The sequence below is a fragment of the Thalassovita mediterranea genome, from assembly GCF_001458435.1.
In the GTDB taxonomy this organism is placed as follows: Bacteria; Pseudomonadota; Alphaproteobacteria; order Rhodobacterales; family Rhodobacteraceae; genus Thalassobius; species Thalassobius mediterraneus.
In genome coordinates this window covers 1-115,343 of sequence record NZ_CYSF01000007.1, presented here as the reverse complement: position 1 = coordinate 115,343, position 115,343 = coordinate 1, and the positions used below count along the sequence as shown (strand labels likewise).

The 115,343-nt window shown below is 58.7% G+C and carries 95 protein-coding genes and 2 pseudogenes (1 of these 97 running past the window's edge); 61 read left to right on the top strand and 36 right to left on the bottom strand.

Annotated features, from left to right (window positions below; translation table 11 throughout):
- Positions 1 to 119, top strand: partial view of a CaiB/BaiF CoA transferase family protein gene (locus tag TM5383_RS07940; RefSeq protein ID WP_058318515.1) — the final stretch only. Its footprint begins 1,000 nt before the window's first position; 119 of the gene's 1,119 nt are visible here — the last part of the coding sequence; the start codon falls outside the window, past its left edge; the stop codon is at positions 117 to 119.
- Positions 120 to 223: 104 nt separating this feature from the next.
- Here the strand turns inward: TM5383_RS07940 and TM5383_RS07935 are convergent, their stop codons facing one another.
- Together TM5383_RS07935 and TM5383_RS07930 are read right to left on the bottom strand one after the other, a co-directional pair.
- Positions 224 to 877, bottom strand: a complete 654-nt coding sequence (locus tag TM5383_RS07935) for a YggS family pyridoxal phosphate-dependent enzyme (protein WP_058318514.1) — start codon at positions 875 to 877, stop codon at positions 224 to 226.
- Between the two features lie 172 nt (positions 878 to 1,049).
- The gene (locus tag TM5383_RS07930) at positions 1,050 to 1,859 is read right to left on the bottom strand and encodes a porin (protein ID WP_159438574.1); all 810 of its coding nucleotides are present in this window, start codon (positions 1,857 to 1,859) and stop codon (positions 1,050 to 1,052) included.
- 307 nt (positions 1,860 to 2,166) lie between these two features.
- On the opposite strand from TM5383_RS07930, the gene TM5383_RS07925 reads away from it, so the two are divergent.
- Positions 2,167 to 2,637 (top strand): DUF3576 domain-containing protein, encoded by a 471-nt coding sequence (locus tag TM5383_RS07925; protein ID WP_058318512.1) that lies wholly within the window; start codon positions 2,167 to 2,169, stop codon positions 2,635 to 2,637.
- A gap of 83 nt (positions 2,638 to 2,720) precedes the next feature.
- On the opposite strand, the gene TM5383_RS07920 is transcribed toward TM5383_RS07925, so the two are convergent.
- Complete coding sequence (locus TM5383_RS07920; RefSeq protein ID WP_058318511.1) at positions 2,721 to 3,980, bottom strand: glycosyltransferase family 4 protein; 1,260 nt, start codon at positions 3,978 to 3,980, stop codon at positions 2,721 to 2,723.
- A gap of 190 nt (positions 3,981 to 4,170) precedes the next feature.
- Here TM5383_RS07920 and leuS point away from each other — a divergent pair, with 190 nt between their 5' ends.
- The 4 genes from leuS to TM5383_RS07900 all read left to right on the top strand — a co-directional run bounded on the left by leuS (position 4,171) and on the right by TM5383_RS07900 (position 8,908).
- Positions 4,171 to 6,717, top strand: coding sequence for a leucine--tRNA ligase (gene leuS / locus TM5383_RS07915; RefSeq protein ID WP_058318510.1), 2,547 nt, complete (start codon positions 4,171 to 4,173; stop codon positions 6,715 to 6,717).
- Positions 6,704 to 7,195: an LPS assembly lipoprotein LptE gene (gene lptE / locus TM5383_RS07910; protein ID WP_058318509.1), complete on the top strand. Its 492-nt coding sequence runs from the start codon at positions 6,704 to 6,706 to the stop codon at positions 7,193 to 7,195. Before leuS ends, lptE begins: the two co-directional genes overlap by 14 nt.
- Before the next feature lie 4 nt (positions 7,196 to 7,199).
- Positions 7,200 to 8,207 (top strand): DNA polymerase III subunit delta, encoded by a 1,008-nt coding sequence (holA, locus tag TM5383_RS07905; RefSeq protein WP_058318508.1) that lies wholly within the window; start codon positions 7,200 to 7,202, stop codon positions 8,205 to 8,207.
- A 116-nt stretch (positions 8,208 to 8,323) separates the two neighbouring features.
- On the top strand, positions 8,324 to 8,908 hold the full coding sequence (locus TM5383_RS07900; protein ID WP_058318507.1) for a glutathione S-transferase family protein: 585 nt from the start codon (positions 8,324 to 8,326) through the stop codon (positions 8,906 to 8,908).
- Positions 8,909 to 8,920: 12 nt separating this feature from the next.
- On the opposite strand, the gene TM5383_RS07895 is transcribed toward TM5383_RS07900, so the two are convergent.
- Positions 8,921 to 9,793 carry a MurR/RpiR family transcriptional regulator gene (locus TM5383_RS07895; RefSeq protein ID WP_058318846.1) on the bottom strand — a complete coding sequence of 291 codons (873 nt, stop codon included), beginning with the start codon at positions 9,791 to 9,793 and terminating at the stop codon, positions 8,921 to 8,923.
- A gap of 194 nt (positions 9,794 to 9,987) precedes the next feature.
- Between TM5383_RS07895 and TM5383_RS07890 the strand changes: the two genes are divergently transcribed.
- The 7 genes from TM5383_RS07890 (at position 9,988) to TM5383_RS07860 (ending at position 17,923) form a co-directional block, all read left to right on the top strand.
- Positions 9,988 to 10,773, top strand: coding sequence for an N-formylglutamate amidohydrolase (locus tag TM5383_RS07890; protein WP_058318506.1), 786 nt, complete (start codon positions 9,988 to 9,990; stop codon positions 10,771 to 10,773).
- Positions 10,761 to 11,357 (top strand): TRAP transporter small permease subunit, encoded by a 597-nt coding sequence (locus tag TM5383_RS07885; protein WP_058318505.1) that lies wholly within the window; start codon positions 10,761 to 10,763, stop codon positions 11,355 to 11,357. Before TM5383_RS07890 ends, TM5383_RS07885 begins: the two co-directional genes overlap by 13 nt.
- A 5-nt stretch (positions 11,358 to 11,362) precedes the next feature.
- Entirely contained in the window at positions 11,363 to 12,685 is a 1,323-nt protein-coding gene (locus TM5383_RS07880) for a TRAP transporter large permease (RefSeq protein ID WP_058318504.1), read from the top strand.
- Positions 12,686 to 12,772: 87 nt separating this feature from the next.
- On the top strand, positions 12,773 to 13,801 hold the full coding sequence (locus tag TM5383_RS07875; RefSeq protein ID WP_058318845.1) for a TRAP transporter substrate-binding protein: 1,029 nt from the start codon (positions 12,773 to 12,775) through the stop codon (positions 13,799 to 13,801).
- A gap of 100 nt (positions 13,802 to 13,901) precedes the next feature.
- Positions 13,902 to 15,266 carry a glutamine synthetase family protein gene (locus TM5383_RS07870; protein ID WP_058318503.1) on the top strand — a complete coding sequence of 455 codons (1,365 nt, stop codon included), beginning with the start codon at positions 13,902 to 13,904 and terminating at the stop codon, positions 15,264 to 15,266.
- Between the two features lie 98 nt (positions 15,267 to 15,364).
- The gene (locus TM5383_RS07865) at positions 15,365 to 16,750 is read left to right on the top strand and encodes an aldehyde dehydrogenase family protein (protein ID WP_058318502.1); all 1,386 of its coding nucleotides are present in this window, start codon (positions 15,365 to 15,367) and stop codon (positions 16,748 to 16,750) included.
- 27 nt (positions 16,751 to 16,777) lie between these two features.
- Entirely contained in the window at positions 16,778 to 17,923 is a 1,146-nt protein-coding gene (locus TM5383_RS07860; protein WP_058318501.1) for an iron-containing alcohol dehydrogenase, read from the top strand.
- 435 nt (positions 17,924 to 18,358) lie between these two features.
- Here the strand turns inward: TM5383_RS07860 and TM5383_RS16870 are convergent, their stop codons facing one another.
- Positions 18,359 to 18,619 carry a hypothetical protein gene (locus TM5383_RS16870; RefSeq protein WP_197407385.1) on the bottom strand — a complete coding sequence of 87 codons (261 nt, stop codon included), beginning with the start codon at positions 18,617 to 18,619 and terminating at the stop codon, positions 18,359 to 18,361.
- A gap of 328 nt (positions 18,620 to 18,947) precedes the next feature.
- Between TM5383_RS16870 and TM5383_RS07855 the strand changes: the two genes are divergently transcribed.
- The 3 genes from TM5383_RS07855 (at position 18,948) to TM5383_RS07845 (ending at position 24,068) form a co-directional block, all read left to right on the top strand.
- Positions 18,948 to 19,571: a sugar transferase gene (locus TM5383_RS07855; RefSeq protein ID WP_231725099.1), complete on the top strand. Its 624-nt coding sequence runs from the start codon at positions 18,948 to 18,950 to the stop codon at positions 19,569 to 19,571.
- 98 nt (positions 19,572 to 19,669) lie between these two features.
- Positions 19,670 to 21,103, top strand: coding sequence for a hypothetical protein (locus tag TM5383_RS07850; protein ID WP_076400143.1), 1,434 nt, complete (start codon positions 19,670 to 19,672; stop codon positions 21,101 to 21,103).
- A 100-nt stretch (positions 21,104 to 21,203) separates the two neighbouring features.
- The gene (locus TM5383_RS07845) at positions 21,204 to 24,068 is read left to right on the top strand and encodes a calcium-binding protein (RefSeq protein ID WP_058318499.1); all 2,865 of its coding nucleotides are present in this window, start codon (positions 21,204 to 21,206) and stop codon (positions 24,066 to 24,068) included.
- On the opposite strand, the gene epsE is transcribed toward TM5383_RS07845, so the two are convergent.
- A complete protein-coding gene (gene epsE / locus TM5383_RS07840) occupies positions 24,052 to 25,323 on the bottom strand; it encodes an exopolysaccharide biosynthesis GT4 family glycosyltransferase EpsE (RefSeq protein WP_058318498.1) in 1,272 nt (423 codons plus the stop codon). The genes TM5383_RS07845 and epsE overlap by 17 nt on opposite strands.
- 267 nt (positions 25,324 to 25,590) lie before the next feature.
- Between epsE and TM5383_RS07835 the strand changes: the two genes are divergently transcribed.
- The 8 genes from TM5383_RS07835 to TM5383_RS07800 all read left to right on the top strand — a co-directional run bounded on the left by TM5383_RS07835 (position 25,591) and on the right by TM5383_RS07800 (position 43,236).
- The gene (locus TM5383_RS07835) at positions 25,591 to 26,406 is read left to right on the top strand and encodes a glycosyltransferase family 2 protein (protein ID WP_058318497.1); all 816 of its coding nucleotides are present in this window, start codon (positions 25,591 to 25,593) and stop codon (positions 26,404 to 26,406) included.
- Positions 26,403 to 27,749, top strand: coding sequence for an oligosaccharide flippase family protein (locus tag TM5383_RS07830; protein WP_076400141.1), 1,347 nt, complete (start codon positions 26,403 to 26,405; stop codon positions 27,747 to 27,749). Before TM5383_RS07835 ends, TM5383_RS07830 begins: the two co-directional genes overlap by 4 nt.
- A 125-nt stretch (positions 27,750 to 27,874) precedes the next feature.
- Positions 27,875 to 34,384, top strand: a complete 6,510-nt coding sequence (locus TM5383_RS07825; protein ID WP_076400139.1) for a type I polyketide synthase — start codon at positions 27,875 to 27,877, stop codon at positions 34,382 to 34,384.
- Positions 34,385 to 35,473: a glycosyltransferase family 2 protein gene (locus TM5383_RS07820; RefSeq protein ID WP_082645433.1), complete on the top strand. Its 1,089-nt coding sequence runs from the start codon at positions 34,385 to 34,387 to the stop codon at positions 35,471 to 35,473.
- 1 nt (position 35,474) lies between these two features.
- Positions 35,475 to 40,100: a MupA/Atu3671 family FMN-dependent luciferase-like monooxygenase gene (locus TM5383_RS07815; protein WP_058318496.1), complete on the top strand. Its 4,626-nt coding sequence runs from the start codon at positions 35,475 to 35,477 to the stop codon at positions 40,098 to 40,100.
- Between the two features lie 9 nt (positions 40,101 to 40,109).
- Positions 40,110 to 40,781: a 4'-phosphopantetheinyl transferase family protein gene (locus tag TM5383_RS07810; protein WP_058318495.1), complete on the top strand. Its 672-nt coding sequence runs from the start codon at positions 40,110 to 40,112 to the stop codon at positions 40,779 to 40,781.
- A 22-nt stretch (positions 40,782 to 40,803) separates the two neighbouring features.
- Complete coding sequence (locus TM5383_RS07805) at positions 40,804 to 41,781, top strand: hypothetical protein (RefSeq protein WP_076400137.1); 978 nt, start codon at positions 40,804 to 40,806, stop codon at positions 41,779 to 41,781.
- Positions 41,782 to 41,955: 174 nt separating this feature from the next.
- Positions 41,956 to 43,236 (top strand): Wzz/FepE/Etk N-terminal domain-containing protein, encoded by a 1,281-nt coding sequence (locus TM5383_RS07800; RefSeq protein ID WP_058318494.1) that lies wholly within the window; start codon positions 41,956 to 41,958, stop codon positions 43,234 to 43,236.
- Between the two features lie 93 nt (positions 43,237 to 43,329).
- Here TM5383_RS07800 and TM5383_RS07795 read toward each other — a convergent pair whose 3' ends face one another.
- The 6 genes from TM5383_RS07795 to TM5383_RS07770 form a co-directional block, all read right to left on the bottom strand.
- Positions 43,330 to 44,493 (bottom strand): CpsD/CapB family tyrosine-protein kinase, encoded by a 1,164-nt coding sequence (locus TM5383_RS07795; RefSeq protein ID WP_058318493.1) that lies wholly within the window; start codon positions 44,491 to 44,493, stop codon positions 43,330 to 43,332.
- A gap of 149 nt (positions 44,494 to 44,642) precedes the next feature.
- On the bottom strand, positions 44,643 to 46,727 hold the full coding sequence (locus TM5383_RS07790; RefSeq protein ID WP_058318492.1) for an NAD-dependent epimerase/dehydratase family protein: 2,085 nt from the start codon (positions 46,725 to 46,727) through the stop codon (positions 44,643 to 44,645).
- 11 nt (positions 46,728 to 46,738) lie between these two features.
- Positions 46,739 to 47,710, bottom strand: a complete 972-nt coding sequence (locus TM5383_RS07785) for a glycosyltransferase family 2 protein (RefSeq protein WP_058318491.1) — start codon at positions 47,708 to 47,710, stop codon at positions 46,739 to 46,741.
- Positions 47,707 to 48,978, bottom strand: coding sequence for a glycosyltransferase family 4 protein (locus tag TM5383_RS07780; RefSeq protein WP_058318490.1), 1,272 nt, complete (start codon positions 48,976 to 48,978; stop codon positions 47,707 to 47,709). The genes TM5383_RS07785 and TM5383_RS07780 overlap by 4 nt, the downstream gene beginning before the upstream one ends.
- On the bottom strand, positions 48,971 to 49,960 hold the full coding sequence (locus tag TM5383_RS07775) for an NAD-dependent epimerase/dehydratase family protein (protein ID WP_058318489.1): 990 nt from the start codon (positions 49,958 to 49,960) through the stop codon (positions 48,971 to 48,973). The genes TM5383_RS07780 and TM5383_RS07775 overlap by 8 nt, the downstream gene beginning before the upstream one ends.
- Positions 49,961 to 50,041: 81 nt before the next feature.
- Complete coding sequence (locus TM5383_RS07770) at positions 50,042 to 51,154, bottom strand: Gfo/Idh/MocA family protein (protein WP_306345453.1); 1,113 nt, start codon at positions 51,152 to 51,154, stop codon at positions 50,042 to 50,044.
- A 292-nt stretch (positions 51,155 to 51,446) separates the two neighbouring features.
- Between TM5383_RS07770 and TM5383_RS07765 the strand changes: the two are divergent.
- The 6 genes and pseudogenes from TM5383_RS07765 to TM5383_RS07740 all read left to right on the top strand — a co-directional run.
- Positions 51,447 to 52,103: pseudogene (locus tag TM5383_RS07765) on the top strand (WecB/TagA/CpsF family glycosyltransferase); the annotation flags it as partial.
- A gap of 109 nt (positions 52,104 to 52,212) precedes the next feature.
- On the top strand, positions 52,213 to 53,022 hold the full coding sequence (gene phnC / locus TM5383_RS07760) for a phosphonate ABC transporter ATP-binding protein (RefSeq protein ID WP_058318488.1): 810 nt from the start codon (positions 52,213 to 52,215) through the stop codon (positions 53,020 to 53,022).
- Positions 53,023 to 53,098: 76 nt separating this feature from the next.
- The gene (gene phnD, locus TM5383_RS07755) at positions 53,099 to 54,007 is read left to right on the top strand and encodes a phosphonate ABC transporter substrate-binding protein (protein WP_058318487.1); all 909 of its coding nucleotides are present in this window, start codon (positions 53,099 to 53,101) and stop codon (positions 54,005 to 54,007) included.
- A gap of 67 nt (positions 54,008 to 54,074) precedes the next feature.
- Positions 54,075 to 54,956: a phosphonate ABC transporter, permease protein PhnE gene (gene phnE, locus TM5383_RS07750; RefSeq protein WP_058318486.1), complete on the top strand. Its 882-nt coding sequence runs from the start codon at positions 54,075 to 54,077 to the stop codon at positions 54,954 to 54,956.
- The gene (phnE, locus tag TM5383_RS07745; RefSeq protein ID WP_058318485.1) at positions 54,953 to 56,263 is read left to right on the top strand and encodes a phosphonate ABC transporter, permease protein PhnE; all 1,311 of its coding nucleotides are present in this window, start codon (positions 54,953 to 54,955) and stop codon (positions 56,261 to 56,263) included. Before phnE (TM5383_RS07750) ends, phnE (TM5383_RS07745) begins: the two co-directional genes overlap by 4 nt.
- Before the next feature lie 79 nt (positions 56,264 to 56,342).
- Positions 56,343 to 56,963 carry an LbetaH domain-containing protein gene (locus TM5383_RS07740; RefSeq protein WP_058318484.1) on the top strand — a complete coding sequence of 207 codons (621 nt, stop codon included), beginning with the start codon at positions 56,343 to 56,345 and terminating at the stop codon, positions 56,961 to 56,963.
- Positions 56,964 to 57,129: 166 nt separating this feature from the next.
- Here the strand turns inward: TM5383_RS07740 and TM5383_RS07735 are convergent, their stop codons facing one another.
- Entirely contained in the window at positions 57,130 to 58,314 is a 1,185-nt protein-coding gene (locus TM5383_RS07735; protein ID WP_058318483.1) for an alpha-D-ribose 1-methylphosphonate 5-triphosphate diphosphatase, read from the bottom strand.
- Positions 58,315 to 58,421: 107 nt separating this feature from the next.
- Positions 58,422 to 59,129 (bottom strand): phosphonate metabolism transcriptional regulator PhnF, encoded by a 708-nt coding sequence (phnF, locus tag TM5383_RS07730; RefSeq protein ID WP_058318482.1) that lies wholly within the window; start codon positions 59,127 to 59,129, stop codon positions 58,422 to 58,424.
- Positions 59,130 to 59,245: 116 nt separating this feature from the next.
- Here phnF and phnG point away from each other — a divergent pair, with 116 nt between their 5' ends.
- Genes phnG through phnN form a run of 8 tightly spaced genes read left to right on the top strand, consistent with a single transcriptional unit; the run spans position 59,246 to position 64,895 of the window.
- On the top strand, positions 59,246 to 59,713 hold the full coding sequence (gene phnG / locus TM5383_RS07725) for a phosphonate C-P lyase system protein PhnG (protein ID WP_058318481.1): 468 nt from the start codon (positions 59,246 to 59,248) through the stop codon (positions 59,711 to 59,713).
- On the top strand, positions 59,713 to 60,294 hold the full coding sequence (gene phnH, locus TM5383_RS07720) for a phosphonate C-P lyase system protein PhnH (protein WP_058318480.1): 582 nt from the start codon (positions 59,713 to 59,715) through the stop codon (positions 60,292 to 60,294). Before phnG ends, phnH begins: the two co-directional genes overlap by 1 nt.
- A complete protein-coding gene (locus TM5383_RS07715) occupies positions 60,294 to 61,400 on the top strand; it encodes a carbon-phosphorus lyase complex subunit (protein ID WP_058318479.1) in 1,107 nt (368 codons plus the stop codon). Before phnH ends, TM5383_RS07715 begins: the two co-directional genes overlap by 1 nt.
- Positions 61,397 to 62,011 carry an HAD family hydrolase gene (locus TM5383_RS07710; protein ID WP_058318478.1) on the top strand — a complete coding sequence of 205 codons (615 nt, stop codon included), beginning with the start codon at positions 61,397 to 61,399 and terminating at the stop codon, positions 62,009 to 62,011. The genes TM5383_RS07715 and TM5383_RS07710 overlap by 4 nt, the downstream gene beginning before the upstream one ends.
- Positions 62,008 to 62,877, top strand: a complete 870-nt coding sequence (locus tag TM5383_RS07705) for an alpha-D-ribose 1-methylphosphonate 5-phosphate C-P-lyase PhnJ (protein ID WP_058318477.1) — start codon at positions 62,008 to 62,010, stop codon at positions 62,875 to 62,877. Before TM5383_RS07710 ends, TM5383_RS07705 begins: the two co-directional genes overlap by 4 nt.
- Complete coding sequence (gene phnK / locus TM5383_RS07700) at positions 62,874 to 63,644, top strand: phosphonate C-P lyase system protein PhnK (RefSeq protein ID WP_058318476.1); 771 nt, start codon at positions 62,874 to 62,876, stop codon at positions 63,642 to 63,644. The genes TM5383_RS07705 and phnK overlap by 4 nt, the downstream gene beginning before the upstream one ends.
- A 13-nt stretch (positions 63,645 to 63,657) precedes the next feature.
- Entirely contained in the window at positions 63,658 to 64,341 is a 684-nt protein-coding gene (phnL, locus tag TM5383_RS07695) for a phosphonate C-P lyase system protein PhnL (protein ID WP_058318475.1), read from the top strand.
- Positions 64,338 to 64,895 carry a phosphonate metabolism protein/1,5-bisphosphokinase (PRPP-forming) PhnN gene (gene phnN / locus TM5383_RS07690; RefSeq protein ID WP_058318474.1) on the top strand — a complete coding sequence of 186 codons (558 nt, stop codon included), beginning with the start codon at positions 64,338 to 64,340 and terminating at the stop codon, positions 64,893 to 64,895. Before phnL ends, phnN begins: the two co-directional genes overlap by 4 nt.
- Here phnN and TM5383_RS07685 read toward each other — a convergent pair.
- On the bottom strand, positions 64,877 to 65,572 hold the full coding sequence (locus TM5383_RS07685; protein WP_058318473.1) for a DUF1045 domain-containing protein: 696 nt from the start codon (positions 65,570 to 65,572) through the stop codon (positions 64,877 to 64,879). The genes phnN and TM5383_RS07685 overlap by 19 nt on opposite strands.
- Before the next feature lie 67 nt (positions 65,573 to 65,639).
- Between TM5383_RS07685 and TM5383_RS07680 the strand changes: the two genes are divergently transcribed.
- Complete coding sequence (locus tag TM5383_RS07680) at positions 65,640 to 66,782, top strand: alpha-D-ribose 1-methylphosphonate 5-triphosphate diphosphatase (protein ID WP_058318472.1); 1,143 nt, start codon at positions 65,640 to 65,642, stop codon at positions 66,780 to 66,782.
- A gap of 162 nt (positions 66,783 to 66,944) precedes the next feature.
- Complete coding sequence (locus TM5383_RS07675; RefSeq protein ID WP_197407384.1) at positions 66,945 to 67,802, top strand: aminoglycoside phosphotransferase family protein; 858 nt, start codon at positions 66,945 to 66,947, stop codon at positions 67,800 to 67,802.
- On the opposite strand, the gene ubiB is transcribed toward TM5383_RS07675, so the two are convergent.
- Both ubiB and ubiE read right to left on the bottom strand, forming a co-directional pair.
- Positions 67,774 to 69,306, bottom strand: coding sequence for a 2-polyprenylphenol 6-hydroxylase (ubiB, locus tag TM5383_RS07670; RefSeq protein WP_058318470.1), 1,533 nt, complete (start codon positions 69,304 to 69,306; stop codon positions 67,774 to 67,776). The two genes, TM5383_RS07675 and ubiB, sit on opposite strands and share 29 nt — an antisense overlap.
- Before the next feature lie 3 nt (positions 69,307 to 69,309).
- Positions 69,310 to 70,062 carry a bifunctional demethylmenaquinone methyltransferase/2-methoxy-6-polyprenyl-1,4-benzoquinol methylase UbiE gene (gene ubiE / locus TM5383_RS07665; protein WP_058318469.1) on the bottom strand — a complete coding sequence of 251 codons (753 nt, stop codon included), beginning with the start codon at positions 70,060 to 70,062 and terminating at the stop codon, positions 69,310 to 69,312.
- An 86-nt stretch (positions 70,063 to 70,148) separates the two neighbouring features.
- On the opposite strand from ubiE, the gene mutM reads away from it, so the two are divergent.
- The 7 genes from mutM (at position 70,149) to gyrB (ending at position 79,395) form a co-directional block, all read left to right on the top strand.
- Positions 70,149 to 71,000 (top strand): bifunctional DNA-formamidopyrimidine glycosylase/DNA-(apurinic or apyrimidinic site) lyase, encoded by an 852-nt coding sequence (mutM, locus tag TM5383_RS07660; protein WP_058318468.1) that lies wholly within the window; start codon positions 70,149 to 70,151, stop codon positions 70,998 to 71,000.
- A 64-nt stretch (positions 71,001 to 71,064) separates the two neighbouring features.
- Entirely contained in the window at positions 71,065 to 71,841 is a 777-nt protein-coding gene (locus tag TM5383_RS07655; protein ID WP_058318467.1) for an enoyl-CoA hydratase, read from the top strand.
- A 218-nt stretch (positions 71,842 to 72,059) separates the two neighbouring features.
- Positions 72,060 to 72,323, top strand: coding sequence for a 30S ribosomal protein S20 (rpsT, locus tag TM5383_RS07650; protein ID WP_058318466.1), 264 nt, complete (start codon positions 72,060 to 72,062; stop codon positions 72,321 to 72,323).
- Between the two features lie 585 nt (positions 72,324 to 72,908).
- A complete protein-coding gene (gene dnaA, locus TM5383_RS07645; protein ID WP_058318465.1) occupies positions 72,909 to 74,375 on the top strand; it encodes a chromosomal replication initiator protein DnaA in 1,467 nt (488 codons plus the stop codon).
- A gap of 212 nt (positions 74,376 to 74,587) precedes the next feature.
- Positions 74,588 to 75,706 carry a DNA polymerase III subunit beta gene (dnaN, locus tag TM5383_RS07640; RefSeq protein ID WP_058318464.1) on the top strand — a complete coding sequence of 373 codons (1,119 nt, stop codon included), beginning with the start codon at positions 74,588 to 74,590 and terminating at the stop codon, positions 75,704 to 75,706.
- Between the two features lie 70 nt (positions 75,707 to 75,776).
- Entirely contained in the window at positions 75,777 to 76,880 is a 1,104-nt protein-coding gene (gene recF, locus TM5383_RS07635; RefSeq protein WP_058318463.1) for a DNA replication/repair protein RecF, read from the top strand.
- Between the two features lie 97 nt (positions 76,881 to 76,977).
- Positions 76,978 to 79,395 carry a DNA topoisomerase (ATP-hydrolyzing) subunit B gene (gyrB, locus tag TM5383_RS07630; RefSeq protein WP_058318462.1) on the top strand — a complete coding sequence of 806 codons (2,418 nt, stop codon included), beginning with the start codon at positions 76,978 to 76,980 and terminating at the stop codon, positions 79,393 to 79,395.
- A 184-nt stretch (positions 79,396 to 79,579) separates the two neighbouring features.
- On the opposite strand, the gene TM5383_RS07625 is transcribed toward gyrB, so the two are convergent.
- Genes TM5383_RS07625 through TM5383_RS07610 form a run of 4 tightly spaced genes read right to left on the bottom strand, consistent with a single transcriptional unit; the run spans position 79,580 to position 84,773 of the window.
- Positions 79,580 to 81,742, bottom strand: a complete 2,163-nt coding sequence (locus TM5383_RS07625; protein ID WP_058318461.1) for a GumC family protein — start codon at positions 81,740 to 81,742, stop codon at positions 79,580 to 79,582.
- On the bottom strand, positions 81,726 to 82,559 hold the full coding sequence (locus TM5383_RS07620) for a metallophosphoesterase (protein WP_082645432.1): 834 nt from the start codon (positions 82,557 to 82,559) through the stop codon (positions 81,726 to 81,728). Before TM5383_RS07620 ends, TM5383_RS07625 begins: the two co-directional genes overlap by 17 nt.
- Positions 82,559 to 84,067 carry an O-antigen ligase family protein gene (locus tag TM5383_RS07615; RefSeq protein ID WP_058318459.1) on the bottom strand — a complete coding sequence of 503 codons (1,509 nt, stop codon included), beginning with the start codon at positions 84,065 to 84,067 and terminating at the stop codon, positions 82,559 to 82,561. The genes TM5383_RS07620 and TM5383_RS07615 overlap by 1 nt, the downstream gene beginning before the upstream one ends.
- Positions 84,060 to 84,773, bottom strand: coding sequence for a hypothetical protein (locus TM5383_RS07610; RefSeq protein ID WP_143570261.1), 714 nt, complete (start codon positions 84,771 to 84,773; stop codon positions 84,060 to 84,062). Before TM5383_RS07610 ends, TM5383_RS07615 begins: the two co-directional genes overlap by 8 nt.
- A 287-nt stretch (positions 84,774 to 85,060) precedes the next feature.
- Here TM5383_RS07610 and TM5383_RS07605 point away from each other — a divergent pair, with 287 nt between their 5' ends.
- The gene (locus TM5383_RS07605; protein WP_231725076.1) at positions 85,061 to 85,648 is read left to right on the top strand and encodes a hypothetical protein; all 588 of its coding nucleotides are present in this window, start codon (positions 85,061 to 85,063) and stop codon (positions 85,646 to 85,648) included.
- A gap of 21 nt (positions 85,649 to 85,669) precedes the next feature.
- Here TM5383_RS07605 and TM5383_RS07600 read toward each other — a convergent pair whose 3' ends face one another.
- Positions 85,670 to 86,071, bottom strand: a complete 402-nt coding sequence (locus tag TM5383_RS07600) for a hypothetical protein (protein ID WP_058318456.1) — start codon at positions 86,069 to 86,071, stop codon at positions 85,670 to 85,672.
- A gap of 321 nt (positions 86,072 to 86,392) precedes the next feature.
- On the opposite strand from TM5383_RS07600, the gene TM5383_RS07595 reads away from it, so the two are divergent.
- Entirely contained in the window at positions 86,393 to 86,944 is a 552-nt protein-coding gene (locus TM5383_RS07595; RefSeq protein WP_058318455.1) for a carboxymuconolactone decarboxylase family protein, read from the top strand.
- 138 nt (positions 86,945 to 87,082) lie between these two features.
- Here TM5383_RS07595 and TM5383_RS07590 read toward each other — a convergent pair whose 3' ends face one another.
- Positions 87,083 to 87,505 carry a GlcG/HbpS family heme-binding protein gene (locus TM5383_RS07590; RefSeq protein WP_058318454.1) on the bottom strand — a complete coding sequence of 141 codons (423 nt, stop codon included), beginning with the start codon at positions 87,503 to 87,505 and terminating at the stop codon, positions 87,083 to 87,085.
- 21 nt (positions 87,506 to 87,526) lie between these two features.
- On the bottom strand, positions 87,527 to 89,680 hold the full coding sequence (locus TM5383_RS07585; protein ID WP_058318453.1) for a malate synthase G: 2,154 nt from the start codon (positions 89,678 to 89,680) through the stop codon (positions 87,527 to 87,529).
- A gap of 117 nt (positions 89,681 to 89,797) precedes the next feature.
- Between TM5383_RS07585 and TM5383_RS07580 the strand changes: the two genes are divergently transcribed.
- The 8 genes from TM5383_RS07580 (at position 89,798) to TM5383_RS07545 (ending at position 96,014) form a co-directional block, all read left to right on the top strand.
- Positions 89,798 to 90,577, top strand: a complete 780-nt coding sequence (locus tag TM5383_RS07580; protein ID WP_058318452.1) for an IclR family transcriptional regulator — start codon at positions 89,798 to 89,800, stop codon at positions 90,575 to 90,577.
- Positions 90,578 to 90,782: 205 nt separating this feature from the next.
- On the top strand, positions 90,783 to 91,394 hold the full coding sequence (locus tag TM5383_RS07575; RefSeq protein ID WP_058318451.1) for a response regulator transcription factor: 612 nt from the start codon (positions 90,783 to 90,785) through the stop codon (positions 91,392 to 91,394).
- Positions 91,395 to 92,058: 664 nt separating this feature from the next.
- A complete protein-coding gene (locus TM5383_RS07570; protein WP_058318450.1) occupies positions 92,059 to 92,685 on the top strand; it encodes a ribonuclease D in 627 nt (208 codons plus the stop codon).
- A 21-nt stretch (positions 92,686 to 92,706) separates the two neighbouring features.
- Positions 92,707 to 93,306, top strand: coding sequence for an LPS export ABC transporter periplasmic protein LptC (gene lptC / locus TM5383_RS07565; RefSeq protein ID WP_058318449.1), 600 nt, complete (start codon positions 92,707 to 92,709; stop codon positions 93,304 to 93,306).
- 33 nt (positions 93,307 to 93,339) lie between these two features.
- Positions 93,340 to 93,852, top strand: coding sequence for a lipopolysaccharide transport periplasmic protein LptA (gene lptA, locus TM5383_RS07560; protein WP_231725075.1), 513 nt, complete (start codon positions 93,340 to 93,342; stop codon positions 93,850 to 93,852).
- 4 nt (positions 93,853 to 93,856) lie between these two features.
- A complete protein-coding gene (gene lptB / locus TM5383_RS07555) occupies positions 93,857 to 94,615 on the top strand; it encodes an LPS export ABC transporter ATP-binding protein (protein ID WP_058318448.1) in 759 nt (252 codons plus the stop codon).
- A 320-nt stretch (positions 94,616 to 94,935) separates the two neighbouring features.
- Positions 94,936 to 95,502, top strand: coding sequence for a ribosome hibernation-promoting factor, HPF/YfiA family (hpf, locus tag TM5383_RS07550; RefSeq protein ID WP_058318447.1), 567 nt, complete (start codon positions 94,936 to 94,938; stop codon positions 95,500 to 95,502).
- Between the two features lie 44 nt (positions 95,503 to 95,546).
- Positions 95,547 to 96,014 carry a PTS sugar transporter subunit IIA gene (locus TM5383_RS07545; protein WP_058318446.1) on the top strand — a complete coding sequence of 156 codons (468 nt, stop codon included), beginning with the start codon at positions 95,547 to 95,549 and terminating at the stop codon, positions 96,012 to 96,014.
- 58 nt (positions 96,015 to 96,072) lie between these two features.
- Here the strand turns inward: TM5383_RS07545 and TM5383_RS07540 are convergent, their stop codons facing one another.
- From TM5383_RS07540 to cysQ, 7 genes are all read right to left on the bottom strand, one after another.
- Complete coding sequence (locus tag TM5383_RS07540) at positions 96,073 to 97,497, bottom strand: hypothetical protein (protein ID WP_058318445.1); 1,425 nt, start codon at positions 97,495 to 97,497, stop codon at positions 96,073 to 96,075.
- A gap of 6 nt (positions 97,498 to 97,503) precedes the next feature.
- The gene (locus TM5383_RS07535) at positions 97,504 to 99,204 is read right to left on the bottom strand and encodes a DUF5927 domain-containing protein (protein WP_058318444.1); all 1,701 of its coding nucleotides are present in this window, start codon (positions 99,202 to 99,204) and stop codon (positions 97,504 to 97,506) included.
- Between the two features lie 13 nt (positions 99,205 to 99,217).
- Positions 99,218 to 100,228, bottom strand: a complete 1,011-nt coding sequence (locus TM5383_RS07530; protein WP_058318838.1) for a glycosyltransferase family 2 protein — start codon at positions 100,226 to 100,228, stop codon at positions 99,218 to 99,220.
- Positions 100,229 to 100,294: 66 nt separating this feature from the next.
- Positions 100,295 to 101,539 carry a glycosyltransferase family 4 protein gene (locus TM5383_RS07525; RefSeq protein WP_058318443.1) on the bottom strand — a complete coding sequence of 415 codons (1,245 nt, stop codon included), beginning with the start codon at positions 101,537 to 101,539 and terminating at the stop codon, positions 100,295 to 100,297.
- A gap of 111 nt (positions 101,540 to 101,650) precedes the next feature.
- A complete protein-coding gene (locus tag TM5383_RS07520; RefSeq protein ID WP_058318442.1) occupies positions 101,651 to 102,544 on the bottom strand; it encodes a UTP--glucose-1-phosphate uridylyltransferase in 894 nt (297 codons plus the stop codon).
- A 136-nt stretch (positions 102,545 to 102,680) separates the two neighbouring features.
- The gene (locus tag TM5383_RS07515; protein WP_058318441.1) at positions 102,681 to 103,943 is read right to left on the bottom strand and encodes a glycosyltransferase family 2 protein; all 1,263 of its coding nucleotides are present in this window, start codon (positions 103,941 to 103,943) and stop codon (positions 102,681 to 102,683) included.
- Positions 103,943 to 104,740 carry a 3'(2'),5'-bisphosphate nucleotidase CysQ gene (cysQ, locus tag TM5383_RS07510; RefSeq protein ID WP_058318440.1) on the bottom strand — a complete coding sequence of 266 codons (798 nt, stop codon included), beginning with the start codon at positions 104,738 to 104,740 and terminating at the stop codon, positions 103,943 to 103,945. Before cysQ ends, TM5383_RS07515 begins: the two co-directional genes overlap by 1 nt.
- A gap of 175 nt (positions 104,741 to 104,915) precedes the next feature.
- On the opposite strand from cysQ, the gene TM5383_RS07505 reads away from it, so the two are divergent.
- Positions 104,916 to 105,737, top strand: coding sequence for an ABC transporter permease (locus TM5383_RS07505; protein WP_058318439.1), 822 nt, complete (start codon positions 104,916 to 104,918; stop codon positions 105,735 to 105,737).
- A gap of 7 nt (positions 105,738 to 105,744) precedes the next feature.
- On the opposite strand, the gene TM5383_RS07500 is transcribed toward TM5383_RS07505, so the two are convergent.
- Positions 105,745 to 106,350: an alpha-ketoglutarate-dependent dioxygenase AlkB family protein gene (locus TM5383_RS07500; protein ID WP_058318438.1), complete on the bottom strand. Its 606-nt coding sequence runs from the start codon at positions 106,348 to 106,350 to the stop codon at positions 105,745 to 105,747.
- A 233-nt stretch (positions 106,351 to 106,583) separates the two neighbouring features.
- Between TM5383_RS07500 and dnaK the strand changes: the two genes are divergently transcribed.
- On the top strand, positions 106,584 to 108,518 hold the full coding sequence (dnaK, locus tag TM5383_RS07495) for a molecular chaperone DnaK (RefSeq protein WP_058318437.1): 1,935 nt from the start codon (positions 106,584 to 106,586) through the stop codon (positions 108,516 to 108,518).
- A gap of 79 nt (positions 108,519 to 108,597) precedes the next feature.
- Complete coding sequence (dnaJ, locus tag TM5383_RS07490) at positions 108,598 to 109,758, top strand: molecular chaperone DnaJ (RefSeq protein ID WP_058318436.1); 1,161 nt, start codon at positions 108,598 to 108,600, stop codon at positions 109,756 to 109,758.
- A 42-nt stretch (positions 109,759 to 109,800) separates the two neighbouring features.
- Here the strand turns inward: dnaJ and TM5383_RS07485 are convergent, their stop codons facing one another.
- Positions 109,801 to 110,166: a hypothetical protein gene (locus TM5383_RS07485; RefSeq protein ID WP_058318435.1), complete on the bottom strand. Its 366-nt coding sequence runs from the start codon at positions 110,164 to 110,166 to the stop codon at positions 109,801 to 109,803.
- Positions 110,167 to 110,314: 148 nt separating this feature from the next.
- Between TM5383_RS07485 and radC the strand changes: the two genes are divergently transcribed.
- Entirely contained in the window at positions 110,315 to 111,067 is a 753-nt protein-coding gene (gene radC, locus TM5383_RS07480) for a RadC family protein (protein ID WP_058318434.1), read from the top strand.
- 6 nt (positions 111,068 to 111,073) lie between these two features.
- On the opposite strand, the gene TM5383_RS07475 is transcribed toward radC, so the two are convergent.
- From TM5383_RS07475 to TM5383_RS07465, 3 genes and pseudogenes are all read right to left on the bottom strand, one after another.
- Positions 111,074 to 112,633 carry a phosphate ABC transporter substrate-binding/OmpA family protein gene (locus tag TM5383_RS07475; protein WP_058318433.1) on the bottom strand — a complete coding sequence of 520 codons (1,560 nt, stop codon included), beginning with the start codon at positions 112,631 to 112,633 and terminating at the stop codon, positions 111,074 to 111,076.
- A gap of 33 nt (positions 112,634 to 112,666) precedes the next feature.
- A complete protein-coding gene (locus TM5383_RS07470; RefSeq protein WP_058318432.1) occupies positions 112,667 to 113,695 on the bottom strand; it encodes a hypothetical protein in 1,029 nt (342 codons plus the stop codon).
- A 126-nt stretch (positions 113,696 to 113,821) separates the two neighbouring features.
- Positions 113,822 to 115,343: pseudogene (locus tag TM5383_RS07465) on the bottom strand (preprotein translocase subunit SecA); the annotation flags it as partial.

Below are 115,343 nucleotides of genomic sequence, written 5' to 3'. Positions count from 1 at the left end.
GCGGGATGAAGGTGGAATTGGACGGTATCCCAAGCGTGCGCGCGCCCTTCACCTTTTCTGATGCAGAGCTAAAGTTGGATCGCGCCTCACCCAAGCTGGGTGAACATAACGAAGGCTGAAAAAATGGGGCTGGTGAGACCCCGGATCTAACGTCCGGGGCGGGCTCCACATTACGACGCGCCCCGGGCTTGATCCGGGGCCTCAGCGCCACGCCTTTCATGCCTTAGCCGTAATCACGCGCACCAAAAATAGCGGACCCAACCCGCACATGGGTGGCGCCAAAGCTGACCGCCTTTTCAAAATCGCTACTCATCCCCATCGACAGACCCGTCAAACCGTTGCGCTCAGCGATCTTGGCCAGCAAGGCGAAGTGCAGCGATGCCTCCTCTTCCACCGGTGGGATACACATCAGACCCTGCACTGGCAGGTCCAGACCGCGGCATTCAGCGATAAAGGCGTCCGCTTCGGACGGAAGGACGCCTGCTTTCTGATCCTCTGCGCCGGTGTTCACCTGAATGAACAAATCAGGGCAATGGCCCAGTTCCTGCGCCAGACGGGCCAATGTATGCGCCAGTTTCGGGCGGTCCACAGAATGGATCGCCTCAAACAGCTGCATCGCTTGGCGGGCCTTGTTGGTTTGCAAGGGACCGATCAGATGCACGTTCACACCGTCGAACTGTTCGCGGAACTCAGGCCATTTGCCCGCCGCCTCCTGCACCTTGTTTTCGCCAAACAGACGGTGCCCCTCGGACAGCACAGCCTCCACCCGTTCGTTTGGTTGCACCTTGCTGACGGCGATCAGCTGCGTGCTGCCAACGGGGCGACCGGCCTCTTCTTCGGCTTTATGCAGGCGGGTGGTGATTTCGGTTAGGGACATGGGGGGACTCCGGTGCTGTCATCGCGACGGAGAAAACACGAAGCGCAGGCAAAAGAAAACCCCAGACCGCAAGGGCTAGGGGCAATGACGTAATCACGGAACGCTCTGCGCAAAAGAAAAGGGGCAGGCGAAACGCCTACCCCTCTCTTAGGTGTACCTAAGTCGTTCTGAATTAGAACGAGAAGGTCATGCCCAGGTCAGCAACGGTCTCGTTGCCAACTTCAGCGATACCACCAGCAACGGCTGCGCCGCCACCCAGCGAGTAGGATGCGCCGATGCCGTATGCGTCAGCTGCGCCACGCTCGGCGTATGCTGCTACAACGGTCAGGTCACCTTGGGTGTAGGAAGCGTCCAGACCCCAGCCGTCAACGTTGCCGGCTTCGGCGTAGGTTGCGGTTACACCGAATGCACCAGCGGAGTAACCTAAGGTTACGTTCCAGTCTTCGGTGCCGTCGTTGTCACGGTAAGCTGCCGAAGCGGTGAAGTCGGAGAAGGAACCGGAAGCCGAAACGGCCCACTGGTTGTTCGAGGAGTCAACCGAAGCTGCTACGGCGATGTCGCCGAAGGAGTAGTCAACACGAACGTCGTCGGAACCGTTTTCACGCAGGCCGTCAACAACATCGTCAACACCCAGACCGTCGAAACCGATGTCGGAGATGCCGCCAACGTCGTTTGCTTCACCGATGTTACCAACGGTCAGCTTCAGGCCGCCCATTTCGATGTAAACTTCGGGGTCGTTGGAAACGGCTTGGGTGGTGGTCGAGTTGTTGTGTGCAGAGTCGATGTCCATCGACGCGCCGAACTTCAGACCACCGTCGGTTTCGCCCGAACCTTTGATGTCAAAATCGATTTCGTTCTTAACGATGGTTTCGGAACCATCGTAGTACAGACCGAAGTTTGCCGAACCACCGAAGGTGATGTCAGCGGCTGCAACACCGGCGGTCGCTACCAGCGCGGTCGAAGCGAAGAGAATCTTTTTCATGGTTTTTCCCTCGAATTTCCAATCAAGCGCCCCATAACGGGTTGTCCGTTTGGGCATGGCCGTTCTTTCGCCGTTTTCGGGGTCCTTTTGCAAGCCGCGTGAGACCCCATTGTGAAATGAAGCCACAGCATGATGCAGCTTTGCCACACCTCACCCTGCGGGCAACTCAGTCGAATGGTCCTCCGAAACCGTTAAATGGCAAAGCCCTGCCGATACCCGTACGCGCTCGCGCCCGTGTGTACTAAACCCTTGCCCCTTAAGAGGTGCTTCGATAGGACAGTTGAGACAGACACTTTGGGGCGCAGGCATGACCTTTCAAAACCGTTTCAAGATTGTATTTGCAGGTTTGGCACTGACTGCGGTCAGCGCGTGTGGCCTTGCCAAGCCCGAGGCGTTGACCCCCGAAGCACAGGCAAAAACCACCGAAGAGCGCCGCGAAACCATTTGGGACATCTTCAACAATTCGAATCCTGATGTCAGCGTTTCGGTAAACCGCTTTATTTGGAACGCATCGCTTGAGGTACTGAACTTCATGCCGATCGAATCGGTTGATCCGTTCACAGGCGTCATCGTGATGGGCTATGGCACCCCGCCCGGCGGCAACCGTGCCTACCGTGCAACCGTCTACGTCAAAGACCCCGCATTGGAAGCGCGCTCTTTGATCGTGGCGCTGCAGGGTAAAAACGGCCGCCCAGTCTCGGCCAGCACGCAGCGCGCGATTGAGGATGCGATTCTGTCCCGGGCCCGCCAGCTGCGCATTCAGGACGGCAAGCTGTAAGAACGAACGTTCTAAACCAACCATAAAGGCGCCCTGAGGCGCCTTTTTTGTTTCCAGCGATTTCGCGTTCAATCCGGCCCCGTTCAATCCCGCAGGGGCTGTGGTGTCAGCGACGCAAGGTGATCCACCCATTGCATCTGTCGCGGCAGGCAGTGGGTCTGCAGATCGTAGTTCTGTACAATATGCTGACGCGCCGCTTGCCCCAAGGCGCGACGCATTTCCGCATCCTCCAACAGGCGACAGCATTCGCTGACCAGCGCATCACCATCAAAGAAATCGACAAGCAGCCCGTTTTCACCGTGCCGAATCGCCTCTTTCAGCGGGCCTGTATCGCTGGCGACAATCGCCGCCTCGGCGCTCATCGCTTCAAACAGGGACCAGCTGAGGACAAAGGGATAGGTCAGATAAAGGTGCACACGGCTGACCTGCAGCAGCTTGGTGAACTGATCGTAGGGAATCTTGCCCAGAAAATGCACGCGCGCCCAATTGGCATCAAGGATCTGACCGCGCACCTCGTCGATGAAGATCTGTTTCCACGTCTGCCCCTTGGGCGGACGGGCGCCATAGCTGACGTCATCGCCGCCAACGATCAGCACTTTCGCATTTGGCCGTTCTTTCAGCAGACGCGGTAGCGCGCGCATAAAGACGTGGTAGCCGCGATAGGGTTCCAGATTACGGTTCACAAAGGTGATCACCTCATCATTGCGCGTGACCTCGGACCCGTCGGGCAGGGAAAAGCGCACATCTGGATTTGCCGTCATCGCCGTTGTGTCGATGCCGTCGTGAATCACCTCAATCTTGCCGCGCCATTCCTCGGGGAAGGTATCGGCCTGGAAATGTGTCGGACTGATCCCGGCATCCGCGACCGGAAAATGCACCAAATTATTCAAGTTCTTCAGCCGAATGCGCAGGGTTTCAGCCAAAGGCACCTGTGGCTGGAATTCAGGGTCGAAGCCCAGATGTTGATCATCCGTGCGGTGATACAGCTCGCAATACAGACCGATTCGCGCATTCGGCCAGACTTCGCGCAGGAACATCGTCTCGCCCCAGCCGTGATGACCGATAATGACATCAGGCTGAAACCCTGCTTCGCGCAGTTTCAACGCGGCATTAAAACAGGCCTCGCCGCGAATGACCTTGGTATCGAAGTCCAACAACCACGGATGGGTGCCCCCACCCTGTTTGCGTTGAATGCTATAAGGCAACACCCGCACGCCCTGCCAAGTGGTCGCTTCTTTCACCCTGAGCGTCAGCGCCACACACTGATGGCCCGCAGCCGCCAGCGCTGGGGCAAGGTGTTTATACTGTCCGGGGAAATTCTGATGGATAAAGAGGATCTTCATAACGCGCCTTGGCTAACCACATCTCTCTTATAACGCGCATTCGCTGCCGCGCTATATCATAGACCCCGATTAAAGGTGCCGAGCCGCATTTTTGCGCATCGGTTTGTGCGCAGGCACTGGACCAATGCGCCCCAGCCCCCTATCACCCCTGCGATACAGTTATAAACACGCCAGGAAAGGTCCGCGCGACATGACCCGCTATGTAGCAGCCGAAATCGAAGGCAAGTGGCAGGAAGCCTGGGACAAGGCCGACATCTTCAAGGCCGTCCGCAGCGACGACAAACCGAAATACTACGTGCTAGAGATGTTCCCCTACCCGTCGGGACGCATCCACATCGGTCACGTCCGCAACTACACCATGGGCGACGTGATCGCGCGTTACAAAATCGCCACCGGCCATAACGTGCTGCACCCGATGGGCTTTGACGCCTTTGGTATGCCCGCCGAAAACGCCGCGATGGCGTCGGGTGGTCATCCGAAAACCTGGACCTATGACAACATCGACACGATGGTGAACCAGATGAAACCGCTCGGCTTCGGTCTGGACTGGTCGCGCATGTTTGCCACCTGTGATCCCGAATATTACGGCCAGCAGCAGTCGATGTTCATCGACTTCATCGAAAAAGGTCTGGTTTACCGCAAAAATGCGGTGGTGAACTGGGATCCGGTCGACATGACCGTTCTGGCCAACGAACAGGTGATCGACGGCAAAGGCTGGCGTTCCGGCGCCGAGGTGGAACGTCGTGAACTGACCCAGTGGTTCTTCAAAATCTCTGATTACTCTGACGAACTGCTGGACGGTCTGTCGGGTCTGGACAACTGGCCCGCCAAGGTCCGCCTGATGCAGGAAAACTGGATCGGCAAATCGCGCGGTCTGCAGTTCGGCTTTGAGCGTACCGATAATGGCGAAAAGATTGAGGTCTACACCACCCGCCCCGACACGCTGATGGGCGCATCTTTTGTCGGTATCTCCCCCGATCACCCGCTGGCCAAACAGCTGGAGGCAGAGCGCGAAGATGTCGCCGCCTTCTGCGCCGAGGCGCGCAAAGGTGGCACCACCGCCGAGGCGATTGAAAAGGCCGACAAGCTGGGCTTTGACACAGGCCTGACCGTCAAACACCCGCTGGACCCGAACTGGGAACTGCCGGTGTGGATCGCGAACTTCATCCTGATGGACTATGGCACCGGCGCGATCTTTGCCTGCCCGGCCCATGATGAACGCGACTATGACTTTGCCACCAAATACGATCTGCCGATCATTCCGGTGTTCGAACCCGTCGAAGGCGCGGCAGAAGCTGGCAAAGCCTATGTGCCGACCAAAGCGGAAAAGGTTCGCTACATCAAAGGCTATGCAGGCGCCGAAGTGCAAACCGGCGAAGAGGGCGTGAACACCGCCGTTGATCACTGCGAAGCGGCTGGTTTTGGCGAAGGCGTCACCAAATTCCGCCTGCGCGACTGGGGCCTGTCGCGTCAGCGCTACTGGGGCTGCCCGATCCCCGTCGTCCATTGTGACGACTGCGGCGTGGTGCCCGAGAAAAAGGAAAACCTGCCCGTCGAACTGCCCGAAGACGTCAGTTTCGACATCCCCGGCAACCCGCTGGACCGTCACCCGACATGGCGCAACTGCACCTGCCCGAACTGCGGCAAGCCCGCACAGCGCGAAACCGATACGATGGACACCTTTGTGGACAGCTCGTGGTATTTCGCCCGCTTCACCGCGCCGCGTGCAGACACCCCGACCGATCAGGCTGAGGCCGAGTATTGGATGAACGTCGATCAGTATATCGGCGGCATTGAACACGCGATTTTGCACCTCCTGTACTCGCGCTTCTTTGCCCGTGCGATGAACATCTGCGGCCACCTGCCGGAGAAGTCGAAAGAGCCGTTCAACGCGCTGTTCACGCAGGGCATGGTGACCCACGCGATCTACCAAACCGAGGGCAAGGATGGCCGTCCGGTCTATCACTATCCCGAAGAGGTGGAGCTGCGCGACGGCAAGGGCTTCCTGCAGGATGGGCGCGAAGTGACCATCGTACCCTCGGCCAAAATGTCGAAATCGAAAAACAACGTGGTGGATCCGGTGCAGATCATCGACCAATACGGCGCCGATACTGCCCGTTGGTTCGTCCTGTCCGACAGCCCGCCCGAACGTGACGTGGAATGGACCGCATCCGGTGCCGAGGCCGCGCATAAACATCTGGGCCGCGTCTACCGCATCTGTGCTGAAATCGCTGCATCCGATGCAGCCGACAACGTCAAAGAAGATGAAGCACTGCTGCGTGCCATGCACAAGGCCGTCCATGAGGTGACCGGCGGCGTTGACAGCTTTGGCTTCAACGCATCCATCGCAAAGCTTTATGGCTTCACCAACACCCTGTCGAAATCCAAGGCTGGTGCCGCGGCGAAGCGTCAGGCTGCCAAGGTTCTGGCACAGTTGATGTCACCGATGACCCCGCACCTCGCCGAGGAATGCTGGCAGGTTCTGGGCGGCGAAGGTCTGATTGCAGCGGCCGCGTGGCCGGTTGCGGATGAAAAGATGCTGGTCGATGACACCGTCACCATGCCGATCCAGATCAACGGCAAACGTCGGGCGGAAATCAGCGTGGCCAAGGACATGCCGAAGGAAGAGGTTGAAAACCTCGTCCTCGCGCACGAAGCTGTGGTCAAAGCCCTCGACGGGGGCCAACCGAAAAAGCTGATCGTGGTTCCGGGACGTATTGTGAATGTGGTTGTCTAAACGCCATCTGATGATGATGACAGTTGCCGTGGCCCTAACGGGCTGCGGCTTTACCCCGGTCTATGCGCCGGGTGGCGCGGCTGACGGGCTAAAGGGGCAAATTTCCTTTGCCGCCCCTTCAACACGCGACGATCAGTTGCTGGTGCGCCATCTGGAACAACAGCTGGGCCACACAACCGCGGGCCGCTTTCAGTTCAAGTATACCCTGAAGGTTGATCAACAGCGTATGGCCGTTGCCGCCAACAACACCACGGCACGGTTCAATCTGATCGGCAAGGTCGACTATCAATTGATCGATCCCGCGAGTGAAACCGTTTTGATCAGTGGCAGTGCTACTCAGTTCACAGGCTATTCAGCGACCGGCACCACCGTTGCCACCCGCGCCGCAGATGAAGACGCGCGCGCGCGCCTGATGGTGATTCTGGGTGATCAGGTCGTCGCGCAGCTCTTGGCCAAATCGGCTGACCTACCGAAGTGACGCGATGAAGCTCTCTCCGCGCGACGCCAACAAATATTTCCGCCAGCCTGAGGCAGACCGCGCAGGTCTGCTGATCTATTCGGCGGATGCGATGCGCGCGGCGCTCAAACGGCAAGAAGTGATCGCCGCATTGATCGGGCCCAGCGGTGAAGAAGAAATGCGCCTGACCCGCATTGCTGGTGCGTCATTGCGCAAGGATCCGGCGCAGCTACTGGATGCGATCAAGGCGGTCAGCTTCTTCCCCGGCCCGCGTGTGGTCTTTGTTGAGGATGCCAACGATAGCGCAACGCCCGCAATCACCAACGCGATGGTCGATTGGGCCCCGGGCGATGCGCAGGTCATCGTCACCGGCGGCGCGCTGAAGCCGACATCGAAACTGCGCAAACTGTTCGAGGCACACCCAAACGCCTATGCCGTCGGCCTCTACGATGACCCGCCCAGCCGCGAAGATATCGAGGCAGAGCTGGCGCGCAGTGGCGTGAAAAACGTCGATACCGCCGCGATGACCGATCTGATGGATCTGGGCAAGGACCTGTCACCGGGTGATTTCCGCCAGACGATGGAAAAGCTGGCACTCTATAAACTGAATGACACCACCGCCGTCAGCCCCGAAGACGTTTCCGCCTGCGCGCCCGCCACGATTGAGGCAGCGTTGGATGACATTTTGAACGTGGTAGCCGAGGGGCGCTCGGATCAAATCGGCCCGATTTTGGAAAAGTTGAAGGCGCAGGGCGTGAACGCCGTATCGCTATGCATCGGCACCACACGCCATTTCCGCACCCTGTTCAATATCGCGGCCAACGACGGTGGACGCATCTTTATCCCCGGATCGTTCAAGCAGAAAGAACGTAGTCAGAAACAGGCCCGCACTTGGGGCCCGATCAAGCTACAAGCGGCTCTAACCCTGCTATTAGACACTGATTTGCAGCTACGCTCCGCAGGTCAAAACGCACCAGCGATGGCATTGGTGGAACGCGCACTCATCCGTCTGGCAATGATGGCGCGGCGCTAACCGCACTACAGCGCCCCACTACCTAACGCCCCGTCACGCAGGCGATTTGGGCTAGCCTTTTGGCCTTACCCCCGTTTTTCTGATCGCCATATTCACCGCACCCTGGGGAGGAAGATATGTATCATGTGGTTGGCGGCATCACGAGCCGCGCGTTTCGCGTTATCTGGATGCTGGAAGAGCTGGGTCAGGACTTCACCGTTGATGACGTGAAACCCCATTCCGATCCCGCATTGGCCGCAAATACCACCGGAAAAATCCCCGCATTACGTGTGGGTGATGATTACCTGACCGACTCGAGCGCCATCCTTAGCTATCTGGCAGACAAACACCAAACTCTGACCCATACGCCCGGCACCGTCGAACGCGCCCGTCAGGATGCACTGATGCACCGCATTCTGGATGAGCTAGAGGCGCTGTTGTGGACCGCGGCCCGCCACAGTTTCATCTTGCCACCAGAAGAACGGGTGCCAGACATCAAGCCGAGCCTGAAACAAGAGTTTCTGCGCAATGCAAACCGTCTGGCAGACGCTATCGAGGGCCCGTTTCTGCAGGGGGCGCAGATGACAATCGCAGATATTCTGCTGACCCACTGTTTGAATTGGGCACATGTGGCCGGCTTTCCCAAGCCGGACGCACGTCTAACCGACTACGCCAAATCCATGCGCCAACGTGAGGCGTTCAAGCGTGCCCTGACCCACTAATTCGCGTCACGCTCAGGTAAACTTGCGGAAGAAGCGGGTCCGGTCGAACATGCCCTCCAGCTCTTCCATCCGTTGACGGGTGATATCCCAGGTATGTTCCTGCACCTGGGCGATCATCGCTTCGATAATCAACATCAACGTGGCACTGGAATCCCACGCAGACGGCACAGTAATCCGCCCGCAGAAGGTCACATCGGCAAATTCATGCACCGGACTGCGCCATTGATCCGTGAACAGGATGATCCGCGCACCCTTTTCCCGTGCCATTTTGGCCATGCGCAGGGTCGAATTTTCATAGCGCCGCACATCGAAAATCACCACGATATCGCCCGGCTTGATCTCTAGCAGGTAATGCACCCAAGCGTTCGACATCGACTGGATATGGGTCACACCGGGCCGCGCCACCTGCATGTGCATGAAGAAGTAGTCCGCCAGCGCACGGGTGATCCGCCCGCCTACGACCATCACGGAATGATCCGTTTCCGCCAGCATTTCGCAGGCGCGATCAAACTGTTCGGGGTCAATCTGCGTCAGGGTTTGACGGATGTTGCCCATCACCGCATCGGTAAAGCGGTTGAGGATATGCGCATCCGGCGCGCTTTCGACCCAGGTGTCATGCTTGCTGATCGGGTCGGAAATCTGTGCCTCCAGCTCGCGCCGCAGGGCGTTCTGGAAATCAGGAAAGCCGGAGAAGCCCAGTTTCTGCACCATCCGCACCACGGTAGGCGTCGACACCTCCGCCGCCTTGGCCACCTGCGTGATCGAGGCGAGGCCAGACACCGGATAGTTCTGTAGCAGCGAATCTGCCAGCTGGCGCTCGGCGCGTGTCAGACTGTCAAAAGCGCCCTGCAAACGTTCAGCGATGGTTTCCGGTTGTTGAGTCATTTCCGCCCCCTCATGACAAGCATCTGGATCTGCACCCGTTTTGATTAGGATATAGACAACCATCAGACAGCTGAAGATATTTTTTCAGTATTATCATTGACAGGTGAGGATGATCTGAAGAATTGTTTACAAAACGATCATAGCTGATCCATTTCAGTCGTGATCCAAACGACCTGTGGGGGACATTTAAGGACATGGCTGATCGATACCCGATCCTTGACAATGAAGCGGTTCGCGCTTCTTTGCCGCAATCCGCAGCGCCCATCGTGGTCGTGTGTGAACATGCCAGCAATGTCATGCCGCCCGAATTTTCTGGGCTGGGCCTAGATGAGGACGCACGCCAAAGTCACGTCGCTTGGGATCCCGGCGCATTGCCTGTCGCGCAAATGCTGGCCACTGCTTTGACTGCACCGCTGATCGCGGGCGCGGCATCGCGTTTGTTGTTTGATTTGAACCGTCCACCAGAAGCGCCCGACGCTATGCCGTCCCGCAGCGAAGTGTTCGACATCCCCGGCAATCAGGATCTGAGCGATAAGGCGCGTGCTGAGCGGGTGCGCCGTTTCCATGATCCGTTTGGCGCTGCGATGGTTAAACTTCTCGATAGCCAGATGCCGCAGCTGATGATCACGATGCACAGCTTCACCCCCACCTACAACGGTCAGACCCGCGAGGTAGAGATCGGCGTTTTGCATGACGAGGACAGCCGTTTTGCCGATGCAATGCTGGCCTGTGCCGCGGATCACACCGCGCATGTGGTGCGCCGCAATGATCCTTACGGACCCGAACACGGCGTCACTCATACGCTGAAAAAACACGCCCTGCCCCGCGGCATCCACAATGTGATGATCGAGGTGCGCAACGACCTGATCGCCACTGCCGACCAACAAGCCGCAATGGCCAAAATGATGACCGGTTGGATGCGTGCAGCGATGACCGCCTGTGACATCCCGCAGGAAGGAGGCACCCAATGCCCCGCCTGATCCGCGCCTATGTCCGCTGGGTGGATGCCATCAACTACCGGCTGGGCCGGATCGTAATGTATGGCATCTTTGTCATGGTTGGCATCCTGATGTGGTCGTCCATCTCCAAGACGTTTTTCCTGCCGTCGCTGTGGACGCTGGAAATGGCGCAGTTTGCCATGGTCGCCTACTACATCCTTGGCGGGCCATACTCGATCCAGATGGGATCAAACGTGCGGATGGACCTGTTTTATCACAACTGGTCCGACCGCAAGAAAGCGCAGTTTGACGCCGCAACGGTGGTGGTTCTGGCGTTTTACCTAGGCGTGCTGCTTTACGGGGCGGTAGATTCCTTTGCCTATTCGCTGGGCCATTTCCGCGGCACACCGTTTGCGTTCCTGTGGGAGCTGATCACCACCTTCTTCACCGCGGGTCCAACGGCGGCTGGGGAATTGCTGGGGTATCTGGAACGCAGTCCGACCGCATGGCGCCCGATCCTGTGGCCGATCAAGATGATCATGACACTGGGCATCCTGTTGATGCTGTTACAGGCGCTATCCGAATTCTTCAAAGACATCGCCCGCATTCGCGGACAGGAGATCTGATCAAAATGTCCTATGAAATGATCGCAATCTTCATGTTTGCCACCATGATGGTGATGCTGTTCACCGGCCAGCGGGTCTTTGGCGCGATTGGCGGCGTGGCCGCTGTTGCAGCGCTGTTCCTATGGGGCGATGGCGGATCGGCGATTCCGTTTTCATCGGCGATGAAGCTGATGAAATGGTATCCGCTGCTGACCCTGCCGATGTTCATTTTTATGGGCTACGTTCTGTCAGAATCAAAAATCGCCGATGACCTCTACAAGATGTTTCACGTCTGGATGGGGCCTGTATCCGGCGGATTGGCGATTGGCACCATTGGTCTGATGGTTCTGGTGTCGGCCATGAACGGGTTGAGCGTTGCGGGCATGGCCATTGGCGCGACGATCGCGCTGCCGGAACTCTTGCGTCGTGGCTATGACAAACGCATGGTGACTGGGGTTATTCAGGCGGGATCGTCCCTTGGCATCCTAGTGCCGCCCTCTGTTGTGCTGGTGCTTTATGCGATGATCGCGCGCCAGCCGGTGGGGCAGTTGTGGCTGGCTGGTGTGGTGCCGGGCCTGCTGATGGCGACGCTGTTCATTCTCTACATCTATATCCGCTGCAAAATGAACCCCGCCCTTGGCCCCACGCTGAGCGAGGAAGAGCGCAACGTGCCACGCGGCGAAAAGATCCGCCTGCTGGGCGCGGGTCTGCTGCCGCTCATTATCTTTGCCGCGATGATGGTGCCCTTTGTGAACGGCTGGACGTCACTGGTCGAAAGCTCTGCCATTGGTGCGATGACCGCCTTTATGGCCGCCGTGGTAAAGGGGCGGATGACCCGCGAGGTGTTTGAAAACTCCGTGCGTCAGACGCTGGGCATTTCCTGCATGTTTATGTGGATCATTCTGGCGGCTCTGGGCTTTGGCGCGGTGTTTGACGGTCTAGGCGCGGTGAACGCCATTAAGGGCCTGTTCACCGAACAGCTGGGCCTTGATCCGTGGATGATCCTGATCCTGATGCAGCTGAGCTTTATCATCATGGGCACCTTTTTGGATGACACCGCGATGCTTGTGATCGTGGCGCCGCTTTATGTGCCGCTGGTCCATGCGCTGGGGTTCGATCTGATCTGGTACGGTGTCCTTTATACGATCACCACGCAGATCGCCTATATGACCCCGCCGTTCGGCTACAATCTATTCCTGATGCGCGCCATGGCACCGCCGGAAATTTCACTGCGCGACATCTACGGGTCCATCCTGCCGTTTGTAATGATCATGGTATCCGCGCTGATCCTGATCATGACCTTCCCGCAGATCGCACTGTGGCTACCCGAATACGTTTACGGAAGATGACAGAACTCCTGCCAAGGGAGCGTCCAATAACAAGGGGATAACCCCATTCATGCCTAAATAGGCCAACAGAAAATTGGAGTGTATGACATGACCACAAGACGTAAGTTCCTTGCCGGTGCCGCAGCGGCCCCGGCCGCCCTTGCCACCCCGGCGCTGGCGTCGGGCACCATCAAATGGCGGATGCAGACCTATGCCGGTCCCGCGCTGGCCGAACACGTGGTGAAACCCGCCATCGACATGTTCAACAAGATCGCAGGCGACCGCATGCAGATCGAACTGTTCTATGCCGATCAGCTGGTCCCCACGGGTGAGCTGTTCCAAGCCATGCAGCGCGGCACCATTGATGCGGTTCAGTCCGACGATGACTCGATGGCGTCACCCACCGAAGTGACCGTGTTTGGCGGCTACTTCCCCTTCGCTTCGCGCTACAGCCTCGACGTGCCGGTGCTTTTTAACCAGTACGGCCTGAACGAGATCTGGGATGAAGAATATTCCAAGGTCGGCGTGAAACACATCTCGGCCGGTGCTTGGGATCCCTGCCACTTCGCCACCAAAGATCCGATCCGTTCGCTAGCAGACCTGAAGGGCAAGCGCGTCTTTACCTTCCCGACCGCCGGTCGCTTCCTCAGCCAGTTTGGCGTGGTGCCCGTAACCCTGCCGTGGGAAGACATTGAGGTTGCGATGCAAACCGGCGAGCTGGACGGCATCGCATGGTCCGGCATCACCGAAGACTACACCGTAGGCTGGGCCGATGTGACCAACTACTTCCTGACCAACAACATCTCTGGCGCATGGGCAGGTTCGTTCTTTGCCAACCAGGGCAGCTGGGAAGGCATCCCTGAGGATCTGCAAACACTGTTCCGAGTCTGCTGTGACCAGTCCCACTATTATCGCCAGTGGTGGTATTGGGGCGGCGAAGCGAACCTGCGCGTCAACGGCACCAAGATGGAACTGACCTCCATCCCTGATGCTGAATGGGCACAGGTCGAAGAGGCCGCGCTGAAGTTCTGGGATGAAGTCGCAACCGAAAGCCCGACCAAGGCGAAGGTTGTTGAAATCATCAAGAAATACAACGCCGATATGCAGAAGGCAGGCCGCCCCTACCGCTACGGTTAAGGCACCCTGCCCCGCGTTCTGAACGCGCGGCACACACCACTCTGAGGCCCCGGCATAAACCGGGGCCTCAGGACGCAAAGCAAGGCAAAGGAGCCCGCAGATGGCTGGCATGATGACTTTTGAACAGCTGAAAGCAGCCGTTGCGGACGGCACGATCGACACCGTTCTGGCCTGCATGGTGGATATGCAGGGCCGCCTGATGGGCAAGCGGTTTGTGGGCCACCACTTTGTCGACAGCGCGTGGGAAGAAACCCATTGCTGCAACTACCTACTGGCCACCGATCTGGAAATGGGCACGCCGGATGGCTTTGCTGCGACCAGCTGGCGTGAGGGCTATGGCGACTATGTGATGAAGCCTGATCTAGGCACCATCCGCCCACTGCCATGGTTGGAGGGCACCGCGCTGGTGCTGTGTGATGTGCTGGATCACCACCATCACAAAGACGTCGAACATTCCCCCCGTGCGATCCTGAAAAAACAGGTCGAACGGGCGCAGGCGATGGGGTTTGATCCCGTCACCGCGACGGAACTGGAATTCTTCCTATTTGAAAAATCACTGAAAGAGATCGCCGCCTCAGGCTACCGCGATCTGACGCCTATTTCGGGCTATAACGAAGATTACCACATCTTCCAGACCACCAAGGAAGAGCATGTGATGCGCCCGTTGCGCAATCACCTCTACGCCGCGGGCATTCCGGTAGAAAACACCAAGGGTGAGGCAGAGGCCGGTCAGGAAGAGCTGAACATCAAATACGCCCCCGCGATGCTGACCGCTGATCACCACTCAATCGCGAAACACGCCACCAAGGAAATCGCATGGCAACAGGGCCACGCCGCCAGCTTCATCCCGAAATGGCACCCAAACCGCGTAGGATCGTCCAGCCATGTGCATCAGTCGATGTGGAAGGACGGCCAAAACGTCTTCTTTGATGCGGATAAACCCTACGGCATGTCCGATCTGATGCGCGCCTATGTGGCGGGACAGATCAAATACGCCAGCGATCTGACCTATTTCCTGGCGCCTTATGTAAACAGCTACAAACGGTTCCAGAAAGGCAGCTTTGCCCCAACCAAAGCGGTCTGGTCCGTCGATAACCGCACCGCCGCCTTCCGCCTGTGTGGCGCGGGCAGCAAGGCCGTGCGGATCGAATGCCGCATCGGTGGGTCCGACCTAAACCCCTATCTGGCCATGGCCGCGCTGATCGCCGCCGGTCTGGCAGGGGTTGAGGAAGGGCTGGAACTGGCCGATCCGCTGCAGGGCGATGTCTATGAGATGGAGGGCGTGACCGATGTGCCCCACTCCCTGCGCGAAGCAACCGAAACCCTGCGCAACTCCGCCATGTTGCGGGCGGCGATGGGGGATTGGGTGGTCGATCACTACACCCGCGCGGCAGAGGTTGAGCAGGAAGAGTTCGACAATGCGGTCACGGATTGGGAACTGGCCCGTGGGTTTGAACGCGCCTAATCACGAGGTTTACCGCTGGCGGTGAAGGCTTTGCCTCCGGCGGGAGTATTTTTGGAACATTGAAACGGGGTGCTGCCCCTTTGACTGGAGTCTGTGGCATGGGACAAAAACTGACATGCATTTCGCCGATCGACGGATCGGTTCTGGCAGAACGTGAAGTTCTGTCGTTGGAGGCCGCGAAGGATGTGGTCGCCCGCGCCAAGGCCGCGCAGGCAGATTGGGCCGCGCGTCCCCTGCAAGAGCGGATTGATCTGGTCATGGCCGGTGTCGCCAAAGTGGGCGAAATGAACGACGAAATCGTGCCAGAGATCGCCCAGCAGATGGGCCGCCCGGTGCGCTACGGTGGTGAATTTGGCGGGTTCAACGAACGCGCCAGCTACATGGGCCAAATCGCAGCCGACAGTCTGGCGGATATTGAGGTGGGCGAGGATGCCACCTTCAAGCGCTACATCAAACGGGTGCCGCATGGTGTGGTACTGGTCGTTGCGCCGTGGAACTACCCCTATATGACCGCGATCAACACGGTCGCGCCTGCGCTGATCGCGGGCAACACGGTGGTGCTGAAACACGCAACGCAAACGCTGCTGGTCGGCGAGCGCATGGTCGCGGCCTTCACCGCTGCGGGTGTGCCTGCGGATGTGTTCCAGAACGTCTTCCTCAGCCATGATGTAACGTCCGATCTGATCGCGGCGAAAAGCTTTGGCTTTGTGAACTTCACCGGTTCTGTCGGTGGTGGCCGTGCGATCGAACGCGCGGCGGCGGGCACCTTTACCGGTGTTGGTCTGGAACTGGGCGGCAAGGATCCGGGCTATGTGATGGAGGACGCCGATCTGGACGCCGCCGTGGATACCTTGATTGACGGTGCGATGTTCAACTCGGGCCAATGCTGCTGCGGGATTGAACGCATCTATGTCGTTGAGAGCTTGTTCGACGACTTTATCGCCAAAGCGGTGAAAATCGTTGAGGGCTACAAGCTGGGCAATCCGATGGACCCCGAGACAACGATTGGCCCGATGGCCAACGTGCGCTTCGCTGATGAGGTCCGCGCACAGGTGGCCGAGGCTGTGGCGGCTGGCGCCAAGCCCCTGATCGACCCCGCCCTGTTCCCCGAGGACGGCGGCGCCTATCTGGCGCCTCAGATTCTGGTCGACGTGACCCACGACATGCGGGTGATGCGCGAAGAGAGCTTTGGCCCCGTGGTCGGCATCATGAAGGTGAAAGACGACGCCGAAGCGATTGCGCTGATGAACGACAGCGACTTTGGCCTGACCGCGTCGCTTTGGACGCAGGACGTTGAACGCGCGCAGGCCATCGGTGATCAGATTGAGACCGGCACTGTGTTCATGAACCGCGCCGATTACCTTGATCCCGGCCTATGCTGGACCGGCTGCAAAGACACCGGCCGCGGCGGCGGTCTGTCGGTCATCGGCTATCACAACCTGACCCGTCCCAAATCCTACCACCTGAAAAAGGTGACCGGCTAAGGCCGGCAAATCGAGAGGAATAACACCATGACACTCACTGCTAACTGGTCCTACCCCAACGCCATCCGCTTTGGCGCGGGCCGTATCAATGAACTGCCCGACGCCTGTGCCGCCGCTGGCATGAAGAAGCCCCTGCTGGTCACCGACAAAGGGCTGGCACCGCTGCCGATCACCGCGCAGGCGCTGGACATCATGGAAGCCGCGGGTCTGGGCCGCGGCATCTTTTCCGAGGTGGACCCGAACCCGACAGAGGTGAACCTGGACGCTGGCCTAGAGGTCTACCGCGCTGGTGGCCACGATGGTGTGATCGCCTTTGGCGGCGGTTCGGGCCTTGATCTGGGTAAAATGGTTGCCTTCATGGCGGGTCAGACCCGTCCGGTTTGGGATTTCGAGGACATTGGCGATTGGTGGACCCGCGCCGACAGTGACGCCATCGCGCCGATCATCGCCGTACCCACCACCGCAGGCACCGGGTCCGAAGTGGGCCGCGCGTCCGTGCTGACCAATTCTGAAACCCATGAGAAGAAGATCATCTTCCACCCCAAGGTGCTGCCCACCGTGGTGATCGCCGATCCGGAACTGACCGTCGGCATGCCACCGATGATCACCGCAGGCACCGGCATGGATGCTTTCGCCCACTGTCTGGAGGCGTTCTGCAGCCCGCATTTCCACCCGATGTCGCAGGGCATCGCGCTGGAAGGTCTGCGCATCGTCAAAGAATACCTGCCCCGCGCCTATAAGGATGGCACCGATATTGAGGCCCGTGGTCAGATGATGGCCGCCGCCGCAATGGGCGCTGTGGCCTTCCAGAAAGGTCTGGGCGCGATCCATGCGCTGTCGCACCCCATCGGGGCGATGTACAACACCCACCACGGCACCACCAACGCGGTCGTGATGCAGCCGGTGCTGAAATATAACCGCGCCGCGATTGAGGACCGGATTGAACGCGCCGCTGCCTATCTGGGCATCGAAGGTGGCTTTGACGGCTTCTATGCCTTTGTCGGCGAACTGAACGCATCGCTCGGCATTCCCGCCAACCTGACGGAACTGGGCGTCACCGATCCCGACAAACCCGCGATCATCAAAGGCGCGCTGGCCGATCCCTCCACCGGTGGTAACCCTGTGGAAATGACGGCGGAAAACACAGCCGAACTGCTGGACGCCTGTTTCTAAGGCCGTCCGATACGATATTTTGGCGGGGCGAACGGTCCCGCCAAAGCACCGGCAAAGTCGGCACAAACCTCCGAGAGTTGGATCGACTCAAAAGGATGTATCGCCGGACAATCCCCCAAATCCCTGCTAAAACGAATCAGTAACGCGGTTGTGCGGACGTTCGATTGCGAACAATCGGCCTGCACCCGCAGGTTTGTTTCCAGCAAAACACACCTATAAGGTGTAAGTCGACATCACGCCGCTCTTTCACCGACTATACCAATGGCCTAGTCACATCGCGGCACCGCTTATGGCGGCGCGTGATCCATTTAGGGAAAACCCTGTGTCCGCGCCACGCATGCGTCAAAACATCGACACTTCACGTGCTAAAATCATGTCATTCGTTTTGCTCACGGCACGATATATTCGGTTTTCCTGACCCAACAATCGCCAAACTCATGCCGCCATTGTTGTCGTAACGCGGACAGTCACGCGTGCCGTTGAAAAAATATTGTGGTTTTGCCCTTCGAAATAGATCGAACTGGCACCCATCCCAGCAACAAGATTGCGGTCTTGTTCGGGTGTCGGCAGATATACTTTTGAACCCAAAAGACCTAACCATTTGGCGGCACTAGGACCTTCGTAGGGGTAGCGCCTATGAGTTGCAATTCGCCCTGTTCCGTTGACGCAAAAGCAAAAAATATTCATAAAAAACACAGAAAGTCCGTCACATCCTCAGCCTTAGCGCTGTAGGTCGATCGCCAATCCGCAGGGTGCTTATCGCACCAATCACGGGGCCATCAGATCGGACCTCAAAAGTCTGCACCGGGCAGAGCTGCCAACTGCCCGGCGTCACTGAAATGATTGATCTGTTTTCTTCCGAATGCGTTTTCGGAGGGGTGTCCATTTGTGTCTATGTCGGAATTTGGTCGGCCATCGCGCCACACATCCAAATCCTGACCACCTGGGAGAGTTTGAAATGACCGCGAATAGCAACCTTGCGTCGTCGAATGTTGATGCCGCGCACATTCAAACACGCCTTGCCATGCAATCCAAACTGGCAGCGCCCTATCGCACAATGGGTAAACGTATTCTGGATGTGACGCTGGTGGTCCTCATGGCGCCCAGTGTCCTGTTGGTTGTTGCGGTCCTGTGCCTGCTGATCGTTCTGGATGGGGCCGCACCGTTTTACCGTCAGCGCCGCGTTGGCCGTGGTGGCAAAGAATTTTCCATGTGGAAACTGCGCAGCATGGTGCCCAACGCCGACACGCAGCTGGCCGCCTATCTAGACCAGAACCCAGAGGCGCGCGCCGAATGGGACCGCGATCAGAAGCTGACCCATGATCCGCGTATCACCCGCGTAGGTCGCCTGATCCGCCGCACCTCTCTGGATGAGTTGCCGCAGCTTTGGAATGTGCTGAAGGGTGAGATGTCGCTGGTTGGTCCGCGTCCGATGATGCCCTGCCAGCGATCGCTTTATCCCGGCAACGAATACTACGAGATGGCTCCGGGTATCACTGGCCTGTGGCAAACCTCCGTTCGCAACGAAAGCAGCTTTGCAGATCGTGCCGCTTTTGATGCGCAGTATCACAACACTCTGTCGTTGGGTATGGATCTGCGCCTGCTGGTCGCTACTGTCCGCGTCGTTTTGAACGCAACTGGCCGGTAGGCCCAGCGCACCTTGGCGGTGCACGCGCCATTTTTCTGCCGCAACTCTGCGCTAGATCTCTTCACTGATAAAAACAGTTCGTATCTGCCACCGGAGTGATGGAGCCAAACGCACTTGCATATCTGGTTTTGGGGCTATGGCCCCTGATCGCTATTGGGCTGTTCCAATGGCTACCACCGGTGCGCGCGTTTTTGGCCAATATTTTCCTCAGCTATCTGTTCCTACCCACAGCGCCGGTGCAGTTTGACCTGCCACTGCTGCCCCCCTTGGACAAGGAAACGCTGCCTGCGCTATCCCTCTGCCTTGCGGTGTTCATCGCTGTGCAACAGGGACGGCTTGAACAGGTCAGCTGGATACCGCAATCGCGCCTCTTACGCGGGCTGTTGGCGGTATTCGTGCTATCGCCACTGTTCACGGTGCTGACCAATACCGACGCACTTTTCTTCGGCCGCATCGGTTTGCCGGGCCTTGGGTTACGCGATGCAATCTCCTTGGTGTTGACCCGCATCATCATGATCGTGCCAATGCTGGTGGCATTGGGCCTGTTGCGCCGCCGCCAAGATCTGAGGGACATGCTGTTGGGCTTTGCCCTATTCGGGTTGATATATTCCGCCCCGATGCTGATCGAGGTGCGCCTGTCCCCCCAGTTGAACAACTGGATTTACGGATTTTACCAGCACCTCTTTGACCAATCTATCCGCTTTGGCGGCTATCGCCCTGTTGTGTTCCTGTATCACGGAATCTGGGTCGCATTTTTCGCCATGAGCGCCACCCTCGCGACAGCTGCCATCGCCCGCCAAAGCGCAGGGCCAGAACGCGCCCGTGCAGCGATACTGATGCTTTACCTCTTTGTGGTGTTGGTCTTGTGCAAGTCCATCGGCGCATTGCTTTATGCGCTTATCCTATTGCCGCTGGTGCTGTTTATGCCCCAACGCATACAGATTCTGCTGGCAATGATCATTGCAACCGCAGCTTTGACCTACCCCGTCATCAAAGGCGCGGGACTATTGCCTGAACAAACCCTGGTCGAAGCCTTCGCCCGCATCAGCGCAGAACGTGCCAATTCGCTTCAGTTCCGCCTCAACAACGAAACCCTGCTGTTGGAACGTGCGATGGAGCGCCCTTGGCTGGGCTGGGGCAGTTGGGGGCGCAACCAGATCTACGACCCCATCACCGGAGAAGAGCTGATTGCAGACGGTCGTTGGGTAATTGCCATCGGGTTTTACGGTTGGATTGGGTTCATTGCAGAAATGGGACTGTTGGCAGCACCGATATTTGTGATGGTTCTTCGCTACCGCACCCTACACGCAGCGGGGCTGTCCACATTGGCTGGCGCAACCGCGCTGATACTATCAGTGAATATCCTTGATCTGTTACCAAATGCGACCCTTACACCGCTGACATGGCTGCTATCCGGGGGCCTGCTAGGGCATTGTGAATATCTGCGCCACCGCCGCCAGGCCCCAGATCCTGCCACCCCGTCGTCACCCGCGCCCAAAAGAACGCAGAAACCGCTGCATTCTGTGATGTAGGGCGCGCTTCGGCCTTTCTATGCACTGGGCAAATCGGATCAAAACCCGATAGTCTAACCGCAACCCGTTTGGTCCGCCGATTGACACCAAAGGATGCGTGATGCGCCGATTTCGCCTGCAATCAATTTTGACAGCACTGGTTTTATGGCTGGCCGCTGCCCTGCCCAGCGCCTCACATGCCGAGGCACCTCCGCTCAAGGCTTATTTCTTTGGCAACTCGCTGGTGCATCACCTTGATGGGCTGCCTCTGGCATCTACGCCATATTGGCTCAACCTGATTGCACAGACGCGGGGCACGCGCTTGCAGGCGGACGGCAGTTGGGGATTTCTGCTCAATCACGCGGCGCAATTACCCCCCGAGCCAAATTGGCAAATCAGCGGCGTTCGCGGTGTCTGGGAACGCCGCAAAGGATCATTGGGACAGTCGGACATTTCCGCAGTGGTGCTAACACCAGCGAATTTTCTACAGTTTCAATCGCCCACCGCAATAATTCCCGGCGATAACCCAGATCGGCTGAGTGCTGTCGCCGCCAGTCTAAAAGTGCTGGATTGGGCCAATTCAGATCCCGGCGATACCGAGATGCGGTTTTTCCTTTATCAAGGCTGGGCGGATATGGCCGGAGTGGTTGACCAATTCCCCCCAAGCCGCACGGAATTCAACGCCTATCTCGCCGCGCAGAGCGGCGCCTATGATCAATGGTATCGCGATTATGCCGACGCGTTGAAACAGGCGCGCCCGAATATGTCGCTTGAGGTTTTGCCGATTGCCACCACCCTGACCAAGATCCTGAAGCGTCCAGAATTGGCCGCGCTACGCCCCACGGATCTCTTTACAGATGATGCACCCCACGGCACCGCAACGATCTATTTTCTGGCAGCCTTGATCAGCTATGGCCCAATGTTCGGTGACGAATTGCCTACGCAAATGTCCCTACCAGAAGTGATTCACCCGCTGGTCCGTCAGAACTACCCAACGATTGTGCAAATGATCCAGACCGCGCGAACTGGCGCACTGCGTCCGCCTCAGACAATCCAGCGTGATCTTGCGCGCGACACCGCCCCCCCCGCAATTCCCGCATTAGGCATTGGGCTGAATGGCATCTCTGATTGGTCGACCCAAATGCCATTCATTGATCAGATGAAATCCGCCCGCCCTTGGATTGGCCATAAAACTGGCCAATGGGGCGGTATGGATGCCGCGACGATGCGGGCCAACGGCGATCTAAATGCCGAAGGTTGGCCACGACGCATGCCCAATGGTGTAGAGCGTCTGGAAACCTTTGTTCTAACGGATCTGCCCGCCGATGCAGATATGGCTGCTGGACGTTACCGGCTGACCTATAATGGCAACGGCCGCATTCAGCTTCTGGGGCGCGCACAGGATGTCACCGCACGCCCCGGTGAAATGTGGTTTAGCTTTACCCCCGGTGACGGGCTGGTTGCCATTTCCATAGCCGCCATTGATGAAACTGACCCAATCCGCAACATCCGCGTCATTCATGAGCGCCATCTGCCTTTCTGGACTATGGGGGAACAGTTCAACCCTGATTGGCTAGCCCAGATCGAAGACATGCGTGTGTTACGCTTCATGGACTGGATGGCAACAAACGACAGCCCGATTACCACTTGGGATGAACGGCCACGCATAGATGACTATAGCTACAGCTGGCGCGGCGTTCCGGTCGAGGTCATGGTCGATCTTGCCAACAGGGTCGGGGCAGATCCGTGGTTCAACATGCCCCACCGTGCCGACGACACCTATGTCCGCCGCTTTGCCGAAATGGTTGCGGCGGATCTGGCGCCAGAATTGAAAGCTTATGTGGAATATTCCAACGAAGTTTGGAATTTCCTTTTCTCTCAGGCGCAATACGCCAGTGATCAAGCCATAGCGCGCTGGGGCCAAAAGGTGCGCGACAGTGATGCCTGGATGCAATGGGCAGGATTGCGCGCCGCAGAGGTCGCAACCATCTGGACCGATGTGTTCGGGGATCAAACACAGACGCGTCTGGTGCGCGTGATTGCCACCCACACTGGCTGGCATGGACTGGAACAGGCCCTGCTGAACGCACCTCTTTACACTGCTGAGGATCGCACCCATCGCGCACCTGCAGCGCACTTTGATGCCTATGCCATCACCGGCTATTTCGGGCATTCACTGGGCCGCGCACCGCAAGCGGCACAAGTCAAAGATTGGTTGCGTCTAGGACAAAGCGAAGCCCTGAAGCGCAGTTACAAATTGCTGAAGAACGGTGAAGTACAACAGCTGATCCGCGACACGTTCCCCTACCACGCCCGCGTTGCGGCCGCCCATGACATGGCTTTGCTGATGTACGAAGGCGGCACACATATCACCACCGAAGAAGGCTGGCAGAACGACGATCAGTTGAACGATTTCTTCATCACCCTGAACTATAGTCAGGAAATGGCGGCCCTCTACAGTGAGGTGATCGAAGGCTGGCAAGCGGCTGGGGGCACGCTGTTCAACGCTTTTGTCGATGTTGCCGCCCCCAGCAAGTGGGGCAGTTGGGGTGGGATGCGCCACTTGGCGGACAACAATCCACGCTGGGCGGTCTTGCAGCAGGCAAACGCCACACTATCGACGGAATGGGAAACACGCGATCCCATCGCATTCCGCCGCGGCCGTACCCTTGCAGGTACAGAACAGGACGAAGTGATCGAAGGCACCCCCCTGCCAGAGGTTCTAGTGGCGGGACCGGGTGACGATTGGCTGATCAGCAACGGCGGGGCCGACCGCCTACACGGCGGGGCTGGCACGGACACCGCCATCCTAGCTGGGGCCGCGCAGGACTATCAAATCTCTTGGTCGCCGATCAAAGGTCAGCCAGACGCTGGCGCCTTTCTGATTGCCAATGGCCCACTAGGTGAGGTCAGGATGTTTGCGGTAGAGCAGCTGGAGTTTTCTGACGCCCCCAATCAAATCTATCGCATCACTCCGCGTGAGTAAGCGGATTTGTTTCTAGGACTGCGTCCAAAACATCCTGCGGGGCGGGCTGTTCAGTTTGTGAAGGCAACTCCAAGCCTGCCTGTAGCGCAACGAAGCGCGCGCTTTGCGTGACGTCAAACGCATCAAGGACGCGCTGACGCCCTGCCTGACCGACCTTGGCCGCGCGCTCGGGATCACTGGCCAGATATTCCAATGCCGCCCCAAAGGCGACGGTGTCTTCCGCCCCGACCAGAATACCGTCCCGACCGTTCACGATCAGCTGGTTCGCAGTAGGACATTCCACTGCCACAACGGGGCAGCCACAACTCATCGCTTCTAGGATGGCTGTTTCGGTGACTTGGGCTGGGCTGGGCATCACGTAGACATGCGCCGAACACAGACGATCGCGCAATGTGTCTTCGGACAAAGCACCTGGGATGAACACGGTGCCGATCAGGCCCAGATCAGCAACCTGTCGCTCCAATTCAGTGCGAAAACCGCTACCACCTTCGGCATCTTCGCCCAGAATTTCCAAATTCACCGAGATACCACGGGTCTGCAACTGCAAGACGGCCTGCAACAACGCCTCGTGCCCTTTGTCCGCTGCCAAGGCGGCGCTGGCCACCAGACGCAATGGTTTTCCCTGCTCTGGCAGGCTGTAGGGCCATTCGCGACGCAAATAGTCTGTGTCGACCCCGAGAGGCATCACCGCTACGACCTCGGGTATTCCCGCCCCCAACAGCAGCGACAATTCATCATGCAGCGCCTGCGATGCAACCGTGCCAAAGGCCGCCGTTGCCCATTTGAACCGTTGGCCAACACCAACATCAGACAATGCCTGATCCAACTGCAGCGAATAAGACAGCCCATAAAGATGGTGCGCCAAAGCAGCGACCAGCGCCATCGGTCCACAAGACGCGACATGCACATGGGTCACACCCTGCGCCTTGCACGACTGCGCCAACTGGCGCGCCGCTGGGGCCGCCTGTGTCACACTACGCCAATGCTCGACGCCACCGCGCCCCTTTTGCAATTTTCGCCAGGGCAACTTGGGCAAGGTCGCAAACGTCGAAGCAACCGAACCATGAGCCAGATACTCCGTCCGTTGCTGCGCGCCCTTGGCCCAAGAGTGGGCTACAGTCTCATCCGGGGCATCCGAAAACAACACCACCTCGACGCCCAACGCCTCCATCTTCAGGACCTCACGCCAGTATCGGCTATGAAATTGCGCTGGGAAGCCAGGCAATAGATATCCAATCTTGGGGGTGGTGTTCACAGAAGTGGATCCTTTGCGTCGTGTTATCCGCCCGCGGCTTGTGTTTCGACCACGGCAGTGATTGATTTCAGTAAAGAGCCCTAAAAAAGTGGAGGGTGTCTATAAATACGTAGAAAATTCAATTCAGTTTACCAGTATTCTTAACCAAACTTTCCAATTCCCTTTATAACCCGACAAAACAACCCAAGGACTCCGCCGCGTGGGCCGTAGAAAAAACAATCGGATTTTTGTGTCTCTTCGGCGCCTGATCGACAAGGGTGTGGGCGAATGATCTCCATCATCATTCCGGCCCATAACGAAGCAATCACCCTGCCGCGCTGCCTGTCTTCGATCGCGGCGGCGACGGCACCGGACTGCGGGGTCGAAGTGGTCGTGGTTGCAAACGGGTGCAGCGACGATACCGCAGATATTGCCCGTGGCCTGACCAACACACTGCCGTTCGCAGCCCACGTTATTGACCTCACCGAGGGCGGAAAACCCAATGCGCTGAATGCGGGGGATGCGGCGGCGGCGGGACCACTGCGCATCTATCTAGACGCAGACGTCCAAATCGCACCGGAGCTTCTGGTACAGATTGCCGAAGTGCTGGACACCGACAGCGCCGCCTATGCCAGCGGCACGCTGTTGATCCCCGACAGCCCCAGCCGGATCACCCGCGCCTTTGCCCAGTTTTATCGCACTGTGCCGTTTATCCGTGACGGCGTTCCGGGCTGTGGCCTGTTTGCGGTGAACGCAGCGGGACGGGCGCGTTGGGGAGACTTCCCGCAGATCATTGCCGACGACACCTTCGTGCGACTGCAGTTCACCTCGACTGAGCGGCACAAGGTCACTGCAACATACGACTGGCCCCTCGTCGACGGGCTTCGGAACCTGTTGAAGGTGCGCCGCCGTCAGGATGCCGGTGTGCGCGAGATTGAAGCGCTTTACCCCCATCTTTTAGCCAATGACGACAAGCTGCCCTATGGCCGCGCCGCGCTGGCGCGCACGGTGCTGCGCATGCCTTTCAGCTTTGCGGTCTACGCGGGCGTGCGTCTGCTGGGCCGCCTGAACCGCGGCGAACAAACGTGGAGCCGTGGCCGATGAGCGTCACCGCACAGAAATCCGGCCTGATGGGCCGCGCCCTGCGCAGCTCTGCGATCAATGCGGGCGGCTTTGCGGCCAACCAGTTCCTTCGGCTCTTGTCCAATCTGGTGCTGACACGCCTCCTCTTCCCAGAGGCATTTGGCCTGATGGCACTGGTCACCGTGGTAATGGTGGGCCTGTCGATGTTTTCCGATATGGGCACCAGTCCCGCCATCATGCAAAGCAAGCGGGGCGATGACCCCGATTTCCTGAACACCGCGTGGACGTTGCAGGTGATCCGTGGTGCCGCCCTTTGGCTGACGGCCTGCGCGCTGGCCTACCCTATCGGCCAGCTTTATGGCGAACCACTGCTAGGCCAAATCCTGCCCTTTGCGGCGCTCAGCCTGCTGATTGCGGGGTTTAACCCCACCAAACTGGAAACCGCCAACAGGCATTTGCAGGCCGGTCGCGTCACCCTGATCGATCTGACAATGCAGGTCTGCGGGCTGATCATCGCCATCACCGCCGCATGGGTGCTGCAATCGGTCTGGGCGTTGGTCATCAGCGGTGTCGCTGCGGCGCTGATTCACCTGATCCTGCTACACCTGTGGCTGCCCGGCCCCGGAAACCGCCTGCGCTGGGAACCTGCTGCACGGACTGAACTGGTGCATTTCGGAAAGTGGATTTTCCTGTCGACAATCTGCGGCTTCATCGTGTTGCAGGGCGATAAGCTATTGATCGGCAAATACCTTAGCCTTGATCAGTTCGGCGTTTACAATATCGGCTACTTCCTCGCCTCTTTCCCGCTGATGTTAGGGGGGATGGTGACCCATAAGGTGCTGATCCCGATCTATCGTCAAAGCCCGCCGGATCAGTCGCGCGAAAACTTTCTCGCGCTCCGCAGGATGCGGATGGGCGCGACGTTCGCGCTGGAGATCCTACTGATCACCATGGCTGCTGCTGGGCCGTGGCTGGTGGGGCTGCTTTACGATGATCGCTATCAACAGGCAGGTGCCATCGTCAGTCTGTTGGCAATCATGCAGATCCCACAGGTGATCACCCTAACCTATGACCGCGCGGCCCTTGCCAACGGCGATAGCCGCAGGTTTTTCGCCCTATCGCTCACGCGCGCGATCTTGTTGCTGGCAGCGTTGGCAATGGGGCTAGAGGTTGCGGGCCTTCTGGGGGCAATTGTGGGCCTTGGCCTAGCGGGGGTGCTGGCCTATCCGGTAGTGATCTGGCTGGCCCGTCATCAAGGCGCATGGGACCCGTTGCATGATCTGGTATTTACACTGCTTGGACTGTGCGGCGGCGCGGCGATCACTCTCCTCCACTGGGAGAAGATACTAACCATCGCCGCATAACGTGTATTTTCAGCGTTTTGTGCAGTTTTTCACACCTTTTCGACCTGTTTTTCACTGCATACGCCTCAAAGACTCCACATTTAACCCGTATGTCGTAGTGTAGATTTGTGAATGAGTTCTAGTTAATGCCCGATCCCAGCCCACGCCCTGCCACGGACCAGACCACTGCACCGCAACATGACACCCACCCACACGGTGCGGCGGACATTGCGATTGTGGGCATGGCAGCGCGACTGCCCGGCGCTGACACGGTAGAGGCCTACTGGAACAATCTGGTGCAGGGCATCAGCGCGATCCGTCCGCTGGACCGCGAGACGCTGATTGCCAACGGCGAAGCGCCGCATCTGGTGGACCGCCCTGACTATGTACCCTTTGCCGCTGAACTAAAGGGCTACAAAGCATTTGATCCCGAATTCTTCGGCTTCTCCCCCAAAGAGGCAGCGATCCTTGATCCCCAGCACCGCCAATTCCTGGAAGTGTCGTGGGAGGCGTTGGAAAACGCGGCGCATATGCCGGAGAACTTCGACGGGTCCATTGGGGTGTTCGGCGGCTGCGGCATGGGCAGCTATTTCTATTTCAACATCTGCTCAAACCGCGATCTGGTGGATGACACCGGCATGTTCCTGTTACGCCACACTGGCAATGACAAGGATTTCATGACCACCCGCCTCAGCCATGTGCTGGACCTGAAAGGGCCGTCGGTGAACGTGCAAACCGCCTGTTCCACCTCGCTGGTGGCGACGCATTATGCCTGTCAGTCGCTGCTGAACGGGGAATGCGATATGGCGCTGGCGGGCGGTGTCACGATTGAGCTGCCACAGGGCCATGGCTACCTATTCAAAGAGGGCGAGATCCTATCGCCTGACGGGGAATGCCACGCCTTTGACCACCGCGCGCAAGGCACCGTGTTTGGATCCGGCGCGGGTGTTGTTGTGTTGCGCCGGCTGGAGGATGCGGTTGCGGATGGCGATCACATCTGGGCAGTGATCAAATCTACCGCGGTGCACAACGACGGCGCGGCCAAGGCGGGATATCTTGCGCCCTCCGTCGATGGGCAGGCCAATGCGGTGGCTGACGCGCACGCACTAGCCGACATCAGCGCCGACACGATTGACTACGTCGAATGCCACGGCACCGGCACCTATCTGGGCGACCCGATTGAGGTTGCCGCCCTGACAGAGGCGTTCCGCGAAACCACGGATGAGGTGGGGTTCTGCCGCATCGGATCGGTGAAAACCAACATCGGCCACTTGGACACCGCCGCCGGTGTCGCCAGCCTGATCAAAACCAGCCTCAGCCTGCACAATCGCAAACTGCCTGCCTCGCTAGGGTATGAGGCGCCCAATCCGGCGATTGATTTCGACGGTTCCCCCTTTCAGGTGAACGATCACTTGCAGGACTGGGTGTCGCACAAGGGGCCGCGCCGCGCTGGCGTGAACTCCCTCGGCGTGGGGGGCACCAATGCCCATGCGGTGCTGGAGGAAGGGCCGATGCGCGCCGCGTCGGAAGAGGCGGACTTTCCTTTCCAAATCCTCACGCTGTCGGCCCGCAACAAGAAGGCGCTGGAGGCAGGCAGTGAACGGCTGTCTGAACACCTACGCACCCGTATGGATCAGCCACTGGCCGATGTTGCCTACACGCTGAAAGAAGGCCGCCGCGCCTTTGAACAGCGCCGCGTGGTTGTGGCTGAAACCCATGCAGAGGCGGCCGATCTGCTGGCCGCAAACGATCGCCGCCGTGTCTTCACCCACACGGCGCTGGACCGTCCCGAAGTGGTTTTCATGTTCCCCGGCGGCGGCGCACAATATGCGGGTATGGCACGCGATCTTTATGAGGTAGAGCCGGTCTTTGCCGATTGGATGGACCGTGGGTTGGACCACCTGCAGGCCAAGCTGGATTATGACATTCGCGCCCTCTGGCTGCCTGAGGTGGGCGAAGAATCCGCAGCGGATGAGGCGCTCAAACAACCGTCTGTGCAGTTGCCGCTGATCATGATCACCGAATATGCGCTGGCGCAACTGTGGATCAGCTGGGGTGTGCGCCCTGCGGCACTGGTTGGCCATTCCATGGGCGAAAACACCGCCGCCTGTCTGGCGGGCGTCATCGGGTTTACCGATTGTATCGACCTTGTGCATCTGCGCGGGCAGTTGTTTGACACCGTACCCACGGGCGGCATGCTGTCGGTTGCCCTGCCAGCAGAGGAGTTGCGTGGATATCTGGGCGACGATCTGGATCTGGCCAGTGTAAATGCCCCCGGGCTGTCTGTCGCAACAGGTCCGCGCGCAGAGCTGGATCAGTTGCACAAAAACCTGCAAGCGCAAGACATCGACTGCCAGGATGTGGCCATTAACATCGCCGCGCACAGCCGGATGCTTGACCCGATCCTTGATCGCTTCCGCGCCTTTTTGCAGGGGCTCGACCTGCGCGCGCCGCAGATCCCCTTTGCCTCGAACCGCACAGGGCAGATGATCACCGACCAGCAGGCGACGGATCCGAACTACTGGGTCGATCACCTGCGCCATACGGTGCTGTTCGCCGACTGTATCGCCACGCTGGATCAAACACCCGATCGCGTCTTCCTAGAGGTGGGGCCGGGCAAGGCGCTGTCATCGCTGACACAGGCGCAGCCTGATGTGGCCGCGAACCGCGTCATATCCACCCTGCGCCACCCGCAGGATAACGTAGCGGATGATGTCTATTTCGCCACCATGCTGGGGCGTCTGTGGGCGGTGGGCGTCAATTTCGACTGGGGCCAGTTCTGGGGCAACGCGCGGCGCAACCGCGTGGTGCTGCCCAGTTATGCGTGGCAACATCAGGACTATTTCATCGAACCTGCCGTGGGAGTACAAGCGGCTGAGGCCGCACCACTGATGCGCCGCGATGATATGGACAGTTGGGGCTACCGCCCTGTCTGGACGCCACGCTACGCCGATTGCACGGTGGATGTTGTGGGCAACCTCAGCGACAGCGCACCGCAGACATGGCTGATCTTTGCAGATGACGCGGGCTATGCCGCCGGTATGAGCAAACGGTTACGTTTGGCCGGTCACACGGTCACCACTGTCCGCAGCGGCGACCGCTTTGCGGCAGTGGGGGATGATTTCATTCTGGCGCCGGAACAGGGCCGTGCGGGTTATGATCAGTTGATCGCCGCGCTGGCCGCCACGGGGCGTATGCCCGACCGGATCGTCCACCTCTGGCTGACCACCAAGGCCGAAACCTACCGCCCGGGTTCCACGTTCTTTCATCGCAATCTGGAATACGGCTTTGACGCGCTACTGCATCTGACACAGGCGCTGGCCGAACAGGCAGAGGACGGCAATCCTCAGACGCATCTAACCGTCATAACGTCTGGCGCAATGCAGGTGCGGGATGAAGCACTGCCCTATCCAGAGAAATCTACAGTTCTGGGACCAGCGCGGGTAATGGGGCGCGAATATCCCGACCTGACCTGCGCGGTGCTAGACTTAGACCTGACAGCGGACACGGATTCGCAACAGCTAAGCGATACCTTACTGGAAGAGGTCCTGGCCAAACCCGCCAATCAAACCGCAGCGCTACGGGGGGGCAAACGGTTCGAACAGCAGTATGGGCCAACCCCATTGCCAAGCTCTGCGGCATTGCCCAATGATGCCAAACTGCGCCAACGTGGCACCTATATAATCACTGGCGGTTTTGGTGGTATCGGCCTGACGATTGCGGAAACCCTGATCAAAACATGTGACGCCAACATCGTTCTTCTGTCGCGCAGCGCACTGCCGGATCGTGCTGAATGGCCCGACTATCTGCGCAGCCAGCCTGGCGATGACATCATCAGCAAACGCATCCGCGCGATCATGCGGCTGGACCAACTTGGCAGTCACGAAATTCTGATCCTGCCAGCCGATGTAACCAACATCGAAGATATGCGCCAAGCCCTAGGCAAAGTGCGGAATGATGTGGGCGATATCCATGGCGTGATACATGCCGCCGGTGTGATCAACGACGGTCCCATCGCCAGCAAGACATCGGCAGAGGTAGAACAGGTTTTCGCCGCCAAACTACATGGCACGCAGGTTCTGGATCAGCTGTTTCCAGATGGATCGCTGGACTGGATGGTGGTCTTTGCCTCCAGCTCCACCGCGACGGCGCCTGCAGGACAGGTGGACTATGTTGCCGCCAATAGCTTTCTAAACGCCTTTGCTGCAGCACGCGCGGGGCGCAAAACCCGCACGCTGGCGCTAAACTGGGGGGTCTGGGCCGAAGTAGGGATGGCCGCCGATGCAATGGCCGCGCGCAATGGCCCCGCGCATCCGCGCCAAACTGCCCCCACCGGAACGCCCATTGCCCAGCCGCTACTGAAAACAGTACGTCAGCGTATGGATGGCGCGCTGGAATATCAGGGCACACTGTCTGTGGCGGATTGGGTGATGGACGAACACCGCACCAAGGGCGGCGTGATCCTCCTCCCCGGCACTGGATATTTGGAACTGATTCAGCAATCCCTTGCTGCACAAGATATTACAGCACCCTATGCAATCCGGGATCTCACCTTTCTTGCACCACTGATGGTCACACAGGATGAGCAAACCCAGCTGCGTGTGACGTTGACACCTGACGATGCCAGCCGACCAGCCCGCTACGACGTCACCATCGAAAGCGCCCGCGCATCCACCATTTATGATCTAAATGCCGAAGCGCGCGTTGATCTGATCCTGCAGGACACCGCAACGCCATTGGACATGGCCGCCATCACGTCGCGCTGCGACGTCGATGGGGCGACTGACGTCTCAGGCGACATGGCCGAACGACCGGTCATTCCCGCACCACAAGAGGCGCACCTGAATTTTGGCCCACGCTGGAAGGTTCTACGTGCTATGGCACTGGCCCCAACCAGAACCGAAGGTCTGGCACATTTGGCCCTACCCAAGGATCTGCAGCCAGATCTGGATGCGTATACCCTACACCCAGGGTTGATGGATATCGCAACAGGATGGGCGATGCAGCTGATCGCGGGCTATCAGGGCGATCACCTGTGGGTTCCGATCGGATATCAAAGGGTCACCGTTCACGCACCATTGCAGCCCACCATCCTGTCATGGGTGCGCAACGCAGCCACCAACACACGCACAGATGAAACTGCAAGTTTTGACATCACACTGGTCGCACCAGATGGCACCGTATTGGTCGAAGTTGAAGGCCTATCGATCCGACGGATGACAGCGGGTCTGCCAACCGCCAAGCCAGCATCCCAAGAAGAGGCCCAGCGCCCGCTTTCACCCGCCGAAGAGCGCCTGCAGCACAACATCAGACAGGGCATTCGCCCATCTGAGGGCGGACAAGCCTTTCTACGGGCACTGGCACAACCGCTGTCGCAGATCTATATTTCCTCTATGGATCTGGATGCGCTGATCAGCGAAGCAGCAGAGCCTGAGACCACCAACGCCAGCAGCCAATCGTTTGATCGGCCGGAGCTGGATGCAGATTATGCCGCCCCTGAAAGTGTGGTTGAGAAAAAGCTGGCAGGGTATTTTCAGGATCTCTTGGGCATTTCACAGGTCGGGTTGGACGACAGCTTCTTTGACCTTGGCGGTCACTCACTGATTGCAGTACGGCTGTTTTCACGGATCAAGAAACGCTTTGGCAGTGATTTCCCAATCTCATTACTGTTTGAGGCACCGACCGTGCGCAAAATCGCGGCCCTGCTACCAGCAGAGAACGCCGAAATAGATGCCGCGGCAACGACGACGCCACAGCCGGCGCAAAATCGCTACACCCATCTGGTTCCGATGAGCGACGGCGGAACATCAAATCAGGCCACACCTCTATTCCTTGTGGCGGGGATGTTCGGGAACGTGCTGAACCTGCGTCATTTGGCAACGCTGCTGGGGCAGGATCGCCCAGTTTACGGCCTGCAGGCACGCGGCCTTTTCGGCGATGCGCCCCCACATTCAGACATAACCGATGCAGCACGCGATTACATCGCCGAACTGCGTCAAGTGCAGCCACACGGCCCTTATCTGTTGGGTGGGTTTTCCGGCGGCGGGATCACGGCCTATGAAATGGCACAACAGCTAATGGCGACGGGTGAACAGGTCGAGGCGCTGGTTCTGCTGGACACGCCACTGCCCCAGCGTCGACCGCTGTCATTGCGCGACCGTATGGCCATTCAGGCAATGAATCTGCGGCGGCACGGGCCAGCCTATTTGGGCCGTTGGGTCACGAACCGTCTGCGCTGGGAACTGGAAAAACGACGCGTTCGCACTGCCGAGGATGACAGCGCGACACCACAATTCCACAATGCCGCGATTGAGGCGGGCTTCCTCACCGCGGTAGCCAAGTATCAGGTCGCCCCGTGGTCTGGCCCGATCACCCTGATACGCCCCCCCTTGCGTGGGGAATGGCAAGTCGCACCGGATCGGCTGATCGATCATGAACGCGCATATGTTCTGCATGACAACGATTGGGGACAATGGACCCCGCAAATAGAGGTGTACGAAGTACCCGGCGATCACGATTCGATGGTTCTCGAACCTAACGTTCGGGTTCTTTCGACACATTTGCGAACGGTCTTGGCCGATGCAGATCGACATACGTCAAGATCTAAAGACGTACAGACCACGACCGATTTAGACAGCAGGAAGGCAGCGGAATAAATGCAGCGCGTTTCTGGCTTTGATCAGCAAACACACACACCAGACCACGCCCCAGCAGAAAATGGGGTGCTATGCGTGTTGCTGAATTACCGTACCGCCGCAATGACCCTGCGCGCAGCTGACAGCGCCAGCTCGGCATTGGAGGGATTGTCAGGCCATATCGTTATTGTCGACAACGACTCTCAAGATGGGTCGTTTGAACAGATGCAACAGCATGTTGCCGACGCGGAATGGTCCGATGTCACGGTCATCCAATCCGGGCACAACGGCGGGTTCGGCGCAGGTAATAATTTCGGCATCCGCGCTGGTCTGGCCCTACCGATCTTTGCCCAGACACCGCCAGAATTCATCTATATCCTCAACTCCGATGCGTTCCCCGAAACGGAAGCCATACACGCGCTGATCAGTCATATGACCGCACATCCTGACGTCGGATTCGCAGGCAGCCTGATCTACGGCGAAGACGGTCTGCGGCATCTAACAACTTTTCGCTTCCCATCACTGGCGAGCGAATTTGAAGGCGCCGTTCGTCTGGGGCCCGTTTCCCGTGCCCTGGCGAATACGCGCGTCCCGATGGATATGCCGGATAACCTGACAGAGGCACGCGATGTTGACTGGCTGGCTGGCGCCAGCCTGATGATGCGCCGATCAATGCTGGATCAAATCGGTGTATTTGATGAACGCTATTTCCTCTATTTTGAAGAAACCGATCTGAGTTTGCGCGGACAGCGCGCGGGTTATCGCATTGCCTATGTGCCGACCTCGCGGGTGATGCACATCGGGTCCGTATCGACCGGCATGGGCAAATGGCAACGCACCCCACGCTACTGGTTCCGATCACGGTGGTATTACTTTGTAAAAAACCACGGCCGCATAGCGGCTTTGGGCGCAACTTTGGTGCACCTCATGGGCGGTATAATCCACCGTCTGCGCAGCATCCTACAAAACAAGTCCAGCGCCGATCCCCATCGTTTTCTATTTGATCTGGCATCCCACGATGCCATCGCTGCCCTGCGTCCGACCCCGGCACCGCAGATAGCCACTATTTTTCCGGCCACCAATCAGCCCAACACGCGTTCAAAGGATTGATATGACCGAAGGTTTCCCCCCCCTTTCCACTGTATTGATCGGCAATGAATCTCTCTTGATCCAATGCGCAGAGGTGCTGCGCGGACGTGGGCACCAGATCCATGCCATTGTCACCCGCGCCACAGATGTTGCTGCATGGGCCGCACAGCAAGGTATCGACACACGCAGCCCTGACAGCAATCTGGCGACTGAACTGCCGGACGCGTTTGACTGGCTCCTGTCCATCGCCAATCTCGACATGCTGCCGGACGCCGTTCTGTCCCGCCCCCGCTGCGGGGCGGTGAATTTTCACGACGGGCCACTGCCCGCCTATGCCGGTCTAAACGCCCCCGTATGGGCGCTGAAAAACGGTGAGGCGCGGCATGGCATCACCTGGCATCTGATGACTGCGGGGGCAGATCGCGGTGACATTGTGGTGCAGCGGATGTTTGACATTCACCCCCGCGACACAGCCCTGACACTCAACACCCGCTGTTATGAGGCGGCGCTAGACAGCTTCCCCGATCTGCTGGATCAGTTGGAACGCGGTGTGCCAGATGCAACGCCGCAAAGCTTCGCGCAGCGCAGCTATTACGGTTTCACCGCGCGGCCCAGAGCGGGAGGGCATCTGGATTTTACCACCAGTGCGACTGAATTGGATGCGCTGGTGCGCGCGCTTGATCATGGCGGCTATTGGAACCCGCTATGTCGGGCGAAAATCGCGGTGGCGGACACATTGCTGCTGATCGGCAGCGCGCAGCCTGTGGCGGCAGAACCGGCCGTGGCAGGCACGGTGCTGGCGGCCGATGATGACGCCCTCACCGTGGCCTGCGGCAGCGGTGCGCTGCGCCTGACTGGACTGACCCACAACGATGGCCGCGCCGCTGATGTGAAACGCTTGGCCCCTGTCGGAACGGTCCTACTGCCCGCCGACGCAGGCGCGGTTCCCGCCATTGACACCGCGCTACACTCCACCGCCCGCGCAGAAGCCACGCTGCGTCCGCTGTTTGAAACACTCTCACCTGCCAAACTGCCCGGCACCGCGACCGGAGAGGCGGGGATCACAGATCACCCGCTAAGCTGCACAGGCGCAGAGGCGCTGATCGGCTGGGCCATGGTCGCCGCGCAGATCGCGGGAACGCCTCATGTGGATCTGGCCTACCATACGCCTGCGCATACTGCGTCTCAGAAGTACCTATTGCCATGGACCCCGCTGCGCGTGCCGACCACCGGCACGGTTGAGGCGTTGGCGAATACAGTCACCACCGCGCTGGACCAGTTGCGCACCCTTGGCCCTGTCGCCAGCGATCTGCCCGCGCGGCTACCCAAAGACATCGCAAGGTCTGAGCAACCACAATTGGCCATCAGCGACACTACCGCGCTCTGCCCCGATGCGCTGGTGACACTGTGCCTGTCCCCCACCCCAACGTTACGGGCCGATGCGGCGCAGGTGCCAGCGATCTACCTGCAAGCACTGGCTGCGCGGGTCTCGTCGCTGGCAACGGCCACTGGCCCCATTAACGACGCCCCCACCCTGCCAGAGGCGGAGCGTCAGATCGTCCTCAACGACTGGAACCAAACCGCTGTCGATTACGACGACGCCCTCTGCCTGCATCAGATGTTTGAACGGCAGGTTGCGCAGACCCCACATGCCACGGCCTTGGTCGTAGAGGGGGAGAGTTTCACATATCTGGAACTGAATGCCCGCGCCAATCAGGTGGCGCATGTTCTGCGCGATATGGGGGTAAAAGCCGGCGCGCTGGTTGGCCTCAACACCCAACGTACGCCGCATCTGATGATCGGCGCCCTTGGCATACTGAAGGCAGGCGGCGCCTATGTGCCACTAGACCCCGCCTTCCCGCCGGATCGCATCGCGCTGTATGTTGAGGATAGCGCCTGCCAGATCATCGCCACCCAACAGGGCATGCTGGGCGATCTGCCAACCCATCAGGCAGAGGTGCTGGCACTGGACAGCGATCCGCGCATCCTATCGGCCCCCACCGACAATCTGGACGTCGCGGTCGCGGGCAGCGATCTGGCCTATATGATCTACACCTCTGGTTCGACCGGCCGTCCCAAGGGCGTGATGGTCGAACACCGCAACCTCAGCAATTTCTTCACCGGAATGGACGGGGTGATCTGCCCCGCAGACGGCGCCGTATGGTTGGCGGTCACATCGCTGAACTTCGACATTTCGGTGTTGGAGCTGTTCTATACCCTATCACGTGGCTTCAAGCTGGTGCTGTCATCAGACGATAACCGCGCGTTGGTGTCGTCGGGGCCCGTGAACCAGACCGGTCGCGATATGGACTTCAGCCTGTTTTATTGGGGCAACGATGATGGCGTCGGCCGCGACAAGTACGAACTGCTGTTTGAAGGAGCGAAGTTTGCCGACCAGAACGGGTTCTGTGCGGTCTGGACGCCGGAACGCCACTTCCACGCCTTTGGCGGGCCGTACCCCAACCCATCGGTCACCGGTGCCGCGGTTGCCGCGCTAACCCAGAACATCGCCGTGCGCGCAGGCAGTTGCGTTGCCCCATTGCACCACCCCGCGCGAGTGGCCGAGGAATGGGCGGTGATCGACAACCTGACGAACGGGCGCACCGGCCTTGGCATCGCATCAGGCTGGCAGCCGCATGATTTTGTGCTGCGTCCTGAAAACACCCCGCCGGAAAACAAACCCGCCATGCTGCGCAGTATAGAACAGCTGCGTGCACTGTGGCGCGGTGAGGCGGTGGAATTTCCCATGGGCAATGGCACCATGCACCCCGTGGTGACCCAACCGCGTCCGGTGTCAAAAGATCTGCAAATCTGGGTCACCACCGCCGGCAACCCCGCCACATGGCGCGAGGCGGGGGAAATTGGCGCCAACGTCCTGACTCACCTGCTGGGACAGTCGGTTGAGGAGGTGGGCGAGAAGATCAAGATCTACCACGCCGCCCTGCGCGAAGCGGGTCATGATCCAGCGGATTTCACTGTGACGCTGATGCTGCACACCTTTGTGGCAGAGGATCGCGAAGTCGCCCGCGACATTGCCCGCGAACCGATGAAGGATTACCTGCGCTCCGCCGCTGGGTTGATCAAGCAATTTGCCTGGGCCTTCCCTGCCTTCAAGCGGCCTGAAGGGGTCAAGAACGCCTTTGACCTGAACCTAGAAACCCTCGATGGCGAGGAGCTGGAGGCGATCCTTGATTTCGCGTTCCAACGTTATTTTGAGGACTCTGGGCTTTTTGGCACCGTCGATGACTGTCTGGCGCGGGTTGAGCAACTGAAGCGGATCGGCGTGGATGAGGTCGCGTGCCTGATCGACTATGGCATCGAAAAACAGACCGTGCTGCAAGGGCTGACCCATCTTGCCCGCGTGCTGGAAGGTGCGAATATCGGCGACGCATTGGCCGACGACGACTTCTCCATCGCGGCGCAGATCCTGCGCCATGATGTGACGCACCTGCAATGCACACCCTCTATGGCGCGGATGATTGCGATGAACGACGAGGCGCGATTTGCCCTTGGTCGCCTGAACCACCTGCTGATCGGTGGCGAGGCTTTGCCTGGTGATCTGGTCACTGACCTGCGCAGCGTGACGGACGCGCGGATCAGCAACATGTATGGGCCGACGGAAACCACGATCTGGTCCACCACTGCCGCCGCAACGGGGGAGGAGGCGACCGCCAACATCGGCGCGCCGCTGGCCAATCAGCAGGCCTATGTGCTGGATGAGCAGATGCAGCCAGTGCCCATCGGCGCGGAAGGCGAACTGTATATCGGCGGCGCGGGTGTGACCCGTGGCTATTGGCAGCGCGAGGATTTGACGACGGAACGGTTCCTGCCCGATCCGTTCATCCCCGACAATCGCATCTACCGCACCGGTGATCTGGTACGCTGGCGCGGCGACGGGCGTCTGGACTATCTGGGCCGCGCCGACCATCAGGTAAAACTGCGCGGCTACCGGATTGAGCTGGGAGAGATCGAGGCGGTGATCGCCACGCATGATGCGATCACACAGGCCGTTGTCGTGGCCCGCGATGGCACCTCTGGCAGCGCGCAACTGGTCGGGTATTACACAGCCAGCGCTGCGGTGGATGAAGCGGCGCTGCGCGCGGATCTGACCGCGAAACTGCCCGATTATATGGTGCCCAGCGCATTCGTCCGCATGGATCAATTCCCGCTGACCCCAAACAAGAAGATCGACCGCAACGCCCTGCCGGCACCGGAAACACGGCGAAATGACACGACGCCGACTGCACCGCTGGCAGACACCATCCAACAACAGGTCGCTACGATCTGGAGCGAGGTTCTAGGCGTTGATCACATCGGGCCACGTGACAACTTTTTTGATCTGGGTGGGCATTCATTGTTGGCCGTGCAGGCCCACCGTGAAATTCGCAGCCGCTTGGGCGCGACTTCGTTGGGGATCACAGATATTTTCCGCTTCCCAGTTCTCGAAGCGCTCTGTCAAAAGGTGGCGGCCGCCACGCCAGATGGATCACAACCTCCATCAACTACCGCAAAAGTTGAGCGATCGGGTGATTTTTCCCACCTTGAAACAGCTTCGCAGAATCAACACAGTCCACAACAGACAAGAGCAGACGCCATGTCGCGGCGCAAAGAAATGCGCGCACGCCGCATGGCCCGACAGAAACGATAACGGGCTGTTATGGACGACGACAAAATTCGCCTGATGATACAGGGTGTGTTTGGACCAAACGTCGGTGTCGGGATCACCGATCCGCGCGATGACCACCATGTACTTTTGGGACCCGAACAGGATGCGATGAGTCGTGCAATTCCCAACCGCCGACGCGAGTTCGCCGCTGGGCGTGCTGCAGGACGCAAAGCGCTGGCCGAAGTCGGTTTCCCCGCAGTGGCAATTCCCGCCGCTGCTGACCGCAGCCCCACGTGGCCCGCAGGTATCGCCGGATCGATCAGCCACTGTGAAAGCCTATGCGTCGCGGTGACCTGCCATGTCCAAACCTGGCGGTCGATCGGGATAGACATCGAAGGGAAAACACCGCTTGAAAAGGAAGCGTGGCCCATTGTCATGACGCCGCAGGAACAAACCGCACTGCAAACAATTCCGCGATGGCGGCGGGCCAAACAGCTAAAGACCCTCTTTTCCATCAAAGAATCCGTCTACAAAGCCCAGTTTCCGTTGACGGGACAAATGTGCGACTTTCAGGCGTTGGACGTAACGCTGTGTGATGATGGCCGCTTTCAGGCCCGTTTCACCCAGACACTTGGATCTTTCCAACCGGGCTATGTTGCCCATGGGCGCTATCTACAATTTGATAACTGGGTTCTGTCTGGCTGTATGCTACCGGATCGTTAACAGGACAAGGAACGGGGCAGATATGCGCGTGATCATAGGGCTTGGCGTTCTTACCACGATCCTGTTGGCAGGGATCTTTTGGTATAAACACACCCAACAGTCCCCCCTAACACTGGATGATCCGCGCATTGCCGCACGCTACGCCACACCGCTGACGCGGCCTGAACAGGCGATGGCGGTTTATCACTTGGGCCACTCCCTTGTCGGGCGCGACATGCCTGCGATGTTACAACAACTGACAACTGCGCAATTCGGCTTGGCCCCCAACCATCACAGCCAATTGGGTTGGGGCACATCGTTACAGGCGCATTGGGGCCCAGACGAAGACATCACCGGTTTTGCCGAAGAGAACGCCCATCCACACTACCGTTCTGCCAAACCCGCATTGGCCACGGGCGATTACGACGCCGTGATTCTGACAGAAATGGTCGAAATCCGCGATGCCATCGCCTATTTTGACAGCCCGCAGTATCTGCAACAGTGGGCCGAAACCGCGTGGAACGGCAACCCTCAGGCACGGGTCTACTTCTATGAAACCTGGCATGAAATTACAGACCCCGAAGGCTGGCTGACACGACTGGACCGTGATCTTGAACGCTATTGGACTGGACAAATTTTGTTTCCAGCCCTGCAGGCCATGCCCCAAGATCGCAGCATCCATGTGATCCCAGCAGGACAGGTCCTGGCCGCGTTCAGTCGCACGCTACAGACGTTGGAACAGCCTGAAAACCACACGGTCACCGAGGCCGAAGATCTGTTCAGGCGTGACGAATCAGGTGTACTTGATCCAATCCACATCAACGATTTAGGGGCATATCTGGTTGCACTCACCCATTTCGCCACGCTGTATCACACGTCGCCAGTCGGTCTACCGCACGATCTGCTGCGCGCCGATGGCACACCAATACAGGTAATTTCCCCCCAAACGGCACGGTTGATGCAGGAAATCACCTGGGAGGTGGTCAAAACCCAACCACTGACTGGCGTCAGCGCGCGTTAACGACCCAAACAAGGCGAAAATGTGGCACCAATCCACGATCCGGAAAGAGATTGTTTCCGCGCTCATCACCCTTATTTTTTGGAGAAAAGGCAGCAAATCTGCTAACTTGACCTCTAGTAATGGCGGGCGTGTTTGGCCCCGAGTACGCGACGGTATCGCACGACAGGATTGTTTATGAGCCCTTTGATTTCTCTCTCCAGCCTCATCCGGATACTGCGCCGTCGGGCGCTGTTGATCACGGTTGTGGTGATTTGCGGCTCTATCCTGTCGGTACTCTACGCGCTGAACCGTCCCGCCGTTTACGAAACCAGCGCCGTTATCCAGATCGAGGCCCCGCAGGTCGCAGCCGCCCTGCCCGGCGCGACAACTGCATTGGTGTCCAGCAGCAACCGCAACCGATTGAAACTGATTGAACAGAAGCTGATGTCGCGCGACAGCGTCTTAGCCGTCGTGGACAAGTTTGACCTTTTCAATCGCCCTGCCGACCTGACGCCCGCCGAAAAGGTCACCGCCCTGCGCGAAGCGGTAGATATTGTAGAATTGATTGATCCCGCTCAGGCTTGGCGCAGCGACGTGCAGCCCTCTGGTCTGGTGATCTATGTGCGCTTGGATAACCCACATCAGGCTGCCGATGTCGCCAATGAGTTGTTGTCGCAGGTCCTGCTAGAAGGCAAAAAACGCAGCGAAAGCCAAACTACCCAGACCCTTGCCTTCTTCGAAGCGGAAGAGGATCGCATCAGCATGGCAATTGATTCACTGGAAATGGAATTTGCCCGCTACAAAGAGCAGCACGCGGAATCACTGCCGGATGTCATCCCTGATCAGCGTGAACAACTCGCCCTGTTGCGGCAAAGCCAGCTGGATTTGGAAAACCAGTTGATCCAAATCGAAACCAGTTCGGACCGCCTACGTGCCGAAGAACGGGCGCGTCAGGCCGATATTCTGCGGCAACAAATTGCGCTGGTGGATGGCCGGATTGCGCAGCTGGAGGCCGCGCTGTCCGCCGCGCCGGAAGTGGCGCGCGTCTTTGCCTTGCTCAGCCGTCAATCCACCCAGCTGCAGGCGGAATATCAGCAAATCACCACCCGCCGGACCGAAGCGGCTATGGCCCGCCAACTAGAAAGCCAGGACCAATTCGAACGCTTCGAGGTGCTGGAAACCGCGCTTGTGCCTGAATTCGCTGTCTCCTCGGGCAAGCGCAAAATCGCGATGGCAGGCGGCCTTGCCTCGGTCTTTGCCGGATTGGGGCTAGCACTGCTGTTGGAAATGTTCAGCCCCGTTTTACGCACCAGTCGTCATGTGGAACAGGCACTGGACATCCGACCTGTTGTCATCATTCCACATTTGGATCGCCCACGGGGCCGTGGATACGCGCCGGCGAACACGTCTGTTGCCAATACCGATCGCGCGCCCTTGCGAAAACGGATCAGTCGCCTGTTCACACGCGGATCATAGATCACGCTCACAATACAAAAACGGCCCATGCAAGTGCAGGGCCGTTTGTCAGCTAGCGCGCGCTGTTTTCCAGTTCGAGAACGAGTTAGGCGATCAGTAGCGGTATTCGTCGCCACTGGCATCTTCGGCTTTGTTCAGAACCACGCCTAGCAGCGGCACATCATCCCCCAAACGCCGCATCACTTCGCGAACCTCGGCCGCGCTGCTGCGGGTGCCGTCGATCACAATCAGGACGCCATCAAACCGGCCTTTGAACGCGATGACATCATCGTTGGCCAGCGCCGGTGGCAGGTCAAACAACACCACATCGGGGTGCAACTCCTCTTCCATCTGATTAAGCCGATCACGTGTCTCAGGCTGCTGTAGCAGTTCACTGGCAAACGGTTCCGGTTGCTCATTCATGGCAACCGCCAGATTTTCACCGATTTTCAGATCGTTGCGGTCAAATTTGAAAAACTGATCGCGGGTGGCGATTTGCCCACGCAGATAGTCCCCCATACTACCAACATCGCGCAACGACAGGATTTTGGAAACGCTGGGGTTGCGCATGTCCATATCCATCAACAGCGTCCGACAGTTTTCATACCGCGACAACGCCACAGCCAAATTAACCGCCACAAAGGTCTTGCCGCAATCGCGGGTGGGTGAGGTAATGCCGACCCGTTTCCAACCGTTTTCCGAAAGCGCCTGAACCAATCGTGCGCGCAGAACGTCAAAAGCTGCATGGACCGGATTGCGGCGGCTGGCGGTGATCACCAGATTGCGGCCTAAATGTTGACGCTGCACTGGCATAGTGCCCAACAACGGCCATTCATCCATTTCCGGTTCAGTTGGATAATCCTGTTCTTCAGGCGCAGTCGTCACACTGTCTGGCGACGGAATGTGGTCAAACGGGACGGCGGCAACTGCGGGGGTCAGCAACAACGGTTCTGCGGCAGGTTCGTCTGGCAATGCTTCATCGTTGTGCGAATGCGGCGCATCCATTTCTGTGGTATCCGATGCAGCATCCTGCATTTCGTCCCCGTCCCACTGCGGGAAAGCCGCACGCAGGGCGCGGTCCTCTTGCGCGATGTCATCTGCACTGCGCCCACTCAGGCCAAGAAACCCTGTCGCTTGGGGCGCATCATCCTTTACTGGCGCAGGCGCTTCCACATCCGCCATGACATTTGCCTGCGTACCCTCGGCCGCACGGGCAGCCCGCGCGGCACGTCGCGCTTGCCGCTTCTGCCGGAGTACTTTTTTCGACTGCTCAACCATACTATCGCCTTACCGGACACGGTTCCCCGAAACGGGGCAAAATTCCACAATAGGACGCGAATCGCGCACGTCCTCAGACATAGTAGGCCGTGAAACATGGGCAAAAATGTGCCCGCATCATGGTGAACAACTGGTAAAGCGCCCGATTTCTATAGCCCAAACAGGTTTGCGTCACGAATTCCGCGTTCGATAAACCGCTGCTTATCCGCCTCGGGCTGCCAGCCCAACACCGCCTTGGGCTGCGCATTGTCAAATGGGGAAAAATGCGCGCGGCTTTTCCAATCTTTGAGCGAGGGCCGTACAACGCCGTGACGGCGCAGCACCTTGGTTTTCAGCAGATATTTCACCCCATCCGCTGCCCAGAAGACGGTGAGGTCGCCGCTGCGCACCTTGATCCGCGCGCCCAGCGACTGCTGGATCGCATCGAAATAGCCACGAGCAGATAGCATCGGGTCGCCAATCAGATTGAAACTACGTCCGACCGCATCCGGATGATCCATCATCATGATCAGTGCATCCGACACATCATCGGCCAACACAAACGGCAGCGTATGGGTGCCACCGCCCCAAATCCGCACCGCACCCGCGCCATGCCACCGCCCGATGCCCCAGTGCTGTAGCGGACCACCCTCGCCAATCACGATACCGGGACGGGCAATGACCAGCGGCAGGCCGCCATCGCGGTGCATTTGCAGCAGGCGCGCCTCACACTCTGCTTTGGATCGCGCATAGAGGTTGCGATCCGACATGTCGCCGAATTCAGTATCCTCGGTAATTGTCTGGCGCGGGTCGGACATATCGTAAGACGCAATAGTGCCGGTATAGATCAGCCGCTTCACGCCCGCCTCCTGCGCGGCCTCAGCGACGCGCAGGGCGGTGCCCACGTCGTTTTCCAACGCTGCCTCCCATGTGTCATCCATGGACTTCGCCAGATTGAACACCACGTCGATCCCATCCATCGCATCGATCAACGCCTGTTTGTCACGCAAGCTAACCGCCACAGTTTCCACGTGATCCGCAATATCGGCAAAGGGCCCGAACGCCCCACGGCTGAGAACCCGCACATCATGGCCTGCGGCGACCAAACGACGGGTCAGGTTGCGGCCGATAAATCCGGTGCCGCCAATGACCATCACGCGGGGCCTAGGTGTACCTGTAACCGCTGCCGCCTCAACCGGCGTGGGCATCATCGCCAGTGCATCGTCGATTGCCTGCATGACATGGCCTGCTGCCGCTAGCGCAAACTGCGGTGCAGGTTCCGGCCCCCAGACCGCATCGACCATACCACGGAAGCTAAGACCATAGGGTGATTTCTGGTTCAGCGACACCAGTTGACGGACGGCATTCACCACGCCTTCGCGCAGGTGCTGACCGGCCAATGACATCTGCTTCAGGAACGGATTTAGCACCAGATCTGCCGCATTGTCAGACGCCAGAATCAAGGTATCCGCCGCATAGTCCAGCCGCGCCACACCTGACGATCCGCGCAAGGTGAGCGAGCGATCATCATGCGTTTCGACCATCGACAGGTTCAGCGTCACCGCCACATCGCCCGCCTCTGCCAAGATACGCCAACCCTGATGGCGCACCGCACCACCGGGCAGGGTGATTGGTTGATTGACCTCTAGATGTTTGATCGTCAGCGGCCCCAGCAAATCGACAGCAAAGGAAAACGGGTGCGGACCCAGCTCCAACAACAGATTGCGCGACTGACGCAGCAGCCACAGGCCATACGGCCCCGACCGCAGCGGCGCCAAAGGCAGGTGCCAGTTGACCTCAACCGACGACAGCCGCCCGATACGCCCCTGATCCAACGCCTGTTTCAGCCGCTGATAGCCTGGCACGGCAAGGAAGTTGTGACCGGCATGAAACTGCACCCCAGCCGCCTCGGCAGCCGCCGCAATCTTGCGTAGCTCGGCCGCGCTTTCTGCCACCGGCTTCTCCACCAGCACATCCAGCCCCGCCGCGATACACTCCAGCGCGATGGGCAGGTGCAGGTGCGGCGGCGTCAGGATGTGCACCGCATCCACCAACTTGGCTGCCACCATATCCGCCACCGATCCAAAGGCCTGCGCGCCATATCCCGCAGCCAACGCCTCTGCCGTGCTGAGCGACACGTCACAGACCGCCGCCACCGTCGCGTGCGGAGAGGCCTTCAGCGCATCGGCGTGCCATGTGGCGATGTAGCCAGCGCCGATAATGCCGATCCGGCGAGGGGTGGGGGACTGGGCCAAATCGGGCCTCCTTACTTATACTCAATAATGTGCATGGCACGCCCACGCGCCTTGCGCAGATGGTAGCGGATCATGCCGGAAAGGTTGGGAAATTTCGACAGGCTGAGGAAGAGCGCCTGATGCAATGCCTCTTTGCGCGGCAATTCCCCGCGCCGCAGCCCCTGAACCGTGCGACCATACGATACCGTATAGAGGGCGATCACCGCCAGCAGCAACGACCAGAACCACAGCGCACCGATGAGCGCCAGCACCGGTAGCACACCACCATACAGCATCACCCGCCGCCGTTCAGGGCGGAAATAATCGGGGTGCAAATCCCCCACCTGCGCAAAGCCATGGCCAGAGCGCACCGCGCGCTGCCACCACTGACTGAAACGCAGCATTGCCGCGTCGTGACGGGTCATCGCAACAGGAATACGCAAGAGGCGCTTGCCGGATTTGCGGATGCGGGTACAGAACTCATCATCCTCGGCGGCGATCACGGTGGGATCAAACCCGCCCACCGCGATGAAATCGGCGCTGCGCACCATCATGTCGCCACCGCAGGCGGCGATCTCACCCGCAGGGCGGTGCCATTCGTAGTCAACAAGGCGATTGTAAACACTCGCCTCTGGGTGAAGTTCAGACCGCCAGCCGGTGACAATCACCAGATCGTCACGCCCCGCAAACGCATCCAACGCGGCGGCGATCCAACCGTCCTCTACCCCACAATCCCCATCGACAAATTGCACAAATTCAGGCGGATCCTGGCGCAAGGCATCAAACCCCGCGTTGCGCGCACGCGCGGCGGTGAAGGGCACGGACGTGTCCAGTTCCACCACCGCAACACCCAGATCTCGCGCCGCCTGCACCGATCCGTCGGTGGAACCGGAATCGACATAAACCACCCGATCCACCTGCGCGCGCAGGCTGGTTAGGCAGCGGATCAAGCGCTCCCCTTCGTTGCGGCCAATGGCAACGGCAGCGACGGTGGGCTGGGTCATTGTTGATCCCCCGTCTGAGCAGGCAAGGGCGCACGCACCGCATTCGGTGGTTGATCTGAATGATAGGCACGGAACAATCCGCCCAGACGCGCCGCCTCTTGGGAAATATCGAATTCCGCTCGAACCTTAGCGCGGCCCGCAACCCCCATCTGTGCCGCGCGGTCGGGGTCGGCCAGAACGTCGCGCAAGGCGTCGCTCAACGCCGACACATCGCCCGGTGGAACCAAATGCCCGCTGACGCTATCCTCCACCAGTTCGGGAATGCCGGCGATACGGGTGGTGACCACGGGCAGCCCTGCGGCCATCGCCTCCATCAACACGACGGGAACACCTTCGGCGAAACTGGGCAGGGCCAGTGCGTCTACCTTTGCCAGCATGTCTGCCACCTCTGACTGCGATCGGTAGCCGAGGAAGTTGACTGCATCCCCCAATCCGAGCGCCTGTGCCTCTGCCTGCAACTCTGCCCGCTCTGGTCCATCACCGATCAGCGACAGGCGCAGATCAGGGTTATCGCGCCGTGCCTCTACCAGCGCTTCTAGCAACACGGGCACGCCTTTGACGGCGGCCAGACGGCCTACAAACAGCAGGTGATTGCCATTGCGCGCGGGTGCGCTGTCATAACGATCGGGCGTCACGCCACAATGCACGATGTGCATTCGCGACCAATCGCGGCGATGCGCAAAACTCATCCCCTGTGATCGGCAGAAATCACTGATACAGGCAACAAACCGCGCCCGCGCGATTTTCGCATCCAGACGCCAGCGTATAGGCTCAAAGAAGATGTCCGGCCCATGCAGGGTGAAGCTGTAGGGAATCCCACTCAACTCGTTGCACAACATGGCAACGGTGCAGCTGGCCTTGGCGATATGGTTGTGCAGATGCTGGACACCATTGCGGCGCAGGTGATCGGCCAGCACCACGGCCTCGGCAAAGTAGAACAGCTGATAAAGCGTCGGCTTGACCCCACCGGGGGAGGTTTTGATCACAAGTTTCAGCGCACGCAGGTATCTGCGGGGGCTGCCCAGTGCGCGTAGGTGTGCGCGCAAGGCCGTGATGGGGCGCAGCGCTGCCTCCAACACATGAAATGTGCGGCCCTGTTCAGCACGTTGTTCGTCACCCACCAAATGTTCTGCGCCGGTGCGTCGGATCGAACAGGTCGAGACGGTAAAGCCCTGATCGCGCAGCGCAGACACCTCACGTTGGATGAAGGTGTCGGTGGCGCGGGGATATTCGCCGGTGAGGTAGGCGATGTGCATCGGGTCAGTCATCACCTGCCTCCTGCAATGCCTCGTCCATCAGCGCCTGAAACCCTGCCTCAGGCAGCCATTCGAGGCGTTCGGTGAGCAGAGTGTTCGCGTAGCGCAGCGGCAACATACGGTAGCGTATGGTTGGTAGCTTTAGCAGGCCGAACGGCAGTCGTGATCCGGTCAAACGCGCCAAAAATGCCAAGACTTGCCACGGGAACGGCAGTACCAGACGTGGCCAGCCAGTGCGGCGATGCTGCGCCAAATAGGTGGCGCGGTCAGGCAGATCACTATCGACTACATTGATCACATCCGACCGCCCACGCGCCGCCGCCTCTGCTGCCAATCGCAGCGCCTGCGCGGCGTGGCGGATGTGCGATAGCGGCACTTCGCCCTTGTTTTCAAGGCGCAGGAATATCGGCCCCAAAGACACACCTAGGTGAGCATTCCACAAACGACCCGCCCCCCAGATGGCACCGATCCGCAAGATTTGCAGGGGTACGTTCATCGCAGCGGCGGCGTCACGGCAGATCTGTTCCTGCGCCAGCTTAGCCTGACAATAGGCATCGCGCAGTTGTGGCTGATCCTCTAATGCGCGGCTCTCATCCACCACGTCACCCGCAGATAGCTGCATCGCGGAATAGACAGACATTGACCCCGCCAGCACAATCGCGGGCGGCGCATCGCTGCGCATCACTGCTTGCATCAAGGTTTGAGTTGCCTCCACGGTGTCTTTTTGCTGCACTGCAGCACAACCCGACATCGAGGCTGCAAGATGCAATAGAACATCGACCTGAGGCAGTGTGGTCACTTTGTTCAAATCGCTCTTGATGACAGTGATACGTTGGTCGATTTGCCATTCCATGGGGCAAAGAGCTGGATCGCGCAGGATCACCGACAGCTGATGCCCAGCCAGCAAGCATTGGCGCACGACCTCACGGCCCAACCCGCCAGTGGCGCCGGTGATCAGCAAATGCAATTTGGTCCCGGCTTCACCCGCGTTCATGTTCTGACCTGTCAAAATAGCCTCTCATACTCATACGCCAGACCACGAAACTGTTTAAGCGACCCAAAGGTTTTACGACTATTACACCGCCCACTCCATCAGCGGCATCGGCGGACAGGTGGTGGTCATAGCCTGCGCGCCTGACGACTCACCCGCATTCTGAATGGCCAATGTGACCTCATTAAGGTGAAGCGCAAATTCATTGGACAATCTGCACGGGCGCCCTTCGGCAATCGCCGCCAACATTTCAGCAGGCCCAAGGGCAAAGTTCATCGCCGCAGCGCCCCAGCGCCCTACCTTGGGGTGGGTCGGCCCCCGCAACCGCAAACGCCGCCCAAACGGACTGTCAATCAGACGACGACGCAGGCGGAACCGGCGATGGAACCTCACCGCCGCACCGTTGTGCCAGGCTTGCTTGACCGACAACATGCCCTTGTCGCCAATGATGCGGATCTGATGATCATGAGGGGCCACAATGGAACAGGTTAGGCGCACCACCGGGCCATCATCAAAGAATAAGGTCGCCACGGAAACATCCGGCGCAGCGTTTTCAACGCCACGCTTGTCCGGCAACACCTCGGCCGAAGCGGCGACAACAGTGCGCACCGTGCCAAACATGGCGATTAGCCAACTGAGGTAATAGCCCGCATGTTCCAGCGTACAGCCAACCTGAAACTCATCTTCGTAGGGCCAAGGCGCATCGCTTTCGCTGCGCCAATCCTCAACCGGGGCCTGTGGAATAAACCCATCGTCCAGCTCGGCATAGATCAACCGCGCAGGTCCGGCGACCTGATCGCGCACGGCCCGCGCCAAGGTTTGAGCCGCCTCACCCAATACGCTGCACGGTGCCGATGCCAGCATCAGACCGCGCGACTGCGCAAGCTCATGCAGCGCACGCGCCTGCCCCATATCCATCGCCAGCGGCTTTTCGGAATAGCAATGATGCCCCGAATCAAGGATTGCCTGATTTACCTCATAATGCGCGTTAGGGTTGGTTAGGTTTAGAACGACTCCTCCCGATGGGAGAGCATTCAGGCAATCTTCTATGCTTTCGAACACAGGAATGCCCCAAAAACTACAAAATTTACCCGATCTTGCCGTTATCTTGTCAAACGCACCAATTACCCTGATGCTTGGAAAGGTTGAAAACGACCGCATATACAGATCCGCAACGAAACCGCAGCCGATCAACACAACGTCGCCCTTAATTTCTGTGCGCGTGATCAAGTGTCTGCATCCTAAACAATGGTGGTCCCCCACCTTAAACAGTACACTGGGAGAGTAACCGCGCGCGGGTTTGGCGTGCAAACATCTTCCTTGAATTTAATGATTAAAATCACGCAGCTGCGGACCCGTTGCAGCACGTGACACGTTCAGTCGAGGTATCTGGATGAAGTTCTGGATAAACAGTTACGCAATTTCGGTGAATACACCGACCTGGCAAGACCTACAGCAACGAATGTCATAGCATTTCGATGCTGGTGAAGGATTCGCACTGGCGACGCTGAACATGGACCACCTCGTCAAATTGGGAAGAGATTCCGCCTTTCAGTCTGCCTATCGGAAACATGATTTTGTGGTAGCGGATGGAAACCCGATCGTTTGGATGTCCCGTCTGGCCGGGCAACCCGTTGATCTGATGCCGGGGTCCAACATGGTTTTGCCGATCGCCCGGTTTTGCGCAGACAACGATATTCCCGTCGCACTGATCGGGGGCCACGAAGAAGGTTTGGCTGCGGCTGCAGACGTGATGCAACACGAACAGCCCAAATTGAAGATATCCTACCAGCACGCCCCGCCAATGGGTTTTGACCCTACAGGCGAAGAGGCAGCCGAGATTCTACGCGCGGCCAAGGCATCAGGCGCGCGCCTGTGCTATCTGGCACTTGGCGCACCGAAACAGGAATTGTTTGCCGCCTATGGCCGCGAACTGACCCCAGAGTTGGGGTTCGTGTCCATCGGTGCAGGGCTAGATTTCCTGTCGGGTGAACAAATCCGGGCGCCCATGTGGGTGCGGAAAATGGCGATGGAATGGCTGTGGCGTTTGATTGGTGATCCCGGCCGCTTGATGCAACGCTATGGGCTTAGTTTCGCTGTGTTGCCGGGGCATCTACTACGATCAGCACTGCGTTCGCAGGACTGACACCCTTATCGCTGCGCCACCCTCCCACGTCATAAAACTTTTATTGAATTGTCAATTTAGCGACTTCTGACGGCTTTAGCAGGCTGCCCTAACGAACTGGGGACAGACCATGCTGAACATTGAAAACCTGACCAAGATCTTTGGCGCCAACACCGCCGTCGACAATGTGTCGATCAAAGTGGACAAGCCGATGATGATCGGCGTGATCGGCGCATCGGGCGCAGGTAAATCCACCATGCTGCGGATGCTGAACCGTCTGGAAGACGCAAGTTCCGGTCGCATCCTCTTTGACGGTCAGGATGTGACCAGCCTGCAAGGTGCGGACAAACGTCGCTGGCAGGCTGACTGCGCGATGATCTTTCAGCAGTTCAACCTGGTGCCCCGTATGGATGTTGTCAGCAACGTTCTGCACGGCACGTTGAACAAACGCTCCACTACAGCAACGCTGTTCAACCTCTACCCCACCTCTGACATTCACCGGGCGCTGGATATTCTGGAACGCCTCGGCATCGCTGGCCACGCCGCCAAACGGGCTGAGGCCCTGTCTGGCGGTCAGCAGCAGCGTGTGGCGATTGCCCGTGCAGTCATGCAGGATCCGAAAATTGTGCTGGCCGACGAACCTATCGCCTCGCTGGACCCGATGAACGCCCAGATCGTGATGGACGACCTGCGCCGCCTGCACGACGAAGATGGCCGCCTGGTCATTGCCAACCTACACACGCTGGACACTGCGCGCCGCTACTGTGACCGCGTAATCGGCATGCGCCATGGCCGTGTGGTCTTTGACGGCACACCAGATCAGCTGACCACCGGTGCCGCCCGCGACATCTACGGCGCAGACGCCAGTTTTTCCGAGGCCGCGACCAGCACCTCGATCGAGGCACTAAACACCCCGCGCCCTGCGGCCGTGCCTGCGTAACGACCTACCACATTAACGATTGACCAAGTTTTCATCTCCTGCCGCGACCGGCAGGGTTCAACATCGGAGAGAGAAGATGAAAAAACTGATCGCGGCCGTTCTGGCCACCACCGCCCTGACCACGCCCGTACTGGCCGAGGACAAAGGCATCACCGAATTCCGCATCGGCCTGCTGGGTGGCGAAAACGCCCAAGACCGTCTGAACAACAACGAGTGCCTGCGCGCCAAAACCGAAGAAGTGCTGGGTGTTCCCACCAAACTCTTCGCTCCTGCGGACTACAACGGCGTTATTCAGGGTCTGCTGGGCGGCACCATCGACATGGCATGGCTGGGCGCATCGGGCTACGCAAAAACCTACCTGTCCGACCCCGAAGCGGTTGAGCCGATCCTGGTGAAGGTGAACGTGGACGGCGGCTACGGCTACCACTCCATCGGTTTTGCGCGCAAAGACAGCGGCATTGAATCGCTGGACGCAATGAAGGGCAAAACCTTCGGCTTCGGTGACCCGAACTCCACCTCCGGCTTCCTGATCCCCTCGATCGAAATCCCCGCAATCACCGGTGCCACCATGGAATCCGGCGACTACTTCGGTGAAGTCAAATTCTCCGGCGGTCATGAACAGACCATCGTTGGCGTTTACAACGGCGACTTCGACGGCGGCGTCACCTGGGCCGACGGCCTGGGCGAATGGGAAGATGGCTACAACTCCGGCGCCCTGCGTCGTGCGGTTGACGCCGGTCTGGTTGACATGAACGAGCTGGTTCAGATCTGGAAATCCAAGCCGATCCCCGAAGGCCCCATCGTGCTGCGCAAAGCACTGCCCGAAGATGTGAAGGTGAAATTCACCGCACTGATGGCCTCCATGCCCTCCATCGACCCTGATTGCGCCTACGGCGTTCTGTCCGGCGAAGCCAAAGGCGTTCAGCCCATCGGTCATGACGCCTACGAAGTCATCATCGAAGCGCGCAAGCTGAAGTCCAACTAAGCTTTCCCTTTCTTGAAACAGGCCCCGCATTTCATGCCGGGGCCTGTTTTTACTTGAGGTATTCCCTATGGCCGATCTAACCGCCGATGCGCCGATTGCGGACATCCGCACCCATTATCTGGAAATGACCCGTCGTCGCCGCACCTATAGCGCCATTACGCTGGCGGTGTTTGTGGCCTTGATGGTTGCAGGTTTCCGCACTGCCGATGACCGCAACGCGGGTGGCTTCTTTGACGGATTGCACCGTCTGTTCGACTTCCCCGCCGAGGTGCTGGGCGAAGCCGGACAAAAGCTGGCGGAAATGCCGGCCCATTTTGTGAAATTCCTGCCTTCGCTGATTGAAACGATCAACATTGCCGGCGCCTCGACCCTGCTGGGCGCGATGGCGGCGATTGTTCTGTCGCTACTGTCGACCCGTGGGCTGGCCCGCTGGCCACGCCTGATCCCGCTGTTCCGGCGCATAATGGACATCACCCGCGCCATCCCTGAAATCGTCATCGCGCTGGTGTTGATCTTCATCCTTGGTGGCGGTCCGGTTCCTGCGATGATCGCCATTTCGCTGCACACGGCTGGCGCACTTGGCAAACTGTTTTCAGAGGTGAATGAAAACGCCTCCCTCAAACCCGTCGAAGGGTTGCAATCGGTCGGCGCCAGCTGGTCGCAGCGCATGATCCTAGGGGTTCTGCCACAGGTAATGCCCAACTTCCTCAGCTACGCGCTGCTGCGGTTTGAGGTAAACATCCGCGCCTCTGCCATCCTTGGCTTTGTTGGTGCAGGCGGCATTGGCTACGAGCTGAAGAACGCCATGTCCTGGGGCAAAGGCCAATATGATGAGGCCGCCGCCATCTTTATCCTGCTGTTTGCCACCATCGTGATTGTGGACCAGCTGTCATCCGAAGTGCGCCACCGCCTGACTCATGGTGCCAAGCTGAAAGAGGCCACCCAATGACCATGACCGCCGATGCAACTGCGCTGAAACCGCAGATCGACACGCTGTTCTGGCGCAAACGCCTCATGGCCTTTGGCCTGCCTGCGCTGGTGCTAGCCTATTTCGTCTACATTTTCTTTGCCTTTGACATGGCGGGCCTGTCGGGTCGCGCCAATCTGGACAACGGCAAAACGCTGGTGCGTGACAGCTACAGCTACAAAACCCACGTCACCCGCGACAACCGCAGCGCCGCAGTGTCCATCGCGATCGAGGGCGAACGTAAGGGCGCCTACCCTGACGGTCAGTCCCCCGATTGGGTAACACTGGGCTCTGATCAGGGCACCGATACTGTGATTGATCTGGGCGACGGCCATGTCGTCACCTTTGGTGAAACGCAGGTGACCTATGATGTTCCAGGCTACGGGTTGATCGTCACCGAACCCGGCCGCCGTGGCGTGCAGGCACAATTCCCCGCAGGCGATCTGCCCGATTGGATCAACGCATCGAAAAACCGTCTGGCGGTCTACACCGATGCAGGCCGTCTGACAGTGACCCGCAACCGGTCCGAGGTGTTCAAATACAACTACGGCTGGGAGCTGTTCTTCTTCACCCTCGACAGCCCGTATCACACCATGGGCTGGGGCGAGGTGCTGAGCCGCGCCGTCACCGGCGAGGCAGGGGCGATTGTCAGCGATTTCTGGAACAACAAGATGTGGCGTCATGCGGATGTGGCATGGGCGATCTTTGAAACCATCCTGATGGCCTTCCTCGGCACCTTTGGTGCGGCGATTGTGTCCCTGCCGCTGGCCTTTCTGGCGGCCAAGAACTTCGCGCCCTTGATGGCGCTGCGCTTTGCCATGCGCCGGGTGTTCGACTTCTTCCGTGGGGTGGACGCGCTGATCTGGACCATCGTCCTATCCCGCGCCTTTGGCCCCGGCCCGCTGACCGGCGCATTGGCGATCCTGATCACCGACACCGGCAGCTTCGGCAAGATGTTCTCTGAGGCGCTGGAAAACGTCGACGGAAAACAGATTGAGGGCATCCAGTCCACCGGCGCCAAGCCGCTGCAACGCTACCGTTTTGGCGTGCTGCCGCAAGTAACCCCGATCTTGCTGAGTCAGGTTCTGTACTTCCTCGAATCCAACACCCGGTCCGCCACCATCATCGGTGCGATCACCGGCGGCGGCATCGGCCTTTTGCTGACACAGGCGATCATCACACAGAAAGACTGGGAAGAAGTGTCTTACTACATCGTGCTGATCATCGTTATGGTGATGATGATGGACTGGCTGTCCGGCATCCTGCGCCGCAAATTGATCAAGGGGTAAGGATCCTCCCCCTTCCTCTTTGATCTAGGGCCCGCCGGTTTTCCGCTGGCGGGCTTTTTTACAGAAAAGGACACGACCAATGCCCAGATTAAGCGCTGACACACCGTTTTTGCACCCAGAGGCAGAGGTAAAGGCCACCACCTTTGGCACCTACTGTGAGGTGGGGCGCGGCAGCCGCATTCAGAACAGCACCTTTGGTGATTATTCCTACTGTGACCGCTACGCGGATGTGGCGAACACCGATGTAGGCAAGTTCGCCAATATCGCCAGCTACGTGCGCCTTGGCGCCACCGATCATCCGATGCACACTGCCAGCATGCACCACTTCCTCTACCGATCCGACGATTATTGGGACGGTGCGGGCGTGGATGAGGATTTCTTTGCCCACCGTGCATCACGCCGTATCACCATCGGCCATGACGTCTGGATCGGCCATAATGCGCAGGTCAAGCCAGAGGTCAGCATTGGCCACGGCGCCATCATCGCATCCGGTGCCATCGTGACCAAGGACGTGGCCCCCTACACCATCGTCGCCGGTGTCACTGCCCAGCCCCTGCGCCGCCGCTTTTCTGAATCCGTGGCAGATCGCATGATCGCGTTGGCGTGGTGGGATTGGGATCACGACCGCCTGCGCGCCGCCCTACCTGATTTCCGCGCCATGCCTGCCGAAGCGTTTCTGGAGAAATATGAGGGCGCTTGAAACATCCCCCACAGACCCAAAATGCGGCCCCCGGGGAAAGGGCCGCATGATTAGGGATAAAAGGGGATAGACTAAAAACAGGTCATGAAAAGTAAGGTGCACTCACTCACCTTACCCTCACACTACCCGTTGTTTTTAACGATTCGGTGACGCCTGAAGTGGGCCGTCACTCCGCCGCCAGAGGCATATTATCTTGGCCCATCATCATAAAGCGCTGCGCCGCTTCCCCGGTCAGGAAGGAGAGGCGACCATCACAGATCGTCGCCTCAACCGTGCGACGGTCCTGATGAACGATGACCAAATCCGCGCGTTTGCCGGGGGCGATGACACCCCGATCTGCCAACCGCAGGATTTCCGCCGGACGTTTGGAAATCAGCGCCCAGGCCTTAGGCAGCGACAGAACGCCCTGATCCACCAAGGCAAAGGCCGCCTGCGACAACGCGGGGTAGAAGTAGTCAGACACCAGTGCGTCGCACAGCCCTTCACGGATCAGATGCGTGGCTGAAATGTTGCCTGCCTGCGATCCGCCACGCACCACATTCGGCGCGCCCAGCAGAATTGGATCGCCCATCGCCGCCGCTGCAGCAGCCGGCGGGCGAGCGGTCGGGAATTCGCAAATTCGGGCCCCGATCATCGCGTAGTGTTCACGCTGTTCGGCGGTCGCGTCATCATGCGATCCATACAGAACGCCAAGCGTATCGAACGCCTCTGCCAAACGGCACAGACTGCGCGGCACTTCGGGCGCGCGGGCAGCGGCCTCTTCGACCACAGCCAGATGTTCGCGGGCGGTGCGGCCATTGCGGGCCGCCCATTGCGCAATCATCGCAGGATTGACCTGCGCGCCAGTAAAAGCTTCGTCAATGTGGTTGTTGAAAGCCACATAGTCGACGCCATAGCGGCGCACCGCGCTCAGCAGGCGTTCTACCGTGTCGACCATATGAGTTTCATAGCGGATCTGGATGCGCAGATCGGTCAACGCATGGGGACGATAGGCCGCCAGTTTCGCCAATACATCTTCGGCGAAATCAGGGCCACGCATGCCACCTTCCCATGACCAGCTTTGCGCCATCCACGCAGTCGTCACCCCGTTCGAGGCCGCATCGCGATCGGTCAGCCGCAGGCCGGTTTCAATCGGAAACGGGGCCGAAGGGCGCGGCGCTATATGGCGTTCAAAGGCATCGCCATGCAGGTCAATGATCCCCGGCAAAATATAGAAACCAGACAGATCAACCACTGGGCGCGGGCCCTTGGTGATCCGGCCATCTTCGATCACTACTGATCGGTTCTGCATTTCCCCGTCACGCAGGACGGTTGCGCCGGTTAGACGCACAGGGGGGAGTCGGTGCTGCATTTGCCTGCCTCATGACAAAGTTGCCCCTGATTACGCAGCTTCTATGTCGACGAGGTGACAGATCGGTTGGGTTTTCGCGAAGAAATAGCGCCAAAGGTGCGTTTTTTTCAGCCTTCGACCACCAAGGTCATGCGATCCCCGACGAACCACGTATGACCATACTCGACCGTATGGCCCTGATCATCGACGCTGATCGCCTTGGTCCGCAGCAAGGGTGCACCTTCGGTTATGTTCAACTGGCTGGCCTGTGTTGCATCGGCGATCACCGCCGTGATGCGGGTCGAGGTACGGGTGTAATCCGCTACACCTTCGGCGGCCAGTGCCTCGGTTATGGATCCAAAGTTTACCAGATTTTCCGGCAGTGTTGGAAACCGCATGGCTGGAAACACCGCGCGGGCCAATGCGACGGGCACATGATCCGCCATGGAAACACCTTCATAGACATGCACGGAATCCCCTTTGACCAGGCCCAACGCCTCTGCCTCCGCCTGATCCGAGGGGCGGGTTTGTAGGTTCAGCACCTTCTTGGTCGCCATCCGCCCCGCCGCCTGCAGGCTTTGGTGAAACCGCACCCGCCGCCCGATGGGGTAATCCGTCGGCTCTGCCATCACAAACACGCCCGCGCCGCGCCGGGACTGCGTCAGCCCCTGTTCCTGCAAGGCCTGCAACGCACGGCGCACCGTATGGCGGTTCACGCTGAACCGTGCAGCCAGTTGCGATTCGGTCGGCAGTTTGTCCCCCGCGCGGTAATGGCCGGCGGCAATCTCACCACTCAATGCCGTCGAAATCGACTTCCAAATCGGGGTCTTGGCCATGTACGCGCCCTGCCTGTCACTAAGGTTTCACAAATCTAAACTTGCATGGCGCCGCAATCGGCCCCTATGATTTGTCTAGTTGTATAGAATATTAGACAAATCTGCAAGGTGTCTAGATGAGCAATAAAACCGCCCCACATGGCGACCCACAACAGGCTGCGCGCAAAGCGTGGATGAGCCTGCTGGCCAAAGCGCCAGAGGCTCAGGTGCTGGCCCTCTGGGGCGGCCGCACGGCCCCCGAGCACCAGACGCTACGCGCGCCCGAACTGGGCAGCACCATGGTGCGCGGCCGCATTGGCGCCACCGGCAATGCCTTTAATCTGGGCGAAATGACGATCACCCGTTGTTCGGTTCAGCTGACCGACGGACCGGTTGGCCACGCCTATGTGCAAGGCCGCAGCAAGGAAAAGGCGCGGATTGCAGCACTGGTGGACGCCATGATGCAGACAGGCGCTGCCGAAGCGATCCGCGCCGACATCCTGACGCCCTTGGCCGAGGCACGGGAAACCGCCAAAGCCGCCCGCGCAGCCAAGGCCGCCGCGACCAAGGTTGATTTCTTCACCATGGCGAGAGGAGAGGACTGATGCAGACACTTACTAACACCCCATCCCTCGGCGGTGGTTTTACCGAGGCGCCGCAGCAATCCGCCCGCGCCTTTCGTGCGGTGATGAACGCGATGGCCCGCCCCGGTGTGATCGAAACACTGGACATCGCCGCCCCACCCGCGCCCCTGTCTGTGGCCGCTGGCACGCTGGCGCTGACCCTCTTGGATCACAACACGCCTGTCTATCTGGCAGGGAAATGGGACTGCGCAGCGGTACGTGACTGGCTGACCTTCCACACCAGCGCGCCATTTAGCAGCGCGGAGGAGGCTGATTTTGCCTTTGGTGACTGGGACGCGCTGCACCCTATCAGCGCCTACCGCATTGGCACGTCGGAATACCCCGACCGCAGCGCCACGCTGGTGGTGGAAATGCCCGCACTGTCCAACACCGGCGCCACGCTGACCGGCCCCGGCATCAAGGACAGCGCGCAACTGTCCCTGCCTGACGTCGCAGCCGCGCGCGCCAACGCGGCGCTGTTCCCGCTGGGCTATGACCTATTCCTGTGCGCAGGCGACCAACTGGCCGCCCTGCCCCGTTCCACCAAGGTGAGGACTGCCTGATGTATGTAGCTGTTAAAGGCGGCGAAAAGGCCATTGATGCCGCCCACGCCTGGCTGGCCGAGGAACGCCGCGGCGACACCGCGATCGCCGAACTGTCGGTCGCGCAGATCCGCGAACAACTGGCGCTGTCGGTCAACCGCGTGATGGCCGAAGGGTCGCTTTATGATCCTAATCTGGCCGCGCTGGCGATCAAACAGGCCCGTGGTGATCTGATCGAAGCGGTGTTCCTGATCCGCGCCTATCGCACCACGCTGCCGCGTTTTGGCGCCACCCTGCCGGTGGAAACCGCCGATATGACCTGTGACCGCCGCGTCAGCGCCACCTTCAAGGATGCGCCGGGCGGTCAGGTTCTGGGCCCGACGTTTGACTACACCCACCGTCTGCTGGATTTCAAACTGGCCGCTGACGGTGAGGTGGCAGAGGCCCCGACACGCGGCGCCCCGGAAGAGGCAACACCGCATATCACCACGTTCCTGAAGCAAGAGGGCGTGATCCAAACAGAGGTCGACAGCGGCGACACCCCCCGCGACCTGACCCGCGAACCGCTGGAACTGCCCGCAGATCGCGCGTTGCGTCTGCAGGCACTGACCCGTGGGGATGAGGGCTTCGTTCTAGGCATGGCCTATTCCACCCAACGCGGCTACGCGCGCAACCACGCCTTTGTCGGTGAATTGCGCATCGGCACCGTAGATGTGGAAATGGAGATCCCTGAACTGGGCTTCGCCATCGAGGTGGGCGAGGTTGAGCTGACCGAATGTGAAACCGTGAACCAATTCACCGGCTCGAAAACCGAACCGCCACAGTTCACCCGTGGCTACGGTCTGGTCTTTGGCCAGTCAGAGCGCAAGTCGATCTCGATGGCGCTGGTGGATCGTGCCCTGCGTTGGGAAGAGCTGGGCGAGGACAACATGGGCGCCCCGGCGCAGGACGCTGAATTTGTCCTCTATCATGCGGACAACATTCAGGCGACGGGCTTCCTCGAACATATCAAACTGCCGCATTACGTCGATTTCCAATCCGAACTGGAACTGGTGCGCAAACTGCGCGCAGAGGCCGAAGAGCGAAACGGCGCAAACATCGCCCCGCAACAGGAGGCGGCGGAATGAGCTTGGACGCAACCCCCACTGTCGTTGTCTTCGACATCAGCAAGGTGCTGGTCGACTGGCAGCCGGAACTGGCCTGGGCCGATCATTTTGACGATGTGACCGACATCCACGCCTTTATGGAGCGCGTCGATTTTTACGACCGCAATCTGCGCGGCGACAACGGCGAAACCTTCGTCGATATGGCGCAAGAACTTGACGATCCCGCCGACCAGAAGCGGCTGGCGGACTATGTGCCGAACTATGCCAAAACCGTGCAAAACGCGGTGCCCGGCACGTGGGAGATCTTGGACGATCTGAAATCACGTGGCGTGCCCGTACATGCGATCACCAACTGGTCGGCAGAGACATGGCCTGAGGGTCTGAAAGCCCACCCAAGACTGGCAGAGGTGTTTGGCACCCTCGTCGTCTCTGGCCGTGAGGGCGTGATCAAACCCGACCGCCGCATCTTCGACATTCTATGTGAGCGCGCAAATGTGGCGCCCGAAGACTGCGTTTTCATTGATGACAGCCCCAAAAACGTCGACGGCGCACGCGCGGCGGGTTGGGATGCCATCCACTTCACCGGGGCGGATGCCCTGCGCACGGCACTGGAACAAAGGGGCCTGCTATGAGCGACTATAACTTCGCCTATCTTGACGAACAGACCAAGCGGATGATCCGCCGCGCCATTCTGAAGGGGCTGGCTGTGCCGGGCTATCAGGTGCCATTCGCCAGCCGCGAAATGCCGATGCCTTATGGCTGGGGCACGGGTGGCGTGCAGGTTTCAGCCGCGGTTCTGTGCCCAGAGGACACGATGAAGGTCATCGACCAGGGCGCCGACGACACCACCAACGCCGTATCCATCCGCAAGTTTTTTGAAAAAACGGCAGAGGTGGCCACCACCGAAGCGACGGATGAGGCCGACGTCATCCAGACCCGCCACCGCATTCCCGAACAGGATCTGCGCGAGGATCAAATCCTTGTCTATCAGGTGCCAATCCCCGAACCGCTGCGGTTTCTGGAACCCAGCGAGGTTGAGACGCGCAAAATGCACGCGCTAGAGGAATACGGGCTGATGCACGTCAAACTCTACGAAGACATCGCGCGCAACGGCGCCATCGCCACATCCTACGCCTATCCGGTGAAGGTAGAAGGGCGCTATGTCATGGATCCCTCGCCCATCCCGAAATTCGACAACCCCAAGCTGGAAATGGCCGCTGTGCAACTGTTCGGCGCGGGCCGTGAACAGCGCATCTATGCCCTGCCGCCCTACACGCAGGTCGTCAGTCTGGATTTTGAGGATCACCCGTTTGATCCGTCCAAGGCCGATCACCCCTGCGGACTGTGTGGCAGCGAAGACAGCTATCTGGATGAGGTCATCATGGATGACAGCGGCAGCCGGATGTTTGTCTGTTCCGACACCGATTACTGCCAGTCGCGCCGCGCGGCCGGCCATGTGGGCCACCAAGGTGTGCCATTTGAAGAGGTTTCAGCATGACCCCGCTTTTGCAAGTGCGTGACATCGCAAAATTCTACGGCGGCCGTGTGGGCTGCACCAATGTGTCCTTTGACCTCTACCCCGGTGAGGTGCTGGGCATTGTGGGCGAATCCGGGTCGGGTAAATCCACCCTGCTGAACTGTCTGGCCGGCCATCTGGCGCCTGATCAGGGTGAGGTTTTGTTTGACACCCGCGCGGATGGTCAACGTGATACTGTGACCATGTCGGAACCGGAACGGCGGATGCTGGGGCGGACCGACTGGGCCTTTGTCCACCAGCACGCCCGCGACGGGCTGCGCATGGGCGTCAGTGCCGGTGGTAACGTCGGCGAACGGCTGATGGCGGTGGGTGCGCGGAACTATGGCGACATCCGCACACAGGCGCTTGATTGGCTGGAACGGGTCGAAATTGCGGGCGACCGCATTGATGACCGCCCCAGCGCCTTTTCCGGCGGCATGCAGCAGCGGTTGCAAATCGCCCGCAATCTGGTCACTGGCCCGCGTCTGGTCTTTATGGATGAACCCACTGGCGGTTTGGATGTGTCGGTTCAGGCGCGCCTCCTCGACCTCTTGCGCGGTCTGGTGCGTGACATGGGGCTCAGCGCCATCATCGTCACCCATGATCTGGCGGTGGTGCGCCTGCTGGCGGATCGTCTGATGGTGATGAAATCGGGACATGTGGTGGAACAGGGCCTGACCGATCAGGTTCTGGATGATCCGCAACATGGCTATACGCAGCTGCTGGTCAGCTCGGTCCTGCAGGTTTGATAGGGGACACACGATGATTGAGATTCGAAACCTTGAGAAGAGCTTTATCCTGCACAATCAGGGCGCGGCGGTGATCCCTGTGATGGCAGGCGCGCATCTGGATGTTGCGGCGGGCGAATGCGTGGCCCTGACCGGCGCGTCGGGCGCGGGCAAGTCCACCCTGATGCGGATGATCTACGGCAACTATCTGGCCAATGGCGGGTCGATCAAAGTGGGCGATGTGGATGTCGCCCGGGCTGAACCGCGTGAAATCCTGACCCTACGACGTGAGGTTCTGGGCTATGTCAGCCAGTTCCTGCGCGTGGTGCCACGGGTGCCGACCCTAACGGTGGTGGCAGAGCCGCTACTGGCGCTGGGCACCCCGGTGGACGAGGCAGAGGCGCGGGCCAAGGATCTGCTAGCGCAGCTCAATATCCCCGAACGTCTGTGGTCGCTGTCACCCACCACGTTTTCCGGTGGCGAACAACAGCGGGTTAACATCGCCCGTGGCTTTGCCCATCGCTATCCGGCGCTGTTGTTGGATGAACCGACGGCGTCGCTGGATGCCAAAAACCGTGAGGTGGTGCTGTCGCTGATCGAGGATGCCAAAGCAGGCGGCGCTGCCATCATCGGGATTTTCCATGATGAGGCCGCGCGCGATCGTGTCTGTGATCGGGTGGTGGATGTGACGGGATTTACCCCCGTGCGTGCCGCATGACCCGTGCGGGACCACAGGGGCGTTTCATCGCCGTGGTCGGCCCGTCAGGCGTCGGCAAGGACAGCGTGATGGACGCCTATTGCGCCGCCCATCCGACCGTATTGCGCACGCGGCGGGTGATCACCCGTTCGGCAGAGGCGGTGGGCGAAGACTCTGATGCTGTGTCCGTGGCCGAATTTCAGGCGATGGCAGCGGCGGGGGAGTTTGCCCTGCATTGGCAGGCACATGGATTGCACTATGGCATTCCCACAGGCGTGGATGCAGCACTGGCAGAGGGGCGTGATGTGATGGCGAACCTGTCACGATCTGTGCTGCCAATGCTGGCCGAACGATTCGAACGCTCCGCGATCCTGCTGATCACCGCACCGGAGGAGGTGCTGGCCGCCCGTCTGGCCGCCCGTGGCCGTGAAACCGTGGAAGAACAGGCGCGACGTTTGAAACGGGCGCAGTTCCAGATCGCCGAGGGGCTGAACCCGATTGAGATTTGCAATGACGGCCCGCTGTCGCAGACCATCGCGCAGGTCGACGCCGCGCTTCAGCCGGAAAGGGCGTAGCGGTGGATCAGATGGAACATGCCTGCCTCATCCTCCCCCACAAGGCAGAGGTCACGAATGACAAAGGGGCGCGGCAGGATCGAGGCCAGCAATGGCTCCATACGCTGCCGTATGGTTTCAACCTGCGCCTTGGGCACCTTGCCGGTCAAGGTCAGGTGAAAGCGGAACTCCTCCATCACATAGGGGTAGCCCCACTGCGCCAGCAATTCCTCTTGCCGCTCACTCAGGCGGGACTGGCGACGCTTGGCCAATTCGGCCGCATTGAGCGGCGCGCGGAACGGGTCCAGCGCGGCAACCGTGGCGCCCGCCAGATCGCCCAACGCGCTTGCATCACCTTCGACGGTCAGCGCCAAAAACCGGCCCAGCGGGGTCAGCTGCAACCCGTCCAAAACCACCGGCGCACGGGTGGCGCAGAAGGCCTGCGTCGCCTCCATCAACCCCGCGACCGTCATGCCCTCGGCCAGACGAAACGGCGGTTTCACCGTGCCATGCAGTCCGTATTTGCGCGGCACATCGGTCAGGGCGGCCACATCCAGCCCCTCAACAACCGGATGATCCACAGCCGCCCCAGCGGCCAGATCCCAGCCCAGCCAACTGGCCCCGAAATCAGCCAAGTCGCCCGCTTCGGGGGCGTAGTAGATGGCATAGCGTTTAAATGCGCTTGCGGATTGGGTCACGGGCTGGCCTCACCTTCTCTTCTCATCGACAATAGCGGCCCAGATGCCGCGCAAAGGTAACGCGACCATGACAAAAGAGCAGATCTTCGCCAATGCCAATATCGTTCTACCGGATCAGGTGATCCACGGTGCTGTCACCGTACGCGACGGCGTGATCACCGCGATCGACAGCGGCACATCGGTGCCCACAGGGGCCGAAGATTTCGAAGGCGACCTGTTGTGCCCCGGTCTGGTGGAACTGCACACCGACAATCTGGAACGTCACATTCAGCCCCGCCCCAAGGTGGACTGGCCCCATGCCGCCGCCCTTGTGGCGCATGATGCGGAGCTGGCCAGCACGGGAATCACCACCGTGTTTGACGCCATGCGCGTCGGATCCACCCCCACCGGCAAGAGCCGTTATGGCGCCTATGCCCGTTCGTTGGCAACCGAGCTATTGGACATGCGCAGCGCCGGTGCGTTGAAAATCAGCCACTACCTGCACCTGCGGGCAGAGGTCTGTTCTGAAACGCTGGAAGAGGAAATGGCCGCCTTTGGGCCAGAGGACCGCGTAGGCATCGTCAGCCTGATGGATCACACCCCTGGTCAGCGTCAGTTCCGCGACATCAGCAAGCTGAAAACCTACGTGATGGGCAAGAACAACCTGAACGAAGAAGAGTTCGCCGATCACGTCGCCAACCTGCAGGACATGCGCGCCCGCAACGGCGACCGCCATGAGGTGGTCGCAGTGGCAGAGGCAAAACGATACGGTGCCGTATTGGCCAGCCATGATGACACCACCCGTGGGCATGTGGAAACATCGGCCCATCACGGCATTCATCTGGCGGAATTCCCGACGACTGTAGAGGCTGCGCAGGCCTGCCGCGATCACGGGATTGCGGTGATGATGGGGGCACCAAACCTGATCCGTGGCGGATCGCATTCGGGCAATGTCGCTGCGGGTGAATTGGCAGAGCTGGACCTGTTGGACATCGTGTCCTCAGACTATGTGCCGGCGGCGTTGTTGGCAGCGGGTCTGCTCCTGGGCGATATGTGGGGCAACACAGCGCGGGGGATCAAAACGATCACGCAAACGCCAGCACGGGCCAGCGGGCTGATGGATCGCGGTGACATCGCCATCGGGCAACGTGCGGACATGATCCGCGTCAAACGCATCGCCAACGCACCGGTTCTGCGCGGAACATGGGTACAGGGCAACCGCGTCGCCTGATCGGGCGCGGGAATGAATGTCAGGGGCGGTTTGCGGTGCTGAGGCGTCGCGGCCGTACTTGCCCATTGAGGGTAAAGCGCATAGCGTCGCGCCAGTTTTGCACCGGAACGCGCTATGGCCACGCCCCCCGAAAATTTGCCTGATGATGTGCCAGAAAGCTTGGTGAGCTATCTGACCCCGCTGAACTTGCTGCCGCGCAATGCTGTCTGGCACCGTCTACAGGGGGGACAAACGAACCGACTGTGGCACCTTTGCGGGGATGGCGCCCCGGTGGTGGTAAAGCTGTTCAGCACATCAGGCACAACGCCTTTGTTTCCCAATGATCCGGCGCAAGAGGCATTGATGCTACACCATCTGGCCCCGCAGGGTCTGGCGCCTGCGCTGCTGCATTCAGGGACATGCGCGGCGGGGGCCGTTCTGCTCTACGCCCATCAGACAGGAACCCCTTGGCAAACGGATGCCAGCCGTGCCGGTCAACTGCTGCAGCGGCTACATAACACGCCAGCCCCAGCCAATTTGCGCCAAATCCACGGTGGGTCTGCAATGGTCGAGGCGCAGGTGGCACAGATGTGGCCACAACTGGATTCTGCATTGCAGGACCAGCTGACCCGTTTGAAACCACAGACCAAAATACGCGCCAGCGATCAAATCTGCCTGCTGCATGGTGATCCGGTGCCCGGCAATATCCTGATCGGCGAAAGTGCGGCGCAAGATATGCTGATTGACTGGCAATGCCCTGCCGTCGGCGATCCGGCGGAGGATCTGGCGCTATTTCTATCCCCCGCGATGCAACAGATTTATCGCGGCACCGCGCTTAGCACGCGGGAATACGATGGTTTTCTAAATGCGTATGACGACACCAAAATTGGCGCACGTGTGATAGAAATGGCCCCTTGGCATCATTGGCGCATGGCTGCCTATTGCGGCTGGAAGGCAACAAAAGGCAGCCCAGCTTACGCAGCCGCGCTACCTCTTGAGGTCGAAGCGTTGATCAGATGCAGTAAAATGCCAAGCAACTAATCAGCGCACCGGCGACAACGCCCCCAGACAACCACAGGAACCGTCCCGCCCAACCCGTTCCGGTTGGGGTATCCTCTTCAGTGGTTTGGCGTATCAGTGCCGCCTCGACCAAACTTGGCAAGCGCGGGCCGAATCTGCCCAGAACAACTGCGGTCTTCGCCAGATCAGACAGCACAGCACGAGGCCCAATGCTGACTTTGATGTAGTCCTCGACCACCGGCTTGGCGACGTCCCAGATGTTGATTTCGGGGTGCAGCGAACGTGCGACACCTTCGACCACCACCATGGTACGCTGCAACAGGATCAGTTCGGTGCGGGTTTCCATGCCGAACCGCTCTGTCACCTCGAACAGGTAATTCAGCAAACGCCCCATGGAAATCTGGGTGGCGTCCATGCCAAAAATCGGCTCGCCCACCGCGCGCAAAGCGCGGGCAAATTCATCGACGTCCTGCGATGCGGGCACATAGCCTGCCTCAAAATGGACCTGTGCCACACGTTTGTAATCGCGGCGGATAAACCCATAGAGGATTTCGGCATAGACCCGACGGGTGTATTCGTCGATCTGGCCCATGATGCCAAAGTCATAGGCGATGATATCGCCGTTGGCGGCGACCTTCAGGTTGCCCTGGTGCATATCGGCGTGAAAGAAGCCGTCGCGCAGCGCGTGGCTAAGGAACAGCTGCAACACCCGTTCGCCAATCGCGCGGCGGTCATGGCCCGCAGCATCTAGCGCGTCATTATCGCCCAAGGGCAGGCCATCGGCCCAGTCCATCGTCATGATCTGACGACCCGACAGCCCCCAACGCACCTGCGGCAGTTGGAACCCTGCGTCTTTTTCGGTGTTGGCTTGGAACTCAGACGCCGATGCCGCCTCAAGGCGCAGGTCCAGTTCGCCCTTTACCACGCCTTCAAAATGCTCGATCACCTCGCGCGGACGCAACCGGCGCGACGCGGGCGACAGCAGCTGAATCGTGTCTGCCGCCAGATAGAACGCATCAATATCCTTCTGGAACGCGCGATCAATGCCGGGGCGCAGCACCTTCACCGCAACCTCTTCACCCGTATCGGCGCGGCGCGCACGGTGCACCTGTGCGATGGAGGCGGCGGCAACAGGATCGCTAAATTCAGAATAGACCTCTTCCAGCGGGCGCCCCAGTTCCTCTTCGACGCAGTGGCGGGCTTCCTCAATGGAAAACGGCGGCAGCTGATCCTGCAGCACGCGCAACTGCTGGGCCATTTCGGGACCAACAACGTCAGGGCGGGTCGAAAGGATCTGACCGAACTTGATATAGGCCGGACCCAGCGCGGTGATCGCGCGGGTCACAGGTGGCATGTTAGGATCACCCTTGTAGCCCAACCAACGGAAGGGCCATGCCAGCACACGGGCCGCAATACGTACAGAGCGCGGCGCATCCACAGCGTCCAATGCCTGCCCCATTGCGCCCGTACGTTCAAAGGTGGCGCCAGTGCGGATCAGGCGCCAGATATTATGTGGTCCACGCATCGCTTAGATCTTCCAGCCGGAATGCAGACAGGCAATGCCCATCGTCAGGTTGCGATACTTGGCGTTTTCAAACCCTGCCTGTTTCACCATGCCAAGGAAGGTGTCCTGATCAGGAAACTTGCGGATCGATTCGACCAGATATTGATAGCTGTCGCTATCACCGGCGATGACCTGACCCATTTTGGGAATGATGTTGAAGGAATAAAGGTCATAGACCTTCTGCATCATGTCATTGGGAATCTGGCTAAACTCCAGCACCATCAAACGCCCACCAGGTTTCAGCACGCGGTAAGCTTCGTTCAATGCCTCCTGCGGGCGGGTCACGTTCCGAATGCCGAAGCTGATGGTGTAGGTGTCAAAGGTGTTGTCCGGAAACGGCAGCGCCATCGCATCGCCCGTCACCCAATCCAGACTGTCGGCCATCTGATCGGCCTCGGCGCGTTTGCGTCCCTCAACCAGCATCGGTTCGGTCAGATCACACACGGTGGCATGACCATAGCCAGCACGTTTCAAATAGCGGAAGGAAATGTCACCGGTGCCACCGGCCACATCCAGCAACTTGGTCCCTGGACGCGGCGCAATCCAATCCATCATTGCATCCTTCCAGATGCGGTGGATGCCCATGCTCATCGCGTCGTTCATCACGTCATATTTCGACGCAACAGAGCCAAAGACCCCCTGAACCCGTCCGGCCTTTTCCGACTCGGGCACGGTTTCAAAACCAAAGTGGGTGGTGTTTTCGCTGTTCTGGGTCATAGGCCTTGCCAGTCCGTTAATCTCCCCTTTCTTATAGAGCGCTCACAGGGCGCTGCAATGCGCCTATCTGTCATTGGAGACGACGAATGCCCGAATTGCCCGAAGTTGAAACCGTGATGCGCGGCCTTGCCCCCTCGATGGAGGGTGCGGTGATCACGCGGGCACAGGTGAATCGTCCCGATTTGCGCTGGCCGTTTCCCGACCGCATGGCGGAACGGTTGGTGGGGCAGCGTGTCGAACGGTTGCGGCGACGGTCGAAATATATCCTTGCCGATCTGGCATCTGGTGAAACGCTACTGATCCATCTGGGCATGTCGGGGCGGATGCTGGTGTCTGGTGATCCTTTGGGCCAGTTTGTGCATGACCACCCAGTAGCTGAAAAACATGACCATGTCGTCCTGGACATGGACAATGGCGCGCGCATCACCTTCAATGATCCGCGCCGGTTCGGGGCGATGGACCTGCTGGACACCGCGACAGCGGAGGATAGCAAGCTCCTCAGCGTGTTGGGGCCGGAACCACTGGGCAACCAGTTTTCCGAACAGCACCTGATCAACGCCTTTCAGAACAAGAAAAGCCCGGTGAAAACCGCCCTGCTGGATCAGGGAATCATCGCTGGCCTTGGTAACATCTATGTCTGCGAAACCCTCTACCGCGCAGGGATCAGCCCCAAACTCAAAGCGGGCGCTATCGCTCAGCAGAAAGTCGCCGGTCTGGTGCCGATCATTCGCGAGGTGCTGCAAGACGCCATCGAAGCAGGCGGTTCCAGCCTCAAGGACTTTCGCAGTGCGGGCGGTGAATTAGGTTATTTTCAACACCGTTTTGATGTTTACGACCGCGAAGGCGAACCCTGCAAACGCGAGGGGTGCACAGGGACCGTACAACGTGTGGTGCAATCAGGCCGATCCAGTTTTTACTGCCCTACCTGTCAAAGATAGCTTGATCCGGGCCGCGGTATTGGCCAGTAATCAGCACTGACCGGAACAATGGAAAGCTAAATTCATGGCCTATGAGACGATCATCGTCGAAGTAGAAGACCACATCGCGCTGGTGAAACTGAATCGCCCCGATGCAATGAACGCGCTAAACGCGCAGCTGATGAGCGAACTGGCCGATGCGATGAAGTCGGCACAAACTAATGACAAGGTGCGCTGCATCGTCCTGACAGGCAACGAGAAGGCTTTTGCCGCCGGTGCCGACATCAAGATGATGAGCGAAAAAAGCTACACAGACGTCTTTACCGAGGATCTGTTTGGCGCCGAATGCGCCGAAGTGACCAACGTGCGCAAGCCCGTGATCGCAGCCGTATCCGGCTACGCGCTGGGCGGAGGCTGTGAACTGGCGATGATGTGTGACTTCATCATCTGTTCGGACACTGCCAAGTTTGGCCAACCCGAGGTGAACTTGGGTGTGATGGCCGGTATCGGTGGCACCCAGCGCCTGACCCGTGCCATTGGCAAAGCCAAGGCAATGGATATGAACCTGACCGGCCGCTTCATGGACGCCGAAGAGGCGGAACGCGCAGGCCTCGTCAGCCGTATCGTGCCCGCCAAGAAACTGATGGAAGAAGCGATGGGCGCCGCAGGCAAGATCGCTGAAAAGGGCATGGTATCCCTGATGGCCATCAAAGAGGCGGTGAACCAATCCTTTGAGATGCCGCTGGATCAAGGCCTGCTGTTTGAGCGCCGCATGTTCCATTCGCTCTTTGCGACTGAAGACCAGAAAGAAGGCATGTCCGCCTTCATCGACAAGCGTACCCCGCAATTCCGCGACAAATAAGCGGCCATCCCCCTGCGCCTAGCGTTGGGAAGCATAAAAATAAGGGAAACGGGCGGCCTAGCTGCCCGTTTTTCAGTTGCATCTCAGCGAATCTTGGCTAAAAGGGCGCCAGACATGCGCGTGAAGCCCGCTCTGGCTAGATGATTCCCGACAGAACTCTGCTGTCAGGTGGGGCACGTGCTGATTACATATAACCCCGAACCAGAGGGACCATCGAAATGGCAAACTCGCCCCAGGCAAAAAAACGCGCCCGTCAGAACGAAACCCGTTTTGCAGTAAACAAAGCACGTCGTTCGCGCATCCGCACCTTCCTGCGCAAAGTTGAAGAAGCAATCGCATCCGGCGACAAAGAAGCAGCAACCGCAGCTCTGCGCGCATGCCAGCCCGAACTGATGCGTGGCGTTTCCAAAGGTGTGTTCCACAAAAACACCGCTTCGCGCAAAATGTCCCGCCTCGCGGCACGCGTGAAAGCTCTGGGTTGATCGGCACCAGCCAACCCATTGAAAAAACGTATAAAGACGTCACCATTCGGTGGCGTCTTTTTTATTGTCAATTTTAGACAATACACCCGAATGTTGCATCCAAGAGAGTGCTCAGAGATTCTTTTTGGGAATCTCGGAGTCAAGCCCAGAAGTTCAGTTGCGACTCGTGGCGCCGAATTGATACCTTCTCCATACAGCGATTCCACATCGCCTTGGGGGGACAGGCGCCTAAGTGATTCCATTCGGTAGCGAATGGTTCCATGAGGGTTTCATGGGCTCCGCGTGATGACCGTTCTTGCAGTGAACGGCACCGTTGCGCGGCACCTTAGGCTATTGCCACGCCCGTCCTACATTAAGACGCGTCTCAAGCGCACCATTGGCATGTCAGTTGGGGGACAGGCATGCGCAGATCATGGTGCGTGGCGTGAAGTTCGGTCCAGACCTGGACGATCCAACCGTTGCAACAATGCTGCAACGGACAGGATTGTTTTTGTCTGAGGCCAAGTTGGTACGAGTTTTGCGGCGCCACGTGCAGGCGCCGATGGAAGTTTTGACGAAGAAAAGACAGGCTGGGATTTGGGGAATATGACGCAGGATCAGTGGGGCCAACTAAAACAAAACCTATTGAACACAGTAGGTAAGAACAATTTCGCAACATGGATCGAGCCGCTCGAATTTGTCGAGATCGCCGATGGTGTTGCCAGCTTTCAGGCACCGACGACCTTTCTGGGCAACTATGTATCGCAGAATTTTGGCGACCTGATTGTTCACAAACTGAATGAAGGCGGTGCCAACGTGCGCCGTATCCATTTCCGTGTGGGCACAAGCACCCCGCGCCCGCAGGCCCCTGCCGCGCGCCCCGCTGCTGCACCTGCCGCTTATGAAACCGTGACCGCATCTGCCGCTCCTGCCGCCCAGCCCCGTTTGGCCGATGCCCCTGAGACCATCCGCCCCGCCACGGTCGAGTCGATCACCGATTCCCCTGTCGATGGCGCGATCGCTCAGGATCTGCTGCCCGGCGCCCCGCTGGATGCGCGTTTCACCTTTGACACCTTCGTCGTCGGCAAGCCGAACGAACTGGCCCATGCCGCAGCGCGCCGCGTTGCCGAAGGTGGTCCTGTAACCTTTAACCCGCTGTTCCTTTATGGCGGTGTTGGCCTTGGTAAGACCCACCTGATGCACGCCATTGCGTGGGAGTTGCAGACCAAACGCCCCGATCTGAACGTGGTGTACCTGTCCGCAGAACAGTTCATGTACCGTTTCGTGCAGGCGCTGCGCGACCGCAAGATGATGGATTTCAAACAGCTGTTCCGTTCGGTCGACGTGCTGATGGTGGACGATGTGCAATTCATCGCGGGCAAAGACAGCACGCAGGAAGAGTTCTTTCACACCTTCAACGCGCTGGTTGATCAGAACAAGCAGATCATCATTTCTGCCGATCGCGCACCGGGTGAGATCAAAGATCTGGAAGACCGCATCAAATCGCGCCTGCAATGTGGTCTGGTCGTTGACCTGCACCCCACCGACTATGAACTGCGCCTCGGCATTCTGCAGTCCAAGGTCGAACAGCATTCGCAACAATACCCCGGTCTGGAACTGGCCCCCGGCGTGCTGGAATTCCTTGCCCACCGCATCAGCACCAACGTCCGTGTGCTGGAAGGTGCGCTGACCCGTCTGTTCGCCTTCGCGTCGCTGGTAGGTCGCCCGATCACCATGGAACTGACGCAGGACTGCCTGGCTGACGTGCTGCGCGCGTCCGAGCGTAAGATCACCGTGGAAGAGATCCAGCGTAAAGTGTCTGAACACTACAACATCCGCCTGTCCGACATGATCGGCCCCAAACGTGTGCGCACCTACGCCCGCCCGCGTCAGGTGGCGATGTACCTGTGCAAACAGCTGACCAGCCGTTCCCTGCCGGAAATCGGTCGCCGTTTTGGTGGCCGTGACCACACCACCGTCATGCACGGTGTGAAACGCATCGAAGAGCTGCGCCAGCAGGACGGTCAGATCGCCGAAGATCTGGAGCTGCTGCGCCGCGCGCTGGAAGCGTAAGCACCACGCAGAAACACGAGCCGGGCGGCAAAACCGTCACCGGAACCGCACAATTGGGCGTCGCAGCATCCGCTTGCGGCGCCCATCTACTTGACGGCCCCGTCAAACACCCGCAGAAACCAAGAAAAGGCTTGAGGCCACACGGGATTGCGATACCTTGCATCCCCCGGGCATCCCCCCGGAAATGGCCACACTGGGATAGGAGCGAGGGAATGAAATTCAGCATCGAACGCGGGACACTTCTGAAGGCCGTCTCTCAGGCGCAATCAGTTGTCGAACGCCGCAACACCATTCCAATTCTGGCAAACGTTCTGATCGAGGCAGAGGGCGACACCGTCCAGTTCCGCGCCACCGATCTGGACATCGAAGTGGTCGATAAAGCCACCGCGCAGGTGGAAAAAGCGGGTGCCACCACCGTGTCCGCCGTGACGCTGCACGAAATCGTTCGCAAACTGCCCGACGGCGCATTGGTCACCCTGACTGAAGACGGCGTTGCCGGACGCCTGACCGTTGAGGCGGGCCGCTCAAACTTCAACTTGGCGACCCTGCCCAAGGAAGATTTCCCCGTTATGGCCAGCGCGGAATACGCCAGCAACTTCTCGGCGCCCGCGCCGGTGCTGCGCCGCCTGTTCGACAAATCGAAATTCGCCATCTCGACCGAGGAAACCCGGTACTATCTGAACGGCGTTTACCTGCATGTCTCTGACAGCGAAAACGGCAAGGTGCTGCGCGCCGTCGCAACCGACGGTCACCGTCTGGCCCGCATCGACGCCGACCTGCCGATGGAAGCGGGCGACATGCCCGGCGTCATCGTTCCGCGCAAAACCGTGGGTGAGCTGCGCAAGCTGCTCGATGATGACGAAATGCTGATCGCGGTATCCGTGAGCGAAACCAAAATCCGCTTCGCCACCCCGAACATCACCCTGACATCCAAGGTCATTGACGGCACCTTCCCCGACTACAGCCGCGTGATCCCGATGGGCAACACCCGCAAGATGGAGGTCGACGCGTCCGAATTTGCGTCTGCTGTTGACCGTGTGGCCACGGTTTCGTCGGAACGCTCGCGTGCAGTGAAAATGTCGCTGGAAGAGGATCGCCTGATCCTGTCCGTGAACGCCCCCGACAGCGGCGCCGCCGAAGAAGAGCTGGCCGTCGCCTACAACGACGAACGGCTGGAGATCGGCTTTAACGCGAAATACCTGCTGGAAATTGCCAGCCAGGTCGATCGCGAAAACGCGGTCTTTATGTTCAACTCCTCCGGTGATCCGACCCTGATGCGCGAAGGTAGCGATACCTCTGCCGTCTACGTCGTGATGCCGATGCGCGTCTGACCCAAACGGTCCCGCTGGCGGAGTTTGATCCAAACTCCGCTGGCGTTTTCTGATCCAGAAAACGCCCCCTATGGCAGAACTTGCACTCAAATCCCTCACCCTGTCCCATTTCCGGTCGCACAAGCGGGCGGAAATTTCCTGCGATGGCCGCCCTGTCGCCATCTACGGCGGCAATGGTTCGGGCAAGACCAATATCCTTGAAGCGGTCTCCCTCTTCTCCCCCGGTCGTGGGCTGCGCCGTGCCTCGGCCGAAGAGATGACGCGCCGGCCAGAGGCGCTGGGATGGAAGCTGACCGGCCTCTTGCAGCGCGACAGCCAAGTGTCAGAGATTGAGATCTGGTCCGACAGTGGTGCCGCACGCCAGCTAAAGATCGACAGCAAATCTCAGCCACAGCTGGAACTGGCCAAACAAGCACGGATCCTGTGGCTGATCCCGTCGATGGACCGCCTGTGGATCGAAGGTGCCGAAGGCCGCCGCCGCTTTCTGGACCGCATGGCCCTGTCGTTTTTCCCCAACCACGGCGAGGCGACGCTGGCCTATGAAAAGGCGATGCGTGAACGCAACCGCCTGCTAAAGGATCAGCAGCGTGATGCCTTTTGGTACAAAGCGTTAGAGGCGCAGATGGCAGACCATGGCGCGGTGATCCATGACAACCGCCAGCGCAGCCTTGCCTTCATCGCCACTGCGCAAGCACAGGCAGAAACCGCCTTTCCCACTGCCGATCTGGACCTGACCCAGAGCGAAGGTGAGATGCCGCAAACCGCGGATGACCTACTGACCGCACTGGCAGAAAGCCGTTTCCGCGACCTCAGCGCCGGGCGCACGCTAGTGGGACCGCATCGCACCGACCTGTACGGCGTGTTCGCGGCCAAAGGCGTTCCGGCCAAAGACTGTTCAACGGGCGAACAAAAGGCCCTGCTCGTCTCGCTCATCCTTGCCAATGCGCGGGCGCTGGCGGATCAGATCGGCATGCCACCGATCCTGTTGCTGGATGAGGTCGCCGCACATCTGGACGCCACCCGTTTGGCCGCGCTCTATGATGAGATTTGCGGTTTTGGCGCGCAGGCGTGGATGACAGGCACGGGGCCGGAACTGTTCGATAGCCTCGGCCCTCGCGCGCAGTATCTGGAGGTTCGCGAAGAGGCGGGCGCCTCAACCGTGATCCAGCATTAAGAGCGTCACTTGCCTTTGGTCCAAAATCGCCTACGGGGCGTGACAACCCCCGTCAGGTTTCGTATATCTTTTGGACCCAAGAAGTAGGAAGGCCGGCATGTCCGACACCGATCAAAATTCGCAAGAATACGGCGCAGATTCCATTAAGGTTCTCAAAGGCTTGGAGGCGGTTCGCAAACGCCCCGGCATGTACATCGGTGACACCGACGATGGGTCGGGCCTGCACCATATGGTCTATGAGGTGGTGGATAACGGCATCGACGAAGCGCTGGCGAAACACGCCGACTTCGTACAGGTGAAAATCCACGCCGACAGCTCTGTTTCTGTGCGCGACAACGGCCGTGGTATTCCCGTCGACATCCACGAGGAAGAAGGCGTTTCCGCGGCCGAGGTTATCATGACCCAGCTGCACGCCGGTGGTAAGTTTGACAGCAACTCCTACAAGGTTTCGGGCGGTCTGCACGGCGTAGGCGTGTCCGTTGTGAACGCGCTGTCGGTCTGGCTGGAACTGCGCATCTGGCGCAACGGTAAGGAACACTGGGCCAAGTTTGAGCACGGCGAATGCACCGAACACCTGCGTGTTGTTGGTGACGCTGAGGGTGAAAAGGGCACCGAGGTGCGGTTCCTTGCGTCGACCGATACCTTCTCGAACCTGGAATATTCGTTTGAGACGCTGGAAAAGCGTCTGCGCGAACTGGCGTTCCTGAATTCCGGCGTGCGGATCATCCTTGAGGATGAACGCCCCGCCGAGGCGCTGCGCACTGAGCTGTACTACGACGGCGGCGTGAAAGAGTTTGTTAAATACCTCGACCGCTCCAAAACCTCCTTGATGGAGGATCCGATTTATGTGCGCGGCGAAAAGGACGACATCGGCGTTGAACTGGCGATGTGGTGGAACGACAGCTACCACGAAACCGTCCTGCCCTTTACCAACAACATCCCGCAACGCGATGGCGGCACCCACCTTGCCGGTTTCCGTGGTGCCCTGACCCGGACCCTGTCGAAATACGCACAGGACAACGGCATCGGCAAAAAGGAAAAGGTCAGCTTCACCGGTGATGACGCCCGCGAAGGCCTGACCTGCGTGTTGTCGGTGAAAGTGCCGGACCCCAAATTCTCCTCCCAGACCAAGGACAAACTGGTGTCGTCCGAGGTGCGCCCTGCAGTGGAATCGCTGGCGGGGGAAAAGCTGGCCGAATGGTTTGAGGAAAACCCCAACACCGCGAAGATGATCGTGTCCAAGATCATCGAAGCCGCACTGGCCCGCGAAGCCGCACGTAAGGCGCGCGAACTGACCCGCCGCAAAACCGCGATGGATGTGAACTTCCTGGCCGGTAAGCTCAAAGACTGCTCTGAAAAAGACCCGTCCAAAACCGAAGTCTTCCTGGTAGAGGGTGACTCGGCCGGTGGATCTGCGCAGACGGGACGTGACCGCCTGACACAGGCGATCCTGCCACTGCGTGGTAAAATCCTGAACGTCGAACGCGCCCGTTTTGACAAGATGCTCAGCAGCCAAGAGATCGGCAACCTTGTCATGGCGCTGGGAACCGGTATCGGACGCGATGAGTTCAATCTGGACAAGCTGCGCTACCACAAGATCGTAATCATGACCGATGCGGACGTCGATGGTGCCCACATCCGGACGCTGCTGTTGACCTTCTTCTACCGCCAAATGCCTGAATTGATCGAGGCAGGCCACCTCTACATCGCGCAGCCGCCACTGTATAAGGTCAGCCGTGGCAAGTCCGAGGTTTACCTGAAGGATCAGGCCGCCCTTGATGATTACCTGATCGAACAGGGCATTCAGGACACTGTTCTGAAACTGGGCAACGGCATGGAAATGGCCGGTGCTGACCTGAAACGCGTGGTCGAGGAAGCGCGCAGTCTGAAACGCCTGCTGGATGCCTTCCCCACCCATTACCCGCGTCACATTCTGGAACAGGCCGCCATCGCTGGTGCCTTTGTCCCCGGTGCGGTGGATGCAGACCTGCAGGGCGTGGCCGACAAGGTTGCCAAACGTCTGGACGAAATTGCACTGGAATACGAACGCGGCTGGCAGGGTCGGATCACACAGGATCACGGCATCCGTCTGGCCCGCATCCTACGTGGTGTCGAAGAGGTGCGCACACTAGATGGCCCGATGCTGCGGTCGGGCGAGGCGCGTAAAACCGGCAGCTTCACCCAAAGCCTGCAAGAGGTTTACAACCAAACCGCCACGCTACAACGCAAGGACCGCACTGTGCTGATCCACGGCCCGCTGGGCCTGTTGGATGCGATCCTGAAAGAGGGTGAAAAAGGCCTGTCACTGCAACGCTACAAGGGTCTGGGCGAAATGAACCCCGATCAGCTGTGGGAAACCACGCTGGACCCCGAGGCGCGCACCTTCCTGCAAGTGCAGATCGAGGACATGACCGAAGCGGACGACATCTTTACCAAGCTGATGGGCGATGTGGTGGAACCCCGCCGCGAATTCATCCAGCAAAACGCGCTGAGCGTGGAAAACCTGGATTTCTGAGCCCCTCAGACACAGCCTGCAAAGATCGCCCGCCCTTGCGCGGGCGATTTTCGTTTGTGGCAGGCTATGGCGACCCTCTGATGCCTTTTGGCACTACATGCCACCCACCAGCCCCTTACGGTCATGAAAACGGCCCCTCCTGATCCAGAAGGGGCCGTTAAAGTGCTAACAAATTGTGAGCGGGTTAGCCGCTGTAGTAACCGTCGTAACGATAGTTCTGTTGACCACCCTCGAAACAGTTCAGGATACTGGTCACAACCGCATCCTCTGGCAGCGTATCGCGCAGGTAGGTCATTGTGGTGCGCAGCTCGACCTGTGTCGCCTCGCCAAAGCGCACACAGACAACGGCCCCGTCAACCATCGGTGCGATGTATTGGGTGTCTACCACCGGCAACAGCGGCGCGGTGTCGATGATGACCACATCAAAGGCGTTACGGGCGTTTTCAACCAAACCTTTGAACGCTGTCGACTGCAGGGGGGCATCGGTTGGCACATTCGCACGGCGGCTGCCCAGGATAATGCCCAGCTTGCTGAGCGGGTCCAGAACATAGAACTGCTCCGCGCTGTTCATATCGTTGTTTGATGTGCCTTCTTCGTCCATCATCGCGCCGTTCGACTGAAGGTATTCCAACAATCCGATCGTCGGTTTTTCATCGACAAAATCGTTGATGCTAGGATTACGCAGATCGGCATCAATCAACAGCGTACGTTTGCCCGCCAACGCATAGGTCCGCGCCAAGGCCAGCGCAGTGGTCGACTTCCCTTCGGCCGGAATGGAGGAGGTCACCAGAATAACCGACCCGCGATCATTGCGCAGTTTTCCTTGCCGCTCCAATCCCAAATCCAGACTTGCCCGCAATTTGCGATAAGCCTCTGCAAACTGCGTCATCGGCTCCTTGATCACCTTGTCGGCAAGTGTGTCGCGTCCCGGCTGGAACGACAAACGGGGCACCACAGCTGCAACTTTAGCCGAAATCACATTGCTCAACTGATGAGCCGACGTAACGCCGCCGTAGTAGAATTCTTTCAACAGCGCCAATGCAGATCCGATACCCACTGCCAGAGTCAGTGCAACCGCCAGAACAAGCTTCTTATTAGGATAAGACGGAGAGTTGGGCGGCAACGCCTCTGCGACAAGGCGACTGTCTGCAACCTGAACAACGGCCTGCGCTTCCAGATCACGCAGGCGGGTCACCAGCTGATCATACTGCCGCTGCGAAATAACCGCACCCTGATTAAGGGCATAGATTTCGGTCAAGGTCTGCGCGCTAAGGTCCGCACCAGTCAGCGCCTGCTGAATATCCTCAAGGAAACCGTCCTGGTCCTGCCGTTCGCGGCGCAGCTCGCCGCGCAGGCCCGACAGGCTGCTAGCCGCCAGTGTTTCCAGCTCACCTTCGAGTCGAGCGATCTCCGCTTCCAGATCCAGTTTCTGTTGGTCTTCGATCTGGCCGGTCTGCAGTCGGCTACGCAACGACTGGCGCTCTTCCTCCAGCGCTCGCAGTCCCTGTTCGCCAACCTGCTCCGCCAGCGTTGCCCAGTCCCGCTTTTCAAACGCCGCATCGGCGGCCTGAACGTTACGCTCAAACTGCGCCAAACGTCCGCTGGAGGCGTTCAAGCTGTTCTTCAGCAGGGTGAGTTGTTCAGAATTTGCCTCTTCGCTCAGCCGTTCGATATTTTCCGAGACATAAAACCGCAAAGCGGCATTGCTATCAGACAAGCGCCGCTCCGCTTTGGTCAGCTCAGAACGCAGCACTTCACTTGCCGTAGCTACAGATTGCACACGGCTGGCGACCTGATCGTCGATGTAGACACGTGCATGGGTATTTGCCAGCGCGGCGGCTTGCTCAGAACTCATGCTGGTGACTGACACGCTCACCAGATAGGTCAATCCCTTGCGCCGGACGTTCAATGCATTCGAGAAACGCAAGAGCGTCGCGTTCGTCAGCTGCGAAACTGTCGGCGCCGGTGGCAGATCCAATCCGACAGCCAGACGCAGTTTATCCAACAATCCAACCGAGGGACCGAATTCTTCGGTCGTTTGCAGCTGAGTGCGTTCGATGGTCTGCAACCCAAGACGAGTCGACTTCAAAATCTCAACTTCGGTATCAATCCGCGAGCTTTCGATCGACGCATTGGTGCGCGCCGCAGCGTTCGGATCCAGCAGGTTGGTTTCCTGCGGATCAATTTTGATCAGTGCAGTTGCCGTATAAAGAGGCGTGGTTCGGCTGACATAAACGAATGCCAGCGCCAAAACGACCAAACAGGTCAAAAGAACAAGACGCACTTGTCGACGCAAAATCGCGAAAACCTCGCGGATATCAACAAAATCTTCAGGTGATTGATTCATGATTTAAGTCCTGAGAAATATCCGAAGTATTAGGGGCGCCGCCAACGGCCAGCACCTTGTAACAGCTTTTGTTTTGAATGAAACGGACAGCACCTAGTCGACCCGACTTATAGCTGCCCAAATCTACGTTAATACGATTTTCTGTGCGGGTAACCTCATCTACAGGAACATGCCCATGCACCAACGTCAGATCGCTGACAAACTGATCGGCGTGCTCAGGTGGTCCCCAAATGAGCTGGGATTGGCTCTGCTGATCCGCAGAGCGACTTAGGTCGTATCCCGCATGGGCAAAGCGCCATTTTCCTATTTCCAGCGCACAGGGCAAATTCGCAAGGAATTCACGGTGGGTTGCCGGCACAGCACTCTCCAAGCGGTGCGTCAACAACGGCACATCGCGCAGGACATCTTCACCCGGCTCGATCGCGATCCCGTAGGACATCAGGGTTTCGACACCACCATACATCAACCAGTTGGCATTTTTTGCAGGCTGTTCCAGAAACTTTTGCATCATGAATTCATGATTGCCTTGCAAAACAACCCGCTGAAATCCGGCGGGAGCGGGTGCCATCACCCGTTCCAATATCGTGGCACTATGAGCCCCACGATCGACGAGATCCCCCAGATAGACGATCAGTTTTTGCCCCGGTAAATCGTCGCCATCGGCAACAATAGCGGCCTCCATCGCGTCAAATAGATCAAGACAGCCATGTACGTCGCCAATCGCGTAAACCGCGACGGGTTCACCAGCAAGACGTAGAATCTTAGGCGCGTCAGGCGCAAGCTCTGCTTTCTTATTTCCAAAGGGCCATTTCATCATCAAGCTCTCGAATGGGCGCGTTTCGCCAAACCAAGGGCGACCAACGCAATAAACACATAAACATTGGCCGCAATCTCTAGGCTAAAGTCCACCAGCGAGTGCGCCCCGGTCAGAACAATAACCGCAACTGCAATTGCAGCAGGCAAATAGGCCAATTCACGGCGCCTGATCGCACGCAGCAGAGAAATCAACGCAGCAACTACAGCCAGCATCGTGACACTGCCCAAAATCAGCCCGTAATCCGACCATAGCGTTAGATAGGTGTTATGGGGCGCTTGCCACGTCAATCCGGCTGACAGTTCCGGGGTGCGATACAGCTCAAACGCCAAGGGATAACTGTCAGCGCCATATCCAACAAACGGGCGTTGCATGATCATGTGCCACGTCTGACGAAAGAGTTCAGTGCGCGCGTCTGCCTGAGCCAGACCGAAAATCGCGCGTTCCATCGTCCCGCTTTCGCCGCCAATCAACATAGCGACAGGCAACAAAACCGCCAACACGGCGCCGCTCAACAGGATTTTCCAGATCGCAGTGCCATTCTTCAGCAGGATTACCGTCGCAACACTTCCCATACCGAGGAAACCGACAAACGCCCCCATGCGTGAACCGGTAGCGGCCAGCGCCGCCAAAAGGATCGCCAGCCAGCCCAAATGAACCACAGCCTCCATGGTCAGACCGCGCGATTTAGCACGACGACGCGGCGAACGGGCGCGGGGACCGTAGATCGCCATCATAAACCGCGCGGTCCCGATCACCGTGCCCATCGCCAAAAATGTCGCGAAGGAATTGCGGTTCACAAAGGTGCCCGTAGCATAGCCCAGATAGGCCGTCTTTTCGCCCAGCAGCAGCGTATCACCCAGAAAGCCGAGCGACACCAACGCCCAGACGGCATGCACAATTATGCCCGCGTAGATCCAACTCAGCATACGTTCGATCCGCAGTTGATTGGTGCAAACCTCCAACATCATCACAAACAGCACGCCGTATGATATCAGCCGGATCACCGCCAATTGCGAAGCCGATGCAGCTACTGTTGCCTGTGACAATTGCACCTGCCCAGACGGAAGTGTCAAAGCAGGCGCCTGCACACCACTCACCTGCCAAATGGTGCCCGCAATAGCCAATACACCAAACCCCAGCACCCATGGGTGGTCCCGCAGTTTTGACGGGCGCTGCGGGTCAAGCAGCAAGATCAGCGTATAATATCCCGCACACAGCATCGCCAGAACGGCCGCAGCCCCCAGCCACGCCAGACTGTTGTTGGCCCCATAGGGAACGGGAACGACCAACAGGAACAACGCCAAAATCACCGCCATTGCATCGTTCAGTTTACTCACCGCACGCGGTGAACCACCCAATGCTTTGGTTTCAAGTGTCACCGTCTCAAAGGAGAAACCTTCGTCGGTCGACTGGGGTGCGATCGGGGCCGCCTGTTCCGGAGCGGGTACAACGCGGCTGCGCTGTGCTTCGCGCAACTTGCGCGGCTTATCTGCGTCAAAATCAATCATTGCTCGCCCCCTGTTGGTTCAGGACGCGCGCCTGGCGGCGTTCACGGACATCTTCAAGAAACCGGCGCTTTTCAAAATCACTTGCCTCCGTCATGGCGTCACTCAGCCATCCCCGCAGGTTGGGATTTGTTTCATATATATCTGCTAAAAACGAACGATAACGGCTGGTTCCCAAAACCAACAGCACATCCGCTGTCAGAACCGTATCAAGCATATCGACCGGTTGACCTTCACCGACAAGGGCCAGTCCGAAGCGCAACCGCCGCGCGGCCAGCCAGCCTTCGCTTTTGGCAAAGGTCCAAGCCTTAACGAGTGCTTGCAAGGCGTCGTCATCCGCATTCTGCAAACCCAGCGCACGCGCGTGGACGAGATGGGCAATAGACGACGTTGGCGCCGCACCCAAAACGTCACTTGCCAAATCCGAACATGCCCCGACAACCCTCTCGACTGCCACCGGCGCAGACAGGCGCGCAAACGGCGACGCCAGCAGGTCGTCACATTCTTTTAGCAACATTTGCTGACGCGCCCACGAACGCGGACGTGGCAACTGTGGCGCCTTAGTGCTGGCCTCTAGATAGACACGGGCAGGGTCCAGCGCCGCACGCTGAGCGCCCTGAGCTTCCTGTAGCAGGAAACGTCCCGCAAACACCGCCACCGCCAGACACGCTGCAACTAGAAACAGCCGCTCAAGCACCAAACTTCGCATTCTTGTCTCACACTGAATTCAACCCATCGCTTCAGGATGGCATATTTTTTGCCCATCACACACGGGCGGCTACACGTACCACAGCAAAACACCTGATTCTCATACGCATGTGGTAGCAGAGGCCACACTCAAATGTATGGATTTTTAGACTTTCGACGCCCGCCCCACGTCTTTTCCCCAATTCACGCCCCATTTTCTGCGCACTGACTACACACATCAGATGGCGCGCTCCTGACGGATTGGTCTATCCCCCTGCGAAAGTCTGGAGGCGCTCCACTGATGCGCCGTTGAAGGGTCTGGGCGGCTCTCTCTATTCTGTCCTTACCGCATCTTTTTCGGTCGATTTTCGGCCATTTTCTGTGAGTTTAACGATGAAACGGGACCTTTCTCAGGCTCCTGAACGGCCACGCTTTGCGCTGCGCCGTGCGGGCCTTCTATTTTCGATACTCATGCTCTGCGCCATCAGCTTCTCGGCGGCCCCGATCGCTCCAGCGCACGCACAATCCGTTGTCCGCGTCAGTAATGACGGCGGCGGCAGCCTGCCAGCGCGCCTGAACGAACTGCGCCAGTTGCGCAACAGCGGCCAAAGAGTCGAGATCAGGCGCGGCTACTGCAATTCAGCCTGCACCCTTTATCTTGGACTGGAAAACACCTGTGTGTCTCCGAACGCCCGCTTCGGCTTTCACGGCCCACAAATCGCAACACGCGGCTTGCGCATGTTGCCTGATGATTTCGAGAAATGGTCGCGGACCATGGCTGAACATTACCCTTCACAACTGAAAGGCTGGTTCCTGCAAACAGCACGCCATTCAGAAAAACTGATCACCGTCCGAGGAGCGCAGCTCATCCAAATGGGTGTGCCGCGCTGTGGTTAATCCTCGGTGGGTAGGCTCAGCTTAGGAAGGGCTGCCCGCGATGGCATCCAGGTCAACTTCGGTGCCATCGGCAACCTGACCGGAAACCTCTGCCAGCTGCTCAGCAACTTCAGGATCAGTTTCGGCAACAACATCCGCAGCAGCCTGAACAACCTCTGCCATCTGGCCCGCGATCTGGCCGTTGCTCTGTGCCGCGCTAGCAGCAACCGTTGCGACAGTCGACATGTACTGGTTCACAACCTCAGGGGCCAGACCCGGCTGTGCCTGAATGGTAGCAATCGCTTGCGACAGGATAGCCTGACATGCAGCAGGCGAGGAATTGCACTGGTCAAGCAGAGCGCCAAAGTCTACGGGCGCGGTCTGGGCCGAAGCAGACGCAGCAACGATGGAAAATACACCGGCAGTCAAAATCTTTTTAATCATCTTACTCTCCATAAAACCCAAAGTGGGCCTAATAGTAATGCTAACTACCTATCATAGGCCCCTCGCCCAAGATAGATAAACATGATCTTTGCCTTCGCGTCATAACGTGGCATTGCTCTTTGTGTAAAGGAGAAAAGCGCGATAATGCGCATGCGCGTCCTTTTCGCATCTACGCTAGAACTCGCTTGTTACAAAAGCATATCAGCGGTTTGCCGCATTTAGCGGCACCAATGATCCGCTTGACAACAACCTGCGACGCCACGCATGACCCAACCTTTGGCAGTGCGCCTAAATTTTGGGCCAAATCAGGACAATACTCATATGCAAGAGCCCCGTTTTTCGCCGTTGCAAGACGCAGAATGGCCCGAATCAGTAGATCACCTGAAAGACGGCTTTGCTACGCAGCTTAATGTGTATCGCACAATGGCCCACAACCCCGCGCTTCTGAAAGCATGGGCGCCGTTGCGTCAACACGTGGTAAAAGACAACGCTTTGGGCGCTGAACTGTCCGAAGTAGCGATTTTGCGCACCGGCCACCGACTGGGATCTCCATATGAATGGGCCCAGCACGTACACCGTTCCCGCGCGATCGGAATGAGTGATTCGCGCATTAACAAGGTGCGCGGCCCGCTGGAAGGTATGCGCAAAGATGACGCCACCATCGCCCGCGCGGTGGATGAGCTGTTCTATGAAAAACGCCTATCGCCCCACACCCAATCGGCGCTGGTGGATCTGGTGGGCAAAGAAGGCATGTTTGACGTGATCGCCACCGTCGGCTTCTATTCGACACTGGGCTACATCCTAAACAGCTGCAACACCCCGCTGGATGACGACATCGCCACCGCACTGGCCGAAACGCCTTTCGATCCCTAAGCGCTTTCAACGTTCTGGCAGTACTCTGGTTGAATTGGCCGCAAGGCCAAGAGGGCAAAGCCCTCCCCACCCATCAGATACAAAAACGGCGCCCGCGATGGGGCGCCGTTTTCTTTTTCTCAATCCCGAAGGGTCAGATCAGAGCTGCGCCAGAAAGGCGTCGATGCCGGCCTGTGCCACTTCCTGATCCTGACCCGGCGTACCGGACGAAATCCCGATACCGCCAACAACAGCGCCATCGACGATCACCGGCAGGCCACCGCCCACAACCATCAGGCGGCCACCAATGGCCGAGGCGATGCCATAGGCCGGTTTGCCCGGCTGGCTGACCTCACCGTATTCATGGGTCGCCTTTTTGGCACCCGATGCGGTGTAGGACTTGTCGATCGCGATGATGGTCGATGTGACCTTGCCCCCGTCCATCCGTTCAAAGGCGATCAGGTTGCCACCCTCGTCGGTGATCGCGATGCACATCGGCACACCGATCTCTTCGGCCTTGGCGCGGGCACCGGCAATCAGAATGCGGGCGTCGGCGATATCCAGTCGTTGTACAGTCATCATGGCTGTCTCTCCTCTCGGCAGTTAGGCTTGCAGCGCTTTGGCTTCGCGGCGGCGGGCGTGCAGGACCGGCTCGGTGTAGCCCGACGGTTGCTCAACACCCTTGAAGATCAGATCGCACGCGGCGGCAAAGGCCACGCCGTCATAACCTGGCGCCATCGGCGTGTAGGCCGCGTCACCAACGTTTTGGCGATCCACTTCCTGCGCCATACGCTTCAGACTGTCCATCACCTGCTCCTCGGTCACCAGACCGTGCAGCAACCAGTTGGCCAGATACTGCGAGGAAATCCGCAGGGTGGCGCGGTCTTCCATCAGGCCCACATCGTTGATGTCGGGCACTTTGGAACAGCCAACACCCTGATCAACCCAGCGCACAACATAGCCAAGGATGCCCTGACAGTTGTTGTCCAGATCACGGCGCACTTCCTCATCGGTCAGGTTGCGACCGGCCAAGAGCGGCGGCATCAACAGATCGCTCAGGCTGGCAGCCTCGCGCGATTTCATGTCGTCCTGTACGGCGAAAACATCGACCTGATGGTAATGCGTCGCGTGCAGCGTCGCGGCAGTTGGCGACGGCACCCAAGCGGTGTTTGCACCGGACTTCGGGTGGCCGATTTTGGCGTCCAGCATTTCGTCCATCATGTCAGGCTTGGCCCACATGCCTTTGCCGATCTGACCTTTGCCCTGCATGCCGGTTGCCAGACCCGCATCCACGTTGCCGTTTTCATAGGTGGTCAGCCACAGCGCGGTTTTCATCTCATCCTTGGGGATGAAGGCACCCGCCTGCATAGAGGTGTGGATTTCGTCGCCAGTCCGGTCAAGGAAGCCGGTGTTGATGAACACCAGACGGTCCTTCACCTGGCGGATACATTCGCGCAGGTTGGCCGAGGTGCGGCGCTCTTCGTCCATGACGCCCAGCTTGACGGTGTTCGCCGCCAGACCCAGGATCTGTTCAACACGGCCATACATCTGATCAGCAAAGGCAACCTCTTCAGGGCCGTGCATCTTGGGTTTCACCACATAGACCGACCCTGCACGCGAATTGCGCGGGCCTTCGGTTTTTTGCAGGTCGTGCATGGCACAGGCCACGGTGCACAGCGCGTCCAGCATGCCTTCAGGGGTTTCTTCGCCGTTCAGCTTCACCGCGTCGGTGGTCATCAGGTGACCAACGTTGCGCACCAGCAGAACCGCGCGACCGGGCAGAACAACTTCGCCACCCTCAGGGCCGGTCAGCACCTTGTCCGCGTTCAGGCGGCGGGTCATTTCCTGACCACCTTTGGTGAAGGTTTCGGCCAGATCGCCTTTCATCAGGCCCAGCCAGTTGCCGTAAACGGTGACTTTATCTTCGGCGTCTACTGCGGCAACCGAATCTTCGCAGTCCTGAATCGCGGTCAGCGCGCTTTCCAGCACCACGTCACGCAGGCCAGCGGCGTGCGCGGCGCCAACCGGGTGGCTGGGATCAATCAGCAGCTCAATGTGCATGCCGTTGTTGACCAGAACGTAGGACGCTTTGTCGCCCTCTTCAGTATAGCCCACAAAACCAGCTGCATCGGCAAACCCAACGGTTTCACCGCCGACCTCTGCGACCAGTGCTGCACCGTCACGACGGTAGGCGGTGACATCGGCGTGGCTGCCTTTGGCCAGCGGCACCGCTTTGTCGAGGAAGTCAGCGGACCACGCAACAGCCTGCGCGCCGCGCTTGGGGTCGTAACCTTTGCCTTCGGGCGCGCCGGGCAGCGCGTCGGTGCCATAAAGCGCATCGTAGAGAGAGCCCCAGCGCGCATTCGCAGCATTCAGCGCAAAGCGAGCGTTCATTACCGGAACCACCAGCTGCGGACCAGCAACGCTGGCGATCTCGGGATCCACAGCGGCGGTTTCAATTTCAAACGCTTCGCCCTCTTCGACCAGATAGCCGATTTGACGCAGGAACGCTTCATATTCGGCACCATCCCAAGGTTGGCCCTTACGTTCCAGCACATAGGCGTCGATCTGGCGCTGCATCTCTTCGCGCACGGCCAGCAGGCGGCGGTTTTCGGGCACCATATCAGTCAGCATTGCCGCATAGCCGGACCAAACCGCATCAGCGTCCAGGCCCAGTCCGGGAAAGACGTCGTTTTCCATCAGCGCCGCCAGCTCGGCAGCCACATCCAGCCCAGCGCGGGTCACATAGGTGGTCATGTCTATCACTCCTCATGATCTTTGCCCCTTTCCTACCCCCCGAGGACCGAGTCGTCTTGCCTATCGGAAACTTTTTCCGCATCGTGGAAAAGTATTGGATTGCAGCGAGAACAGACCATGGCAGAGCGACAAACGAACGGCGTGCAATCGGTGCAGCGGGCGCTGGATCTGTTGACGCAGGTGTCAGAGGTGCCGGGTGGCGCGCGCCTGACCGATCTGGCGCAGTCCACAGGACTGGCACCATCAACGGTACACCGCCTGCTGACCACGCTAGAAAACAGCGGTTTCGTCTATGCCGATGGCCTATCCAACCGTTGGCACGTCGGCCAGCGCGCCTTTGCCGTTGGATCTGCCTACACCAAACAACGCAGTTTCGTGGCCCCTGCCCTGCCCTTCCTACGCCGCCTGCGCGATGCGACACGGGAAACCGCCAATCTCGGCGTGATCGAGGATGGCGAAGTAATCACGCTGAGCCAGGTCGAGAGCCGCGAGATCAAACGCACTATTTCCCCCCCCGGTGGACGGGTGCCGGTGATCTGTTCCGGCATGGGCAAGGCGATCATCGCCACGTGGGAGGATGACGCGATTGACCGCGTGATTGAACGCCACGGCTTGCGCGCGGTAACCAAGCGATCGCTGACCAGCCCAGCAGCAGTGCATGAAGAAATCGCCCGCATTCGCAGCCGAGGCTATGCGCTGGATGATGAGGAGTTTGTGATTGGCCTGCGCTGTGTCGCGGCAGTGGTCTGGGGGCCGTCCGGTGATCCGGCCTGCGCCATATCAGTATCCGGCCTAGCGGCACGCATGACCCCGCAAAAGGTCGCAGAAACAGGCGAAACCGTGAAGCGTCTAGCCGCGGAACTGACCTCTGTACTGGGCGGCCGCCCGCCAGAGTGAGTCGCAGCACACCGCAAGCACCGCCCAAAAACACCCGCCTTTTTGGGGCAACACCACCCGTTTGGCGGGGCACACCCCTTCTTTTACGGTGGCAATTGGCCCAATGCCCTGACCCGCGGCGCTTCTTGCAAACCCCGTGCCGACCTATACTGAAATCAGTTTTATTCAGTTTTATGGTAGCCGGGAAAGGCAGGTTTGACAGATCATGCGTATGCTTCTTGCTGATGATCATCTGCTGCTGATCGAGATGATCGCAACCTATCTATGTCAGGATGACACTGTGACGGTCGACAAAGCCGCCACGCTACCTGCGGCCATGCAACTGCTGAACAGCGGCCATGAATATGACCTTGTGGTTCTGGATTACCAAATGCCCGGCATGAACGGTCTGTTGGGACTGAAACAGGTTCTGGCGGCCGAGAACGTGAAACATGTGGCGCTGATGTCCGGCCAGATCCCCGCCTCTGAAGCACGCGAAGCCTTCCGTCTGGGTGCCGTCGGCGTGATCGCCAAATCTGTGTCGGCCAACTATTTCGTGCAGACCCTGAAATATCTGGCGATGGGCGGCAAACACATGCCCGATGAATTTGCCGAAGGCGCGGATGCGGCACAAAACCCGTTCTTTGAACAGCTGTCACGCCGAGAAACAGAGATCTTGCGCGAAATTGCCACCGGAAAGACGAACAAAAGCATCGCCTATGAGCTGGGCATCCGCGAAACCACGGTGAAACAGTTCGTCACCCTGATCAACAAGAAGCTGAACGTGCAAAACCGCACGCAGGCGGCACTGCTAGCGCGCGATCACGGGCTGCTGTAACCCGTTGAAATTCATCAACCGCTAAGAGGCCCTGAGCGCGCGTTCGGGGCTTTTCCTATGGCATTTCAGGAATGCCATCTGCGTGCATAGCATGGCTACACCAACAAGAAACCCCGGCCATGGGGACCGGGGCTTAGACTTGATCAGGAGAGATACTAACTGGTTACAAACTTAAAAAAGGAGCGCGAGCGAGGGGGGGGACATCGAAAACAACGGTTGACTGCCTAGCGTGTTTTCTAAATCTCGCGCTCCTTATTACTCGTTACAGAACTCGATACGGGTTACTTACAACTTTGGAACTCATCACCAGTACCTTGGTATTATTTCTACCCGAAGACGGCCCAACCTGGGTATCTGGGTATTGGTATGGACATACATACTTTGGTACGGGCAACGTTTTTCAAAAGTTACCCAGATCAATTAATTTCAAAACATTTCCAAACCCTTAACAGCCTAGACCAGCATCGTAAAAAAGCACAAAGACCTGCCAAAACGGCCTAGTCCACCCGCTTTTTCCCGTGCAACCGCTGGCTTAGGCGATTCCTTGCGGCTTCTCAGGTGGGGTAAACTTGGCAAATCACACGCAGACGCCTAGAACGCTGGGGTGCGCTGGCATCCCAAGTCGCCGCATCGCACCATCGATTCTTGTGCGCAGAGGACCTGCATGACCAATCATCTGTATCAGAACGACCTGCCCGACGGACTGGACCTTGGTCCTATGGTGGCTATCGACTGTGAAACCATGGGTCTGAACCCACACCGCGATCGTCTGTGTGTGGTGCAGTTGTCCGGCGGTGACGGACATGCGCATATCGTCCAGATCGCACAGGATCAGATCGGCAAAGGCAAAGAGGCGGCACCAAACCTCTGCGCGCTGCTGGAAAACCCCGACGTGATAAAGCTGTTCCATTACGGGCGCTTTGATATTGCGGCGATGTTCAACGCCTTTGGCGCATTGGCAGCACCTGTTTATTGCACCAAAATCGCTAGCAAACTGGTACGCACCTACACCGACCGTCACGGTTTGAAGAACCTGCTGCAGGAACTGTTACAGCAAGACATCTCTAAACAGCAGCAAAGCAGCGACTGGGGTGCGCCCACCCTGACCAAGGCACAGCTGGATTATGCAGCTTCGGATGTTTTGCACCTGCATCGCCTGAAACGGGAGTTGGACCGGATGCTGGACCGCGAAGGGCGCGCAGAAATGGCGCAGGCCTGTTTTGATTTCCTGCCAACCCGTGCCCGACTGGATCTGGCTGGCTGGCCCGACGTCGACATCTTTTCACACTAGGCGCGGGTCAGAGGTACGGTTATGGCAGCGCGCGACGGTTTTTATTCACGTTTTGTGGTTCTGGCGAAAATCCTTTTGCCACTAGCGTCGCTGGCCTTGCTATCGACTTTGTTTCTGTTTTCCGACAGCCGTGGGCCGTCGGGCGATCTGCCCATCGCATTGAACGATTTGCAGGAACGTGCCCGCGACGAAGTGATTTCGAACCCTCGCTTTGCTGGCGCCAGCCCCTCAGGTGACATCCTCGCCTTCGAAGCAGATACCGCACAGCCCGATCCGGTGGTCCCTCATATGGCGCTCGCGCGGGCATTGCGGGCACAAATCAATCTGAACAGCGGGACCAAAGTTACGTTCTCTGCCATCAGCGGCACATTGAACACCCGTGATCAAGTGGCTCAATTGACCGGAGAGGTGCTAATCTACAGTTCCACCGGCTACACTGTACGCACGGATGCGCTGACGACACAGATGGATACAGTTGCCGCCAGCACAGACGGACCGGTGCAGGCTGACGGCCCTGCCGGACAGTTGACCGCGGGCAAAATGGAATTGACCCAGGACACACAGACAGGTGATGTCCATTTGCTTTTCACAAATGGCGTAAAGCTGGTATATCAGCCCTAAGAGTTAGGGCGCTTGATTAGGACCAATAGAATTATGACCCGCGCAAAGATGTTCAAATTTCTGGCCCCATTGGCCCTGACAATGGTGGCGGCATTGACCCTGCCTTTGGCCCCGACCTCTGCTTTGGCGCAGGAACTGGCCTTTGGCTCGACCCGCCCCTCACCTGACACACCCGTATCTGTCAGCGCCGACGCCCTATCAGTGAACCAGGAAGATGGCACCGCCACCTTCACTGGCAACGTGGTCATCGAACAAGGCGACATGATATTGTCCGCCGCGACGGTGTTGGTGGTCTACAAAGAAGACAGCCAGAAAATCGCCTCTCTCCAGGCCAGCGGTGGCGTGACCATGGCCAGCGGCAAAGACGCCGCCGAAGCGCAGAACGCGGATTACGATATCGACGCGGGTATTGTTGTGCTGACCGGCAATGTCTTGCTGACACAGGGCGAAAACGCCATCACCGGTGAAAAAGTGACCATAGACATCGACGCCGGCACCGCCACCGCTGGCGGCCGTGTACGCACCACCCTGCAGACGGGGAACTGATTCAATGACCACCCCCGATCTGACCCTGACCGAAGGCGGACAGGGCCTGAGCGTCGAAAACCTGCGCAAAAGCTACAAAACCCGCGTGGTGATCCGCGATTTTTCAATGTCGCTGAACCGGGGGGAGGTTGTCGCCCTGCTGGGCCCGAACGGCTGTGGCAAGTCGACGACGTTTTATTCAATCGCAGGTCTGGTCTACCCCGAGGGCGGGCACGTGAAAATCGACGGTCGCGATGTGACCGGCCTGCCGATGTATCGCCGCGCCAAACTGGGCATTGGCTATCTGCCGCAGGAAATGTCGATCTTTCGCGGGTTGAGCGTTGAGGACAACATCGCCTCGATCCTCGACATCTCGGAAAAGAATCGCCACAAGCGCCGTGAACGGCTGGAAGAGCTGCTGTCAGAGTTTTCCATCGAACACCTGCGCCGCGCCCCTGCGCTGGCCCTGTCAGGCGGCGAACGCCGGCGGGTAGAAATTGCCCGCTGCTTGGCGGCAAACCCGAAATACCTGCTGCTTGACGAACCTTTCGCCGGTGTGGATCCGATCAGCGTCGGCGATATCCGACATCTGGTAGCCGACCTGAAAAAGCGCGGTATTGGCGTTTTGATCACCGATCACAACGTGCGCGAAACGCTGGAAATCGTTGACCGTGCCTACATCCTGCATGATGGCAAAGTGCTAATGTCCGGCACACCGGAAGAAGTCGTGGAAAACGAAAACGTCCGCCGCGTCTATCTGGGTGACAACTTCAAAATTTCCTAATCCTTTGATCAGCTAACCCATCCTAGAGTTGCCACCTGGCTATGCAATTCAGTTCAAAAAACTTGCATAGATTGATTGACACTGGGGCAACAAAGGGGTTCGATTAGGGTATGGCGACTCTTGCATGTGCAGCTTTGAAACGGTCGGTCTTGGCAACAAGACCCGTCCGCACGCAGGCCACATCCCCGCGCACACTGTTGCAGCAATCGGGCGTGCAAGGTTCGGCCATTTTGCAATCCAACCTCCCCATTTAACGCCACCGATCCCTTGTTGGGGCCGGCTGTATGTTAATTGGTGGAGTGTCACGAAAAGGAGACCTGATGCGCTATCAAATCACTGGAAAACAGATTGATATCGGCGAAGCGCTGCAAACCCACGTACAGGATGGCCTAGGTGCCGCGGTACAGAAATATGCAGAACGTCCTACGGACGCCAATGTCATCTTCTCCAAGTCGGCAAACGAATTTGTTTGCGAAGCAACCGTGCATCTGTCCACCGGCCTGACAGCGCAGGCCAAAGCCCATGACCATGAAATCTACGCTGCCTTCGAAAAGTGCTGCGATAAGATGGAAAAACAGCTTCGACGCTACAAGCGCCGACTGAAAGACCACCATAGCACGCGCTCGGAACCTGTTGAACAATTCGGAGCTTCGTCCTATATCCTCGCATCTGATGCTGACGAAACTGAATCGGAACCTGCAGACCTGCAGCCGATCATCGTCGCAGAGATGGAAACCAAGATCCCATCCTTGTCCGTCGGTGAAGCGGTCATGCAGATGGAACTAGCCGGGGCACCGGTGCTTGTTTTCCGGAATGAGGGTAAAGATGGGGTGAACGTGGTCTATCGCCGTGAAGACGGCAACATAGGCTGGATTGATCCTCAGTAATCACAGGCCGGGAAACCCCGTCCAGCGGAGCGCTGAAGACAGACATGGAACTTTCGAGCATCCTGAAACCGGAGGCCGTCAAGGTTATTGGCGCGACCTCCAGCAAGAAACGTTTGTTGCATGATCTGGGCGATCTGGCCGCATCAGCCTATGGGGTGAACCCAGAGGCCGCGGTTGAGGCGCTGCTGGAACGTGAAACCCTGGGACCAACGGGCGTGGGCCACGGTGTGGCCCTGCCCCACGCTCGACTGGCAGATATTGACCGCGTTGTTGGCGCATTTGTGCTGCTGGAAAAGCCGATTGATTTCGAAGCGGTGGACCGTCAGCCCGTAGACGTCATCTTTGCGCTCTTCGCACCTGAAGATGCGGGTGTTGAACACCTGAAAGCGCTGGCACTGGTATCGCGTTCGTTGCGCGAGGCATCGCTATGCACAAAACTGCGCGCCAATGCCGATACAGCGACACTGCACGCTATCCTGACCGCAGATCAGGGTGGCCAACAGGCGGCCTAAGCCGCCCTTTGGCACCACAGACAGCCAGTCAATAGCTTTGCCTGTCAGCAGCTTTGCCTTAGGCCCAGCTGCTGAATCCAAAGCTGATATAATCTTTCTGATAAATCGCTGCGACGCGGGCCTCTAGGTCGGCGTCATAGATCGCCTCTAGCGCAATTGGCGCCATCTCTGGTGGGCGGGCATACTCGGGCGCTTGCATCCGACCGGCAGAGGCCGCCAGAACAGGCAGCATGTCTGCCAATTCATCTTCACGCAGAATCATGTCCGGCTGGGCGATATCGGCAAACCCTTGCAGGGTCTGGCTTTGGCTGCACCACGTCGCATCCACACGGATCGCAGTTTGGCCAGACAGGTTCATCTTGAGGAAATCAAGGAACCCAAGGAAGGCCGCGCGGTGCGCCTGCGCGTCATATTGCGCGTCCACCTCATCCGGCAGGCCCAGATCAAAGCGACGGTTCAGCGTCTTGCGGATCTTGGGGTAGGTGCCACGGCCTGTGGCCAAAATGCGGGAACAGAACGCATCATGCACCCGCGCCACTGGATGACGCAGAACCGCGAAGCTGCGGAACCCAGCATGGTCCTTTTTCCACATCCTGAGGGTCTTTTGCGAAAACCCGTCCTGCAACTGGCCTGCGTCCACATCATCCAACGCCGCCATCCAGCGCCGGACAGCATCGTCACAGCCATTGCGCAGCGGCATGAACAACAACGGCGCATCCTTCGCCGCAACGTAGGACGGGACCACAGCGCCACGGCGCGGTTCAAAGTTTGGGGTGCGGGTCAGGTTGAACTGATCCAGATGGGACAGCGCCGCCTCCATCTCAGGATAATTCTCGACTTTCTCGGATAGCGGGGCTGGGTTCTGCTTTTTCAGCTTGCCGTCCAGCTCTACCAGCTGCTCCTCAAGCCCCAGCCAGCGGGCTAGACCGTTGGTCACATCCAGATCCTGCAGATCCTCATAGGCGACATAAAACGCCGTCTGCCCGGCCGCCTGCAATCGGTTCAACAGCGTGACTTGAAACGCCTGCAGGTCAGCCAGATGGGTTTCAAATTCGGTACGGTCAAACACCGCCTTGCTGTCGCGGCGCTTGGTCTCATTGGTCAGTTTCCACTGGCCGGTGGCCTGCGCGATTTTCCAGCTAACGTAGCTGTCGACCGGATTACGGGTCAGCACAATCTTGGCGCAGCGCGGATCGTCCAGCATCACATCCAGAATGCGCGGATCATGATCGTGGAAATAGCGAAACCCGCCCATGCCCTCGCTGTGCTGACGGATCGTGTCCAGCAAGCGCTGCGGATCATCGTCACGCATATCCTGCGTAACACCCAAAATTTCGGTCGAGTTCGGATAACCGATGAAATGGGGATTGAACGCTTCGCCATGACAGGTCAGCGAGGGGAAGGCATTCAGGTTCGCCTCCAGAAAGTTGGAGCCGGTGCGCATTTCAGCAAACACTACGAAATAATCAAACCTGTCGCTCATAACTGCCTATCGTGCCAAATATGGTTTTCGTTTGGGGCGTTGGGTGCTGCTCATGCCCCGTTCTACGGCAAAATCGCCCATCAGATAGGGGTGCATCCCCTGATTCTTGAGGTTTTGCAAAAACTGACCAAAGCCCGTCAGATCTACCATCTTGGGCGCATCGACCAGACGGGGACCGGGGCGGGTGCCGATTTCATCAATGATGGTTTGCAGCGGTTCCATCGGTGCTTCGATAAACTCGGCCATGGTCCAGATGCGAATCCGTGCGGATGCGTAGGGCGACCGCAGAATCTTCAGGTATTCAGCCTCAATTTTCTGCAAGACGGCCGCCTCTCGGCGCAACTCGGAGAAACTGCGCTTGGACAGGAACAGCGGGACCGCCCAAGCACCCGAAATAACCGACACCTGCGCATTCGGGTCTTTGGCAAAAATCCATCCAATGTCCTGAATGTCCCGTGGGCCGAAATGGAAACACTGTCGTTCCCCACGCGCGTTCCAAACCAAATTGGTGAGGAAGGCCTGCGGGTTATAGTCCCGTATCGCTGCGCTATCGCTCAGCGCACCATTCATCACGGTCTGGCCGTCGGCGTATTCGACCCGCTCTTCGGCAAAGAGGTGGCCGTGAATGCGTACATCCACCGCCCGAGTGAGCCATTGATCGAAATCTTCGAACAAATCACCGAAGCCCTGAAACACCGAATAGCGCGACGAGGTCACACCATTTTCCCAGCCATCATGGGGAAAGCGTGATTGCATATAGAGGCCCGGACGCCCCCGGGTCCGGCGATCCACGGCCTTGGCAAAGATGCGGTCGATCTTGCCTGGGTTTGGTTCTGCGCCGTTCATCATCGATGCGGGATCGCTTAGGAAACTCTCATACAGCCGATCTGCATGCGGCCAGATCTTGCGCGCCACAAAACAGTCAGACCGGCGCAACAGCTGCAGGTGATCGTCGTAGAAAATGTGTGGCTTCCCCTGAAAGTCGAACTTCGACAGGGTCAGCGAGCGGCTTTCGATTTGGCTGCCATGCAGGCGGGCGAGTGACTGAAAATAGCTCTCATCCGGGATCCAGACCCGCTTGAAGAAGCTATCGTACAACTCGCGATCAGGATCGGTCAGAATCGCCGACAGGGTGGACCGTGTCAGGCACCACCACTGGCTGCCCATATGTGGGATGATGCCATTGGGCATCGCCCGTTTGCGTCCAACCAGCCGTTGCAGCGACACCCAGCGATCAAACAGATAGCGCTGCCGTTTCCAGCTGAACGGGAAGGAGAAGTTGAACCGCTCTTCATCCAGACCGCCTACGGTCCAAGGCACATCCGCGGTGGTCGCGCTTTCGATGAAATCGGTAGTGGGGCGATCGGCCAGATAATCGATCAGCTCTTCAATAGGGCGCAGCGGCAGGCAAGATCCGGAGGCCAGATAGACATGGCGCACCTCACCATAATGATCCAGCATCATCTCACTGGCGCTTTGGGTCGCAGCGACCAGCCCCCATGTGCCCCATTCACAGCGATGGCGTGGGCTGAATTTCACATCCGGCAAATCCGACAGCGCATCGACAAAACGCCGATAAATGCCCTGAGACACATTCCCATCTACATGGATCACAACCGGACAGCCCGCAGCAGACCAGTGCCGCGCCACCTGTTCAGCACGGCCCAGCGCAGTATGTACCAGCATGACGATCCCGACGCTGCTCATCCCGCGCCCCCCTTCACGCCCAGTTGCCTTTGGACATCAGCCCAAGGATCTCTAGCTGACGCCAGTTGATGTATTTTTCCGACCACTTGCACCACAGGTCTGGGTTTTCATCCAGAGTAGCGGCATAGGCCTTGTATTCGACAGAACCGGAATAGTGCTGTTTGCGCTGCAGTTCTTCTTTGGCTTTGTCGTTAAAGGTGTCCAGAAACTTGGTGTGCAGCAAGGCGCCGCTGGCTTTTTCACCGCCCCATTCGTCATACACCGCATTCAAGCCGCGCGGCAGCAACATATGGGTAGAGCTCATGTAAACGTAACGGCGGTTCCATTTCACCAGCGGGATCTTGTTCAGGGCCGGCGCTTTCTCCGGTGCGTCGGGAAAAAACACACGCTGACGCGGTCCGCCCTGAATCCACAGATTGCCGAATTTCCAGTTTCGTTCGATTGCGTAGTTACCGCTGTCAAACCAATTGGCAATCTCCAACGGGTTTTGACCAACAGTGTAGGGCTGCTGGTCGATACGACCCTTAGGATACATATCCAACAACATCGCGCTAAATGATCGGATCGAAGACGCGTCCAGCCAATCCGTCAACGCCCGCAACGGGCGGGTGTCGCAGAACGGGTAGACAAGGAATTCATCCGGATCGACCACCAGATTCCAATGTTCATGGCCATATTTGCTCTGTAGCCAATTCAGCCAATCCACCCCAAAACGCGCGCGTTTATAGCTGGCGCGTGTGTGCCACAATGACACGTCCGGCTGATCCTGTAGATAAGACACGGATCCATCATCGCTGTCGTTGTCCACGAACAGAAAATGGTTCACCCCCATATCGCGGTAGTACTGCAGGAAATATGGCAGGCGGATCGCCTCATTGCGCTGGGTGCAGAACAGCAGGATATCACCAGGTTTGATCGCTTTGGTCCGGTTGACCACAGGCGATAATTCCTGACGCTTGCGAATAGCCCGCCCCAGATAACGCTGCCGCTTCACCCTTAACCGATATGCCGTCCAGACGCCCAAGCTCACTCCCCCAACGCGGGCCAGATACGACCCAAACCTTTGACCAGAAACCGCCGGGCCAGTGTGTCACAACTGCCTTAACACCAGATCAAAATGCTGCTGCCAGCTAGGAGGCACAAATCGTGCCAGTTCAGCGCGCGTCTGATGCGGAGAAGCCTGTGATAGCTGTGCCTGTTCGGTCATTGTTATTGTCCAAGAATAGGCATCATTCACCGGTAGGTAAACGGCATTGTTTCCAAGGCCTTCGCGAAAAACCGGCAAATCGCTACAGATCACCGGACAGCCGCGCGCGCGCGCCTCAAGCGCTGGCAGCCCATAGCCTTCGGCAACAGACGGAAACAACAGCGCTGCCGCGCGCTGCATCAGCCACGCCAATTGCCCATCGCTCAACCCTGCCATCTCGAACACGCACGTCCGCCGTGCCTGCCATTGGTCCAAGCGCCGAAACACCTCTTCATTCATCCAGCCACGCTGACCACAGATCAACAGCTGCAATGGCACACCGTCCGCCGCCAGTTGATCCCAGACATCCAACAATAGGGCATGATTCTTACGCGGCTCTATGGTGCCAAGCGTCATGACGAAAGGTAGATCGTGATCAAACCCAGCGGGCATCTCAAGAGGTTGCAAATCCGTGTCTTCGTCCAGATCGAGACCCAAAGGCGCAACCAGGGTCTGCGGGCATGTGCCCTTGGCGCCCATGTGCTGGACAACATCGGCCTCTGTCACCGCGGAATTGCACAAGATCAAATCGGCGTTCTGCTGCACACGATCTACCATTGCGCCAAACTGCGCCCGCTGCTGCGGACGTTGAGTATCAGGATGACTGAGCGGGATCAGATCATGCAGCATCACCACAACCCGTGCCCCCTGCTGCCGCAATGCACGCAGCACCCGAGGTGTCAGGTTCGAATGCCCCAGGTTCAGGTAGGTCGTCGCCTGCGGCAGATGTGCCGCCAATACCGCCGATAAGCGCTGAGGTATACAGCGCGCCAGCGCTAGGCGCCGCAGATCACTTTCCCCCTGCCGGCGGGCGGCATCACTACGCCCGAAAAAGGACAGCACGCCTGCCCGCCCCCATGGCAACCGTCCTTCGATCCGGTCCCAAACGGCCTGCAATCCAGCACGGTCCAGCAAAACGTATCCCAGTCTGGTACGCGCCAAGGCAAACACCGGCTGCGGTTGATCCAAGACCCAACGGATATAAGCCCGCTCGACCCGATCAACGCCTGTAGGCAAACGGCCGACCCGCCGCAAACTGCGGGTCACATCCAACAAAAATGCTGCTGGTTTTTCGGCACGATCGGGCATCAACTTCCTTCGCGCCCGGGGAAAATGAAAAGGCCCGGACTCCGCCGGGCCATGTTCATCATTAATCAAAGCAAATACAAGGATTTGCTTGTGCCGATTGGCGCCAAGCGATTACTGCGCTGCCTTATCGACAGCCAGAACTTCGGTCAGATATTCGCGCAATTCGTCTTTCAGTTCGTCACGGGCCAGACCAAAAGAAACGGTCGCCTGCAAGAACCCAGCCTTGGACCCGCAATCAAAACGCTGGCCGTTAAAGCGGTATCCGTAGACGCCACGGTCAGTGCCAATCTCTTTGGCGATCGCGTCAGTCAGCTGAATTTCACCACCTGCGCCCGTTTCCTGCGTGTCGAGCGAGGTCAGCACATTCGGATGCAGAATGTAGCGGCCGATCACAGCCAAGTTCGACGGTTCGGTACCAAACGGGGGCTTTTCAACCATGCCTTTGGCTTCGACAACGGCGCCCATATCGTTCGCGACATCCAATACACCGTAGGCACTGGCTTTTTCGCGCGGCACTTCCATCGTGGCCACCATCGAGCCACCGGTTTCTTGGTAGGCTTCGACCATCTGTTGCAGACAGGGCTTTTCCGCCGCGATCACATCGTCGGGCAGGATCACCGCAAAGGGTTCATCGTGGATCAAGCGGCGCGCGCACCATACAGCATGACCAAGGCCCAGCGCCTTGTGCTGACGCAGATAAGCAATCTGGCCGCTATCCATGTTGGTCGACTTCAGAATATCCAGCAGCTCTGTCTTGCCTTTGGCGGCCAGATCGGTTTGCAACTGATGGGAATGGTCGAAGTAATCTTCCAGTGCCGACTTGCCGCGCGAGGTCACAAAAATGAACTCTTCGATACCGGCAGCGCGAGCTTCATCAATGGCGTACTGAATGAGTGGTCGATCGACCAGCGTCATGATTTCTTTGGGTACAGATTTAGTCGCAGGCAAGAAACGGGTGCCGAGCCCTGCAACCGGAAAGATCGCTTTGGTTATTGGACGTGTCATAATTGCCTCTTGTTCTTAAATTTCTTCTACCCGCAGTACCGAACAAAATAAAGGTACTCTCAGGCAGCTCCCCCAGTCGCCAACGTGGCTACCGGTCATAAAACTCGAACACTAATCACCAATAATTGCGACATTATCAAGAAATTTGGCGCACTATTTGCACACGCAGCATCTCTTTCTTGGCGCGGCACCCCCTGCGCGTGAATTGCACAATTTTTTGGCATCTATCGCTTCGCCCATAAACCCCGCCCTGCTGTACCCAGATGCCCGGCAGGCGGTAGCCCAAGCGATGATAACGACTGTCAGGGCTAAACAGGTACAGCGATACCGTCACCCCCTGCGCCGCCAGTTCACGCGCCTGCGCCATTATCCGGCGCTGCGACCAACGCCACGCAATCAGGGTTTGGTGCTGCCCGTTGGCGCGGCTGCTTAACGGTAGGAGATCATTACTCCCCTCCGCTTGCATCATCTGGCCGAGATCACGCTGCGCACCTTCAGCGATGCCAGCCTCTAGCGAGGCAAGGACATCTGCCATATCGCCCCGCCTAATCAACTTCCGCCGCACCTGACGGTGCAAACGATCCCATTGTTCCTGACGCAAATGGCCAAGGGCAATTGCATGATCCCCATCAGGATCGTGTTTGCGCAGGAACACCGCTGAACTGGCCCCAACATCGAACAGGTCCGTCACCGCGCGGTTTTGTCGACGACGGGGACTGGGTGCATAGGCGTGATGCACCTCGGCCAGCGGCACCACCACGGTTTTTCCACCGGCCTTCATCAGCCGCAGGTTCAGATCGGTTTCATCCAGATAGAAACGGAATGCTTCATCAAAACCGCCAAGCCGCAGCAGCCAAGCCCGCCGCACAGCCATATTGGTGCCCTCGGTTTTGATCGCATGATCTTTGGGCGGGGTTAGCATCTGCGGGACATCGCCGTTGATAGGCAGATCATGCGCCCGACCCTGCATATCCACCGAACGGGCACGCCATTGATAGCTGATTCCGTTGCGCCCACGCACATACCCGCCAGTGGCTGCCACCTGATCATCCGCAAAAGGTGCAATCAGATGCGTCAGCCAAGTGGGTTCCGGCACTGCATCGTCATCAATAAAGGCGACAACATCCCCTGCCGCAGCCGCTATCCCAAGGTTGCGCGCTGCAGAAATGTTAGGCGTATCGTATGGGATCAGCTTGACCTCATGGCGCAAGCCAGCCGCGTCAACAGCGGCCTCGCCCACCGGATCGGTGACAACGATCAGCTCATAGGCGCCATAGTAAAGCCGGCTAAGCCCGGCCAGACACCTTTGCAATTCATCACCACGCCCCCTGCTCACCACCACGACAGAGGTCGAAATGACCTCTGCCGGGGTATGCTTTGGGGCCGCCGCGTCGGGCATTACGCCTCTTTCAATTCAACGCTAGGGGCATAAGCGATGAAAAACGGGTTGGCATAGTCTGCCTTGCCGTAGGTCAGTGGGCTGTGGTCGTCAAAACGCACAACCTTGCCACCTGCACCATGCAGAACGGCGTGACCTGCGGCAGTGTCCCATTCCATCGTGCGGCCCACGCGGGGGTAAATATCCGCCTCGCCAGTGGCGACCAGACAGAACTTCAGCGACGAACCCGCGCTTTTGCTGTCTGCAACCGAATATTTGTTGATGTAGTCATCCGTGGCCTGATCGCGGTGCGATTTCGACGCCACAACCAACAGCGCGGAGTTATCGGCATCGGACACGCGGATCGGGGTGGTTTCACCGATTTGATCCTTGGCCAGTGCGCCAGTTTCCTCAACCGCGGCACCATCTGCCAGCGTATAGAACATCCGGTTGCGCGCAGGCGCGTAAACCACACCGCGGGTCGGCACACCATTTTCAACATAGGCAATGTTCACGGTGAAATCGCCACGACGGTGGACAAATTCCTTGGTGCCGTCCAGCGGATCCACGATCAGGAACGTATCCGCGCGCTGACAATGGCTGTCAGCCTGTTCTTCGGTCACCAGCAACACATCAGGGAACGCCGCCCGCAGTCCAGCAGAGATCAGCGCGTCCGCAGCTTCATCTGCCTCGGTCACGGGGCTTTCGTCGGACTTCACCTTCACTTCGAAACTGTCGGAGTTGTAGATCTCCATGATCTTGTCGCCCGCTTCCAGCGCCAGTTTGCGCATCACTTCGGTCAGTTTCTGATAATCCAATCTGGCATCCTCTCAATTCACCTATGCGCCCTCATCGGCACCTCTCATAGCTGTGAGACACCGTTGCAGGGGGCATGTGTTGCCATAAATTCGCCACCCTCTTATGGTCTTAGGCTAACGAAACGGCAAGGATTGTCCGTACTAATAACCGCAACATGCGGGAGCAGTCGCTGAAATGTTCTACAACAGTCGCAAGGAAAACAGCCTAGAGGCCGCCGTTACCATGGCGGAGCTGGTCTATCACTCAATCGCACGCAAAATCCGTAAAACCCACGGCAACGCTGTACTGTCGATTCTGGTGAACCTACTGCAGTTGGCGATCATGGTGATGGCCTTCTATCTGATGTTTTCGATCCTTGGTCTGCGTAAAACAGCGGTGCGCGGGGACTTTCTGCTGTATCTGATGTCGGGGATTTTCCTCTACATGACGCACACCAAAACGCTTGGCGCAGTGGCTGGTGCCGAAGGTCCAACGTCCCCGATGATGCTGCATGCGCCGATGAACACAATCGTCGCCATCATGTCTGCCGCCCTTAGCGCGCTTTACCTGCAGGTTCTGGCGCTGTCGTTGATCCTGTTCATTTACTACATGGGATTTGAAAAGTTCGTCATCGAGGATGCAGCGGGCGCCTTTGGGATGCTCCTTCTCGCCTGGTTTGGCGGGTTGGCGATTGGCACCGTGCTGCTGGCGTTGAAACCGTGGTTCCCGGGAACAGTGCAAATTTTCACTTTGATCTATCAGCGCGCCAACATGATCGCCTCGGGCAAGATGTTTCTGGCAAACACACTGCCCGGTTTTATGCTGGCAATGTTTGACTGGAACCCCCTGTTTCACATCATTGATCAGGCGCGAGGGTTTATTTTCATCAACTACACACCGCGCTATTCGACGATCAAATATGCGATCATCGTTTATGGCGTAATCCTCATGCTGGGCCTGATCGGTGAATTCTACACCCGTCGCAATTCTTCGCTCAGCTGGGGTGCAAAACGCTAACGCGCCCCTAGGTCACAACGCGACAAGTCAGGTTAATCCGCCCACCCTGCGGCAACAGGCGACTGGATCCGAACCGGATCCGGTCGACCCCATGGTAAACCAACCGCGCGTCCCCCCCCATCAACAACACATCGCCAGAGCGTAGCCAGACTGATTCCGTCTTACCGCCCCGTGTGGTGTTGCCGACGCGAAACAACCCTTCGTCTCCCAGCGATATGGACAGCACCGGCCACTGAAAATCCGCTTCATCACGGTCCTGATGAAGCCCCATTTTGGTGCCCTCGCCGTAGTAGTTGATCAGACAGCAATCGGGATCACGCTCGCCACTTACCAGATCCCGCCACAGGCCCAGCACAATGTCGGGAATCGCCGGCCATTCGGCACCGGATGGATGGCGGCGCTCATAGCGATAGCCGCGCCGGTCACTAACCCAGCCCATCTGCCCAGCTGATGTCAGCCGCACCGACATCGCCTTGCCAGACGCGGTAACAGGGGTAAAAAACGGCGCCTGACGCGCACAAGCACGCAGATCTTCGACCAGATTCGCCTGCATCTGTGGCGATAGCAGGCCGGGATAAATCTGCACCCCGCGCAAACTCACAACTGTGGTCATAGCGTCCCCTCGCGCCTCTGCCGTGCCAGATGGTTGAAGAATCCCGTCAGAATCACCGATTCCCTCCTTTTGCAGTGCTTGCAGGGTGCCGCCACCCTCCCTATATACGCCGAGAAGCGTGCGGGACCACCTTTGGCCATCCAAAGTATCCGGCACACCAACCAGATCGGGGCAGGATGCCATAACGGGTCTTCGCCTCGTGCAATCGCCTTGAAGTGAAAAGGGATCAAAAAATGTCGAAAGTCATCGGTATTGACCTTGGGACCACCAACAGCTGCGTCGCGCTGATGGACGGTTCGCAACCGAAAGTAATTGAAAACGCGGAAGGTGCGCGCACCACCCCGTCGATCGTCGCCTTCACCGACGACGAACGTCTGGTGGGCCAGCCGGCAAAACGCCAGGCCGTCACCAACGCATCGAACACCGTGTTCGGTGTGAAGCGCCTGATTGGCCGTCGTGCAGACGACGCGCATCTGGCCAAAGACAAGAAAAACCTGCCCTTCGCCGTTGTGAACGGTGGCAATGGCGACGCATGGGTCGAAGCCAAAGGCGAAACCTACTCGCCTTCGCAAATCTCGGCGTTCATTCTGGGCAAGATGAAAGAAACCGCAGAGTCCTACCTGGGTGAAGAAGTCACTCAGGCGGTGATCACGGTTCCTGCCTACTTCAACGACGCACAGCGTCAGGCCACCAAAGACGCCGGTAAAATCGCCGGCCTGGAAGTGCTGCGCATCATCAACGAACCGACCGCCGCCGCACTGGCCTACGGTCTGGACAAAGAAGAAACCCAAACCATCGCCGTTTACGACCTTGGTGGTGGTACCTTCGACGTGACCATTCTGGAAATCGACGAAGGCCTGTTCGAGGTGAAATCCACCAACGGTGACACCTTCCTGGGTGGTGAAGACTTCGACATGCGCATCGTCAGCTACCTGGCGGACGAGTTCAAGAAAGAGCACGGCGTTGACCTGACCAAGGACAAGATGGCCCTGCAGCGTCTGAAAGAAGCCGCTGAAAAAGCCAAGATCGAACTGTCCTCGGCCCAGCAGACCGAGATCAACCAGCCGTTCATCTCGATGGACGCATCGACCGGTCAGCCGCTGCACCTTGTTGTCAAACTGACCCGTGCGAAACTGGAAAGCCTGGTTGCCGACCTGATCAAAAACTCGATCAAGCCCTGTCAGGCAGCCCTGAAAGACGCAGGCCTGACCACTGGCGACATCGACGAAGTTGTTCTAGTGGGTGGTATGACCCGTATGCCGAAGGTCATCGAAGAAGTGACCAAGTTCTTCGGCAAAGAGCCGCACAAGGGTGTGAACCCTGACGAAGTTGTGGCCATGGGCGCTGCCATTCAGGCCGGTGTTCTGCAAGGCGACGTAAAAGACGTTGTTCTGCTGGACGTGACCCCGCTGTCGCTGGGTATCGAAACCCTCGGCGGTGTGTTCACCCGTCTGATCGACCGCAACACCACCATCCCGACCAAGAAATCGCAGGTCTTCTCGACCGCCGAAGACAACCAGTCGGCCGTGACCATCCGCGTCTTCCAAGGTGAGCGTGAAATGGCTGCGGACAACAAGATCCTTGGTCAGTTCAACCTCGAAGACATCCCGCCCGCACCGCGCGGCATGCCCCAGATCGAAGTGACCTTCGACATCGACGCAAACGGCATCGTATCCGTTGGCGCCAAGGACAAGGCCACCGGCAAAGAGCAGCAGATCACCATCCAAGCATCGGGCGGTCTGTCGGATGACGACATCGAACAGATGGTCAAGGACGCCGAAGAAAACGCCGAAGCGGATAAAGAGCGCCGCGAACTGGTAGAGGCCCGCAACCAAGCTGAAAGCCTGATCCTGTCGACCGAAAAGTCGATGGAAGAGCATTCGGACAAGGTCGACCCGACCACGATCGAAGCCATCGAACTGGCCATCGCCGCACTGAAAGACGATCTGGCCAAAGACGACGTCAAGGCAGACAAGCTACAGTCCGGCATCCAGAACGTCACCGAATCGGCGATGAAACTGGGCGAAGCCATCTACAAGGCCGCACAGGAAGAGGGCGAGGCCGAAGAAGGCCCCGTTGACGTAGACGGCGATGCAGGCCCCGCTGCCGGTGACGACGATATCGTCGATGCCGACTTCGAGGATCTGGACGACGACAAACGCGCCTAATCCGCGTTTTTCCCAGGAACACAATCGGGGCCGGCCCATCCGGGCCGGCCTTTGACGTTCTGCAAGAGGGAGTACCCAAATGGCAAAACGGGATTACTACGACGTTCTAGGCGCCTCCAAAGGGGCCTCGGCTGATGAGTTGAAGAAGGCCTACCGTCGCAAGGCCAAAGAACTGCACCCCGACCGCAACAAGGACAATCCCGACGCGGAAGCGCAGTTCAAAGAAGTCAACGAAGCCTACGACTGCCTGAAAGACGCCGAAAAGAAAGCAGCCTATGACCGCTTCGGTCACGCCGCCTTCGAAGGTGGCATGGGCGGCGGTGGCCGTCCCGGTGGCGGCATGGGCGGTGGCTTTGGCGGCCATGACGGCGGCTTTGGTTCGTTCTCGGACATCTTTGACGACCTGTTCGGCGGCGGCATGGGCGGCGGTGGCGGCGGTGGCCGTTCGCGCGCAACCCGCGGTGCGGACCTGCGCTATAACCTGCGCATCTCGCTCGAAGACGCTTTCACCGGCATGCAGAAAACGATCAAGGTGCCCACCTCGGTCAGTTGTACGTCCTGTGACGGCTCCGGCGCCGAAGGTGGCGCAGAACCGCAGACCTGTCCGACCTGTTCCGGCATCGGTAAGGTCCGCGCACAGCAGGGCTTCTTCACCGTTGAACGCACCTGCCCGACCTGTTCCGGTCTGGGCCAGATCATCCAGAACCCCTGTAAGGGCTGTGGTGGTCAGGGCCGCGTGCAAAAGGACCGTTCGCTCAGCGTGAACATCCCCAAAGGCGTGGAAACTGGCACCCGTATCCGTCTGGCTGGCGAAGGCGAAGCAGGCATGCGCGGGGGCCCCTCGGGCGACCTCTACATCTTTATCGAGGTGGCAGCGCACGACATCTTTGAACGCGAAGATGCAGACCTGTTCTGCCGCGTGCCGGTGTCGATGACCACAGCGGCATTGGGGGGCGACATCGAAGTGCCCACCATCGACGGTGGCCGCTCGCGCGTGAAAATCCCCGGTGGCAGCCAATCCGGCCGCCAGATGCGCCTGCGCGGCAAGGGCATGCCTGCCCTGCGCGGCAACCATTCCGGCGATATGTTCATTGAACTGGCGGTCGAGACACCCGTGAACCTGACAGCCCGCCAGAAAGAGCTGCTGCAAGAGTTTGAGGAACTGTCCGAGGACAACAACCCCGAAAGCTCCAGCTTCTTTTCCTCAGTGAAAAGCTTCTGGGACTCGATGAAGGGTTAAGACAAAGGGCGCTTCGGCGCCCTTTTACTTTGGTCTGTTGCGTCAAACCGGTGCCCAACTTAACCGGGCCAAACACAATTCAGGCCAGATTTTGCGTATGGAACCGGCTTCGACTTCTTCCAGGAAACCTTCCCAAGCTACGGGAATGGACAGTTCCGCTTTGTAGGCGTTACGGGCGTCTGGTCCCAACAAACAATACCATTTTGTGAATTCGAGCAGGAAGCGGGAAGGCATCTCACCATACCACCCTGCCCCACCGAGCGAATACTCAGGGAATACATCCCACGGCGGCATGAGGTGGTTTTCCTCAGCGTTCTTACGCTGCTCAGCCGTAATAGGCTCGTGCTGTTTCTTTAAAAATTCTGGAATTTTTATTGGTTCCAGTTCAGGCTTTATACGCTTTTTCAACACACTCTTCCTACACCGCCGATTCTCTCGTTCAGGTTAACACAAAAATCTCGTGTAAAAGTTCCCTTGCAACCAGAGAATGATAAAGCGCCCGTAAAGGGCTGCCAGCGTTTACCCTTTGCTAACCAACTCGCGCTAGCCTGCGGGTATGAGCCAGTTTCGCGAATCTCCTTTACCGCTGTTCCAAACCGCGGCCCCAGCGCCCGCGCCGCAAAGGGCAGCGAAACAGCCCAGCTATATCCGCGATCATCGCAAACGCCTGCGCGAACGGTTCCTGAACGGCGGCGCGGATGCCTTGCCGGATTACGAATTGCTGGAACTGGTGCTGTTCCGCGCCATCCCGCGTCAGGATGTGAAGCCGCTGGCCCGCCGCCTGCTGGACACGTTTGGTGATTTCAACCGCACCCTCTCGGCCCCCATTCCCCGCCTGCGGGAGGTCAGCGGTGTCGGTGATGCGGTGATCTGCGAATTAAAGGTGGTGGAGGCTGCAGCACATCGCCTGTCCCGTGCCCGCGTCATGCAACGCCATGTGGTCAGCAGCTGGGAGGCGTTGCTGAACTACTGCCACACGACGATGGCGCATCGGGATACGGAACAATTTCGCGTCCTTTATCTGGATCGCAAAAACGTCCTGATCGCGGATGAGGCACAGGCACAGGGCACCGTGGATCATGTGCCTGTTTATCCGCGCGAAGTGGTGAAACGGGCGCTGGAACTCAACGCCTCAGCGCTCATATTGGTGCACAATCACCCCTCCGGCGATCCAACGCCCTCGCAGGCGGACATCGACATGACGCAGCAAATCCATCTGGCGGCGCAGACGCTGGGCCTGACGCTGCATGACCATCTGATCATCGGCAAATCACGAGAGGTGTCGTTTCGCAGTGAGGGGCTGTTGTGATCCCGCTCAGCGCAGCCAGACCTCTACCCGACGGTTCACCTGACGGCCCCACGCGCTGTCATCACAGGCCATTGGCAGGGCCTCACCATAACCGCGCGCACTCAGGGTGATCTGGTCCAGATTGGCTGTCTCTGCCGCCTGCTTGACCGCTGTTAAGACAGCGCCTGCACGCTTTTCAGCAATCCGTTGGTTCGCCGCCGCACCGCCGTCGCCATCGCTGAACCCCGCAAAAAGCAAGTCACGCGCATCGTAGCGTCCTGCCTCCAACATCTGGGCCAACAGTGCGACATTCGACCGTGACTGCGCATCCAAACGCGCCGACCCTGCCTCGAAGCGGAACGACAACGACAGGCGGCGACGGTCTGTCAGATCCGCAACCAACCTTTGCAAGGCATCCAGCCCGATTTCTGGTCCGGCCTGCGTAATTGCATTGGCAAACCGATCCCCCTGCGCCTTGATCCCAACCTCTTCGGGCGCCTGATCAGTCAGACCCGCACGGCGAATAACCAATTGCGCCGCATCGGATCGCGTAAATCGCATGAAATCGCGCCCCAATTTCGGCAAGCGGCGCGCTGGCAGGTACAAAAACATTGGCGCTGACAGCGGATAGTCTTCGGTCTTCAGGCTTAATCGATCAGCTTGCAGGGTAAATCCGCAGGCGCCGGTCAGCCCAAGTGGTACCGCCCCACCCGCAGCGCTGGCGCTGACCAGCCCCAAACCAAACGGATCGCGCACAACCCCCTCTGCCAAGGTTTGGTCACTGTCATAGCGCAACACACCAGACACCAACTGCCCCCCAGCGGGCGCCAGCAGGCGATCCTCGACCACCTGCCACAAACCCGCGCCTTCGCCGCGCAAATGCAGGGTAATCGGCGCATCTGGACCACCCAGATCAGACCAGTTTGACACTTGGCCCGTTAGAACATCAGCCAAGACAGATGGCGATATTTTGGTGATAGGATTGCCATCAGATACGACCGGCACCAGCCCATCCAACGCCAACACCCGACCGCGGCGACCATCCTGCATGTCCCCCAGCCCAGCAAGCATTGCATCGCTGCGTTCACGCGCGCGCATTTCGCGCTGTGCCATAACGATATCGGCTTCATTGGTCAGCAAGTCAGCGAAACCTTGGTCAGTGCTCCTCAGTTTCAGGGTCAGCTCGCCAGCAACACGACCGTCGGCTTCGGTCAACGACAGCAGCATCGTATCAGTATCAGGTTGCGTGCGGACCACACGATAACCTTGTCGGTCCGCAAAGGCCTGCACCAGCGCTGGCACCACCAGACGTCCCATTGTGGCCGATCCAGACAGGGTCAAGCGCGCAACGTAATCCGTCAGATTAGGACAGGCTGGCCCGTCACACAGAACGCCAGAACCATCGACGGTCAATTCGCCATAAAGCGTCTGTACACGGTAGAATTCACCGTCAAATCCCAGCAGATCACCTGAAATTTCAACCGAACCATCGCGCGAGGTGAGCGTTACATCCTGCGCCAGAACCGCCTGACCCATTGTGCCGATAAGAAAAAGTGCGGCGCTAATCGCCGCACGCAAAATAGTCATCCTGCCGCCCCTGCCTGACCTGTGTTCTGCGACTTAACGCGCAGCGAGTTTCAGGTCTTGTAGCAGGTTTTTCAACAACAGAAAGTCACCAACCGTGTCACACCCCGGAACCGCAAGCGACAGTTCGCGTACCTCCAGCTGGCCGCCAGCGCGCCATTGGATCGCCTCAGCTTGAATGTCGCGGTCGCAATTGGCCACTGTCACCTCAGCCTCAATCGAGAGCTGGACCTGCCCCGCCATCGCAGCTGTGGCAGGGACAGTGTAGACTTCTGCGCGGTAGCTTTCCGGCAGATCCCGATCCCCAAGCAACACCATTTGAGCGTCCACTGCCGAAGTCGACAACGCACCAGCCCAAACATGGCCTTCTTCGCCATAAGTTGCGCCAAATTCGTAGGCGTGCAGGCTGATACCCAGATCTCCACGCCATTGCGCAGCGGCCCGCTCATATTGGACCATATCCGGTACCATCACATGGCCAACCGCACCGTCGCCATTGCCCAGATCCGCGATGAACACAGCCGATTCAGACAGGGCTGGCGCCGAAACGACCAACTGACCGGCTGCGTCTGTGAGATGTGTAAACATCAAACCGTTATGGTGCAGCGTGACCCGCGCGCCAGGCAGACATGGCGCATCGATGGAAACCAGAACCATTGCCCCAGGCTGCGCGCTCAGTTCCATCACCGGATCGCAGGCACGTTCGGCCACCTCAAGGGGTGCAAGATCGTTCATTGGGTCAATCGGCGCGATGCTGGCCAAGCGTTCGTCGTCCGCAGGGAGGGCAAGAGCGTCCACCGCATCATCTGCAGCATCAGAAGCCGTACCAACAGTCAATGCGATGTCAGACAAAGCAATCCGATCGCGGCTAACAGCCATTGCTTCTGCGCTGGCTTCGGCCAGGGTATCGGTGGACACAGGTGGCGCAATCAGGCGCTGTGCCTGATCGTAGGAACGCACGACAGGAGCCGGCGGCGTGTCCGCCCCGTTCTGCATCACAAACCCGATGGCAAACACCATCGACAGCGACGCGCAACCCATTAGAAATCTGTTTGTCAGTGCCATTGTCCCGCCTCCAATCAGAAGAACCCAATCCTGATAAAACGCGGCAAAAGGGGCACAAAAAAGGCACAGGCGCGGAGTCTTTGGGGACTCCGCGCCTGGTGAAAGATGTCTGTCAGGTGGTGGCTATTAGGCCAGGCGACCGTGACAATGTTTGAATTTCTTGCCGGACCCACAGGGGCAAGCATCGTTGCGGCTGGGGTTGCCCCAAGTCGTCGGATCGTTTTCATCGAACCCTTCAACCAGCGGTTCAAATGCCAGTTGCTCGCCACCAGCTTGGTCTGCTGCCGCAGGGGCTGCTGCAGCGGCGGCCTGCTGCATTTGGGCCTGCTGGGCCATCATCTGTTCCATGATGGCGCGCTGCTCTTCCTCGGTCATCGGGCGAACCTGACCCAGCTTCTGCGATACATCTTCACGCAGGCTGTCGAGCAGCGATTCAAACAGCTGGAAGCTTTCGGTTTTATATTCGTTCAACGGATCACGCTGCGCGTAGCCACGGAAGCCAACGACAGACCGCAGGTGTTCCAGTTTCAGCAGATGTTCACGCCATTTGGCGTCAATCGTCTGCAACAGGATCTGCTTTTCAATGCCACGCATGTTTTCCGCACCAAAGGCTTCGGCCTTTTCCGCCATGTTGGCATCTGCGGCCTCTTCCATGCGTTCGGCAATGACGTCACCATCAACACCCTCTTCATCACCCCAAGTGATGACCGGCACATCAAGGTTCAGCTTTTCAATCGCAGCAGCGTAGAGCCCTTCGGTATCCCACTGATCGGCATAGGATTTCGGCGGGATGTAGGCATCGACCAGATCGTCGATCACCTGATCGCGCATATCCTTGACGATTTCGGACAGATCCTCTGCCTCCATGATCTCACGGCGCTGGCCAAAGATGACCTTACGCTGTTCGTTCATCACGTCGTCGAATTTCAGCAGTTGCTTACGAATGTCGAAGTTGCGGCCTTCGACCTTCGCCTGCGCGCGCTCCAGCGATTTGTTGACCCAAGGGTGAACGATCGCTTCGCCCTCTTTCATGCCCAGTTTCGACAGCACCGCGTCCAGACGTTCAGAACCGAAGATGCGCATCAGGTCATCCTCAAGACTGAGGAAGAAGACCGAGCGGCCCGGATCGCCCTGACGGCCCGAACGACCGCGCAGCTGGTTGTCGATGCGGCGGCTTTCGTGGCGTTCGGTGGCCAGAACAAACAGACCGCCTGCGTCCTTAACCGCCTGTTCGTCAGCCTCATGGGCCGCTTCGATCTGGTCGCGGATGGTGGCGTGATCGCCATCGGGGTTGGCGGCGATCGCTTCCATCACCTTAAACTCGACGTTGCCGCCCAGTTTGATGTCGGTACCACGGCCCGCCATGTTGGTCGCGATGGTCACAGCGCCCAGTTTACCAGCGTCGGCAACGATCTGCGCCTCTTGCTCGTGCTGGCGGGCGTTCAACACGTTGTGCGGCACCTCAGCTGCGGTCAGCAGCTGGCTAAGGTATTCAGACTTCTCGATCGAGGTGGTGCCGACCAGAACCGGCTGGCCTTTGGCATGCGCCTCTTTGATCGTCTTGACCGAGGCGTCGAATTTCTCGCGCGCGGTGCGGTAAACCTGATCGTCCTAATCCTTCCGGACGACCGGACGGTTGGTGGGGACC

Bases quoted from the DNA above. Each gene is read 5' to 3' on its own strand.
- TM5383_RS07935 (WP_058318514.1), bottom strand. From the start codon at position 877: ATGTCCCTAACCGAAATCACCACCCGCCTGCATAAAGCCGAAGAAGAG.
- TM5383_RS07930 (WP_159438574.1), bottom strand. From the start codon at position 1,859: ATGAAAAAGATTCTCTTCGCTTCGACCGCGCTGGTAGCGACCGCCGGT.
- TM5383_RS07925 (WP_058318512.1), top strand. From the start codon at position 2,167: ATGACCTTTCAAAACCGTTTCAAGATTGTATTTGCAGGTTTGGCACTG.
- TM5383_RS07920 (WP_058318511.1), bottom strand. From the start codon at position 3,980: ATGAAGATCCTCTTTATCCATCAGAATTTCCCCGGACAGTATAAACAC.
- leuS (WP_058318510.1), top strand. From the start codon at position 4,171: ATGACCCGCTATGTAGCAGCCGAAATCGAAGGCAAGTGGCAGGAAGCC.
- lptE (WP_058318509.1), top strand. From the start codon at position 6,704: ATGTGGTTGTCTAAACGCCATCTGATGATGATGACAGTTGCCGTGGCC.
- holA (WP_058318508.1), top strand. From the start codon at position 7,200: ATGAAGCTCTCTCCGCGCGACGCCAACAAATATTTCCGCCAGCCTGAG.
- TM5383_RS07900 (WP_058318507.1), top strand. From the start codon at position 8,324: ATGTATCATGTGGTTGGCGGCATCACGAGCCGCGCGTTTCGCGTTATC.
- TM5383_RS07895 (WP_058318846.1), bottom strand. From the start codon at position 9,793: ATGACTCAACAACCGGAAACCATCGCTGAACGTTTGCAGGGCGCTTTT.
- TM5383_RS07890 (WP_058318506.1), top strand. From the start codon at position 9,988: ATGGCTGATCGATACCCGATCCTTGACAATGAAGCGGTTCGCGCTTCT.
- TM5383_RS07885 (WP_058318505.1), top strand. From the start codon at position 10,761: ATGCCCCGCCTGATCCGCGCCTATGTCCGCTGGGTGGATGCCATCAAC.
- TM5383_RS07880 (WP_058318504.1), top strand. From the start codon at position 11,363: ATGTCCTATGAAATGATCGCAATCTTCATGTTTGCCACCATGATGGTG.
- TM5383_RS07875 (WP_058318845.1), top strand. From the start codon at position 12,773: ATGACCACAAGACGTAAGTTCCTTGCCGGTGCCGCAGCGGCCCCGGCC.
- TM5383_RS07870 (WP_058318503.1), top strand. From the start codon at position 13,902: ATGGCTGGCATGATGACTTTTGAACAGCTGAAAGCAGCCGTTGCGGAC.
- TM5383_RS07865 (WP_058318502.1), top strand. From the start codon at position 15,365: ATGGGACAAAAACTGACATGCATTTCGCCGATCGACGGATCGGTTCTG.
- TM5383_RS07860 (WP_058318501.1), top strand. From the start codon at position 16,778: ATGACACTCACTGCTAACTGGTCCTACCCCAACGCCATCCGCTTTGGC.
- TM5383_RS07855 (WP_231725099.1), top strand. From the start codon at position 18,948: ATGCAATCCAAACTGGCAGCGCCCTATCGCACAATGGGTAAACGTATT.
- TM5383_RS07850 (WP_076400143.1), top strand. From the start codon at position 19,670: ATGGAGCCAAACGCACTTGCATATCTGGTTTTGGGGCTATGGCCCCTG.
- TM5383_RS07845 (WP_058318499.1), top strand. From the start codon at position 21,204: ATGCGCCGATTTCGCCTGCAATCAATTTTGACAGCACTGGTTTTATGG.
- TM5383_RS07835 (WP_058318497.1), top strand. From the start codon at position 25,591: ATGATCTCCATCATCATTCCGGCCCATAACGAAGCAATCACCCTGCCG.
- TM5383_RS07830 (WP_076400141.1), top strand. From the start codon at position 26,403: ATGAGCGTCACCGCACAGAAATCCGGCCTGATGGGCCGCGCCCTGCGC.
- TM5383_RS07825 (WP_076400139.1), top strand. From the start codon at position 27,875: ATGCCCGATCCCAGCCCACGCCCTGCCACGGACCAGACCACTGCACCG.
- TM5383_RS07820 (WP_082645433.1), top strand. From the start codon at position 34,385: ATGCAGCGCGTTTCTGGCTTTGATCAGCAAACACACACACCAGACCAC.
- TM5383_RS07815 (WP_058318496.1), top strand. From the start codon at position 35,475: ATGACCGAAGGTTTCCCCCCCCTTTCCACTGTATTGATCGGCAATGAA.
- TM5383_RS07810 (WP_058318495.1), top strand. From the start codon at position 40,110: ATGGACGACGACAAAATTCGCCTGATGATACAGGGTGTGTTTGGACCA.
- TM5383_RS07805 (WP_076400137.1), top strand. From the start codon at position 40,804: ATGCGCGTGATCATAGGGCTTGGCGTTCTTACCACGATCCTGTTGGCA.
- TM5383_RS07800 (WP_058318494.1), top strand. From the start codon at position 41,956: ATGAGCCCTTTGATTTCTCTCTCCAGCCTCATCCGGATACTGCGCCGT.
- TM5383_RS07795 (WP_058318493.1), bottom strand. From the start codon at position 44,493: ATGGTTGAGCAGTCGAAAAAAGTACTCCGGCAGAAGCGGCAAGCGCGA.
- TM5383_RS07785 (WP_058318491.1), bottom strand. From the start codon at position 47,710: ATGACCCAGCCCACCGTCGCTGCCGTTGCCATTGGCCGCAACGAAGGG.
- TM5383_RS07780 (WP_058318490.1), bottom strand. From the start codon at position 48,978: ATGACTGACCCGATGCACATCGCCTACCTCACCGGCGAATATCCCCGC.
- TM5383_RS07775 (WP_058318489.1), bottom strand. From the start codon at position 49,960: ATGAACGCGGGTGAAGCCGGGACCAAATTGCATTTGCTGATCACCGGC.
- phnC (WP_058318488.1), top strand. From the start codon at position 52,213: ATGCTGAACATTGAAAACCTGACCAAGATCTTTGGCGCCAACACCGCC.
- phnD (WP_058318487.1), top strand. From the start codon at position 53,099: ATGAAAAAACTGATCGCGGCCGTTCTGGCCACCACCGCCCTGACCACG.
- phnE (WP_058318486.1), top strand. From the start codon at position 54,075: ATGGCCGATCTAACCGCCGATGCGCCGATTGCGGACATCCGCACCCAT.
- phnE (WP_058318485.1), top strand. From the start codon at position 54,953: ATGACCATGACCGCCGATGCAACTGCGCTGAAACCGCAGATCGACACG.
- TM5383_RS07740 (WP_058318484.1), top strand. From the start codon at position 56,343: ATGCCCAGATTAAGCGCTGACACACCGTTTTTGCACCCAGAGGCAGAG.
- TM5383_RS07735 (WP_058318483.1), bottom strand. From the start codon at position 58,314: ATGCAGCACCGACTCCCCCCTGTGCGTCTAACCGGCGCAACCGTCCTG.
- phnF (WP_058318482.1), bottom strand. From the start codon at position 59,129: ATGGCCAAGACCCCGATTTGGAAGTCGATTTCGACGGCATTGAGTGGT.
- phnG (WP_058318481.1), top strand. From the start codon at position 59,246: ATGAGCAATAAAACCGCCCCACATGGCGACCCACAACAGGCTGCGCGC.
- phnH (WP_058318480.1), top strand. From the start codon at position 59,713: ATGCAGACACTTACTAACACCCCATCCCTCGGCGGTGGTTTTACCGAG.
- TM5383_RS07715 (WP_058318479.1), top strand. From the start codon at position 60,294: ATGTATGTAGCTGTTAAAGGCGGCGAAAAGGCCATTGATGCCGCCCAC.
- TM5383_RS07710 (WP_058318478.1), top strand. From the start codon at position 61,397: ATGAGCTTGGACGCAACCCCCACTGTCGTTGTCTTCGACATCAGCAAG.
- TM5383_RS07705 (WP_058318477.1), top strand. From the start codon at position 62,008: ATGAGCGACTATAACTTCGCCTATCTTGACGAACAGACCAAGCGGATG.
- phnK (WP_058318476.1), top strand. From the start codon at position 62,874: ATGACCCCGCTTTTGCAAGTGCGTGACATCGCAAAATTCTACGGCGGC.
- phnL (WP_058318475.1), top strand. From the start codon at position 63,658: ATGATTGAGATTCGAAACCTTGAGAAGAGCTTTATCCTGCACAATCAG.
- phnN (WP_058318474.1), top strand. From the start codon at position 64,338: ATGACCCGTGCGGGACCACAGGGGCGTTTCATCGCCGTGGTCGGCCCG.
- TM5383_RS07680 (WP_058318472.1), top strand. From the start codon at position 65,640: ATGACAAAAGAGCAGATCTTCGCCAATGCCAATATCGTTCTACCGGAT.
- ubiB (WP_058318470.1), bottom strand. From the start codon at position 69,306: ATGCGTGGACCACATAATATCTGGCGCCTGATCCGCACTGGCGCCACC.
- ubiE (WP_058318469.1), bottom strand. From the start codon at position 70,062: ATGACCCAGAACAGCGAAAACACCACCCACTTTGGTTTTGAAACCGTG.
- mutM (WP_058318468.1), top strand. From the start codon at position 70,149: ATGCCCGAATTGCCCGAAGTTGAAACCGTGATGCGCGGCCTTGCCCCC.
- TM5383_RS07655 (WP_058318467.1), top strand. From the start codon at position 71,065: ATGGCCTATGAGACGATCATCGTCGAAGTAGAAGACCACATCGCGCTG.
- rpsT (WP_058318466.1), top strand. From the start codon at position 72,060: ATGGCAAACTCGCCCCAGGCAAAAAAACGCGCCCGTCAGAACGAAACC.
- dnaA (WP_058318465.1), top strand. From the start codon at position 72,909: ATGACGCAGGATCAGTGGGGCCAACTAAAACAAAACCTATTGAACACA.
- dnaN (WP_058318464.1), top strand. From the start codon at position 74,588: ATGAAATTCAGCATCGAACGCGGGACACTTCTGAAGGCCGTCTCTCAG.
- recF (WP_058318463.1), top strand. From the start codon at position 75,777: ATGGCAGAACTTGCACTCAAATCCCTCACCCTGTCCCATTTCCGGTCG.
- gyrB (WP_058318462.1), top strand. From the start codon at position 76,978: ATGTCCGACACCGATCAAAATTCGCAAGAATACGGCGCAGATTCCATT.
- TM5383_RS07625 (WP_058318461.1), bottom strand. From the start codon at position 81,742: ATGAATCAATCACCTGAAGATTTTGTTGATATCCGCGAGGTTTTCGCG.
- TM5383_RS07620 (WP_082645432.1), bottom strand. From the start codon at position 82,559: ATGATGAAATGGCCCTTTGGAAATAAGAAAGCAGAGCTTGCGCCTGAC.
- TM5383_RS07615 (WP_058318459.1), bottom strand. From the start codon at position 84,067: ATGATTGATTTTGACGCAGATAAGCCGCGCAAGTTGCGCGAAGCACAG.
- TM5383_RS07610 (WP_143570261.1), bottom strand. From the start codon at position 84,773: ATGCGAAGTTTGGTGCTTGAGCGGCTGTTTCTAGTTGCAGCGTGTCTG.
- TM5383_RS07600 (WP_058318456.1), bottom strand. From the start codon at position 86,071: ATGATTAAAAAGATTTTGACTGCCGGTGTATTTTCCATCGTTGCTGCG.
- TM5383_RS07595 (WP_058318455.1), top strand. From the start codon at position 86,393: ATGCAAGAGCCCCGTTTTTCGCCGTTGCAAGACGCAGAATGGCCCGAA.
- TM5383_RS07590 (WP_058318454.1), bottom strand. From the start codon at position 87,505: ATGATGACTGTACAACGACTGGATATCGCCGACGCCCGCATTCTGATT.
- TM5383_RS07585 (WP_058318453.1), bottom strand. From the start codon at position 89,680: ATGACCACCTATGTGACCCGCGCTGGGCTGGATGTGGCTGCCGAGCTG.
- TM5383_RS07580 (WP_058318452.1), top strand. From the start codon at position 89,798: ATGGCAGAGCGACAAACGAACGGCGTGCAATCGGTGCAGCGGGCGCTG.
- TM5383_RS07575 (WP_058318451.1), top strand. From the start codon at position 90,783: ATGCGTATGCTTCTTGCTGATGATCATCTGCTGCTGATCGAGATGATC.
- TM5383_RS07570 (WP_058318450.1), top strand. From the start codon at position 92,059: ATGACCAATCATCTGTATCAGAACGACCTGCCCGACGGACTGGACCTT.
- lptC (WP_058318449.1), top strand. From the start codon at position 92,707: ATGGCAGCGCGCGACGGTTTTTATTCACGTTTTGTGGTTCTGGCGAAA.
- lptA (WP_231725075.1), top strand. From the start codon at position 93,340: ATGACCCGCGCAAAGATGTTCAAATTTCTGGCCCCATTGGCCCTGACA.
- lptB (WP_058318448.1), top strand. From the start codon at position 93,857: ATGACCACCCCCGATCTGACCCTGACCGAAGGCGGACAGGGCCTGAGC.
- hpf (WP_058318447.1), top strand. From the start codon at position 94,936: ATGCGCTATCAAATCACTGGAAAACAGATTGATATCGGCGAAGCGCTG.
- TM5383_RS07545 (WP_058318446.1), top strand. From the start codon at position 95,547: ATGGAACTTTCGAGCATCCTGAAACCGGAGGCCGTCAAGGTTATTGGC.
- TM5383_RS07540 (WP_058318445.1), bottom strand. From the start codon at position 97,497: ATGAGCGACAGGTTTGATTATTTCGTAGTGTTTGCTGAAATGCGCACC.
- TM5383_RS07535 (WP_058318444.1), bottom strand. From the start codon at position 99,204: ATGAGCAGCGTCGGGATCGTCATGCTGGTACATACTGCGCTGGGCCGT.
- TM5383_RS07525 (WP_058318443.1), bottom strand. From the start codon at position 101,539: ATGCCCGATCGTGCCGAAAAACCAGCAGCATTTTTGTTGGATGTGACC.
- TM5383_RS07520 (WP_058318442.1), bottom strand. From the start codon at position 102,544: ATGACACGTCCAATAACCAAAGCGATCTTTCCGGTTGCAGGGCTCGGC.
- TM5383_RS07515 (WP_058318441.1), bottom strand. From the start codon at position 103,943: ATGCCCGACGCGGCGGCCCCAAAGCATACCCCGGCAGAGGTCATTTCG.
- TM5383_RS07505 (WP_058318439.1), top strand. From the start codon at position 104,916: ATGTTCTACAACAGTCGCAAGGAAAACAGCCTAGAGGCCGCCGTTACC.
- TM5383_RS07500 (WP_058318438.1), bottom strand. From the start codon at position 106,350: ATGACCACAGTTGTGAGTTTGCGCGGGGTGCAGATTTATCCCGGCCTG.
- dnaK (WP_058318437.1), top strand. From the start codon at position 106,584: ATGTCGAAAGTCATCGGTATTGACCTTGGGACCACCAACAGCTGCGTC.
- dnaJ (WP_058318436.1), top strand. From the start codon at position 108,598: ATGGCAAAACGGGATTACTACGACGTTCTAGGCGCCTCCAAAGGGGCC.
- radC (WP_058318434.1), top strand. From the start codon at position 110,315: ATGAGCCAGTTTCGCGAATCTCCTTTACCGCTGTTCCAAACCGCGGCC.
- TM5383_RS07475 (WP_058318433.1), bottom strand. From the start codon at position 112,633: ATGACTATTTTGCGTGCGGCGATTAGCGCCGCACTTTTTCTTATCGGC.
- TM5383_RS07470 (WP_058318432.1), bottom strand. From the start codon at position 113,695: ATGGCACTGACAAACAGATTTCTAATGGGTTGCGCGTCGCTGTCGATG.